Below are 115,067 nucleotides of genomic sequence, written 5' to 3' on the forward strand. Positions count from 1 at the left end.
GGGGTGCGGTGACGGGCCTGCGCGGGTGGGGTGCCGGACTGCTTCGCTTTACGTCCGGCACCCCACCCGCTCCGGCCCGTCCCCTCCCGTTGGGGGTGGGTTGAAGGCCGGTGGGGGTGGACGTGGCTGGTCCGGTGCGCCTGGTGATCACGAGAAAAATGGGTCATCCGAAACGACCGGAAACGGCCCCACGGCCATGACAATGGCCCGCCCCCACCCACGTTTACTTACTCCCCCACGGGAGGGGACGGGCCGGAGGGGCCGGTGTGTGGGACGTAAAGCGAAGCAGTCCCACACACCGGCCCCGGAGGCCCGTCACCGCACCCACAGCCCCGCGCAGCGGACCCGGCCCGCCGCAGGCGGAACGGCGACAAGCCCCCACGGCGGGAAAGCCAACAACGTGGGGCACAAGGCGCCGTCAGGCGCCACCCGTGTGGACCTGGAAGGCCGCGCGCCGTACCGCCTTGGCGAGTGCCGGGTCGGGGTGGGCGGCGGCGAGGGCGACCAGGACCTGGACGGTGCGGGGGTGGCCGATGGCGCGTACCTCCTCCAGGAGGCGGGGGACCGAGCCCTGGACCGCCGAGTCGAGGTGGCGCACCAGCAGTTGGGTCTCGCCGTGGTCGGCGACGGCCGCCGCGGTGTCCACCCACAGCCAGGTCGACTCCTCACGGGTGAGCACATCGGGGGCGGTCTCCGGGTCGCCGCCCTCGTGCTCGACCAGCCACAGCAGGGCGTACGGCCGCAGAGCCGGCTCGTCGGCCGCGGCGCGTACGGCGGCCTCGGCGGGCGCGCCGACCGCCCGCAGTGCCTCGAAGGCCAGGCCGCGCAGCAGCGCGTCCTCGCCGCGGGCCACGGTCAGCAGCTCCTCGACGGCCGCGCCGACCGAGCGGGCGGCGAGCCAGGCGCGGTACTCGGCGCGGGCCGGTCCGGGGGTGAGCCGGGCACAGCCGCGCAGCATCGCCTCGGCGGACTGCTCGATATGGCCGGCCGGACTCTGCGCGGCGACGCAGATCTGTTCCAGCTTGACCCACACCGACCAGTTGCCGAGCGGCGTCAGCTGTGCCTCGGACGCATGGCGGAAGGCCTCGTGGACGCCGTCGGGCGCACCGTCCGGCGCCACCAGCGCGCCGACGGTCAGCAGGGCGTCCAGCGCCCAGGCCAGCAGCTCGGCCAGCGACGCCCCCGCGGCGTCGTCGGCCGCCGGCGCGGCATGGTCGGCGCTGCCCGGGGACGGGTCCTGGCCGTAGGGGACCTCGCAGCGCTCCGTGCGCAGCTCGGCGACGCGCTGGTCCAGCATGTCCAGCAGCACCGGCAGCCGGACGGGCCCGGCCGACAGGTGCAGCAGGGACAGCAACTGGGGCAGTGCCTCGACGACTTCGGCGACTATCGTGGGGCCGGCAGTGGCCGGGGCGGGGCGGGCCAGGGACCAGGCGTCGAAGAGCGCGACCCAGCCGCGTAGCACGGCGGTGTCGTCGCGGTCCCAGGCGCGCAGCCGCCAGCCGGGGCGGGCAAGGCCGTCGTGGAGCTCGACGAGGCCGGCGAGCCGGGCCCGGTCCCAGTCGGTGCGGACCTGCTGCGGCGTCAGGCGAAGGGCTTCGGCGGCGCGTTGTGCGGCGGCCTTCGGCAGCGCCCCGTCCGCTCCGGCGCGCAGCGCGGCGCCGTCGGCCCAGCGGGCGAGGCGGGCGGCGCCGGCCAGCACGGTCCGGGCCTGCCGGGCCAGTTCCGCGGGCGGCGGCGTGCCCTCGGGCGGGCGGGGCGCCGGACGCTTGGTCCGGGTTGTCACCGCCCGGCGGGCGGCCGCAACCGGTTGACGGGGGACGATGCGGAGCCGGGAGTCGCGCGGGGTACGGGACGTCACAGGAGCAGTGTTGCCGCTGTCGGCCCGAAAGCCCAATCGGAACCCCGCCTGCGACCTGCCGGGGGCATGTCATCGTGCCGGCCCGTCCCTGATGAGGGGAGTTGTCGCCCCGTATGCCCGGACGTCATCGGGCGCCGGCTCCCGGCGGGGCGGCGGGCCAGCGGACGGACGGGGCGGCGGACCGGCGGACGGACCGGCGGGTGTCACATGAGCGGGGTGAGGAAGCGCCGCAGTGCCTCTTCGCAGCCCGTCGGGTCGGCGTTCCACATCGCGGCGTGCGGTGCGTGCGGGACGGGCTGGAGGGTGACCAGATCGGCGCGGCGGGCGGCGAGGGAACGGGAGGCCGACCAGGGGGCGATGAGGTCGTCGGGGCCGTGGAAGAGCAGGATGGGGACGTTCAGCCCGTCCGGGTCGACGGCGTCGGGCCGGTCGACGGGCATGCCCGTGGCGCCCTCGGCGGCGCGTACGACCAGTGGCAGCAGGACGCGCGGGACCCGCCGGGCGGTGGCCAGCGCCCGGATGGTGGCGCCCCGGTCGAGAACCGGGGAGTCCAGGACCAGGCCGCTGATCCGGGCGCGCAGTGCGGAGTGGGTGGCGGCGCGCAGCGCCATGGCCGCGCCGGTGGACCAGCCGTAGAGGACGATGTCCTGGGCGCCGTAGCGGACCGCGTAGCGGATCGCGGCGTCGAGGTCGCGCCATTCGGTGTCGCCGAGGTGGCTCAGGCCGTCGGCGGTGCGCGGGGCGCCGAGGTCGTTGCGGTACGTCAGGTCGAGGACGGGCAGCCGGTGGCGGTGCAGGAACGGCATCACCACCATGGGGTGCGCACGGGTGGTGCCCAGTCCGTGGACGGTGATGACCCAGGTGTCGCGTACGCCGGGGAGGAACCACGCGGGGAGGGTGCCCAGTTCACCGGGGATGTCGACGTCGGCGCAGTCCAGGCCGAGGGCGTCACGGGGGTTGCCGACGTGCACCTGCGGGGTGAGCCGCATCCGGTTTCCCGGTCTGAGGGTGCCGTGGGTGACCCGCACCAGGCGCCGTACGACCGCGTCGGCGGGGTGCGGTACGCCGTGGATGACATCGCCGACCACCGCGTGGCAGCCGGAGCCGGTGAGCCCGTAGGTGCCGGGCCGCAGGGTCGCCAGACTGCGGGTGAGGGCGATGCGGTTCTCGGTGGCGGAGTGCACGGTGAGGCGGGAGTCGCCCGGGAAGGGGTCGTCGGGCGACGGTTTCAGGGCAATGTCGCCGGCGTACCGGCCGACCGCCACGGCGGCCGCCCCGGCACCGATCACGGTGGTGGCGGCCACGGCCGCCGCGGTAACCAGGCGCACCTGTTCAGTGTGCGCAGCGGCGGCGGGGGCGGCCACTTGGCGGTGCCGGGCGGGTGACCGGGGGCCGGGTGGACGGCGAGCGGGGGCCGCGCCGTCGTCCACGGCGGGTGCTCAGCCCCGCGGGCCGTAGCCCCGCAGTTGTGCGGCGGCCGCGTCGAGCTGCGCGGCCGACAGCAGGTGGGGCGTGTGCCCCGGTACGGAGCTCGCGGTCAGCCAGACCCGGCACATCCACTCCAGCTGGGCGGTGCGGTCCAGCGCCTGGTCGAGGCTGTCGCCGTAGGTGAGGGTGCCGTGGTTCTGCAGCAGGCAGCCGGTGCGGTCGCGGAGCGCGTCGAGCATGTGGGCGGCGAGCGCGTCGCTGCCGTACAGGGCATAGGGGGCGACACGCACGGGGCCGCCGAGCGCCGCGGTCATGTAGTGGACCGGCGGGAGTTCGGGGACGAGGGTGGAGACGGCGGTGGCGTACGGGGCGTGGGTGTGGACGACGGCGGTGGCCGTGGTGCTGCGGTAGACCGCCAGGTGCATCGGCAGTTCGCTGGTCGGCCGGAGCGTGCCGATGATCTGGCGTCCTTCGAGGTCGACCGCGGTGGTGTCGCCCGGCCCGAGCCGGTCGTAGGGGACGCCGCTGGGGGTGACCAGGATCAGGTCCTTGATACGGCGCGAGACATTGCCCGAGGTGCCGACGACCAGTTGGTCGGTCACGGTTCTGCGGGCGGTGGCGACCAGTTCGCCCCAGGCTTCGGCGAGGCGGTCGGCGTGGTCCTTCATGGGTCCTCCGGCGCGGTGCGGCGAGTGGCGGATTGCGGTGCGCGACACCGTACGAGCAGGCCGGGGCAGAGTACGACGGGGCCCAACCATCCGGCATCCGCTATATAGGAATATCTACCCACTGAGGAGAATTGACCTAGGACGTTCCACCTTGCGTTGGTTGTCCGTTAACGTCGCCAGGAGCCCGCGCGCGACGCCCTCGTGGGGACGGCTCGCCGGCCCAACTCATCAAGTTCGCCAACGGGTGAGGCGGAAGTGACGCGGGAGACTCCTCCGTGTGAACACTGCGGGGGTGTCATCGCCGCGCCCGTCCCAGTTCACTTTCCGTTCACCCGCTCTCCGTACGGTCCCAACGACTCTGACCGACGAACTGATTGCCTGGGTGAATGGAACACATCACGCTTCTCATCGGGATCGTGATCGTCACGGCCTTGGTGTTCGACTTTACGAACGGCTTCCACGACACGGCCAATGCAATGGCCACCACCATCTCCACCGGGGCATTGCGACCCAAGACCGCGGTGGCGATGTCGGCAGGGCTCAACCTCGTCGGTGCGTTCCTGTCCGTGGAGGTGGCCAAGACCATCTCCGGCGGGATCATCGACGAGAGCGCCGGCATCAGACCTGAAGTGATCTTCGCCGGCCTGGTCGGCGCCATCGTCTGGAACCTGCTGACCTGGCTCGCGGGACTCCCCTCCAGCTCTTCCCACGCTCTCTTCGGCGGTCTCATCGGCGCGACCCTGGTGTCGGTCGGTACCCACGGGGTGCACGGCGAGGCCGTGGTGATGAAGGTCCTGATCCCGGCGGTGGCCGCCCCGGTCGTGGCCGGCCTGGCCGCGATGGCGGCGACCCGGCTCACCTACCGGCTGACCCGCCACCGCGACGAGGCGGACACCGCCAAGGGCTACCGCGCGGGGCAGATCGCCTCCGCCGCCCTGGTCTCCCTCGCCCACGGCACCAACGACGCCCAGAAGACGATGGGTGTGATCACCCTCGCGCTGATCACCGGTGGTGTGGTCGCCCCGCACGCCGACCCGCCGCTGTGGGTCATCGCCTCGGCCGGTCTCGCCATTGCGCTCGGTACGTACCTGGGCGGCTGGCGGATCATCCGCACGATGGGCAAGGGCATCACCGACATCCAGCCGCCGCAGGGCTTCGCCGCCCAGACCGGCGCGGCGGCCACCATCCTGGCCTCCTCCCACCTCGGCTTCGCGCTCTCCACCACCCAGGTGTGCTCCGGCTCCGTGATGGGCTCGGGCCTGGGCCGCAAGGGCGGCGTGGTGCGCTGGTCCACGGCCGGCCGGATGGTCCTGGCCTGGGGCCTGACGCTGCCGGCCGCGGGTCTGGTCGCGGCGGGCGCCGCGTTCCTGGCGGGGCAGGGCGACTGGGGTGTGGCCGCGGTGGCCGTGCTCGCGCTCGGTATCTGCGGCGCGATCTGGGCCGCTTCCCGGCGCAAGCCGATCGACCACACCAATGTCAACGAAGGCCCGGCCGCGGAGCCGGTGGGCGTGGTGACCGCCGCGCTGCGCACCGTCTCCCCTCCCCCGGCGGGCCAGCCGGCCCCGGCGGCGGATGTCCCCGTGACCGACGCCCCGGCGGCGGATGTCCCCGTGACCGATGTCCCGGTGACGGACGCCCAGCCGGCCGACGCCCCGGAGGCCACCGGGATCCCGGCCCAGCCGTCCGGCCCCGGCACCCCCGCGACACCCGCCCCGCGCCCCAAGGCCGCGACGGTCTCCCGCTAGCTGTCATCACCTGATAAGGAACTCCATGAGCATCGACTGGGCAGCTCTCGGCCAGGTCTTCGGCGTCACCCTCGCGGTCACGGTCGGGATCGTGGGCCTGTTCACCGTCGGCATCGTCGGTACCTCCCGCAGCCCGCAGCCGGAAGGCGCCGCGGCCGCGGTCGCCGCACCCGGTGCGGGGGCGCGGGCCGGCGCGGTGGCCGCCTTCGCCCTGTGCGCGGCGGCGGTGGCCTACGGCATCTACCTGATCGTCGCCGCCTGACCTCCACCGAAGGCGGCAGCGGCACCGGAGAGCGCGAGGCGCCCGGCGGACCACACGGCATCAGCCGTCGTCCGCCGGGCGCTTCGTCGTCGGTGCGCCCCGTCCGCCGAGCGCGTCATCGGCCTCCCGGGCCAGCCGGTCGGCGATGGCCGTGCCGCCGCGGCCGTTGAGGAAGGCGGACACCCCGAGCTGAACGACCTTGCTGAAGGTCTGGTAGTGAGCGCTGCGCGGGCGCGGTTCGGCCGCCAGCAGCGCCTCGTGCAGGGTGCGGGGGTCGGGGCGCGGCTCCGGCGCTCCCGGACCGCCGCGCTCCGCGTCGCGGGGCGGCAGCGGGCAGCGTGGTGCCGTGGGCCCGTCGCGGTACGCCGAGTCGCGGGTGGCCGCGAAGCCCCGCTCCAGCAGACAGCGTTCGCTGCCCGCACCGGTCAGCGCCTCGATCAGGGAACGGGCGCCGGCCGGCCGCTTGCTGCCCGCGGAGATCGCGAGGTTCTGTCCGCCCAGCACGGACATCCGCTTGCCGTCGCCGGTGCGGGCGGGCAGCTGGGTGACGTCGAACTCCTTGCCCGGCGTGAGCTTCCGGGCGACCGAGGCGTACTCGACCGGCCAGTTGCGCATGAACAGCGCGCGGCCGTCGGCGAACCAGCGGCGGCTCTCCGTCTCGTCCATGGCCGTGGCCTCGTGCGGCATGATCGAATCGAGCCGGTGCTTGAGCTCGGCGACGCCCAGTTGCAGCGCGCCGACCTGCCCGCCCTTGGTGAAGCTGGTGGCTTCCGGGTCGCCGCCGTAGACCCAGGCCGACTCCAGGGTGTTGACGGTCAGCCCCTCGTAGGGCCGCAGCTGGGCGACCATCCCGTACATCGTGGGCCGCTTCTTCCCGCCGGCGGCGGCGTCGTGGGCCGCTTTGAGGTTGTAGTCCTTGGCCACCTCGGTCGCCACGTCCTCGAGTTCGTCCCAGGTGGACGGGGCGCCGTGGTGGTACGCGTCCAGGATGTCCTTGCGGTAGTAGAGCAACCCGGCGTCGGTGTTGAAGGGCACGCCCCACACCTTGCCGTCGTACTGCACGGTCTTGGCCACGCTGCCGAGGAAGTCCCCGTCCAGGCTCGCGGGCCAGGGGCGGATCACGCCCGCCTCGGCGAACTCCGCGGTCCAGGCCACATCCAGGTTGAGCACGTCGTACCCGCCGATGCCGGACTGGCCCGCGGCCAGCAGCTGGCTGCGCTGGCCGTCGGCGGTGTCGGGGAGTTCGACGATCCGGACCGTGCGGCCGTGCGCCTTCTCCCAGGCGTGGATCAGGTCCTGGCGGATGCCGGAGCTGCTGAGGTCGCTGCCGGTGGCGAAGACGATCGCGCCCTTCTCCGGGACGTCCTGCTCCCCCGGTGTGCAGCCGCTCACCGCCAGCGTCAGCAGCAGACACAGCGCGGCGGCGGGCGTGGTGGTGCGCGCGGCGGTCATCGGTCCCCCTTGGCGGCCGTGCCGATGGAGGCGATCCGGCCGGCCAGTGTGTCGACGGCCTGCGGTCCTGCGGGCACGCACTGTCCGTGCGAGGCGCCGGCCAGCTGCCGGAAGGCGAAGGTGTCACAGCCGGACCGGCCCAGCACCAACGTCAGGATGGGCACGTCGGGCTTCTCCTCGAGGAGGGCGCCGAGCGTCCGTTCCACGCTCGCCGCACGGCGGCCCTCGCCGTCGTCCTGGTCGAGCAGGAGCACGATGGCCTTGTTGGTGGCCGGGGACTTCTTCATCGTGCGCAGGGCACGGGTCAGCGCCTCCTCCATCGCGGCGCCGTGCTCGACCAGTCCGCCGCCGGCGATCCGGTCCAGCGCCGCCTTGCCCGGGGCCGGGTCGGCGCTGCCCAGCCGGACGAGTTCGCGCACCGCGTCGGGGTCGGCGGGGTGCGCGCGGTCCGGGAAGGCCCACAGGCCGTAGGTGTGGCGCGGGCCGGCCATCTCCAGGGCGCGGCCGGCCGCGCTCAGGGCGACCGGGAGCCTGCCGCCGTCCGCCATGGAGGTGGAGGTGTCCATGAGGATCAGCACCTGGCTGGATTTTTGTGCCTTGTCGTAGCCGTCCAGCACCTGGGAGACCTGCGCCGGGCCGGCGGTGAAGGGCACGACCGGTCCGACGGGGTCGACGTCCGCGCGGCTGTCCCGCAGCGGTGAGCCCGGTGGCGGGCTCGTCTCCCGCACCCCGCGGTAGCCCTGCGCTGTGAGGGTGCGCTGCCCGCCGTCGGGGGCGCGGAGCCAGGCGGCGAAGCTCGCGACGGCGGCCTTTCGCACGGTGGCGTCCGTGGCGCCCTGCCAGTCGACGCGGACCAGGGGGTGGTCGAGCGCGGGGGCGTTCCGCGGGTAGTAGGCGAGGTAGCGGTTGCGCAACGGGAGCGCGGACGGGCGGGCCGGGCAACTGCCGATGGCGTGGCCGAGGTTGTAGTCGGCGAGGGACTTCTCCGACACCAGGGGCGCGGACTTCGCGCGGTCGACGGAGCCGGCGGCGTCGGTGCCGGTGTCGGGCCGCAGCGAGCACAGCAGCTCGGTGCTGCCCGCGTACTGGCTGCCCGGGGCGGACAGCCGCTCCTCGGCCTGCCGGGCGAGGGTGAGGTCGGGCGCTCCCGTCGAGGTGCCGTCCGGGCCGTCGTGGGCGAGGTAGAGGCCGAGGGTGTGCAGCAGGCCGGTGCCGGACAGCACCGGGCTGGGCCGCAGGAGTGAGAGGTCGTGGTGGCTGCCGTCGGTCTGGGTGAGCAGATCCGGCCAGGAGGCGTCGGCCGGTTCGACGTCGTCCAGCCGCCGGCTCTCCGGGATGCCGACGACCAGCGGGGTGTAGGCGACGGGGTCGCTGTAGTGGAGGGTCGCCGGGGAGGCCGTGGCGGGCATACCGCGGCGGGCCTCGTAATAGTCGGCGGTGGACTCGGGGATCCAGATGTCGGGCTGGGGTCCGGGCCGGTTGAGCGGGTCGAGGCCCTTGTCGGCCGGCCGGGCCTGCCCGGTACCCAGGGCCTCGCCCTGCCAGCGTCCGGCGGCGGCGAAGCCCTGGTCGACCTGGTCCCGGGCGGCGGAGTAGACGGTGATCTGGGCCCGCCGGCAGCCGTCGGGGAGGTTGCCCTCGCCGGTCAGGGGCCGGGTGTTGGTCTCGGACATCTCGTAGTCGAAGGCGGCCTGGCGCAGCGCGGGTTCGGCCTCGGGAGCGGTGAGCAGCCGCAGTTCGAGGGCGGGCGGGCAGGGCGCCCCGTCGTTGGGGAGCTGGAGCAGGACGACGCCGGTGACGGCCGGTACGAAGATGATCGCCAGGATCAGCAGGAGTCCGGTCCAGCGCCGGAAGGACGACTTCAGCCTGCGGCGCAATCGGATCCGCAGCGGGGTCGGCGGGCGGGCCTCGGGGGTGGCGAAGGACAGGATGACGTCGTCGACGGTGTTCTGCTTCGCCGAGCGCGGCTCCCAGACGTCGCCCATCGGGGTCCGTTCACCGGCCAGTTGCTCCCGCAGCGCCCGGACCAGGTCCTCGAAGGTGACGAAGCGTTTGCCGGGGATGCCCTGTTCCAGGATCTGGACCAGGGCACGGTTGAAGACGCTGCCCCCGGTGGGTTCCTCGCCGCTGAAGATCCGGCGGTTGGGCTGCGCGGCCATCAGCAGCGAGGTGGGGTGGCGGCAGGAGTGGAAGGCCTCGCTCGCGTTGCCGGCGTAACAGCACTCCAGGACGATCACGATGCGGTCGGCCCGCGCGTTGTCCAGATAGGACAGCACGGTGTCCTGCCAGGAGACGGTCTTGTGCCGCCGTTCCGAGGCGCCGACCATGAGGTGCAGATTGCCGCCGTCGCTGCCCACCCGGCCGTGGCCGGAGAAGTACACCAGCAGCAGCCCGCGCGCCTCCTGGACGACGGTGTCCAGCGCCTGTTCCACCTCCCAGGGCTCCTGGGGCCGGCAGGTGACGACCTCGCCCTTGGTGAACAGATCGGTGCCGGGGGCGAGCAGAGCCCGCTCCAGCTTGCGGACGTTGTCCTTCACCGCGGGCAGCGGGCGCAGCGTGCGGTAGTCGTCGACGCTGATCAGCAGCGCCCGGTTGACCTTGCCCCGTGCGTCGTATTCGGACATCCGGCTCAGTCCCCGGAGGTGCTGCCGCTCCCGTCCGCCGGGCTGCCGGGATCGGGGCGTTCGGGGGCCGCGGTGGCCGGGCCCGTGTCGCCGAGCGCGTGCAGGTCCCCGTCACCGGCCCCGACCGCGACGGCGGGCCGCTCGCCGGTGTCGCGTTCCTCCCGGCGCCGGCGCAGCCACTCCTGCAGGGCGATGGTGAGACTTTTGGTGATCTCGCCGGTGACGGCGCCGATGATGACCAGGATCAGGTCGTCGAGGCCGGCGGCCATGTCACCGGGGCCGTCGTCGCTCTCGTCCGCCGGCCGCGGCCGGAGCAGCCAGTCGTGGCCGTGCCGGTCCAGCCACGGCTCGCGCTCCAGCCAGGCCCTGAGGTCTTCGAGGTCCTGGTCCGGATTGTTGGTGCCCGTGATCCTGAGGCGGATCTCGTGGCGGTCAGCGCTCTGCGGCATCCCCCGGCCCCCTTCCGGCGGCCCCGTCGCCACCGTGCACCACCAGATAGTGACGTGAGATCAGGGGCACGGGCAACCGTCTGTGACCTTCCTGCCACGCTGTGGCGTGCACCACAGCGCGTGCCACGGGGCAGCGTTGCAGGTCAAGGGCGAGTTGACGGGCATCGCGGGGCGTGGTGGACTGCCGGAGCCATTCGGCGACAGCTGAGGAAGTCCGGTGCGAATCCGGCGCGGTCCCGCCACTGTCACCGGGGAGCGTTCCTCCAGCGAAGGCCACGGTCCGCCTCGCGTACGTCCGATGACGTCCGCAGGGACTGGAAGGCCGGAGGACTCGCCGATCCGGGAGCCAGGAGACTCTTGTCGCCGTCACGTCGAGCCAGGGCGCGGACCCTGAGTGAGGACACACCGCCATGCCCGGCCGCCCTTCGAGATCTCCACTGCCCGCCGCCACAGGGTCCGTTGGACACGCCGCAGCGGCGGTCTGACCGGTGCGCGGCGAACACGCGGGATATGCGTGCGGCGCGGCCCTCGGCTTCCTCGGCGACCTGATCGCGGCGGACCCGCGGCGCGGCCATCCGGTGGCCGCCTTCGGACGGGCCGCGAGCGCCGTCGAACGCCGGCTGTGGCGCGATCACCGCGGATACGGGGCGGCGCACGCCCTGCTGTGCGCGGGCGGTGCCGCCGCCGGGGCCGCGCTGCTGGAGCGCGCCGTACGGGCCGCCGCGCCCGCTTCCCTGCGCGACGGCGCCCGGATCGCGCTGACCGGGGCGACGGTCTGGGCGGTGCTGGGCGGGACTTCGCTCGGCCGGGAGGCCCGGGCCGTCGGCGGTGCGCTGACGGCGGGTGACCTGGAGGTGGCGCGGGAGCGGCTGCCGCATCTGTGCGGCCGCGATCCCCAGGCTCTGGACGGGCCGCAGATGGCCCGCGCGGTGGTGGAGTCGGTCGCCGAGAACACCTCGGACGCCGTGGTCGGCGCCCTGGTGTGGGGCGCGCTGGGCGGGGTGCCCGGTCTGGTGGCGTTCCGGGCGGTGAACACCCTGGACGCGATGGTGGGGCACAAGTCGCCGCGCCACCGCCGCTTCGGCTGGGCCTCGGCCCGTCTCGACGACCTCGCCGGCTGGCCCGGCTCCCGGCTGACCGCCGCCCTGACCGTGCTCGCGGGTCCCGACCGGCGCGGTGCGCTGCGGGCCTGGCGGGCGGACGGCGGCGCCCATCCGAGCCCCAACGCGGGCCCGGTGGAGGCGTCGTTCGCGGGCGCGCTGGGCGTCCGGCTGGGCGGCACGCTGGCCTACGGCGGGCGGGTGGAGCACCGGCCGCAGCTCAACGGCGGGGCGCCGCCGGTCGCGGTGCCCGACATCGAACGGGCGGTGCGGCTCTCGCGCCGGGTGAGCGTCCTGGCGCTGGCGACGACGGTGGCGGCACGGCTGGCGGCCGGGGCGCTGTGGCGGGCCCCGGTGGCCGCCGTCCGGCCGGCCGCGGGTGCGGTAACGCGCAGGACCGTGCGGGCACTGGCGCGTACGGCTCACGACAGCCGGAGTCCCGGCGTATGAGGAGGACCCGGTGAACGGGCGGTTGAAGGCATCGGGCGGGGCCGTCGGCGGTGGCCTGTTGGTGGCCGGTACGACGTCCGACGCGGGCAAGAGCGTGGTGACGGCGGGCATCTGCCGCTGGCTGGCCCGGCAGGGCGTGCGGGTGGCGCCGTTCAAGGCGCAGAACATGTCGCTGAATTCGTTCGTCACGCGCGAGGGCGCGGAGATCGGGCGGGCCCAGGCGATGCAGGCGGCCGCCGCGCGGGTGGAGCCGACCGCGCTGATGAACCCCGTGCTGCTCAAGCCCGGCAGCGACCGCAGCAGTCAGGTGGTGCTGCTGGGGAAGCCGGTGGGCGAGCTCAGTGCCCGGGGCTACCACGAGGGCCGCCAGGAGCAGTTGCTCGGCACGGTCACCGACTGCCTGGCGGAGCTGCGGCGTACCCATGACGCGGTGATCTGCGAGGGCGCCGGCAGTCCGGCCGAGATCAACCTGCGGCGTACCGATCTCGTGAACATGGGGCTGGCGCGGGCCGCCCGGATCCCGGTGGTGGTGGTCGGTGACATCGACCGCGGCGGGGTGTTCGCCTCCTTCTTCGGCACCACCGCGCTGCTGTCCAAGGAGGACCAGGCGCTGGTCGCGGGGTACCTCGTCAACAAGTTCCGCGGCGATGTGACGCTGCTGGAGCCGGGCTTGGAGATGCTGCGCGGCCTCACCGGGCGGCGGACGCTGGGCGTGCTGCCCTTCTCGCACGGGCTCGGCATCGACGAGGAGGACGGACTGAGGGTGTCGCTGCGCGGTGCGGTGCGCGAGAGCGTGGTGGCTTTGCCGCACGGCGCGCAGGTGCTGCGGGTGGCGGTCTGTGCCGTCCCGCTGATGTCGAACTTCACGGACGTGGACGCGCTGGCCGCGGAGCCGGGCGTGGCGGTGCGGTTCGTGGACCGGGCCGAGGAGCTGGCCGACGCGGACCTGGTGGTGCTGCCGGGGACCCGGGGCACGGTCCGGGCGCTGGCGTGGCTGCGCGAGCGCGGGCTGGCGGACGCGGTCGTCCGGCGGGCCGCCGAGGGCCGCCCGGTGCTGGGCATCTGCGGCGGCTTCCAGATGCTGGGCGAGCGCATCGAGGACGACGTGGAGTCCAAGGCCGGCACGGTCGACGGGCTGGGGCTGCTGCCCGTGCGCGTACGGTTCGCGGCGGAGAAGACCCTGGCGCGGCCGGTCGGCGAGGCGCTGGGCGAGCCGGTGGCGGGCTACGAGATCCACCACGGGGTCGCCGAGGTGACCGGCGGGGACGAGGCGTTCATGTCCGACGGCCAGGGGCGGAGCCTGGACGGGTGCCGGGCCGGCTCCGTATGGGGCACGCACTGGCACGGTTCGCTGGAGAGCGACGGCTTCCGGCGGGCCTTCCTGCGGCGGGTCGCGGCGGACGCGGGCCGGGCGTTCGTCCCGGCCCCCGACACCGCCTTCGCCGCCCTGCGCGAGGAACAGCTCGACCGGCTGGGCGACCTGATCGAGGAGCACGCGGACACCGGCGCGCTGCTGCGGCTGATCGAGGAGGGAGTACCGGAGGGGCTGCCGTTCGTGCCTCCGGGGGCGCCATGAGGGTAGGCAACGGAGGACCGCGACCGGCACGGACGACACAGCCGACCGACGACCTGGAGGACGACACCGCATGACAACCGCTCACCACACCGCCCCGCAGTACCCCTTCACGGCGGTGGTCGGCATGGACGATCTGCGGCTGGCGCTGCTGCTGAACGCGGTGAGCCCCGCGGTGGGCGGCGTGCTGGTCCGCGGGGAGAAGGGCACCGCCAAGAGCACCGCCGTACGGGCACTGTCGGCGCTGATGCCGCAGGTGGACGTGGTCAGCGGCTGCCGCTTCGCCTGCGCCCCGGCCGCGCCCGACCCCGGCTGCCCCGACGGGCCGCATGAGAGTGCTGCCGCCGAGGAGCGCCCGACGCGGATGGTCGAACTGCCCGTCGGCGCCTCCGAGGACCGGCTGGTGGGCGCGCTGGACATCGAGCGGGCGCTGTCCGAGGGCGTGAAGGCCTTCGAGCCGGGCCTGCTGGCGGACGCGCACCGCGGCATCCTCTACGTCGACGAGGTCAACCTCCTCCACGACCACCTGGTGGACCTGCTGCTGGACGCGGCCGCCATGGGCGCCTCGTACGTGGAGCGCGAGGGCGTCTCGGTCCGGCACGCGGCCCGTTTCCTGCTCGTCGGCACCATGAACCCCGAAGAGGGCGAGCTGCGGCCGCAGTTGCTGGACCGGTTCGGACTCACCGTCGAGGTCGCCGCCTCCCGGGAGCCCGACGAGCGGGTGTCGGTGGTCCGGCGCCGGCTGGCCTACGACGCCGACCCGGCGGGCTTCGCGGCGGGCTGGGCGGCCGAGGAGGACTCGCTGCGCGGGCGGATCGCCGCCGCCCGGGAGCTGCTGCCGCGGGTGACGCTGGGCGACGGGGCGCTCCGGCAGATCGCCGCGACCTGCGCGGCGTTCGAGGTGGACGGGATGCGCGCGGACATCGTGATGGCGCGTACCGCCACCGCGCTGGCCGCATGGGCGGGCCGGACGGACGTCCTGGAGGAGGACGTGCGCCAGGCCGCGTTGCTGGCGCTGCCGCACCGCCGGCGCCGCAACCCCTTCGACGCACCCGGCCTGGACGAGGACAAGCTCGACCGCACGCTGGAGGAGTTCGGCGGGGCGGACGAGGACGCGGGCGGCCAGGGCACGGACGGCGAGGACGGTCCGGACCCGGACGGCCCGGACGGCGGCCCCGGCGGGGGCGGCCCGGAGGGCGGCGGAGCGCCCCCGCAGGACGGCGGGGACGGCGGGCCGCAGGAGGCGCCCCCGGCGCAGAGCCCCGAACTCCCGCACCAGCAGGAGCGGGAGAGTGCCGAGGGCCCCGGGGGGCCTCAGGAGCAGCCCGCGGCACCGCAGCAGTCCGAGGAGGGCGCCCCGGCAGCGGGCGGCGAGAAGGCCGCGGTCGGCGCCGGCGAGCCGTTCCGTACCCGGCGGCTGGATGTGCCGGGCCTGGGCGAGGGCGCGGACGGCCGCAGGTCGCGTGCGCGGACCGCGCACGGCCGGACGACCGGGGCGCGGCGTCCGCACGGCGCCCTGGGCAAGCTGCACCTGGCGGCGACCGTGCAGGCCGCGGCGCCGCACCAGCGGGCCCGCGGTCGCCACGGGCGGGGTCTGGTGGTGCGCAGGGACGATCTGCGCGAGGCGGTACGCGAGGGGCGGGAGGGCAATCTGGTCCTGTTCGTCGTGGACGCCTCCGGTTCGATGGCGGCCCGCAAGCGGATGAGCGCGGTCAAGGGGGCGGTGCTCTCCCTGCTGCTGGACGCCTACCAGCGGCGCGACAAGATCGGCATGATCACCTTCCGCGGCACCGGCGCCGAGCTGGCGCTGCCCCCGACATCGTCGGTGGAGGCGGGCGCGGCGCGGCTGGAGCAGTTGCCGACGGGCGGCCGCACGCCGCTCTCGGAGGGGCTGCTGCGGGCCCATGAGGTGCTGCGGGTGGAGCGGATGCGGGATGCCTCGCGGCGGCCGCTGCTGGTGGTCGTCACCGACGGCCGGGCGACCGGCGGCCCGGAGCCCGTCGCGCGCGCCGCCCGCGCGGCCCGCCTGCTGGCGGCCGAGGGCACCGCTTCGGTGGTCGTGGACTGCGAGGCGGGCCCGGTGCGGCTGGGTCTCGCGGGCGAGCTGGCCCGTGACCTGCAGGGCACCGCGGTCACCCTCGACGAACTGCGCGCGGACAGCGTCTCCGCGCTCGTACGGACCGTACAAGGCAACAGGAAGGCCGCGTAATGCCGCAGGGACAGCCGTCCGTCGTACCGAACGACGGGCTCACCACCCGCCAGCGCCGCAACCGCCCGCTGGTGTTCGTCCACACCGGCCAGGGCAAGGGCAAGTCCACCGCGGCCTTCGGGCTGGCGCTGCGCGCCTGGAACCAGGGCTGGCCGGTCGGGGTGTTCCAGTTCGTGAAGTCGGCGAAGTGGAAGGTCGGCGAGGAGCGGGCGCTGAAGGTGCTCGGGGAGTCCGGCGAGGGCGGCACCGTCGCCTGGCACAAGATGGGCGAGGGCTGGTCCTGGGTCCAGCGCGACATCGCCTCCAGTGAGGAGGCGGCGCGCGAGGGCTGGGAGCAGGTCAAGCGGGATCTCGCCGCGGAGACGTACAAGCTGCTGGTGCTGGACGAGTTCGCGTACCCGCTGAAGTGGGGCTGGATCGACACCGAGGAAGTGGTGTCGGCGCTGCGCGACCGTCCCGGCACCCAGCATGTCGTCATCACCGGGCGGAACGCCCCCGAGGCGCTGCTGGACTTCGCCGATCTGGTGACGGACATGACCAAGGTCAAGCACCCGATGGACGCCGGCCAGAAGGGCCAGCGGGGGATCGAATGGTGAGCCGGGCCGGCATGGCGAGCACAGCATGAGCGGCGGTGCGATCCCCCGGCTGGTGATCGCCGCGCCGTCCTCGGGCGCGGGGAAGACGACGGTGGCCACGGGCCTGATGGCGGCGTTCGCCGAGGCCGGGCTCGTGGTGTCGCCGCACAAGGTGGGCCCGGACTACATCGATCCCGGCTACCACTCCCTGGCCACCGGCCGTCCCGGCCGCAACCTGGACGCCTACCTGTGCGGGCCCGGCCGGATCGCGCCGCTGTTCCTGCACGGCGCGGCGGGTGCCGATCTGGCGCTCGTCGAGGGCGTGATGGGGCTGTTCGACGGAGCGTCCGGGATGGGCGAACTGTCCTCGACGGCGCAGGTGGCGAAGCTGCTGCGGGCGCCGGTGGTGCTGGTGGTGGACGCCTCCTCGCAGTCGCGGTCGGTGGCGGCGCTGGTGCACGGTTTCGCCTCCTGGGATCCGGAGGTGCGGCTGGCCGGGGTGATCCTCAACAAGGTCGGCTCGGACCGCCACGAGGAGCTGCTGCGGGAGGCGATGGAGTCCTCCGGGGTGCCGGTGCTGGGCGCACTGCGCCGGGACGGGCGGGCCGGTACGCCGTCGCGTCACCTGGGCCTGGTGCCGGTCGCCGAACGGCGGGCCGAGGCGGTGGAGTCGGTGGCCGAGCTGGCCGCGCGGGTCCGCGAGGGCTGCGACCTGGAAGCGCTGCTGGCACTGGCGCGTACGGTGCCCGAGCTGCCGGACGCCCCCTGGGACCCGGCGGCGGAGCTGTCCGTGGCCGAAGGGGTCACCGCCCCGCGGAGGCCGCTGATCGCCGTCGCGGGCGGCCCCGCGTTCACCTTCTCGTACGCCGAGCACGCCGAGCTGCTGGCCGCCGCGGGCGCCGAGGTGGCCGCCTTCGACCCGCTGCGGGACGAACAACTGCCGCCCGGCACCCGGGGGCTGGTGATCGGCGGGGGCTTCCCGGAGATGTACGCGCCGGATCTGTCGGCGAATGCGCCGCTCCGCGCCGCGGTGGCCGCCCTGGCCGGGTCCGGGGCGCCGGTCTCCGCCGAATGCGCCGGGCTGCTCTACCTCTCCCGGTCGCTGGACGGGAAGCCGATGTGCGGGGTGCTGCCCGCCGAGTCCCGGATGACCGAACGGCTCACCCTCGGCTACCGCGAGGCGGTGGCGCTGCGGGACAACGCGCTGGCGGCGGCCGGGACCAGGGTGCGCGGCCACGAGTTCCACCGCACGGTGCTGGAGCCGGGCGCGGGCGCCGACCCGGCGTGGGGGCTGACCCACCCGGAGCGGCGGGTGGAGGGCTTTGTGTCCGGCGGGGTACACGCCTCGTACCTGCATGTGCACTGGGCCGCCGAGCCGTCGCTGGCCGGGCGTCTGGTGGCGCGCGCGGCGCGTGGCTCCGTGGCCCGGAGCTCGGCGTGAGGAGCCTTCCGAGGGCCCGGGTGAGGAGCCGTGGGGGCGGCAGCGGGGAGCCCTGGGAGCCCGGCGCACTCACCGCCGTCCCGACCGGCCGCCTCGGGCCGGTCGCCGTCGTCCTGGGAGCCGCCGGCCGGGGAGCCGTCGCGGCATGAGGGGCCGGGCGGCCGACGAGGAGGCCGGGGCGCCGCTCCCGCCGCCGCTCGTGCCGCTGATCGCCGGCGTGGGCGCGCGCCGCGGCGTCCCGGTGTCGGAAGTGCTGGAGCTGATCACGGCCAGTTGCGCGGCGGCGGGGTACGCCGTCCGCCAGGTCGTCGCCCTGGCAACGGCGGCGGCCAAGGCGGACGAGCCGGGGCTGACCGGGGCGGCCCGGGAGCTGGGGGTGCCGTTGCAGTCGTTCCCGGCGGCGGCCCTGGCGGCCGTACCGGTACCGGAGCCGTCCGCGGCCGCGGCGGCCGCCCTCGGAACGCCGAGCGTGGCCGAGGCGGCCGCGCTGCTGGCCGCGGGGCCGGGTGCCGCGCTGGCCGCCGGCAAGCGGAAGTCGCCACCGGCCCGGGCGACCTGTGCGCTCGCCGTACCGGCAGGACGCGCCGGGCCGGCTGTAACGGACAGCGGCACCCTTACCGCTGGTAGGGAGGGAGCCCCCGTCGTGCCTTCCACCGGGACGGTTATCGTCTTGGCCTCCCCCAACCCGCCCCGCCGTGGCCCGGATCGGCGGAGGGCGGACGCCGGCGACCCGGCGCCCGGCAGCGCAACCCCCGGTAGCAAGGAGACCCAGTGACCACTCCTCCCGCACTGCTCATCGCCGGTCACGGCACGCGTGACGAAGGCGGCGCCGAGGCCATGCGCACGCTGGTGCGCATGCTCGGCGAGCGCCTCCCCGACGTGCCCGTCGCCGGCGGGTTCTTCGGCACTCCGGCCTCTCCCCTGCCGCTGGACGACGCCGTCGGCGGGCTCGTCGCGCGGGGCGCGACCCGGCTCGCCGTCATACCCCTGCTGCCGGCGCCGACCGGTCCCCTGCCGGACGCGCTGCCCTCGGCACTGGAGCGGGCGGCGCAGCGGCACCCGGGGCTCGGCTACGCCTGCGACGCCGAACTGGGGCCCCACCCCAAGGTGCTCGACGTACTGGAACGACGGCTGGACGAGGCGCTGGCCGCCGGCGCCCGCAGGCCCGAGGACCGGGCGCGCACCACGGTGTTGCTGGTGGGGCGCGGCGCGGCCGATCCGTACGCCAACGCCGAGGTGGCACGGGCCGCGCGGCTGCTGTGGGAGGGGCGCGGCTTCGCGGGCGTGGAGACGGCGTTCGTCTCCCAGGCGGCGCCCGATGTGCCGGCGGGCCTGGACCGGTGCCTGGCACTGTCGGCCGCGGCGCCGGCGGGCCGGCCGGGCCGGATCGTGGTGCTGCCCTACTTCTTCTTCCCCGACAGCTTCTTGGAGCGGCTGCACCTGCAGGCCGAGGGCTGGGCCGCGGCACACCCAGGCACGGAGGTGTTCGGCGCGGCGGCGATCGGCCCCGCGGCCGAGGTGGCCGACGCGGTCATGGAGCGCTACCGCGCGACGGTGGCGGGCGCTCCGCTGCCCGGCGGCGCGGCGGGCGGTCGGCGGGCGGCGGAGGGCACCCGGGGGACGGACGGCACGGCGCTGCGGACCGCTGCGGTGGCGGCGGACGCCGGGGAGCGGTGAGCATGCCGGCACACACCGGGCCCGCCCCGCTCCGGCCGCCCGGCCGGGACACGCCACCCCCCGCGGCCGGCTCGCGGCACGACGAGCCCGAGGCCGGCCACGAGCCCGACCTGCGCCACCACGGCGATGCCGAAGTACGGGGCGCGGAGGGCGGATTGACGGATCTGGCGGTCAATGTCCGTACCGGCACTCCCCCGGCCTGGCTCAAGGCCGAGATCGCCGCCTCCCTGGACGGTCTGGCCGCGTACCCCGACGGCCGCGCGGCACGCCGGGCGGTCGCGGCCCGGCACGGTCTGCCCGTGGAACGGGTGTTGCTGACCTCGGGGGCCGCGGAGGCGTTCGTACTGATCGCGCGCGCCGTGCGGGCCCGCCGGCCGGTCGTGGTGCATCCGCAGTTCACCGAGCCCGAGGCGGCGCTGCGGGACGCGGGGCACGACGTCGGACGGGTGCTGCTCGACGCGCACGACGGCTTCCGGCTGGATCCGGCGGCCGTTCCGGAGGAAGCCGATCTGGTCGTCATCGGCAACCCCACCAACCCCACCTCGGTCCTGCACCCGGCGGACACGCTGGCCTCCCTCGCGCGGCCCGGCCGGACGCTGGTGGTGGACGAGGCCTTCATGGACGCGGTGCCCGGTGAGCGGGAGGCGCTGGCCGGGCGCACCGGCCTGCCGGGGCTGGTCGTGCTGCGCAGCCTCACCAAGACCTGGGGGCTGGCCGGCCTGCGGATCGGCTATGCACTGGCCGCCCCGGACACCGTCGCCGCCCTGGAGCGCGCGCAACCGCTGTGGCCGGTCTCCAGTCCCGCGCTGGCCGCCGCCGAGGCGTGCTGTACGCCGCGGGCGCTGGCGGAGGCGGAGGCGGCGGCCGGGGAGATCGCCGTGGACCGGGCGCATCTGCTGGCCCGGCTGGGCGAGTTCGGGCAGATCCGGGCGGCCGGCCCGGCGGCGGGCCCGTTCGTGCTGATCCGGCTGCCCGGCGCGGACGCGGTACGCGCCGCGCTGCGGACCCGTGGCTTCGCGGTACGCCGTGGTGACACCTTCCCCGGCCTGGGCCCCGGCTGGCTGCGTCTGGCGGTACGGGACCGGGCCACGACGGACCGGTTCGCGGCGGCACTGGGCGAGGTGCTCCGCTAGGGCGTGTCCGCAAAGTCCCGTCGTTTCCCTGCCATAGGGAGAACCTTTACCCATATGACCGTCAAGGCGATGTCCTGTGCGGCGAATTGGACGTTGCCGGGATCTCCCACGGCCCCTCGGGTCGTATCGCCAGCGATATTCTTCCCGCATCTCATCTCAAGGCAGGCCCCAAAGGCCACAACCAGCCCCTGGAAACCGGCACCACACACAGCCCGAATGAGCCAACGACGACCCCTCACGGTTATCGGTCCCGTGTGCGGCCTATTCCCTCAGTGCGCCCCGGATACGGCGCGCCGCTCCATGAGTTCCGGGCCGGGGATCTCACGGCCACGTCCAACCCACTTCCCGCATCGCCCGGGCGCGCTGTATTCCTGCTTCTCGCCGCGTCGCCGTCTCTTCCGGTTTCCAGTAGCGATCCGCCGCGGTGGTCTGGTCGGGGTGCTTCCGGTAGAGGATGCTCGGCTCCGCGATGAATTCACCGGGTGCGACAGCCTCCGCGGCAAGCAGCAGGGCCACCCCCTCGGCTCCGGTCAGAGCGTGCCAACCGCCCAGCGCCAGCACCAGAGGGCGGCGCGCGGCGAACGTCGCGGCCTGCACGGACAGCCGCTGTTCCACCACCTCGTCGAAGAACCTGCCGGGCTCGACAGGGCCGCCCGGAGGGTCGTACGGGCCCGGTGACGTGCTGCCGTCCTGGTGGAGGTCGAGACACGCGGATACGCACCACGGAACTCGTTCCAATGTCTCGATGTCGCGCTCGAGGGCTCCCGGCAGCAATACGTCATCCGCGTCCAGGGTCCGGACCAGCTCCCCGGTCGCACGCGCGAGGGCGTGCGTGCGACCCACCGCGGCGCGCGCCGGCAGGCCCGACTCGATCGATATCCGGGAATCCCGGGGAAGGGTGCCGTCGGTGATCCCGGTGCGGCCGTCCTCTTGGACGTACCAATGCCATTCCCAGTCGCCGGGAAGTTTCTGCTCCCGCAGAGATTGGTAGGTCTCATCAATATAGTGATGGCCGCCGTCGTGCACAGAGGTAATGATGCTGATCGTTGACATGGGGGAACTCCCTTTCCAAAGGCCGCCGGCGTGACCGCAACTGATCATGGTAACCGGGGCATGGAACCTGACAAAGCGTCAATTCCTTTGCCAGTGAGGGACGGTTGATCTCGTTCCTCAGGGGTGGTGGTAATTCAGCCGGAGCCGTGGGAGATGAGACACGCGCCGCGGCGGTACCCGGCAAAAGTGAGGTGCGCCGCACCCGGCCGTCTCCGGCCCGGTACGGCGCACCTCGGGCCGTACCCCGCGCGCGGCGCCCCCACAGCACCGGCGCGGTGTACGGGGTCCGTCAGCCGCGGCCGCCCTGCGCGGCGTTGCGGCGGCGCCGGGCGTAGCCGACCGACCCGGCGCCCGCGGCGACCAGCAGGGCCGCACCCCCGGCGAGATACGGGGTGGCCGAACTGCCGCCGGTCTCCGCGAGGTTCCGGGTGCTGGGCTTCGAGCCGGTCTGCTGCACCTCGGTGCCCTTGCCCTCGGCCGGCTTCGTGCCGCCGTCCGGCCTGGTGCCGCCGCCCTGGCCCCCGTCAGTGCCGCCGGAGCCGTTGTGCTCGGGCGCCTTGACGCCCGGTGCGGTGCAGGTGGCCCGGGCCAGCGTGACCTGGCCGCGCACCTCGGCGACGCCGAGCTTCAACGGGTTGAGGGAGACCTTGAGGTCGAGCGCGGTGGCCGCGGCACTCTTGGACAGGACATTCTTCCGGGACAGGTCGAGCCGCACCTCGCCCACACCCGGCACCTCGACGTTCGTCGTCCCGCCCGCCGTGAGCCCGACCCGCTTGCCCAGGACGAGGACGTCACCCAGCACGTTCGCCTCGGCCCGGGGCCGCTCGCCCGCCTCGCACACCGCCTTGGCGGTGACCTGCCGGACCTCGACCAGGGACCGCAGCGCCAGACCGGGCACCCGCACCTTCGCCTTCACGAGGTTGGCGTAGCCCTCGGTCTTGTGGCGGTCGGCGGTGGCCCGCGCGGTGGCGGCATCGGCGCGCAGCACGCTGAACGGCTTGCCGTGGTCGATGCCGTCGAGGCGGACGGTGAGCGCGGTCTTGGAGGCGGAGGCCGGGGCGTGCACCTCGTTGAGGACGGCGTTCAGCGGGACGTCGAGCGTCTTGTGGAGCAGCCCGACGTTCAGGCCGGTGCGCAGCACGACCGCGTCGGCGGTGCCGCGGGCCGGGCCGTGGTCTCCGGTGGCATGCGCGGGCACGGCGCCCAGCAGGAGGGCGGGGCCGGCCGTGAGCGCGGTGGCGACGAAGGTCGCGGCGAGGCGTCGGGGCATGCCGAAGGAGCGGGCGGGACTGGTGGACACGTGTGTGGAACCCTCACAGGAGAAATGGAGCCGCCGGCCGCGCCATGGGGGACATCACGCGGGCCGACGACCTCGACCCGCACATCGTGTCCGCACGGAGGGTGTGCGGGGAGCCACGTGACGTCAGTTCATCCCAATGGGTGGTTTCCGCGTATTTATTCGATTCCTGCGGCACGGGGCACCACCCTCGCCCCAGCGGCCCCACCGTCCGGGTGACCCGGGTTGACCGGGCCGGATGGTGCCGGGGCACCCGCTCGCAGCCCCGGCACCACCCGCTGCCGGCTACCCCACGACCTGCCCGCGCAGCACCACCCGCCGCGGGGCGGCCAGCACCCGGACGTCCTCGCGCGGATCACTGTCGTAGACCACCAGGTCCGCCGGAGCGCCCTCGGTGAGGCCGGGGCGGCCCAGCCAGTCCCTGGCCCCCCAGGTGGTGGCGGAGAGGGCCGCCACGGCGGACAGACCGGCCTTGGTCAGCTCGGCGACCTCGTCGGCGACCAGGCCGTGGGCGAGCGCGCCGCCGGCGTCCGTGCCGGCGAAGACGGGCACGCCGGCGTCGTAGGCCGCCCGCACGGTGTCGTAGCGGCGCGCGTGCAGGCGCCGCATGTGGTCCGCCCAGCGCGGGAACTTCCCCTCGCCGCCGGCCGCGAGCCGCGGGAAGGTGGCGATGTTGACGAGGGTGGGAACGATGGCCACGCCACGCTCCGCGAACAGCGGGATGGTGTCCTCGGTGAGCCCGGTGGCGTGCTCGATGCAGTCGATGCCGGCCTCGACCAGCGGGGCCAGGGAGTCCTCGGCGAAGCAGTGGGCCGTCACCCGGGCACCCAGCCGGTGGGCCTCGGCGATGGCCGCCTCGACCGCCCCCTGGGGCCAGCAGGTCCCCAGATCGCCCGTGGAGCGGTCGATCCAGTCGCCGACGAGCTTGACCCAGCCGTCGCCCCGGCGGGCCTCCTGGGCGACATAGGCGACCAGGTCCTCGGGCTCGATCTCGTGCGCGTAGTTGCGGGTGTAGCGCTTGGTGCGCGCGATGTGGCGGCCGGCCCGGATGATCCGCGGCAGGTCCTCGCGGTCGTCGATCCAGCGGGTGTCGGACGGGGAGCCGGCGTCACGGATCAGCAACGCGCCGGCGTCACGGTCGGTGAGCGCCTGCTTCTCGCTGGTGGCCTCGTCCACCGGGCCGTGCGCATCCAGGCCCACATGGCAGTGGGCGTCGACCAGGCCGGGCAGCGCCCAGCCCGTCACGGTGATGGCATCCCGTGCCATCACCGGCCGGTCGAAGGTGACCCGGCCGCCGACCACCCACAGCTCGTCGCGCACGTCGTCGGGCCCGACGAGGACCCTCCCCTTGAGGTGCAGCACCGCACCTTCGCTCATGGACGTCATAGGGGCACTGTAGGCGGCGCCACCGCCGCTGTGACCCGTACGGTCACACCGGCCGCAAGGCACCATTCAGCCACCGTTTCCCGGGATTGCCGCAGCCGCGCCGCGCTTTTCACCCCGGTCGCTCTCCGTATACCTTCCGCACGTTCCGCGCACACTTCCGCCGGCGTTCTCCGCGCGCTTGCGGACATCGCCTCGCGCATGTTCTTACGGGTCTTGCCATCGATGTGCCGGGCAGGTTTCGATGGGCCTTACGCCCAGCCTTCCGGGGGCGAATTCCCAATTACCCGTGCGTACAGCTTCCCGTATTCTTCTGCCCGCTTTTCCGCACCCCAAACGCCAAGATTTTGCTAGTGGCAAGTTCCGCAATTCGGACGGATCTCACGGGTGTTACGGAGCTGTGACCGACTACACAACGTGTCCGTTTCGCCCCGAACATCCCGGTCAAATCGGGGCATCCGGCGGTGGGATCGCGCGTACGGGCGCCCCCGCGCGATAACACATCTTCGGCGCTTGCGTAACCCCTGCCCACGATGCAATTTCCTTTTTCCCTGGGTAAATTTAATTTCTATGACCGCCGCACAAGCAGACCATGCAGGTGCCCGAAGCGATATCAGAGAATTGCCGGAGGGCTTCAAGCTCGACACCCCACGCGTGGAGGACGGAGCCGCGATCTGGCGTATCGCCCGCGACTCGAAGACGCTGGACCTCAACTCCTCGTACAGCTACCTCCTGTGGTGTCGCGACTTCGCCGCCACCTCCGTCGTCGCCCGCGACACGGAGGGCGAACCGGCCGCTTTCGTCACTGGATACATCCGCCCCGAGCGCCCGGAGACCCTCGTCGTCTGGCAGGTAGCCGTCGACGACGCGCACCGTGGCCAGGGGCTGGCGGCCGCACTTCTGGACGGGCTCGCCGCCCGTGCCGGAAACGAGCTGGGCATGCGCTTCGTCGAGACCACCATCACCCCCGACAACGCCGCATCCAACCGGTTGTTCGCGTCCTTCGCCGAGCGGCACTCAGTGCCGATCAAGCGCGAGGTGCTCTTCGACGCGGGGTTGTTCCCCGAGCAGGGCCACGAGCCGGAGGTGCTGCACCTCATCGGCCCGTTCGGGCCACCGGCCCGCCCGGAGCACTGACGCCACCCAGGACCGCGCGGCCACCGCGCCGCAGCGGCCATGCGGGACCCGGCACCACACCCACGCGACACCGCCGGCACCGCCCAGCCCCACAGACTTCCTGATCCTTTTCGCCACTCATCTCCCAGGAGCATGTTGTGACCATCACCCAGCCCGATCTGAGCGTCTTCGAGACCGTGGAGTCGGAGGTCCGCAGCTACTGCCGTAGCTGGCCCACCGTCTTCGACCGCGCGCAGGGCAGCCGCATGACCGACGAGGACGGCCACACCTACCTCGACTTCTTCGCAGGGGCCGGCTCGCTCAACTACGGCCACAACAACCCCGTGCTCAAACGCGCTCTGATCGACTACATCGAGCGGGACGGCGTCACCCACGGCCTGGACATGTCCACCACGGCCAAGCGGGCGTTCCTGGAGTCGTTCCAGAACATCATCCTGCGGCCCCGTGACCTGCCCTACAAGGTCATGTTCCCGGGCCCGACGGGCGCCAACTCCGTCGAGGCCGCGCTCAAACTGGCCCGTAAGGTCAAGGGCCGCGAGTCGATCGTGTCCTTCACCAACGCCTTCCACGGCATGTCGCTGGGCGCGCTCGCCGTCACCGGTAACTCCATGAAGCGGGCCGGTGCCGGTATCCCGCTGGTGCACGGCACCCCGATGCCGTTCGACAACTACCTCGACGGCACCTACCCGGACTTCCTGTGGTTCGAACGGCTGCTGGAGGACCAGGGCTCCGGCCTGAACACCCCCGCCGCCGTGATCGTCGAGACGGTCCAGGGCGAGGGCGGCATCAACGTCGCCCGTCCCGAGTGGCTGCGCGCCCTCGCCGACCTGTGCGAGCGCTGGGACATGCTGCTCATCGTCGACGACATCCAGATGGGCTGCGGCCGTACGGGTGCCTTCTTCTCCTTCGAGGAGGCGGGCATCGTGCCGGACATCGTCACCGTCTCGAAGTCCATCAGCGGCTACGGCCTGCCGCTCGCGCTCACCCTGTTCAAGCCTGAGCTGGACATCTGGGAGCCGGGCGAGCACAACGGCACCTTCCGCGGCAACAACCCGGCGTTCGTCACCGCCGCCGCGACGCTGGACACCTACTGGGCCGACGGCCAGATGGAGAAGCAGACTCTCGCCCGCGGTGAGATCGTCGAAGCACACCTCAAGGCCATTGCCGAGGAGCACCCGGACGCCATCGCCGAGTACCGCGGCCGCGGTCTGGTGTGGGGCATGGAGCTCAACGACAAGCCCGTCGCCGACAAGATTGCCAAGCGCGCCTTCGAGCTGGGTCTGCTGATCGAGACCTCCGGCCCGGAGAGCGAGGTCGTCAAGCTGCTGCCCGCACTGACGACCACCCCCGAGGAGCTGGACGAGGGCCTTCGGATCCTCGCCCGCGCGGTCCGCGACTGCGTCTGACCACTCCAGAGCCCCTTACCGTTCCACAGAAAGGCACCGAGTCACCGTGATCGTCCGATCCTTCAAGGACATCGAAGGCACCGACCGCCACGTCAAGGCCAAGTCGGGCACCTGGGAGAGCAAGCGCATCGTGCTCGCCAAGGAGCGCGTCGGCTTCTCGCTGCACGAGACCACCCTGTACGCCGGTACGGAGACCTCGATGTGGTACGCGAACCACATCGAAGCCGTACTCTGCGTAGAGGGCGAGGCCGAGCTCACGAACGACGAGAACGGCGAGAAGCACATCATCACGCCGGGCACGATGTACCTGCTCGACGGGCACGAGAAGCACACCATGCGGATCAAGAAGGACTTCCGCTGCGTCTGTGTCTTCAACCCGCCGGTCACCGGCCGCGAGGACCACGACGAGAACGGGGTCTACCCGTTGCTCACCGAGCCGGAGCCCGAGGCCGAGACGGTCTGAGGCATCGGCACCCGCCTGCCCCGTCCGGCAGATGAGGAAGGCACGCCCACACGCACGGAAGCCAGAGCCCGTACGAGAGGAGAGGAAGGCAACACCATGACCACCGCACCCGAGCGCACCGCCGACCTGTACCCGACCCGTGGGACCGCTGAGGTCATCACCCCGCGGAAGGACCCGGTGGTGTGGTCGCAGCCCGGAGCGGCCGGCCCGTTCGCGCCGTCCGAGCTGAGCGACTTCGAACGCGACGGCTTTTTCGCCATCGGGGAACTGCTCACGGCGGAAGAAGTCGCGGTGTACCGCGCCGAACTGGACCGTCTCGTCCTCGACCCGACGATGCGCGCCGACCCGCGCTCCATCGTCGAGCCGAAGTCCCAGGACGTCCGGACCGTGTTCGAGGTGCACAAGATCAGCGAGGTGTTCGCCAAGCTGGTCTCCGACCCGCGTGTGGTCGGCCGTGCCCGTCAGATCCTCGGCTCGGACGTCTACGTCCACCAGTCGCGGATCAACGTGAAGCCGGGCTTCGGTGCCTCCGGCTTCTACTGGCACTCGGACTTCGAGACCTGGCACGCCGAGGACGGTCTGCCGAACATGCGCACCGTGTCGGTCTCGATCGCCCTGACGGAGAACTACGACACCAACGGCGGCTTGATGATCATGCCCGGCTCGCACCAGCACTTCGTGGGCTGTGAGGGCGAGACGCCGAAGGACAACTACAAGCGGTCGCTGCAGATGCAGGACGCGGGCATCCCGTCGGACGAGGTGCTGACGAAGATGGCGGACAAGCACGGCATCCGCCTCTTCACCGGCAAGGCCGGCTCGGCGACCTGGTTCGACTGCAATGCCATGCACGGCTCGGGTGACAACATCACGCCGTACCCCCGCAGCAATGTCTTCATCGTCTTCAACAGCGTGGACAACGAAGCGGTGGAGCCGTTCGCGGCGCCGGTCCGGCGCCCCGAGTACATCGGAGCCCGGGACTTCACGCCGGTGAGGTAGGCACGGCGCGGTACGGGTGGCGCGGCTGCCGCACAGCAGGGTCTGTGCGGCGGCCGCGCTTTTGTGTGAACGGGGCCCGGTCCGGGCTACCCCAGCAGGTCCAGCAACCGGTCCACGTCGTCCGTCGAGTTGTAGAGGTGGAAGGCCGCGCGGAGCAGCCCGCCGCGCACCGAGACCCGCACCCCCGCCTCGGTCAGCCGCTGCTCCGCGTCCGCGATCCCGGGGGTGGAGACGATCGCCGAACCGGGCGCGGGGCAGGGCGTCAGGCCGCGGTCGGCCAGGCCCGCGCGATAGTGGTCGGCGAGCGCGGTGTTGTGGGCGTGGACAGCCGCCACCCCCAGTTCCTCAAGGAGGCCGAGGGACTGCTCGGCGCCCGCGTAGGAGAGGTAGGCGTGTGGTTCGTCGAAGCGCCGGGCGTCGGCCGCGGGCCGGATCGCGCCGTAGTTGGAGGCACCCAGGTCCTCGCCCGCGACCCAGCCGGCGTGCAGGGCGGCGGGCCACTCCCCGCCCCGCCCGAGGTCCCCGCCGAACGCCATGAAGGTCGTCCCGCGCGGGCACAGCAGCCACTTGAAGGCCCCGGCGACGACGAAGTCGAAGTCGGCGGCGCGCAGCGGCAGCCAGCCGGCGGCCTGGGTGATGTCGAGGTAGGTGCGCGCCCCGTGGGCCCGCGCCGCCTCGCGGACCGCCGCCATGTCGGCGATCCGCCCGTCCAGTGACTGCACGGCGCTGAAGGCGATCAGCGCGGTGCCGGGGCGTACCGCGTCGGCGAGCGCCTCCAGCGGCACGGTGCGCAGCTTGATCCCCGGGCGGGCGGCGAACGGATTGAGCAGGGAGCTGAAGTCGCCCTCGGGGGCGAGCACTTCGGCACCGGCCGGGAGCGAGCCGGCGACGAACGCGGACTGCACCGCGACCGAGCTGCCGATGGCGACCCGCTCGGCGGGCACGTCCAGCAGCCGGGCGAAGGCGGCACGGGAGGCATGGGCGGCGGCGAAGTAGTCGCGGCCCATGGTGCCGTGGGAGACGGATTCCTCGACGGCGGCGCGCAGGGCTGCGGCACTGCGCGCCGGGAGGAGCCCGCTGGAGGCGGAGTTCAGATACGTCGTCTCGGGCGCGAATTCCGCCCCGCCGAGTGGCGCACGTCGCTGCATGCCTCCACTGTGCTCGGTGATCACCCGGCGCGTCCATGACCTTGGCCGTATCCCGCCGGCGCGCCTTCCGGGGCCGCATGGGGGCGAGGCCCGCGCCGACCGCGTACGGGCGAGGCGCGGACGGGCCGGCACCCGGCCCGGCCAGGCCGGCCCTCGGTCACTCCCCCGGCACCGCGCAGCCGTCGTCACCGCACACCCCGGCCTCGCCGCCCGCCGGGATCAGCTCCGCGCCGTCGGCGTGCGCGCGCTCCAGGGCCTGCCGGAAGACCTCGGCGGGCTGACCGCCGGAGATGCCGTAGCGGCGGTCGATGACGAAGAACGGCACACCAGTGGCGCCCAGCTCCGCGGCCGCACGCTCATCGGCCTGCACCTCCTGCGCGTACGCCCCGGGGTCGGCGAGCACCCGGTCGGTCTCCTCGGCGGGCAGCCCCGCGCCGACGGCGGTCTCACGGAGCACGGTGGGGTCGCCGAGCGTCCTGGCCTCGGCGAAGTTGGCGCGGTAGAAGGCGTCCAGCACGGCGTTCTGCACGCCGTGCGCGGCGGCGGCGTGCAGCAGCCGGTGCAGGTCGAAGGTGTTGCCGTGGATCCGGTCGGAGCGGTAGTCCAGCCCCTCCCCGGCCGCCGCCTCGGCGACCCGGGCCTCCATCGCCTCGGCCTGCGCACGGCTCACCCCGTACTTCGTGGCGAGCATGTCGAGCACGGGGACATCGGTGGCGGCCGGCGCCTTCGGGTCCAGCTCGAAGGAGCGGTGCACCACCTCGACACCGTCGCGGTGCGCAAAGGCGGCGAGCCCGGCCTCGAAGCGGGCCTTGCCGATGTAGCACCAGGGGCAGGCGATGTCGGACCAGATTTCGACGCGCATGAGCTGACTTTCCTCGTGAGGGATGTGTCCGGCTGCAACCCTGACGGGCGACGGGGTATTCCCGGAAATGGTGCTCAGCCTTCGTGCACGGCCCTGATCAGCAGCGTTCCGATCTTCCTCTTCCCCCCAGTCGGTGCAGGGAGAACGGTCACAGCGCAGTCCACGAAACCGAATCCCCTGAGCAGCCCGAGCCATGTGGCGGTCGGGTAGTCCCACCGCCTGACCACAGCGGGGTCCTCGTCCGGGCCCCGGGGGATATAGGACGCCTGGCATCCGTAGCAGCCTTGCACGGCCGGCTGCTGGGACATGGCGAACACCCCGCCGGGCTGCAGTGCAGCGATGACAGCGGGAAGCATGACGGCGGGGTCGGTGAAGTAGGCCGCACCGAAAACCGAGTAGATCGCGTCAAAGGGTTCCGCCGGGAAAAGGAAGTCCAGAGCATCGCCCTGGTACAGCTTCATGTCTCCGGCACCAGGCCAGCGGGCGCGGGCCTTGGCGAGCTGTGCCGGAGACACGTCCACCCCCACCGCCCTCATGCCGAGCGTGGCGAGGTGAGCGAGATTTCCACCGCTTCCGCATCCCAGGTCCAGGACCCGCCCACCAGGCGGCAGCGAGAGCTGTTCGGCCCCGGGCCCGTGGTCGGGGTACTGGGTCCAATTGAACCAGGTGGTTTCGCCCCTGGCGTTGGTCGTGCGCCGCAGGGCCTGGCCTCGCGCGTAGGTGTCCCATGCGGCGCCGCGTGTATCGGTCATGTGCGTCCGTCTCTTGTCAGCGCGTCGGCCGTCCGGCGAGGCACCGGACGGCCGGCGCCTTTCACCTTGGTCGCATTGCTGCGACGCTACGTGTTCACAGGACTGTCGGAGCACCCGGCATGGCACTGCGAGCAATCCGCCGAACAGTCGGCGGTGTTCTCGCCCGGCCAGAACTCGGGGTCCACCTGATAACCCGCCGCGCTGATCGCGCTCCGTGTTCGGCTGAGGGCGGCCCGCGCCCGTGCGGGGTTCCGGCTGCCTCGGTCCGGTACGTGGTGGATGAAGCCTCCGAGTGCAGTGCAGAAGTCCGCGTAGGGCTTGGTGTGCAGTACGAACGCATGCCAGAAGAGGTCCACACGGAGGCTTGGGGTCATCGGCACGTCCGTGCCGGCACTGGTGGCCAGAAAGACCACCATCTGGTGGACGCCACGCTCGCCGAGGCCATCGGAGAGGTCCGGCCACTTCTCGCGGACAGCCGCGATCAGGTCGGCCCGGATCTCAGGAGCGATCAGCTCGAAAGCCCTTGTGGAACTGTCATGGTTGATCGTCACGTCGTTGCCTTCCGTGTGGGGTGATGCGTGCTCGTCCGGTGCTCCCGTCCTCAGGGGTACGGGAGCCTCAGTGCGCTCCGTCGCTCTGGTGTCGCGTAATGGCCCTGACTGCCACGCGGCGGCTCAGCGAGGGCGGACCGGGGAAGAAGGAGGCAGGGTCAGTCGAGTCCGCGCGCAGCGGGGGCACCTGCACGGGGGCCAGGCTCCGGAGGCCTCAGGGCTGAGAGGCCGGTCAGCGCTACTGCCCAGGTACGTGACCGTGGCCTCCCACGTCCTGCCCGAATCACGCGAGACGCGTACGGTCATGGTCATGGGCGGTTCCCGCCGTGGTAACGGTGGTTCCGCAGCCGCACGTTCGCGTCCGTTGCTGCAGACAGATCACCCCGTTCGCGCGCTTCCCGACGCTGCACGGCGAGAGCGCAGCAGACGGCGCAGCCCTCCACCGGGGTGGGTTGCAGCTCTGGAAGCGAAAGGGAAACCGCTGTGCCGACACTGCCTCCTGGTACCCCTTCATTGCCATGGGCCATGTGTTCTGCCTCTCCTTGACTGTTCCTCGGTGCTTCGATGCTCCCGGCGCAGGAGGGACATCGCGACGACGATCGAGACGTCGCCGGGGCGTCACCGGGAGGGGCGTCAACGACACCTGAGGGGCGTCAAACCGGTGTCATTAGAAGGTGATGAGGGCTAGCTTTGAAGCCATGACGACGACCACGGTTGTGCCGAATGATGTGCTGCGGGCCGTACGGCTGGGGCTGCGCATGAGTCAGGACGAGTTAGCGACCGCGCTCCGGCGCGCGGGCGTCGAGCTGGGAGAACCCAACGAGGCGTCAAAGCGCCTGGTACAGCGCTGGGAATCCGGTGTCAGCAGGACACCGAGGGCCGTGTACGCACGGGCCTTGGAGCGCGTGACGGGCCGCCCCGTGGAAGCCCTTGGATTCTCCCTGCCGGTACCGATGACACGGGTTCACGCGGACGGGACAGGAGGGCATGACATGGATGCCGGGGCGGAAGGTGCCGACGCTGCGGTCATGGGCCCGCAGCAGGCCGCGCAGCCAGGCGAGGAGATGTTCACGGGTGTGTGGCTGAGCCGGTACGAGTTCTACTCCTCCAGCCGGGACGCCACGTACGAGGGCCGGCACCATGTCGTGGTCGTACAGCACGGGAACCGGCTGACCGCGCAAAGCCTGCCGGGTGCGAGCAGCAATCCGGACAGCCCGCTCACGCTGGACCTCACCGTGGACCGGAACGTCATCACCGGTTCATGGGTGGAGCAGACGGCCGCCGATGGCTATTACCACGGCGCTCGCTACCACGGCGCCGTTCAGATGCTGGTCGAACCGACCGGCCGCCGCATGGCGGGCAAGTGGGTCGGCTTCGGCAAGGGGTTCGACGTGAACACCGGTCCTTGGGAACTGCGCCTGGTGGACCGCTCGACCGGCAAAGCCGCGTTGGCGCGGTACAGCATTCCGCCCGAGTGACCCGGCGCCTCAATGGGGTGGCCTGTTGCCCTGCGGGTAGCGTCCGGGCATGACCTCGCCACAGGGATTTCTCGGGTTCTGGGAGACGACCGGGTCCGCCAAGACCTTCACCCATCCGCTCGATCCGGCGCTGCTGGACGCCTGGGTGCCGCGGAGCGCGCGGGTGCTGGACTACGGCTGCGGCTACGGGCGGCTGACCGCCGAGCTGGCCGGGCTCGGGTACGGGGCGGTCAGCGGGGTGGATGTCTCGGCGGCGCTGATCGCGCGGGGCCGGCGGGAGCATCCGGAGCTGGCGCTCATGCGGTGTCCCGGGTTCCCGCTGCCGTTCGGGGACGGCAGCTTCGACGCGGCGCTGCTGTTCGCGGTGCTCACCTGCGTTCCCGGGGACGCGGACCAGACGGCGATCGCCGGGGAGCTGGGGCGGCTGGTGCGGCCCGGTGGGGTGGTGTATCTGAGCGATGTGCCGCTGCAGGGCGATGCGCTCAACCGGGAGCGGTATGCGCGGTTCGCGGAGCGCTACGGGACGTACGGGGTCTTCGAGACGCCTGATGGCGGGGTGTTCCGGCACCATCCACCGGAGCGGCTGCGCGGGCTGCTGCGGGAGGCCGGTTTCTCGGTGCGGAAGGAGCGGACCGGTGTGGTGGGCACGCTGGACGGGCGGACGGCGGAGCGGCTGCAGATCATTGCCCTGCGGGAGCCGGTCGCGGCGGGGCCGGAGCCGTCGCCGGGGCCGGCGTCAGGGTGAGGTGGCAGGCGGCCTCGTCGGCCGCCGGGAGCGCGGTGTCTACGCGCCCTCCGCGCGGTCGTCGACGCGGCGCGGCAGCCCGAGCGGGTTGTCCTCGCGCAGTTCGGGCGGCAGCAGCGCGGGCGGGGTGTTCTGGTAGACGACCGGACGCAGCCAGCGCTCGACGGCGGTGCCGCCGACGGAGGTCGAGGTGGAGGTCGTCGCCGGGTAGGGGCCGCCGTGGTGCTGGGCGGGGGCGACGGCGACCCCGGTCGGCCAGCCGTTGACGACCACCCGGCCGGCGAGCGGGGTGACCTCGGCCAGCAGCCGGGCGCCGCGGCCCCCGTCGTCGCGGCCGGCGCTCTCCGCGTCGCCGAGGTGCAGGGTCGCGGAGAGGTTGCCGGGCAGCCGGGCGAGTACGGCGCCGATCTCGGCCTCGTCGGTGTAGCGGGCGACGACGGTGACCGGGCCGAAGCACTCCTCCAGGAGGAGGTCGTGCGGCCCTTCGGCGGCGAGGCGGGCGGCCGGCACCGAGAGGAAGCCGGCGCTGACGGTGTGCTCGCTGCCCGCGCCCGCGGTCACCGGCGCCTCGACGCCGGGGAGCTCGGCGCGGGTGCGGACACCGTCGAGGAACGCCTGCCGCATCCGTTGGTCGAGCAGCACCCCGGCCTCGGTGTCGCTGACCGCGTCGGTCAGCGCCGTCAGCAGCCGCTCGCCGCTCTCGCCGCCGGGCGCCAGGACCAGGCCCGGCTTGACGCAGAACTGGCCCACGCCGAGCGTCATCGCACCGGCCAGCCCGGCGCCGATCTGCTCGGCGCGCTCCGCGGCCGCGGCCTCGGTGATCACGACGGGGTTGAGGCTGCCCAGCTCGCCGTGGAAGGGGATGGGGTGCGGGCGGGCCGCGGCCGCGTCGTACAGCGCGCGGCCGCCGCGCACCGAGCCGGTGAACCCGGCCGCGGTGATCAGCGGATGGCGCACCAGGTCGATACCGGCCTGGAAGCCGTGCACCAGGCTCAGCACGCCCTCCGGCAGGCCGGCCTCGGCGGCGGCGCGGCGCAGCAGCGCGGCGCACAGCTCGGAGGTGGCCGGGTGGTCCGGGTGTGCCTTGACGACGACGGGGCAGCCGGCCGCGAGGGCGCTGGCGGTGTCGCCGCCCGGTACCGAGAAGGCGAGCGGGAAGTTGCTGGCGGAGTAGACCGCGACGGGGCCCAGCGGGATCTTGTAACGGCGCAGGTCGGGCCGGGGCGGGGTGAGGCCGGTGTCGGCGTGGTCGATCCGTACGTCGAGGAACGCGCCCTCCTGTACGAGGTCCGCGAAGGCCCGCAACTGGTAGGTGGTGCGGCCGAGTTCGCCGGTGAGCCGGCCGGGGCCGAGCGCGGTCTCGGCGTCGGCGGCCTCGATGACCGCCTCGCCCGCGTCGTCGAGCAGCTCGGCGGCGCGGCGCAGCAGGGCGGCGCGTACGGCGCGGTCGGCGAGTGCGCCTCGGGCCGCGTGGGCGGCGCGGACCACGGTGTCCACCTCGTCGGCCGTGGCCTCCACCGCAACCTGTTCGCGCTGCTTCCCGGTTCGCGGGTCGACACTCCAGACTGGTGCTGCTGATGCCACCGTGCATTCCTCCCGGGCGTGCCTGCCGAGTCTTTCCGAGTCCCGCCGCACCTCGGATGGCGTTCTCTATGCTGAACACCGTCCCACATGGTGAACAACCGGGACTCTATGGCGGTCCGAACAGGGGGGTCAAGGGCGATGTCAGCTGCCGAGACCGGTGGATCTCAGGTCAAATCCGCGGTGCGGACGGTGGAGTTGCTGGAGTACTTCGCACATCGCCCCGGTATGCACAGTCTGTCCGCCGTCCAGGAAGCCGTCGGCTACCCGAAGTCCAGCCTCTACATGCTGCTGCGCACCCTGGCCGACCTGGGCTGGGTCGAGACCGACGGCACCGGCACCCGCTACGGCATCGGTGTCCGCGCGCTGCTGGTCGGCACGTCGTACGCCGACGGCGACGAGGTGGTGGCCGCGGCCCGGCCGACGCTGGACCGGCTCTCCGACGACACCACCGAGACCATCCACCTCGCCCGCCTGGACGGCACCGACGTCGTCTACCTCGCCACCCGTCAGTCGCAGCACTATCTGCGCCCCTTCACCCGCGTCGGCCGGCGCCTGCCCGCCCACTCCACCTCGCTGGGCAAGGCGCTGCTCGCCACGTACAGCGACGACCAGGTGCGGGCGATGCTGCCGCCGGCGCTCGCGCAGCTGACCGAGCACACCGTCACCGACCGCGAGCAGCTGATCGAGGAGCTGCACGCGGTGCGCGAGCAGGGCTATGCGGTCGACCGCGAGGAGAACACCCTGGGCCTGCGCTGCTTCGGCCTCGCGGTCCCGTACCGCACCCCGGCCCGGGACGCGCTCAGCTGCTCGGTGCCTGTGGCCCGGCTGACCCCGGCCCATGAACAGGTGGTCAAGGACGCCCTGTTCGACGCCCGCGACCGGCTGACGCCTGCCACCCGGCGGCTGTGAGCCGCCTGTGCCGGGCAAAGGTCCACAACTGCCCTGCCGCAAGCGGATTCACCCGCCCCGTCAAGCGTCTTGACCGGCCGTGAACCAGCTCCTTTAGCGTGTGCACCCATCTGCACGCTGTCCGCGCATTCAGCCCCGCTGTTCAGCCGGAGGAGTCCCCGCCCATGACCGCGCCCCGCACCGCACCCCGCACCGTCCTGCTCACCGGCGCCGCCGGCGGGCTCGGCACCCTGATGCGTGAGCTGCTGCCGTCCTACGGGTACCGGCTGCGCCTCTTCGACCAGCGTCCCGTCGAGACCACCGCCGGCGAACCGGACGCGATCACCGCCGAGTTGGCCGACACCGGGGCACTGCGCGAGGCGGTGCGCGGGGTCGACGCGGTGATCCACCTCGCCGGCATCTCCCTGGAGGCCGGCTTCGAGCAGATCCTGCGCGCCAACATCGAGGGCACCTACCGCCTGTACGAGGCGGCGCGCGAGGCAGGCCTCCGCCGTATCGTCTTCGCCTCCTCGAATCACGCCGTCGGCTTCACCCCGCGCCCCGCGGACGGCTCCGGCGCCATACCCGTCGGCACACCCCGCCGCCCCGACACCTACTACGGGCTGTCCAAGGGCTTCGGCGAGGATCTGGCCTCGCTCTACTGGGACCTGCACGGCATCGAGACCGTCTCGGTCCGCATCGGCTCCTGCTGCCCCGAGCCGACCTCGGTGCGGATGCTCTCCCTCTGGCTGAGCCCGGCCGACTGCGCACGGCTGCTGCACGCCGCGCTCACCGCGCCGGACGTGGGCCACACCGTCGTCTACGGCTCCTCCGCCAACACCCGCCTGTGGTGGGACCTGTCGACCGCCCGCGCCCTCGGGTACGCACCGCAGGACGACTCCGAGCCGTACGCGGAAGGGCTGATCGCCGCGCAGGGCGCACTGGACCCGGAGAACGCCGCAGACGCCTTTCTCGGCGGCGCCTTCTGCACCGACCCGCCGCGGTGGCCGCACTGACGGTCCCGCACGGAGGTCGCCCCGAGAGCCCCCACGTGGCCCCTGCCACGCCGCGGAACCCCCGCCGCCCGGGTGGCGTCCTCGTCTGTGTACCCACCCACCGCGCAGGAACGAGGAACGCATCATGGGCATCGTCAGCTGGCTCGTACTCGGGCTGATCGCGGGCATCATCGCGAAGGTCCTGCTGCCGGGGCGGGACCCGGGCGGCATCGTCGGCACGACCCTGATCGGCATCGTGGGGTCCTTCCTCGGCGGCTGGCTCTCCACCAAGTTCCTGCACCGCCCGATCCCCAAGGACTTCGGCGAACCGTCCATGTGGATCGCCTCGGTCGCCGGGGCCCTGGTCCTGCTGATCGCCTACCGGCTGCTGTTCGGCAACTCCCGCGAACGCCGGTGACCGGGCCCGGCGGCCATCGGAGGGCAGGTAATGGAACCGCAAAGGCGGGCCGATCGTTGAGCCCGGCATGACCGCTATGACTCCTGGCTCGAACCTCCCGCTCAACGCCGTGCGGGTGGCGGTGGACGTCACCGCCCCCGTGCGGCTGGACGTATCGGGCCTGCTGCTCGCCGCCAACGGCAAGGTGCGCTCCGACGACGACTTCGTGTTCTACAACCAGCCCAGCGGACCGGGCGTGACGCACTCCGCGGCGGCCGGCGGCGGCGACACCATCACCGTGGACACCGCCGCGGTGCCCGAGGGCATCGAGAAGATCGTGGTCACCGCGAGCCCGGACGCCCCCGGCGCGACCTTCGCCGGCACCGAGCCGACCGGCACGGTCCGCAACGCCGACGACGGCAGCGTCATCGCCTCCTTCACCCCGCCGCAACTGGGCCCCGAGACCGCGCTGGTGGTCGTCGAGATCTACCGCCGCGGCGGCGTCTGGAAGGTCCGGGCCGTCGGCCAGGGCTATGCCAACGGCCTGGCGGGGATCGCCACCGACTTCGGCGTCAGCGTGGAGGAGCCGGCCGCGCCCGCCGCCGCCCCGCAGACACCCGCCGCTCCCCCGGCGCCGCCGGCTCCCCCGGCCCCGGTCGCCCCGCCGTCGGCCGCGGCGGCACCGGCCCCCGCCGCTCCGGCCCCCGGCTCCGGCAAGGTCAATCTCGACAAGGGCCGGGTCAGCCTGCAGAAGAACCAGACCGTCTCGCTGGTCAAGGGCGGCCGTCCGCTGCTGACCTCGGTCACGATGGGCCTCGGCTGGGAGCCGGCCTTCCGCGGCAAGAGCATCGACCTGGACGCCTCGGTCATCGCCTACGGCCCGGACCGCAAGAAGGTCGACAACTGCTTCTTCGGCAAGCTGATGATCCTGGGCGGTGCGATCCAGCACTCCGGCGACAACCTCACGGGCGAGGGCGCCGGCGACGACGAGGCGATCACCGTCCACCTCGGCGGGGTGCCCCAGGAGGTGAGCGGCCTGGTCTTCGTCGTGAACTCCTTCTCCGGCCAGAAGTTCTCCGACGTCGCCAAGGCGTACTGCCGCCTGGTGGACGCCCAGAGCGGCGAGGAGCTGGTCCGCTTCGACCTCACCCACGCCGAACCGCGTACCGGCGTGATGATGGCGAAGCTCATCCGCCAGTTCTCCGGCGAGTGGGAGATGACCGCGCTGGGCGAGTTCGTCGACGCCCGTACGGTGCGCGGCATGGTCAAACCCGCCGCCCAGGCCCTGTGAGCCGCTGACGCCACCGTCCCTGACGGGCCACCCACCGTCAGGGACGCCCGACGGCCCGACGGCCGTCGCCCCTGCCGCAAGAACGCCCCGGGACCGAAAACTCCCCTGGTGCGGGAACGGACCCAGGACAGAAGATGGTGCCGTCCGCCTTCCCGCCACGCCCTTTGGCCCGCCCCGTCACGGCCGCCCCGTCCGGCCCGTTGCGGCGCGTCCCCACGGCACATACGAGGAGCGTTCGATGACCCAGCAGCCGCCGCCGGCCGGACCCGCGGATCCCCCGGACGGTCCAGCGCCCCCGGCCCTTCCCGACCGGGTCGCGCTGACCTACGGCGAGCTCGATCTCAGCACCGTCCCCGCCTTCGCGGGCGGCTTCATCAATTTCGGCTACTGGACGGGCCTGCCCGGCCCCGCCGGGCGGCCGCTGACCGAGGCCGACCGGGTGCGCAGCGAGCAGGACCTCTACCGCCTGGTGCTCGGCACCTTCGACCGCCCGCAGGGCCGGACCGCCCTGGAGGTCGGCTGCGGACGCGGGCTGGGCTCCGCGCTGGCGCTGCGGGAGTTCGGCCTGGGCACGGTCCTCGGCATGGATGCGCACCCCGACCAGGTCGCCCGTGCCCGGGAGGCGAACGCCGCGCTGCTCGCCCCGTCCTCGGACGCCTCCGGGCGGCTGACGTTCCTCCTGGGGGCGGCCGAGCGCATCCCGCTCCCCGACGGCGGTGTCGACTGCCTGTTCTCCGTCGAGGCGGCGCAGCACTTCCGCGATCCGGCCGGTTTCGCCCGGGAGGCGGCGCGGGTGCTGCGCCCGGGCGGCCGGCTGGCGCTGACCACGTTCTTCGCCCGCACCCGGGAGGCGGCGCGCGTGCTGCCCACCGTGCTGCCCCCGTACGCCGACGGCCTGGACGTCCCGCACGTGGTCGACGAGGTCGCCGCGACGCTGACCGCCGCGGGTCTGCGCGAGGTCCGGGTCCGCTCCATCGGCGACGGCGTCTGGGAGTCCTACGACCGCTATATGTCCCAGCAGCCCGATCTCCGCGACGAGTGGCCGCGCCGCTACCTGACGGCGTATGAGACCGGGCTGCTGGACTACTACGTGCTCACGGCCGGGACGGACTGAACCACCCGCCCCGTGGCCGCCGGGGTACGGCCACCACTGACGGCACCACCGCTGACGGCACCACCGCTGACGGCATCACCGCCGTTGGCGCCACCCCGTTGGCGCTACGGCTGACGACGCTGCCGCTTCCAGGGGCCGGTGATGGCCAGCATGATGCCGGGCTCCTGGATGTTGGCGAACAGCGTGCGCCCGTCCGGGGAGAACACCGGCCCGGTGAACTCACTGAACTCCGGCTCGTCCGCGGTGCCGATGTTGAGGTCGTTGCGGGCGATCGGGTAGGTCCGGCCGTCCTCGGTGGCCCCGAAGAGGTGCTGCACGCCCTCGCCGTCCTCGGCGATGACCAGCCCGCCGTAGGGCGAGACGGTGATGTTGTCGGGGCCGTCCAGGGCGCCGTCCTTCGACGGTTCCTTGTTGACGCCCAGCAGCACCTTCAGCGTCAGGGTCCGCCGCCGCGGGTCGTAGAACCAGACCTGGCCGTCGTGCTGGACGGGGCTCTCGTCGCGGGCGTACGAGGACACCACGTACGCACCGCCGTCCGCCCACCACAGGCCCTCCAGCTTGCGGGCGCGGGTGACCTCACCGTCCTTGAACTGCTTGCGCACCGAGACCTTGCGGGCGTCGCGGTCGGGCACCTCGGCCCAGTCGACGCCGTAGACGGTGCCGGTCTTGGTGGCGCGCGAGAGGTCGTCGACGAACCGGCCGCCGGAGTCGAAGCACTTGAAGGCCTCCAGCACGCCGGAGTCATCGGCCAGCGTGCGCAGCTGCCCGCGGCCGTGCCGGAATCCGTGCGGCGGGGTCCAGCGGTAGAACAGGCCGTTGGGGTCGGAGGCGTCCTCGGTCAGGTAGAGGTGGCCGCGCCGGGGGTCGACGACCACGGCCTCGTGGGCGTAGCGCCCCAGCGCCTTGACCGGCTTGGGGTTGCGGCCGGCCCGGAGGTCGTGCGGGTCGACCTCGAAGGCGTAGCCGTGGTCCTTGGTCATGCCGTGCTGGCCGGCCTTGTCCTCGTTCTCCTCGCAGGTGAGCCAGGTGCCCCAAGGAGTGGTGCCGCCCGCGCAGTTGGTGGAGGTACCGGCGATGCCGACCCACTCACCGACCGGCGTACCGTCCTTGGCGACCTCGACCACGGTGCAGCCGCCGGCCGCCGCCGGGTCGTAGACCAGCCCCTCGGCCAGCGGCACCGGGTGCGGCCAGTCGGCGCGCGGGCCCTTCAGCTCGTGGTTGTTGACGAGGAGGGTGGTGCCGCGGTGGCCGGCGAAGGTGCCGGTGCCGTCGTGGTTGGAGGGGGTGGACTCGCCGCTGTCGAGCTTGGTGACGCCGGTCCGCGTGATGATCTTGTACGAGAACCCGGCGGGCAGCGCGAGGATGCCGTCCGGGTCCGGGACCAGCGGGCCGTAGCCGATGCCCTGACCGGCGGCGTCCGCCGCACCGCCCTGGCCGGCGTCCGGCGCCTCCCCGGCCAGGGCCCCGGGCGCGGTGGCCAGCACCCCGACGCTCCCGGCCAGCGTGACCCCCGCGCCGGCGAGGGCGGAGCGCTTGGCGAAGTCTCTGCGGGTGAGCGGCATTGTCATCTCCTGGATGGCCGGTTTCTGCATCCCCTGTGCCTGCGCCGCACACGCTCTCGTGCGTCGTCGAACTCCAGTTGAACGCGGTGCGACATCCAGGAAGCAGTTGGGGCCGGTCCGGCGGATCAGGGCCGGGAAAGGTCCTGATCCGCCGGCCGGCCCCGGACGCAGGGGGTGTCTCCCCGCGAGCTGGTCCGCCCCGGCGGTGCCCGGTGGTTCAGCCGGACTGCCGCGAGCGCGCCTTGAAGGCCGCCTTGCGGGCCTCCTTGGCCGCCTTCTTGTCCGGGTGCAGCCGGCCCATGGCCTCCAGGACGTCGGCGGTGGCCGGGTGGTCCACCCGCCAGGCCGTGTCGAAGAACCCGCCGTGCTGCTCGGTCAGGCCCTGCACCAGGTCGCGCAGCTCGCCCGTGGCGTCCTCCTCGGCGCTCTCCAGCTGCGCCGCGATGGTGTCCACCGTCAGCCAGAAGATCATCTCCTGGGAGGGCTCGGGGATGCCGGGCAGCGCCCGCTCGGCGAGCCAGACCCGGGCCAGGCCGCCGAGCTGCCGGTCGTCCAGCACCTCGCGCAGCGCGGCCTCGGCGTCCGGCGAGACCAGCGAGAGGGTCTGCTGGGCGGCCAGCCGGCGCCGCGGGGCGCGGTCGTCGTCGCCGCGGGCGGCGGTGAGCAGGTCCCGTGCGGCGTCCAGGGGCGTACGGGCGGCGAGCCACAGCTCGGACTCGGCCTGGGCCAGCGCCTCGGGGTAGTCGGGCAGCGCCTCCAGGAGGGCATCGGCGCCCTTGTCGGCGAGGTCGCCGACCGCCGGGGCGTCCACCCCGGCATCCAGCATCCGGGCGCGTACCGCGTAGACGCCGAGCGGGGTGAGGCGGACCAGGCCGTAACGGGAGACGTCCTCGTCGGTCAGCGGCCCCGCGGCCGAAGCCCCCTCGGCGGAGCCCTGGGCAAGGACCGTCTCGCCGTCCTCGTCCAGCTCCTCGATCAGCGCCTCGTCGACGGGCCGGTAGGCGACCAGACCGATCGGCTCCAGCACCCGGAACTGGTCGTCCAGGCGCATCATCGCCTCGGAGACCTCTTCGAGGACGTCGTCGGTGGGCTCGTCCATGTCCTCCGGGACGATCATGGAGGCGGCCAGCGCGGGCAGTGGAACGTCCTGGTCAGGGCTCTCGTTCAGGGCCGTGAGCAGATAGAGGTTGCCGAGGATGCCGTCCAGCAGCTCGGCCTCCTCCTCCGGGTTCCAGTCGATCGCGTCCAGGTCGAGTTCGCCGCCCTCGGTGAGCTGGTCGGCGAGATCGGCGAGGTCGGGGGCGGCCGCATCGGCGAGCACGGTCTCCATGCCGCCCAGCCAGATGTCGAGGATGTCCTGCGGGCTGCCGGAGGTGAGAAGGGCAAGCTCCTCGCCGGGGGTGGCGAGGCCGGCGGCGGCATCGTCGGGGAGGTCGTCGCCGTCCTCGCCGTCGGCGCTCTCCTCGATCTCCACGAGGCCGGTGTCGACGGCCAGCTGCCAGGCCTCGGCGGTGCAGGCGGCGCCGTCCTCGTCGCCGGCCAGGCCCAGGTGCTCGGTGGCGGCGGCCAGCGGCTCGTCGAGGATCTGGCCGCCGACGCCGACCGGGACACCCCGTTCGGCCCAGCGGGCGAGCTTCGCCGCCCGGGCCAGCAGGGGGGCGCTCAGCGCGTCCCTGGCCAGCTCCGCTTCGGAGTGCAGCCGCACCGGCGGCAGGGTGGGGCGGTCTGCGGACATCGGGTGCTCAGCTCCTCGGACGGACTACGGCTGGGGTGCCTCCCAGCGGTAGCTGGGGGATGCGCCGCCCCAGCGTAGACGGAATTCGCCGTAACCCGGACGGTTCACCCGCGCGTCCCCTGCCGGTCACCGGGAGAAGCTTGACAACTCCCCTGTGTGCGCAAGAGATTGACGCAGATCGACGCGCGTAGCGCGCGCCGGTCCGGCTCCGCACGCACCTTTCCGGCCACCCCCCATATACCTCGGAGGCATCCATGCCGTCCCGTCGTTCACTCCGCAGACCGGTCACGCTCGGCGCGGTGATCTGTGCCGCCCTGGCCGGCGGACTGCTGACCGCCACGCAGTCCGCCTCCGCCGCCGGCACCCGGATCCACGACATCCAGGGCAGCACCCGCATATCCCCGCTGGCCGGCCAGCAGGTCAGCGAGGTGCCCGGCACTGTCACCGCGATCCGCTCGTTCGGCTCGGCGCGCGGTTTCTGGGTGCAGGACCCGCACCCGGACAAGAACCCCGCCACCAGCGAGGCGGTCTTCGTCTTCACCGGAAAGGAGACGCCGAAGGTCGCCGTCGGCGACGCGATCACCTTCTCCGGCACGGTCAGCGAGTACTACCCGGGCGGCAAGGACGCCGGTCTGCAGTCCGTCACCGAGATCACCGGTGCGACCTGGAAGACCACCTCCTCCGGCGCCCCGCTGCCGGCCGCCTTCACGCTCAACCCGGCCTCGCTGCCGAATCGTTACGCCCCCTCCGCGGGCGGCAACAGCATCGAGTCACTGAAGCTGCGCCCCTCGTCGTACGCCCTGGACCGCTACGAGTCCCTGGAGGGCATGCGGGTCTCCGTCTCGAACGCCCCGGTCGTCGGCCCGACCAGCAGCTACCACGAGCTGTGGGTGACCGCCGAGCCCGGCCACCACCGCACCGCCCGCGGCGGGACGCTCTACGGCTCGTACGCGGACCCCAACGGCGGCCGGGTCAAGGTGGCGTCCCTGATCCCGTTCTCGCAGCAGCCGTTCCCGGTCGCCGACGTCGGCCAGGCGCTGTCCGGCACCACCGCCGGGCCGCTGGACTACGACAACTTCGGCGGCTACACCCTGCAGGCCACCGAGCTGGGCAAGGTCACCGGTGACAGCCCCGCGCCGGAGACCACCCGCAAGCAGAAGTCCGATGAGCTGGCGGTGGCCACCTACAACGTCGAGAACCTGTCCCCCGTCACCCCGCAGGCCAAGTTCGACCGGCTGGCGAAGGCGCTGGTGCAGAACCTGTCCTCGCCCGATGTCGTGGCGCTGGAAGAGGTCCAGGACGACAGCGGCCCCAAGGACAACGGCGTGGTCACCGCCGGGGAAACCCTCAAGAAGCTGACCGACGCGATCAAGGCGGCCGGCGGTCCGGCGTACGAGTGGCGGCAGATCGACCCGGTCAACGACCAGGACGGCGGCCAGCCCGGCGGCAACATCCGCACGGCGTTCCTGTTCAACCCCGAGCGGGCGTCCTTCACGGACATCAAGGGCGGCGACGCCACCACCCCGGTGAAGGTGGTCGACGACCACGGCAAGGCCTCGCTGTCCGCGTCCCCGGGCCGGATCGCGCCCGCCGACGAGGCGTGGAAGACCAGCCGCAAGCCTCTTGTCGGCCAGTTCTCCGCGAAGAGCCGCCCCGGCAGCCGGGTCTTCGTGATCGCCAACCACTTCAACTCCAAGGGCGGCGACCAGGGTCTGGACAGCCGTTTCCAGCCCCCGGCCCGCAGCTCCGAGACCCAGCGCACCGCCCAGGCCCGCCTGGTCAACACCTTCGTCAAGGATCTGCTGGCCAAGGACCCGAAGGCCGGTGTGGTGGTGGCCGGTGACCTCAACGACTACCAGTTCTCGCCGGCCCTGAAGGACCTCACCGCCGGCGGTGTGCTCACCGACCAGGTGCGCCGCCTGCCCGCCGCCGAGCGCTACGGCTATGTCTACAGCGGCAATTCACAGGTGCTGGACCACATGCTCACCAGCCGTCCGCTGACGCGGTCCGACTACGACATCGTGCACCTCAACGCGGAGTACGCCGACCAGGCCAGCGACCACGATCCGCAGGTGCTGCGCATCAAGCCGTAGTCCGCGGCATGTCACCCCGTGTGACCCTCCCGTCACCCGCCTGGCCCACGCCGGGGGGCCAACTGCCGCGGGGGGTGCGGTACTGGGCATGTAAGAAACATTCGGCGAGACATAGGGAGTCATCATGCCGAAGTCCCAGAACCGTAAGTCGGGCAACAAGGACCGTGCCGCCGAGCGGCGCACCGACCAGCGGAAGCCGAAGTCGTCGGAGGAGTCCGCTTCCGAGCGGACCCAGGACCTGAAGCGTTCGCGGAATGGCCTGACTGGCGCGTGATGGGCCTGTGATGCCCGAGCGGCCGTCGCACCGGAAGGCGCGGCGGCCGCTTCGCGTTCCGGCCCTGTGCCGGACGCAGCGCTGCTTCACACCTCAGCCGGCACAACTCAGTGGACGTGACACATGAGGCGCCCCCAGATCCCTGGCACGGAGACCATGACCACTCCCCGCAGACCCCCGGCGGCCGTACCGCCCTTCGGCCGCGTCGTGACCGCCATGATCACCCCGTTCACCGCCGACGGCACGCTCGACGCCGACGGCGCTCAGCGGCTCGCCACCCACCTCGTCGACGACGGCGGCTGCGACGCCCTGGTGCTGAGCGGCACCACCGGGGAGTCCCCGACGACCTCGGACGCCGAGAAGGAGACCCTGCTGCGGGCCGTGGTCGAGGCCGTCGGCGACCGGGCCCGGATCACCGCCGGGATCGGCACCAGCGACACCCGCCACTCCGCCGCCCTGGCCCGCAGCGCCGAACGGGCGGGCGCCCACGGCCTGTTGGTGGTCACGCCGTATTACTCACGGCCCACCCAGGAAGCCGTCGCCCACCACCTGCGGACGGTCGCGGACGCCACCGGACTGCCGGTGATGCTCTACGACATCCCGGGCCGCACCGGCACCGCGCTGACCGCCGGAACGCTGCTGCGACTGGCCGCCCATCCGCGGATCGCGGGGGTCAAGGACTGCGCCTACGACCCGCTGAAGTCGGCGAAGGTGCTGGCCGCGACGGGCCTGGCCTACTACGCGGGCTGCGACGAACAGATCCTGCCGCTCCGTGCGCTCGGCGGCGCCGGCTGCGTCAGCACCGCCGGCAATGCCGCGCCGCGGGCGGTGCGCGCCGTACTGGACGCCTTCGACGCCGGCGACACGGCCGGGGCGACCCGCCGTCAGCTCGCGCTGATCCCGCTCATCGAGGCGGTGACCGGCGGCGAGCACCCCGGCGCGGTCACCGTGAAGGCGCTGCTCAACCACCTCGGCCTGCCCGCGGGCCCGGTCCGCGGCCCCCTGCTGGCGGCGGACGCCGAGCTCACCAGGCGGCTGGCGGACGCGCTGCGGACGACCCTGGACCGGACTGCGGACGGGGATACTGCTGCGGTGCCTGCGGCTGTCCCTGGTTAGCGGGGTAGGGCGCGGGCGCCGCCCCGAAGCCGCCCGGGGCCCCCGGCTGCGCGTACGGCGCGCCCGGCTGTCCGTACGCCGCGCCGGCGGCCGGGTCGTGCCCCGCCGCGGCCGCGTCCCGGTCCGGCGCGGGCGGCTCCTCCTCGTCCGCCACCAGGTCCCGTACGAGCAGCGTCGCGCCGGCCACCGCGCCCGGCATCAGCACCACCGCGACGAACGCAATCAGGAACAGCAGCACGACCGGGGTGCCGAAGCCGACCGCGAGCGCCTTACGGCCCCGCAGCAGCCGCAGCCGCTCCCGCACCGGGATGTCCCGGCGCTGCAGGGCCACCGAGGTCAGCTCGACGGTGAGGAAGAAGCCGGAGACGCAGAAGCCGACGGCGGGGACCACCGTCTGCCCGAGGAAGGGCACGAACCCGAGGGCGAACAGCAGGATCCCGAACCCGGCGGCCCGCAGCAGCACATGGACGCTGTCGCGCAGGGCGATCCAGATCTCCTGCCACAGCGGGCGGTCAGGGGACGGCGGGCAGTACCCCTCGGACTCCTCGACCTTCTCCGACAGCGACTCGTAAAAGGGGTCGCCGATCAGCAGGGTGACGGCGGTGAACGTCAGCACCGACAGCATCAGCCCGCCGGCGAACAGCAGCGCCACGAACACTCCGCGCAGCAGCCCCTGCCAGGGCGAGCCCCAGTCATCGGCGAACGGCGTCGCCCAGGCCGCGATATCGCCGGACCAGAGGGCGAGCACGGTGAGCACCGCGGCGTACAGCACCAGCGCGATCAGCGCCGGGATCAGCCCGAACCCCCACCACCGGCCGTGCCGGGCGACCCAGCGCTGCCCCTTACCCAGATACCGCATCCCCGCTGCAAGATCACGCATGGCACACAGCCTAACGGCGTCCCGGCGGCGCGAGGACCGGGACTACAGGGGCGGCTGGGGCAGGAGGGGCGGCAGAGGGCGGAAGCCGAAGCGGCCCGGCGGGTCTCCCCCGCCGGGCCGCTGACGCTGCCGTGCCGGGCCGGCCGCACGACCGGCCCGGCCCATGGCCTCAGTTGTGGCTGTGCAGCACCTCGTTGAGGCCGCCCCAGGTCGCCTTGTTCGGGCGGGCCTCGACGGTGCCGGTGGTGGAGTTGCGGCGGAAGAGGATGTTGTCCGCGCCGGAGAGCTCCAGGGCCTTGACGATCTGGCCGTCGGGCAGCGTGACACGGGTACCGGCGGTCACGTACAGCCCGGCCTCGACCACGCACTCGTCGCCGAGCGCGATGCCGATGCCCGACTCCGCGCCCAGCAGGCAGCGCTCGCCGATGGAGATGATCTGCTTGCCGCCGCCCGAGAGGGTGCCCATGGTGGAGGCGCCGCCGCCGATGTCGGAGCCGTCGCCGACGACCACGCCCGCGCTGATCCGGCCCTCGACCATGGAGGTGCCCAGCGTCCCGGCGTTGAAGTTGACGAAGCCCTCGTGCATGACGGTGGTGCCGGCCGCGAGGTGCGCACCCAGGCGCACCCGGTCGGCGTCCGCGATCCGCACCCCGGTGGGCACGACATAGTCGGTCATCCGGGGGAACTTGTCGATGCTGGTGACCATCAGATGCAGGCCTTCGGCGCGGGCGTTGAGCCGCGCCGTCTCCACCTGGTCGACGGGCACCGGGCCCAGCGAGGTCCAGGCGGCGTTGGACAGCAGCCCGAAAAGGCCCTCCAGGTTCTGTCCGTGCGGCTTGACCAGCCGGTGGCTGAGCAGGTGGAGGCGGAGGTAGGCGTCGTGCGCGTCCAGCGGCTTGTCGTCGAGGGAGGCGATGACCGTACGAACGGCGACGACCTCGACGCCACGGACCGGGTCGGGGCCGATCGCCTTGAGCGCGGCGGCGCCCAGCAGTTCGGTGGCGCGCTCGTCGTCGAGGTGCTCGGTGCCGGCCGGGCCGGGCGCACCGACCAGCTCGGGCGCCGGGAACCAGGTGTCGAGAACGGTGCCGTCGGAGGTGACGGTGGCGAGCCCGGCGGCGACGGCGCCGGTGGTACGGGGAGCGGAAACAGCAGCATCGGTCATGTCCGAAACCTAACCGGAGGGCGCCCGCCGAGGCGAACCGGTCTCAACCGCCGGGCCGGGCCGTGGGACGCCTCCACCGGTCCGCTGCAGCCCGCCCGACGGCCGGGCCGGCTCAGCCCAGCACCCTGGCCAGCCCGGCCCGTACCACCTCGGGGTCGAAGGGCTGCCCGGTCAGCAGATGCTGCAGCACCAGCCCGTCGGTGAGGGCCACCACCGTCCGCGCCGTGCGCAGGTCGCCGATCCGCGCTCCGAGCAGCCGCACCATCTCGTCCAGGCATTCGGCGGCGACCGGCCGCACCGCCTCGTGCCGCAGCGCCGCCAGATACAGCTCGTACTCCAGCTCCATCCGCCTGCGGTCGCCGCTCAGTGTCTCCTCGACCAGCCTCGCGACCTCCTCGGCGAGCGGTGCCGCCGGGTCGATGCCGTCGACCCAGCGCGCGAAGTCGGCCAGGCACACGACGTTGGACTGCCGCAGCGCGGCGACCAGCAGCTCGTCGAGGGTCGCGAAGTGGTACGTGGTCGAGCCGAGCGGGACATCCGCAGCGGCGGCCACCGCGCGGTGGCTGAGCCCGGCGATCCCGCGCTCACCGACCACGGCGATGGCCGCGTCGATGATCCGCTGCCGCCGGTCCGGGTCGTAGCGCCGGGCCATCAATGCGCCCCGTCCAGATTGAGCACCACGACACCCGCGATGACCAGCAGTACGCCGAAGACCTTCAGCGCACTGGTGCTCTCCCCCAGGAACACCATCCCGATCGCGGCGATCAGCGCCGTTCCGACACCGGCCCAGATGGCGTACGCGGTGCCGACGCTCATCGATTTGAGCGTCTGGGCGAGCAGCGCGAAGGCGAGCAGATAGCCCAGCGCGGTGGCCAGCGCGGGCCACAGCTTGCTGAAGCCGTTGCTGTACTTCATCGCGGTGGTCGCCAGCACCTCGGAGAGGATCGCTCCGGCGAGCGTCAGATAGACCATGCGTACGACCGTACACAACGTTGCGTACGGTCGTACATATGCGTGCGCGGACCGGTTCGCCCGGCACGCGAGACGGCCGTGCCCGCCAGTGGTGACTGGCGGGCACGGCCGTACGCTCAAGGAGATCTCGTCAGACGTTGAAGCCCAGCGCGCGCAGCTGCTCGCGGCCGTCGTCGGTGATCTTGTCCGGGCCCCACGGGGGCATCCAGACCCAGTTGATCTTCAGTTCGCTGACGATGCCGTCGGTGGCGGACTTCGCCTGGTCCTCGATGACGTCGGTCAGCGGGCAGGCCGCGGAGGTCAGCGTCATGTCGATGGTGGCGATATTGGCGTCGTCGACGTGAATGCCGTAGATCAGCCCCAGGTTGACGACATCGATGCCCAGCTCGGGGTCGACAACGTCGTACAGCGCCTCGCGGACCTCTTCCTCCGAGGCCGGCTTGGTGGTGGTCGGGGTGTCGGTCATGCGGTCTTCGCCTCCTCGGAGAGGGCCTTGGCCGTGGCGTCCTTCCAGGCCATCCAGCTGAGCAGCGCGCACTTCACACGCGCCGGGTACTTGGAGACGCCGGCGAACGCCACCGCGTCCTCCAGCACCTCCTCCATGGCGTCATCCGGCTCGACCTGTCCCTTGGACTGCATCAGCTCCAGGAAGGTCTCCTGGATCTTCTGCGCCTCGCCGAGCTCCTTGCCGACCAGGAGGTCGTTGAGCACCGACGCGCTGGCCTGGCTGATGGAGCAGCCCTGGCCCTCGTAGGACACATCCTCAATCGTCGCGCCGTCGAGCCGCACGCGCAGCGTGATCTCGTCACCGCACGTGGGGTTGACATGGTGCACCTCGGCGTCGCCGTCCCGAAGACCGCGCCCGTGCGGGTGCTTGTAGTGGTCCAGGATGACGTCCTGGTACATGGAATCCAGCTTCACGGCTCAGTCAGTCCTCGTCCTCATCCGCTGTGCTTGTTAACCGGCTGGGTCTTTTTAACCGAAGAAGTTGCGGACGTGCTCCAGGCCCTCGACCAAGGCGTCGACCTCGGCGGGCGTGGAGTACAGATAGAACGACGCTCGCGTGGTCGCAGGAATTCCGAAGCGCAGGCAGACCGGCCGTGCGCAGTGGTGACCCACGCGGACCGCGATGCCCTGCTCGTCCAGCACCTGGCCGACATCGTGCGGATGGATGTCGCCGAGCGTGAAGGAGAGCGTCGCCCCTCGCTCCTCGGCCGTGCTCGGGCCGATGATGCGCAGGTCGGGGACCTCCAGCAGCCGCTTGACGGCGTACTCGGTGATCGCGTGCTCATGCGCGGCGATGTTGTCCATGCCGATCGAGGCGAGGTAGTCCACGGCCGCGCCGAGGCCGACGGCCTGGGCGATCGGGGGCGTACCGGCCTCGAACTTGTGCGGCGCGGGCGCATAGGTCGAGGAGTGCATCGAGACGGTCTCGATCATCTCGCCGCCGCCGAGGAACGGCGGAAGGTCCTCCAGCAGCTCCTGGCGGCCCCACAGCACACCGATACCGGTCGGACCGCACATCTTGTGGCCGGTGAAGGCCACGAAGTCGGCCTGCAGCGCCTGGACGTCCAGCACCATGTGCGGGGCGGCCTGCGAGGCGTCGATGCAGACCAGCGCGCCGACCTCCTGGGCACGGCGGATGATCGTCTCGACCGGGTTGATGGTGCCCATGATGTTGGAGACCAGCGTGAAGGAGACGATCTTCGTCTGCTCCGTGATGATCTCGTCGATGTTGGACAGGTCGAGACGTCCGTCGTCGGTGATGCCGAACCACTTCAGCTTCGCGCCGGTGCGCTGCGAGAGCAGCTGCCACGGGACGATGTTGGAGTGGTGCTCCATCTCCGTGATGACGATCTCGGTCTCGCGGTCCACGCGGTAGGGCTCTTCGGCCCAGCCGAGCATGTTGGCCACGAGGTTGAGCGACTCCGAGGCGTTCTTGGTGAAGATCACCTCGTCGCGGCTCGGCGCGTTGATGAAGGCGGCGACCTTGTCACGCGCGCCCTCGTACAGCGCCGTGGCCTCCTCGGCGAGCACATGCACGCCGCGGTGGACGTTGGCGTTGTGACGTTCGTAGTAGGCGTTCAGGGCGTCGAGGACCTGACGCGGCTTCTGCGAGGTCGCCGCGTTGTCCAGGTACACGACCTTCCGTCCGTCGTGGATCTGACGATCCAGGATGGGGAAGTCCTTACGGATCGCCTCGGTGTCGAGGAGGCCCGGCAGCTGTGTCACGCGGTTGCGCCACCCTTCGTGTACTCCTCGTAGCCCTCGGCCTCCAGCTTGTCGGCGAGCTCGGCGCCGCCGGACTCGGCGATCCGGCCGTTGGCGAAGACGTGGACGTGGTCGGGCTTGATGTAGCGCAGGATGCGCGTGTAGTGGGTGATCAGCAGGGTGCCGACCTCGCCGGTCTCGCGGACGCGGTTGACGCCCTCGGAGACGGTGCGCAGCGCGTCGACGTCCAGACCGGAGTCGGTCTCGTCGAGGATCGCGATGGCGGGCTTCAGCAGCTCCAGCTGAAGGATCTCGTGGCGCTTCTTCTCACCGCCGGAGAAGCCCTCGTTGACGTTGCGCTCGGCGAAGGAGGGGTCCATCTGCAGGCGCTCCATGGCCTCCTTGACCTCCTTGACCCACAGCCGCAGCTTGGGGGCCTCGCCGCGGATCGCGGTCGCGGAGGTGCGCAGGAAGTTGGAGACCGAGACGCCGGGCACCTCGACCGGGTACTGCATGGCGAGGAAGACGCCGGCCCGCGCGCGCTCGTCGACGGACATCTCCAGGACGTTCTCGCCGTCGAGGGTGACGGTGCCACCGGTGATCGTGTACTTGGGGTGACCCGCGAGGGAGTAGGCGAGGGTCGACTTGCCGGAGCCGTTGGGGCCCATGATGGCGTGCGTCTCGCCCTGCTTCACGGTCAGGTCGACGCCCTTCAGGATCTCGCGCGGGCCGTTCTCGGCCTCGACGGAGACGTGCAGGTCGTGGATCTCAAGCGTTGCCATGGGGAACTCAGGACTCCTGGGTGACGGAGACGAGCACGTCGTCCCCTTCGATCTTGACGGGGTATACGGGGACGGGGCGCGTCGCGGGAAGGCCGTTCGGCTTGCCGGTGCGCAGGTCGAAGCTCGAACCGTGCAGCCAGCACTCGATCGAGCAGTCCTCGACCTCGCCCTCGGAGAGGGAGACGTTCGCGTGCGAGCAGATGTCGTTGATCGCGTACACCTCGCCCTCGGTGCGGACCAGGGAAACGGGCGTGCCGTCGAGTTCCACCCGCTTGGGGGTGTCCTCCTCCAGCTCGCTCAGCGCCGCTGCGCGTACGTACGTCATGCCGCGGACGCTTCCAGCTCGGCCTCGATCTTGCTCATCAGACGCTCTTCGACGTCCGGGAGGCCGATCTGCTGGACCAGCTCGGCGAAGAAGCCGCGGACGACCAGCCGGCGGGCCTCGTCGGCCGGGATACCGCGGGCCATGAGGTAGAAGAGCTGCTCGTCGTCGAAGCGGCCGGTCGCCGAGGCGTGGCCGGCGCCGACGATCTCGCCGGTCTCGATCTCCAGGTTGGGGACCGAGTCGACCCGCGCGCCGTCCGTGAGGACGAGGTTGCGGTTGAGCTCGTAGGTGTCGGTGCCGGTGGCCGAGGCGCGGATCAGCACGTCACCGATCCACACGGCGTGCGCGTCGTCGCCCTGCAGCGCGCCCTTGTAGACGACGTTGGAGCGGCAGTTGGACGCCTCGTGGTCGACGAAGAGCCGGTGCTCGTGGTGCTGGCCCTGCTCGGTGAAGTACAGACCGTAGAACTCGGCCTCGCCGCCGGGGCCCGCGTAGGTGACGCGCGGGTGCAGCCGGACGAGGTCGCCGCCGAAGGTGACGATCACGGACTTGAAACCGGCGTCCCGGCCGACCAGGGCGTTGTGCTGCCCGGCGTGGACGGCGTGGTCGTCCCAGTCCTGGACGGAGACGACGGTCAGCTTGGCGCCGTCACCGAGGAGGTAGTCGACATTGGCGGCGAGCACCGCGTCACCGGTGTGGTCGATGACCACGACCGCCTCGGCGAACGCGCCGAGCTCGATGACCTGGTGGCCGTAGGCCGTGCCGCCCTCACCGTGGACGGTGATCCGGATCGGCTCGGAGAGCTGCGTCTCCTGGGGGACCGAGATCACCGACGCCTTCTCGAACGAGCTGTACGCCTGCGCGGCGACCCGGTCGACGGGCGTGCCGGCCTTGCCGACCCGCGGGTCGTCGCGGTCGACCAGCTCGTGGGTGACACCCTCCGGAGCGGTGATGTCGATCTTCAGGTCGGGACCGCCCGCCTCGGCGCTGCCGTCGTGCAGGCCCTTGAGGCGCGCGAGGGGCGTGAAGCGCCACTCCTCCTCGCGGCCCTGCGGCACCGGGAAGTCCGCCACGTCGTAGGACGGCGGGGCGCTCATCCGGGTGGCGACGGTGGACTCCGCGGCCACCGCAAGGGATCCGGTGGTCGTGGAACCGGCCGGGATGTTCTGAGCCTCAGCCATGGCTGTTGTAGTGCTCGCTTTCTGGTTGCGATCCTCGGCCTGCCCGCAGGACGGCCGCCGCGTCGGTCGTTGAGTGTGCCGGGGCCGTCAGCCGACCGCGCCTTCCATCTGCAGCTCGATCAGCCGGTTCAGCTCCAGCGCGTACTCCATCGGCAGCTCACGGGCGATCGGCTCGACGAAGCCGCGCACGATCATCGCCATGGCCTCGTCCTCGGACAGGCCGCGCGCCATCAGGTAGAAGAGCTGGTCCTCGCTGACCTTGGAGACGGTCGCCTCGTGGCCCATGGAGACGTCGTCCTCGCGGACGTCGACGTAGGGGTAGGTGTCCGAGCGCGAGATGGTGTCCACCAGGAGGGCGTCACACAGCACGTTGGACTTGGAGCCCGCGGCGCCCTCGCCGATCTCGACCAGACCGCGGTAGGAGGTCCGGCCGCCGCCTCGCGCCACCGACTTGGAGACGATGTTGGAGGAGGTGTTCGGCGCCATGTGGACCATCTTGGAGCCGGCGTCCTGGTGCTGGCCCTCGCCCGCGAAGGCGATGGACAGGGTCTCGCCCTTGGCGTGCTCGCCCATCAGGTAGACGGCGGGGTACTTCATCGTCACCTTGGAGCCGAGGTTGCCGTCGACCCACTCCATGGTCGCGCCCTCGTAGGCGACGGCGCGCTTGGTCACCAGGTTGTAGACGTTGTTCGACCAGTTCTGGATGGTCGTGTAGCGGCAGCGGCCGCCCTTCTTCACGATGATCTCGACGACCGCGGAGTGCAGCGAGTCCGACTTGTAGATCGGCGCCGTGCAGCCCTCGACGTAGTGGACGTAGGCGTCCTCGTCGACGATGATCAGCGTCCGCTCGAACTGGCCCATGTTCTCGGTGTTGATCCGGAAGTAGGCCTGCAGCGGGATGTCGACGTGGACACCCTTGGGGACGTAGATGAACGAGCCGCCGGACCACACCGCGGTGTTCAGCGACGCGAACTTGTTGTCGCCGACCGGGATGACCGTGCCGAAGTACTCCTGGAAGATCTCCGGGTGCTCCTTGAGCGCGGTGTCGGTGTCCAGGAAGAGGACGCCCTGCGCCTCCAGGTCCTCGCGGATCTGGTGGTAAACGACCTCGGACTCGTACTGCGCGGCGACACCGGCGACCAGGCGCTGCTTCTCCGCCTCGGGGATGCCCAGCTTGTCGTAGGTGTTCTTGATGTCCTCGGGCAGGTCCTCCCAGGAGGCGGCCTGCTGCTCCGTGGAGCGGACGAAGTACTTGATGTTGTCGAAGTCGATGCCCGACAGGTCCGAGCCCCAGTTCGGCATGGGCTTCTTGTCGAAAAGCTTCAGGCCCTTGAGACGGAGCTTGAGCATCCACTCCGGCTCGTTCTTCTTCGCCGAGATGTCGCGGACGACGGCCTCGGAAAGACCGCGCTTCGCGGAAGCGCCGGCCACGTCGGAGTCGGCCCAGCCGTATTCGTACTTGCCCAGGCCCTCGAGCTCAGGGTGAGCAGTCTCCGTGGGGAGCGTCATGCGGGGTTCCTCCCGGCCGTGCTTGCAGATGCTGTGGTGGTCTTGGTGGTGCGTGCGGTGCTGTGCGCGGCCTTGCCGGCACCGGCCTTCGGGATGAAGGTCGTGCACACCCCGTCGCCGTGGGCGATGGTGGCAAGCCGCTGTACGTGGGTCCCGAGCAATCGGGAGAAGACCTCGGTCTCCGCCTCGCACAGCTGCGGGTACTGCTCGGCGACATGGGCGACCGGGCAGTGGTGCTGGCAGAGCTGTTCACCGAGCTGGGGATTGGGGGCGCTGCGCGCCGTAGCAGCGTACCCGTCCGCGGTCAATGCCTTCGCCAGGGCCTCGGTACGGGCCTGTGGCTCGGCGCTCTCGACCGCCCTGCGGTAGCCCTCGGCCTGGGCCGCGAGCCGTGCGCGGGCGAATGCCGCGACGGCGGCCTCGCCCTGCTCGCCGCCGCCCGCGCTCTGCGCGATCCAGCGCAGCGCATCGGAGGCGAGCTGGTCGTAGGCCTGGTCGAAGGCGTCCCGTCCGCAGTCGGTGAGGGCGAAGGACTTCGCCGGGCGGCCGCGGCCACGCGCGCCGTAGACCCGCTTCTCGCGGGGCTCGACGACGCCCTCGGCCACCAGCGCGTCCAGATGCCGGCGCACCGCGGCCTGGGTCAGCCGCAGCCGCAGGGCCAGCTCGGCCGCGGTGGACGGGCCGTGGTCGAGGATGGAGCGGGCGACCCGGTTGCGGGTGCCCTGCTGTTCGTCGTGCGGCGCCGGGGCGGGCGCGGCGTCCGCCGCGCGCTGCTCAGCCTGCTCGGGCGCGGAGGCGGCCGGCCCTGCGGTCGGGTCGACCGCGGGCCCTTCCTGATCCTCGCTCGCGTATTTCACAACGTCATTGTTGCGTAATTCGCCGAAGCGATACAAGCCTCGTCCGGATCACGGACGGGTGGCCTCTATCACTTAGGCTGCCCTAAATTCAAGTACCTTCCGAGCCCCGAAAACGCTGCCGACCTGCGACGGGGCGGTCCCGCCCGGTGGGGCGCACCCGGGCGTGCGGGGCGGTAAAACCGACAGGGCCGCACACCGCCGGATTGCGTACCCGGGCGCGGAAAAGCACCCTCGCCCCCGTTGAAGAGCCCCCCGCCACTCTCCGTAGACTGCCCGCCATGCCCAGCACCTCCCCGGGGGGCGACCCCCGGCCCCCCGGACGAGAGCCTGCCGTCGAGATCGCCGGCCTGGTCAAGCGATACGGGACCAAGACGGCCGTGGACGGCCTCGACCTGACCGTCGCACGCGGCGCGGTGACCGCTGTGCTCGGCCCCAACGGCGCCGGCAAGACCACCACGGTCGAGACCTGCGAGGGCTACCGCCGCCCGGACGCCGGCCGCGTCCGGGTCCTGGGCCTGGACCCGGTCGCCGACGCCGCGGCGCTGCGGCCGCGGATCGGCGTGATGCTGCAGTCCGGCGGCGTTTACGCGGGCGCCAAGGCGGAGGAGATGCTGCGGCACACCGCCACCCTGCACGCCCACCCCCTCGACGTCGGCGGGCTCATCGACCGGCTCGGCCTGGGCAGCTGCGGCCGGACGCCCTACCGGCGGCTGTCCGGCGGCCAGCAGCAGCGCCTCGCGCTGGCGATGGCCGTGGTCGGCCGCCCCGAACTCGTCTTCCTCGACGAGCCCACGGCCGGCCTCGACCCACAGGCCCGGCACGCCACCTGGGACCTGGTACGGGAGCTGCGCGCCGACGGCGTCAGCACCGTGCTGACCACCCACTTCATGGACGAGGCCGAGCAGCTGGCCGACGATGTCGCGATCATCGACGGCGGCCGGGTGATCGCCCAGGGCACCCCGGACGCGCTGTGCCGCGGCGGCGCGGAGAACAGCCTGCGCTTCACCGGCCGCCCCGGCCTCGATCTCGCCTCGCTGCTCAAGGCGCTGCCCGCCGACAGCGCCGCCACGGAACCGGCCTCCGGCGTCTACCGCGTCCACGGCAAGGTCAACCCGCAGCTGCTGGCCACCGTCGCCTCCTGGTGTGCCCAGAACGGCGTGATGCCCGACGCGATAGCCGTCGAGCGGCACACCCTGGAGGACGTCTTCCTGGAGCTCACCGGCAAGGAGCTGCGCGCATGAATCACGGTCACACGCTTTTCGGCCGGGGGTCCGGGGGTCGCCCCCCGGGTAAGCACAGCCTGGAGCTCACGGGCAAGGAGCTGCGCGCATGACCGCCCTGGAGGCCGGAAACGGCACCGCCGCCGGCACCGGCACGTTCACCCCGCGGCCCGGTGCCGCCCCGCTGCCCCGGATGATCCGCGCGCAGGCGGCCCTGGAGACCAGGATGCTGCTGCGCAACGGCGAGCAGCTGCTCCTGACCGTCATCATCCCGACGCTGCTGCTGGTGCTGTTCTCCGCCGTCGACATCATCGCGGTGCCCACCGGCACGGCCGGCGGCAAGGGCAGCGCCGTGGACTTCCTGGCGCCCGGCATCCTGGCGCTCGCCGTGATGTCGACCGCCTTCACCGGCCAGGCCATCGCGACCGGCTTCGAACGGCGCTACGGCGTGCTCAAGCGGCTCGCCGTCTCGCCGCTGCCGCGCTGGGGGCTGATGACCGCCAAGACCTGCGCGGTGCTGGTCACCGAGGTGCTGCAGACCGTGCTGCTGACGGCCGTGGCCCTGGCGCTGGGCTGGTCGCCGCACGGCAATCCGCTCTCGGTGCTGCTGCTGCTCCTGCTGGGCACGGCCGCCTTCTCGGGCCTGGGCCTGCTGATGGCCGGCACGCTCAAGGCGGAGGCCACCCTCGCGGCGGCCAACCTGGTGTTCCTGCTGCTGCTGGTCGGCGGCGGCGTGATCGTTCCGCTGGAGAAGTTCCCCGAGGCCGCCCAGGGCGTGCTCGGGCTGCTGCCGATCGCCGCGCTGTCCGACGGGCTGCGCGACGTCCTCCAGCACGGCGCCCAGATCCCCTGGCGGGACCTGGGCATCCTGGCGGTCTGGTCGGTGCTGGGGCTGGGCACGGCGGCCCGCTTCTTCCGCTGGGAGTGAGCCGCCGGCGGCCGTGCCGCGGAGCGGTTCCGCGTGCGGACCGTCGCCCGGCGCACCCCTCGTGAAAACTTGCACAAGGGCCCGCTTACGATGTCTCCCGTGCCGAAATCGCTGAATCCCCTTGAGCTGATCGCCCACAGCTGGCAGCCGTCCGCGGCCTTGGTGCGACGGGCCGCGCTGGCCACCGTGGTGATGGCCGTGATCATCGTCGTCACCGGGGGCGCCGTCCGGCTCTCCCAGTCCGGACTGGGCTGCTCGACCTGGCCCAAGTGCACGCCGGACAGCCTGACGCCGACCGCCGCGATGGGCATCAACGGGCTCATCGAGTTCAGCAACCGCATGCTGACCTATGTGCTGTGCGCGGTCGTCGGGGTGTTCATCATCGCCGCCCGCGCCCGTCACCCCCGGCGCCGTTCGCTCACCCGCCTCGGCTGGGCACAGTTCTGGCTCGTCATGAGCAACGCCGTCGTCGGCGGCATCACGGTCCTCACCGGACTCAACCCGTACATCGTCAGCTCGCACTTCCTCGCGGCCACGGCGCTGCTCACGGTCGCCGTGCTGTCCTGGAAGCGCGCGTGCGAGGGCGACGACGCACCGCGTGATGTGGTCGCCCGTCCGGTGCGGCAGCTGGCCTGGCTGCTGGTGGGGGCGACCGCCGCGCTCACCGTCATCGGCACGGTCGTCACCGGCGCGGGCCCGCACGCGGGCGACGCCAGGAAGGTGCACCGCATCCCGCTGGACTGGCAGGAGATCACCCAGCTCCACGTGGACTTCGTCTACATCGTCGTCGGCCTGTCCGTCGCCCTGTGGTTCACGCTCCGCGCGGTCAAGGCGCCGGCCGCCCCGCGGCGGCTGGTCCTGGAGCTGTTCGCCTGTCTCGCCCTGCAGGGCGTCATCGGCTACGTCCAGTACTTCATGGGCCTGCCCGAAATCGTCATCGGCTTCCACATGCTGGGGTCGTCCCTGGTGTGGATCTGGGTGCTGCGGCTCTGCCTGTCGTTGCGCGACCGCGGCCTCCTGGAGGGCTTCGACGGGCCCGCCCCCGCGGACGGGCGCGAGGCACCGGAGCCTCAGCCGGCCTCCGCTCTCAGCCGGTAGATCCGGCGCGCGGTCCCCGACCCGACCATCTCGGTGATCCGGCGCCCGTCCTCGGCGCCGCACAGCCCCTCGTCGGCCCACTCCCGTACGAGGCGGCCCATGGCCCGCAGAAAGCACCGGGCGCCGGTCACATACAGCTCGGGCAGCCCGCGGGCGCCCGAGGAGAACAGCAGCTTGCCGAACGGTGCCCGGCCGAGCGTGTCCTCGGGGCGGGGCCCGGCGTCGGCGTACACATGGGCGTGTACCGCGGCGAGCTCCGCCGCCCGCCGGTGGTGCGGCGCCCGCGGCAGCAGGACGAGAGCCGGGCCGAGGCCGGCCGTGGCGCGCAGGAAGGCCGCCAGCGGCCGCGGATCGGGACAGTGCAGCTGCACCGGGAGGCCGGTCGCCACCGCGCTCCACAGCAGATGCCGTACGAGCACGGGCTCCCCCAGCCGCTCCCCCGGACGGCGGCCGCGCAGCCAGCGGTCCGCGGCGCGCCGTACCTCTCCCGCTCCGGGCGCCTGCCCCTCGCAGTAGGTGGCGCCGGAGGCGAAGGCGGTGGTGTGCTGGGCCGCGGCGTACAGGGCCTCGGAGGTGTAGCCGAGGAAGGAGTCGACGCTGCCGGAGGTGTCGGCGACCTGCTCGGCGAGCGGTTCGAGCCGGACGACCTCGTGGGCCCCGGCTTCGGCTGCGGTGGCGAGTTCGCCGGCCGAGGTCAGGGCGTCGGGGGTGCCGGTCTCCAGCAGGAACGTGCCGATGCCGGAGCCGCGCAGCAGCAGACGGCCGGCCCGGTAGGCGCCGACCTCGCGCCTGCGGGCGAGGTAGCGGGCGGGCGGGCACCGCGGTTCCAGGCCGAGCAGCGGGGGGCACCAGCGGCGTATCGCAAGGCCCGTGAAGCTGTCGAAGTAGCTGGTGCCCGCGGGGGCCGGGCCGTGGGCGCCGACCGCGGCGGCGAGGTGGTTCTCGAAGGAACCGAGACCGAGCTCACCGTGCACCGCGCCGTGGCTGTGCTGATCGATGAGCGGCGGAAGGCCGTCCATCCGCTTCTCCTCGCCGTAGGCCCGCCGGGCGCGGCCGGAGCGCCACACCTGGTGGGCTTAACGGGCGAGGAGGTGGTGAGGTAGCGGGCTCCGCTTCCGGCGTGCGCTCCGGCGCACGGCGCGCGGGCGCCGGGCCGTCAGCCGTTGGACGGGCCGCCCACCTGGATGCCCGCCATCCGGGACCACTCGTAGCGGCCGGTACGGACCTTGGCGGCGAGGTCGCCGTCGAAGTCGTCGTGGAGCGTGAGGCCGGCCTTGTCGGCGGCGTCCTTGGCGGAGCCGAAGGTGTCCGCGACGAGGTTGCCCCACTCGCCGTCGGCCCCGACGAGCGCGATCCGGGTGCGGCCCCGGCCGAGGTGCGCGAGCTGGCCCTCGGCGCTGCCGCCGTGCGAAGCGGCGAACGCGCGGATCTGCTTGGCGAGCCGGTCCGCGTGCTTGCCGGCCCTCTTGTCGGTGCGTGCCGCGGCCTTCACGTCGGCCGCCGTCTCCGTCTGCTCGTCCGCCTGCTGGGTGTCTGCCATACCGACATGCTACCCATCGGTAATCAACGAAGGAAGGGATCCACGGCGACGGCGACGAACAGCAGCGACACATAGGTGATGGACCAGTGGAACAGCCGCATCTCCTTGAGCTTGGCGCCCGTGATCCCGGCCTTGGCGCGGGACTGCAGACCGTGCGCCTCCTTGAGCCAGAAGGCACCGCAGACGACCGCGACGGCGGTGTAGAACCAGCCCGTGTAGCCCAGCGGCTGCAGCAGCAGCGAGACGGCCACCATCACCCAGCTGTAGGCGACGATCTGGCGCGCGACGACCTTGTTGCCCGCGACGGCCGGCAGCATCGGCACCCCGGCGCGCTCGTAGTCGTCCTTGACCTTCATCGACAGCGGCCAGTAATGCGGCGGCGTCCAGAAGAAGATGACGAGGAAGAGGATGAACGAGGCCCACGAGACGGAGTTCGTCACCGACGACCAGCCGATGAAGACCGGCATACAGCCCGCGATGCCGCCCCAGACGATGTTCTGGGAGGTACGCCGCTTGAGGATCATCGTGTAGACGACGACATAGAAAAGCAGCGCACCGAGCGACAGCATCGCCGACAGCGGGTTGACGAGGAACCAGAACAGGGCCGTGGAGCCCACCGCGAGCGCGGTCGCGAAGACCAGGCATTCGCGGGGGCTCACCATGCCGGTGACCAGGGGACGCTGGGACGTACGGTCCATCAGCGCGTCGATGTCGCGGTCGAGGTACATGTTGAACGCGGCGGCGCCGCCGGCGGAGAGGTAACCGCCGACGCAGGTCACCAGCACCAGCATCAGGTCCGGCACGCCCCTGGCCGCCAGGAACATCACCGGCACCGTGGTCATCAGCAGCAGCTCGATGACCCGCGGCTTGGTCAGCGCCACGAACGCCTTGACGCGGGCCCCGAGCGGCCGGTCGCCAGGACTCCCGGGGACCGGAGAAAGCGCCCCCACAGGACGGGATTCGACGGCCGTCACGCACACCCCTGGAAGTAACATCAGCGGCCTCTGCCGCGGAAGAGATAAGGCCTGCAAGCCCGTCCGGCCGTGAATACCCGGTGAAGGGCTTGCGCGTACCACGCCACTTTAGACGTTGGCCATAAGGCGATCTTCGCGGGGGTGGGGTCGTGTTGGGCGTCGGGGCACGGGGCGGCGACGGCATCTGCGGGCCGGTGGCCGCCCGGCGTTCGGGAGGCGAACGCGACCGCCGCCCGGCAGTCTGGTCCTAGGGCCTCGCCTCGGGGCCGGGAATGCCCCCGGTGGTGAGGTGGTTGCCCAAAGCGACGAGCTGCCGTCACGCACGCACCGACTGAGCGCCGAAAACACCGACTGAGCGTCGAAAAGACGCACGCACTTGCGGGGGTAGGCTCGACACCGCCTGGCGGACATACCGTCCGCGGCATTCGACATGTGGAGAGGAGCCCTGACTCAGGGTGAGCACCAAGCCGACCACCACAGACCTCGAGTGGACCGAACTGGATCAGCGGGCAGTGGATACGGTCCGTGTCCTGGCCATGGATTCCGTGCAGAAGGTCGGTAACGGCCATCCGGGTACGGCCATGAGCCTGGCTCCGGCCGCCTACCTTCTCTTCCAGAAGCTGCTGCGGCACGACCCGGCGGACGCGAACTGGACCGGACGCGACCGGTTCGTCCTCTCCGCCGGCCACTCCAGCCTGACCCTCTACATCCAGCTCTACCTCGCCGGTTACGGCCTGGAGCTGGACGATCTGAAGGCGTTCCGCACCTGGGACTCGAAGACCCCGGGCCACCCCGAGTACGGCCACACCACCGGCGTGGAGACCACCACCGGCCCGCTGGGCCAGGGTGTCGCCAACGCGGTGGGCATGGCGATGGCCGCCCGCTACGAGCGCGGCCTGTTCGACCCGGAGGCGCCCGAGGGCAGCTCGCCCTTCGACCACCACATCTACGCCATCGCCGGTGACGGCTGCCTGCAGGAGGGCATCTCCGCCGAGGCCTCCTCGCTCGCGGGCCACCAGAAGCTCGGCAACCTCATCATGCTGTGGGACGACAACCACATCTCGATCGAGGGCGACACCGAGACCGCGGTCTCCGAGGACACCTGCAAGCGCTACGAGGCCTACGGCTGGCACGTCCAGCGGGTGGCCCCGAAGGCCAACGGCGACCTGGACCCCGAGGCGCTGTACCACGCCATCGAGGCGGCCAAGGCCGAGACCGGGCGCCCGTCGTTCATCGCGATGCGCTCGATCATCGCCTGGCCGGCCCCCAACGCCCAGAACACCGAGGCCGCGCACGGCTCGGCGCTGGGCGAGGAGGAGGTCGCGGCCACCAAGCGGGTCCTCGGCTTCGACCCGGAGAAGTCCTTCGAGGTCCCCGAGGAGGTGCTGGCGCACACCCGTGCCGCCCTCGACCGCGGCCGTGACCTGGAGAAGGAGTGGGGCAAGCGGTTCGCCGACTGGCGCACCACGAACCCCGGGCACGCCGCGGAGTTCGACCGGGTCGCCGCGGGCGAGCTGCCCGCGGGCTGGGAGGACCACCTCCCGTCGTTCGAGACCGGCAAGGCCGTGGCCACCCGCGCCGCGTCCGGCAAGGTGCTGCACGCGCTCGGAGCGGTCATCCCCGAGCTGTGGGGCGGCTCCGCCGACCTGGCGGGCTCGAACAACACCACGATCGACAAGACCTCGTCGTTCCTGCCCGAGGGCAACCCGCTGCCGGGCGCGGACCCGTACGGCCGCACGATCCACTTCGGTATCCGTGAGCACTCCATGGCCGCGGAGATGAACGGCATCACGCTGCACGGCAACACCCGGGTCTACGGCGGCACCTTCCTGGTGTTCTCCGACTACATGCGCAACGCCGTCCGGCTGTCCGCGCTGATGCACCTGCCGGTGACGTACGTGTGGACGCACGACTCCATCGGCCTGGGCGAGGACGGCCCGACCCACCAGCCGGTCGAGCACCTGGCCTCGCTGCGTGCCATCCCGAACCTGAACCTCGTGCGCCCGGCCGACGCCAACGAGACCGCCATCGCCTGGCGCGAGATCCTCAAGCGCTGGACGAAGGAGTACGGCGTGGGGGCCCCGCACGGCCTCGCGCTGACCCGTCAGGGCGTGCCGACGTACCCGGCCGACGAGAACACGGCCAAGGGCGGTTACATCCGGTTCGAGGCCGAGGACGCCGACGGCAAGACCGTCACGCCGCAGGTCGTGCTGATCGGTACCGGCTCGGAGCTCCAGCTCGCCGTCGAGGCGCGCGAGCAGCTGCTGGCCGAGGGCGTGCCCACCCGCGTGGTGTCGATGCCGTCGGTCGAGTGGTTCGACCAGCAGGACCAGGCCTACCGCGACAGCGTGCTCCCGCCGTCCGTCAGGGCCCGGGTCGCCGTCGAGGCCGGCATCGGTCTGACCTGGCACCGCTTCGTCGGTGACGCCGGGCGCATCGTGTCCCTGGAGCACTTCGGTGCCTCGGCCGATGCCAAGACCCTGTTCCGCGAGTTCGGCTTCACCGCCGACGCGGTCGCCTCCGCCGCCCGCGAATCGGTCGAAGCCGCCGCGCGCTGACGACGCCCGTACACGACAAGTAGGAGATGCAGAACCCATGACAGACGCACTCAAGCGCCTCTCCGACGAAGGCGTCGCGATCTGGCTGGACGACCTGTCGCGCAAGCGCATCACGTCCGGCAACCTCGCCGAGCTGATCGACCAGCAGCATGTCGTCGGTGTCACGACCAACCCGTCGATCTTCCAGAAGGCGATCTCCGCGGGCGACGGCTACGAGCAGCAGCTCGCCGACCTCGCCGCCCGCAAGGTCACCGTCGAGGAAGCCATCCGCATGATCACGACGGCGGACGTCCGCGACGCCGCCGACATCCTGCGCCCGGTCTTCGACGCCACCGGCGGCCAGGACGGCCGGGTCTCCATCGAGGTGGACCCGCGCCTGGCGCACCACACCGCCCCGACCATCGCCGAGGCCAAGCAGCTGGCCTGGCTGGTGGACCGCCCCAACACGCTGATCAAGATCCCGGCCACCAAGGCGGGCCTCCCGGCGATCACCGAGGTCATCGGCCTCGGCATCAGCGTCAATGTCACGCTGATCTTCTCGCTGGAGCGCTACCGCGAGGTCATGGACGCCTACCTGGCGGGCCTGGAGAAGGCCAAAGCCGCGGGCCTGGACCTGTCCCTGATCCGCTCGGTCGCGTCGTTCTTCGTGTCCCGGGTGGACACCGAGATCGACAAGCGCCTGGAGAAGCTGGGCACGGACGAGGCCAAGGCCCTCAAGGGCAAGGCCGCGCTGGCCAACGCCCGGCTGGCCTACCAGGCGTACGAGGAGGTCTTCTCCTCGGAGCGCTGGGCCGCCCTCGACAAGGCCGGCGCCAACAAGCAGCGTCCGCTGTGGGCCTCGACCGGCGTCAAGGACCCGGCCTACAAGGACACCCTGTACGTCGACGACCTGGTCGCCCCGGGCACGGTCAACACCATGCCGGAGGCCACCCTGGAGGCCACCGCCGACCACGGCCGGATCACCGGTGACACCGTGCGCGCCGGCTACGAGGCCGCCAAGGCCGACCTGGCGGCGACCGAAGCGCTCGGCATCTCGTACGACGAGGTCGTACAGGTCCTGGAGGACGAGGGCGTGGAGAAGTTCGAGGCGTCCTGGAACGACCTGCTCAAGTCCACGGAGGCGGAGCTCAAGCGCCTCGCTCCCTCGGAGGGCTGATCTCCCTTGTCTGATGCACACGGAGCCAACCCGCTTCGTGACGCCCTGGACCGACGGCTCCCGCGCATCGCGGGGCCGTCGGGCCTGGTGATCTTTGGCGTCACGGGCGATTTGTCCCGTAAAAAGCTGATGCCCGCCGTCTACGACCTGGCCAACCGCGGTCTGCTGCCGCCGGGTTTCTCGCTCGTCGGGTTCGCCCGCCGCGAGTGGGAACACGAGGACTTCGCGCAGGAGGTGTACGCGGCGGTCAAGGAGCACTCGCGTACGCCGTTCCGCGAGGAGGTCTGGCAGCAGCTGGTCCAGGGCTGCCGCTTCGTCCAGGGCAACTTCGACGACGACGAGGCCTTCGAAACGCTGAAGGAGACGATAAGCGAGCTCGACAAGGCCCAGGGCACCGGCGGCAACTTCGCCTTCTACCTGTCCGTACCGCCGAAGTTCTTCCCCCAGGTCGTCCAGCAGCTGAAGAAGCACGGGCTGGCCGACCAGAAGGAGGACTCCTGGCGGCGCGCGGTCATCGAGAAGCCCTTCGGCCACGACCTGAAGAGCGCCCAGGAGCTCAACCGGATCGTCCACGAGGTCTTCCCGCCGCACGAGGTCTTCCGGATCGACCACTACCTGGGCAAGGAGACGGTCCAGAACATCCTGGCGCTGCGGTTCGCCAACACGATGTTCGAGCCGCTGTGGAACCGCAGCTATGTCGACCACGTCCAGATCACGATGGCCGAGGACATCGGCATCGGCGGCCGGGCCGGCTACTACGACGGCATCGGCGCCGCCCGTGACGTCATCCAGAACCACCTCCTCCAGCTGCTCGCGCTGACCACCATGGAGGAGCCCGCCTCCTTCGAGGCGGATGCGCTGGTCGCGGAGAAGACCAAGGTGCTGGGCGCGGTCCGGCTGCCCAAGGACCTCGGCAAGGAGACGGTCCGCGCGCAGTACGCGGAGGGCTGGCAGGGCGGCGAGAAGGCCGTCGGCTACCTCCAGGAAGACGGCATCGACCCCAAGTCGAAGACCGACACCTATGCCGCGATCAAGCTGTCGATCGACAACCGCCGCTGGGCGGGCGTCCCCTTCTACCTGCGCACCGGCAAGCGCCTCGGCCGCCGCGTCACCGAGATCGCGGTGGTCTTCCAGCGTGCGCCCCACTCCCCCTTCGACCGCACCGCCACCGAGGAACTGGGGCAGAACGCCCTGGTCATCCGGGTGCAGCCGGACGAGGGCGTGACCGTCAGGTTCGGCTCCAAGGTCCCGGGCACCTCGATGGAGGTACGGGACGTGTCGATGGACTTCGCCTACGGCGAGTCCTTCACGGAGTCCAGCCCCGAGGCCTACGAGCGGCTGATCCTCGACGTGCTGCTCGGCGACGCCAACCTCTTCCCGCGTGTGGAGGAGGTGGAGCAGTCCTGGCGGATCCTCGACCCGATCGAGACGTACTGGGAGAAGCACGGCAGGCCCGCGCAGTACCCGGCGGGCAGCTGGGGCCCCGCCGAGGCGGACGAAATGCTCGCACGAGACGGACGGAGCTGGCGTCGGCCATGAAGATCGATTTGACGGAAACCACGTCCAGCAAGATCAACAAGGCGCTGGTCGAGGGACGCCGCGCGATCGGCACCCCGGCCATAGGCATGGTGCTCACCCTCGTCATCGTCACCGACGAGGAGAACGCCTACGACGCGCTCAAGGCCGCCAACGACGCGTCCCGTGAGCACCCCTCGCGCACCCTCGTCGTCATCAAGCGGGTCAGCCGGTCGCCGCGCGACCGCGCCAAGGCCCGCCTCGACGCCGAAGTCCGGCTCGGCACGGACGCCGGCACCGGCGAGACGGTCATACTCCGCCTCTACGGCGATGTGATCGACCACGCCCAGTCGGTGGTGCTCCCGCTGCTGCTGCCGGACGCACCGGTCGTGGTCTGGTGGGCGGTGAACGCCCCGCTGGACCCGGCCAAGGACCCGCTCGGCGCGCTGGCCCAGCGCCGGGTGACCGACGCCTACGCCGCCGAGCAGCCCATCGAGGAGCTGGCGGCGCGCGCGGACACCTACACCCCGGGTGACACCGATCTGGCCTGGGCCCGCATCACGCCCTGGCGCTCGATGCTGGCGGCGGCGCTCGACCAGGCCCCCTGCACGGTGACCTCGGCCGAGGTCACCGGCGAGGAGTTCAACCCCAGCTGCGAGCTGCTCGCCATGTGGCTGGCCGACCGGCTGCAGGTCCCGGTCACCCGCAAGGTGTCCGACGGCCCGGGGCTGACGGCCGCGCGGATGGAGTCCAGCACCGGTGCGATCGTGCTGGACCGGCCGGACGGTTCGCTGGCCACGCTCTCGATACACGGCCAGCCCGACCGCGCGGTGGCGCTCAAGCGGCGGGACACCGCCGAGCTGCTGGCCGAGGAGCTGCGCCGGCTCGACCCGGACGAGATCTACGCCGGTGCCCTGAAGTACGGAGTGGACCGGCTGGGCGGCACCGCCGGCGGGCAGCCGGCGGCCGGGGAGCCAGAGGGTGGCGAGCCGGAGGGTGGCGAGCCGGAGGGTGGCGAGCCGAAGGGTGGCGAGCCGAAGGCCGGCAAGGACGCCCCGGCCAAGCCCGCGGCGAAGAAGGCAGCTAAGAAGGCAGCCGCCAAGTGAGCGCTCCACAGGTCGTCGTCCACCGCGACAAGGAGCTGATGGCCAAGGCCGCGGCGGCCCGGCTGATCACGAAGATCGTGGACGCCCAGGCCGCCCGCGGCTTCGCCTCCGTGGTCCTGACCGGCGGACGCAACGGCAACGGGCTGCTCGCGGCCCTCGCCGAGGCGCCCGCCCGTGACGCCGTGGACTGGTCCCGGCTCGACCTGTGGTGGGGCGACGAGCGGTTCCTGCCGGACGGCGATCCGGAGCGCAACTACACCCAGGCCCGGCAGGTACTGCTGGACAGCGTCCCGCTGGACCCGGCGCGGGTGCATCCCATGCCCCCGTCGGACGGCCCGTACGGCAAGGACGCCGACGCCGCCGCCGAGGCGTATGCGGCCGAACTGGCCGCCGTGGCGGGCCCCGAGGACCACGGACCGGTGCCCTCCTTCGACGTCCTGCTGCTGGGCGTCGGCCCGGACACCCATGTGGCCTCGCTCTTCCCCGAGCTGCCTGCCGTCTACGAGCAGGAGCGGACGGTGGTGGGGGTGCACGGTGCCCCCAAGCCGCCGCCCACCCGCACCTCGCTGACCCTGCCCGCGATCCGCGCGGCACGGGAGGTCTGGCTGCTGGCGGCCGGTGAGGACAAGGCCAACGCCGCGGCCATCGCCCTCTCCGGCGCCGGGGAGGTCCAGGCTCCGGCGGCCGGCGCACGGGGCCGCAGCCGGACCCTGTGGCTGCTGGACGGGGCGGCGGCGGCGCAACTGCCGCGCGGCCTCTACCCGCCGGCGTCGGCCTGAACGCCGCAGCAGGAGCCCACAACGAAGGCCCCGCGCCCTGAAGGGTGCGGGGCCTTCGGCGTCGCCGGGGTCACCGGGCGGCGCTGCCGGTGACCCCGTCTGTCTCGATGGTCCCGGCTGTGAGGGTGATCCGGGAGACCCTGGCGATCTCGGCGATCAACGCCCGCGCAGCTCCCGGTACTTGGCGACCAGGCGGGCCGTCGAGACGTCGAGGCCCGGCACCTCCGCGCCGTCCGTCAGGGCCGGTTCGACGCGCTTGGCCAGGACCTTGCCCAGCTCCACGCCCCACTGGTCGAAGGAGTCGATGTTCCAGACCGCACCCTGGACGAACACCTTGTGCTCGTAGAGCGCGATCAACTGGCCCAGCACAGACGGGCTGAGTTCACCGGCCAGGATGGTGGTGGTGGGGCGGTTGCCCGGGAAGGTCTTGTGCGGCACCAGTTCCTCGGCCACGCCCTCGGCACGCACCTCCTCGGGCGTCTTGCCGAAGGCCAGCGCCTGGCCCTGGGCGAACAGGTTGGCCATCAGCAGGTCGTGCTGGGCGACCAGGCCCGGCTGCAGGTCGTCGACCGGCCGGGCGAAGCCGATGAAGTCGGCCGGGATCATCTTCGTGCCCTGATGGAGCAGCTGGTAGTAGGCGTGCTGGCCGTTCGTGCCCGGCGTGCCCCAGACGACGGGGCCGGTCTGCCAGCCGACCCGGTGGCCCTCGCGGTCCACGGACTTGCCGTTGGACTCCATGTCCAGCTGCTGCAGATAGGCCGTGAACTTGGAGAGGTAGTGGCTGTAGGGCAGCACGGCGTGCGACTGGGCGTCCCAGAAGTTGCCGTACCAGATGCCGAGCAGGCCCAGCAGCAGCGGGGCGTTCTCCTCCGGCGGGGCGCTGCGGAAGTGCTCGTCGACGAGGTGGAAGCCGGCCAGCATCTCGCGGAAGCGCTCCGGGCCGATCGCCACCATCAGCGACAGGCCGATGGCGGAGTCGTAGGAGTAGCGGCCGCCGACCCAGTCCCAGAACTCGAACATGTTGTCCGTGTCGATACCGAACTCCGCGACCTTCCCGGCGTTGGTCGACACCGCCACGAAGTGCTTGGCGACGGCCTCCTGGCCGGCTCCCAGACCGGTCAGCAGCCAGTCGCGCGCGGAGGTGGCGTTGGTGATGGTCTCGATGGTGGTGAAGGTCTTCGAGGCGACGATGAACAGCGTCTCGGCCGGGTCCAGGTCGCGGACCGCCTCGTGCAGATCGGCGCCGTCCACATTGGAGACGAAGCGGAACTGCATGTCCCGGTGGGTGAAGGCGCGCAGCGCCTCGTACGCCATCGCCGGGCCCAGGTCCGAGCCGCCGATACCGATGTTGACGACGGTCTTGATCCTCTTGCCGGTGTGGCCCTTCCAGTCGCCGGAGCGGACCCGGTCGGCGAAGGTCCCCATCCGCGTCAGGACGTGGTGCACCCCGGGGACGACGTTCTCGCCGTCGCTCCTGATGGCCTCGGAGGCGGGGGCGCGCAGCGCGACGTGCAGCACGGAGCGCCGCTCGGTGATGTTGATCTTCTCCCCGCGGAACATCGCGTCCCGCAGCTCGGCCACCCCCCGCGCCGCGGCCAGGTCGCGCAGCAGCCCCAGCGTCTCGTCGGTGACCAGATGCTTGGAGTAGTCCAGGTGCAGATCGCCGACCTGGAGGGTGTAGCGCTCGGCGCGCCCCGGGTCCCGCTCGAACAGCTCACGCAGCTGCACCTGCGCCATCTGCTCCCGGTGCTTGCTCAGCGCCGTCCACTCAGGCAACTGATCGAGCCTGCTGCGGCCTTCTGCGTTCATCTCGGACATCAGCCTTCTTCATCTCGTACCGGCCCCGCCGCCCCCCAACCTAATTGATCAGCGCGCGATGGAGGCACCTCCCACTCGAGCGAAGCCGAGAGTGGAGGAAGGTACCTGTCCGCCACCCGGCTAGGTGCTGTCGGGGGCCTGAAGAACAGGTATCAGCGCGACCGCGCCCAGGGCCAGCAGCGAAGCGGCCAGCAGCGCCGGGCTGCGGGGACCGTACAGCCCGGCGACCGCGCCGCCGAGCAGCGCACCGAGCGGTGTCCCGGCGACGGAGACCGTGCGGAAGGCGGCGCTGATCCTGCCGAGCATCCCGGCCGGGCTGCGCTGTTGCACGACGGTGGCCTCCAGGACGTTGATCACCATGGAGGCGAAGCCGAACAGGCCCAGGAAGACGGCCGCGGCCGCCGGTGAGCGCAGCGTCCCGAGACCCACCAGCACCACGGTCTGGAGCACTCCGGCGCTCAGCAGGGCAGGGCCGCCGCCCCCGGCCGCGGCGATCGCCCGCCGCGCGAGGAGGCCGCCCAGCACCATCCCGATGCCGTACCCGGTCGTCACGGCCGCATAGCCGAAGTCCCCGGCGCCCAGCCACCTCTTGACGACCACCACCAGGGTCGCGATCAGCGCGCCGAGGCCGATATTGCCCAGCGCCACCGACAGACAGAGGGCACGCAGCACCCGGTCGCGCCACAACTGCCGTATGCCGTCGGCGATGTCGTGCCGCAGGGTGCGTCCCGCGACCGCCGGGCGGGCGGCCGGCGGGCCGGTGCGCAGCGAGGCGACGAGAGCGGCCGCAAGAAGGTAGGTGGCCGCGTCGGCCAGGAACGGGAGCGCGGCGCCGAGCGCGAGGAGCAGCGGAGCGAGCGGCCCGCCGATGAACCGCCCGGCCACCTCCTGGCAGGTCATCAGGCGCGCGTTGGCCAGGCCCAGTTTCTCCAGGGGCACCACCACGGGCAGCAGGGCCGTGGCGGCGTTGTCGAAGAGTGTCTGGAGGGTGGTGAGCGCGAAGGAGAGGGCGAGCAGCAGCCCGATGCTCACCCGGTCGAGCGCCACGGCCAGGGCGAAGCCGGCCATCAGCAGCCCACGCAGCACATCGACCGCCCACATCGCCCGCCGCTGGTCCATACGGTCAGCCGCCGCGCCGCCGAGCAGCCCGAAGAGCAGCCAGGGAACGAATCCGCAGGCGGTGACGAGCGAGATCAGCAGCGGGGAACCGGTCAGGGTGTAGGCGAGCAGCGGCAGCGCCGTGCCCCGCAGGGAGTCACCGAAGCGGGAGACGGCAGCGGCGCCGCATAACCGTCCGAAGCCACCGCCCCGCACGGGCTCCCCGGCTCCTGCCGTACGGCCCCTCTCCGTGCCGCTCTCCGTGCCCGTATCCGCCGCCGCGCCTGCCTTTTTGCGTGCCATCCCGCCCCGCCCCCGTCCGCTTCATGCGCCTACGGAAACAGTACGGGTGACCACTGACAGCGACCCTCGGGCACCTTCCCCATCCGCTGCCTCAGATGCGCCCGGTCGCGGTATGGAGGCGGACGGTCACGGAGCGGGCGAGGCCTGCGAAGGCGTGACAACGCGGTCGGCCCGGCCGGAGGGGGTGTGTCCCCTCCGGCCGGGCCGACCGAGATGAGCTGGCTGATCCGTCAGATTTCGCCGCGGAGCTTGGCAAGCGCCTCCGCGAGGATCGCCTCACCGTCGGCGTCGCTGCGGCGCTCCCGGACGTAGGCGAGGTGGGTCTTGTAGGGCTCGGTGCGCGGCGGGTCCGGCGGGCTGTCCCGGTCCTTGCCTGCCGGGAAACCACAGCGCGGGCAGTCCCAGGTGTCCGGAACCTGCGCGTCGCCGGCGAAGCTGGGCTGCGTCTCGTGCCCGTTGGAGCACCAGAAGGAGATGCGGGTGCGCGGCGCGGACTCGCCGCGCTCGGCCTCCCCCATCGGCCCCGCCCCGACCCGACTTCCTCGGATCGCGTTGCCACTTGCCACGGTCGTAACTCCCTGCGTCATGGTGCTGCACAGCCTCTCGCAGCAGCTGGGCTGCGGAACGCCCCAGTCTACGTAAGGCCCAACGCGCGTCCAGTGGCTGGAGTTACCCGTCCGAGGACGCCTGCCTCATGATAGGCCGCGCCTCCGACGCATTGTCAGTTGCTGAGCTTCATCAGGATGCCGAGCACGACGATGCAGGCGAACCACAGCAGACCGATCACGATGGTGATGCGGTCGAGGTTGCGCTCGGCGACCGAGGAGCCACCGACCGAGGACTGCATGCCGCCACCGAACATGTCGGACAGGCCGCCGCCCTTTCCCTTGTGCATGAGCACCAGCATCATCAGCAGCAGGCTGAAGACGATGAGGGCGATCGAGAACCCGATGACCACGGCTGGACCAACTCTCTAGGACTGACGGACGGAGGTATGGATCACGATATCGGTAACAAATGGTGCGGGGCCGGGGGCGGTGCTGCTGCACCGGTCCCGGCCCCGACAGGGTACGACGAGGGCTCCCCCTCGTCATAGCTGCTACTGGTCGCGGAAGCGGACGATCTTCACAAACTCGTCCGCGTCCAGCGCCGCGCCGCCGATCAGCGCGCCGTCGACGTCGGGCTGCGCCATGATCGCGGCGACATTGCCGGACTTGACCGAGCCGCCGTACTGGATGCGGACCTTGTCGGCCAGCTCCTGGCTGTAGAGCTCGGCGAGGCGGCCGCGGATGGCACCGCAGACCTCCTGCGCGTCCTCGGGGGTGGCGACCTCGCCGGTGCCGATGGCCCATACCGGCTCGTACGCGATCACGATCGTCTCGGCCTGCTCGGCCGGGACGTCCGCCAGACCGCCGTCGACCTGGGCGAGGGTGTGCGCGACCTGGTTGCCGGCCTTGCGCACGTCCAGGCCCTCGCCGACGCACAGGATCGGGGTGATGCCGTGCTTGAAGGCGGCCTTGACCTTGGCGTTGCAGATCTCTTCGTTCTCGCCGTGGTACTGGCGGCGCTCGCTGTGGCCGATCGCCACGTACGCGCACTTGAGCTTGGCCAGCATCGGGCCGGAGATCTCGCCGGTGTAGGCACCGGAGTCGTGCGCGGAGATGTCCTGGGCGCCGTACTTGATCTTGAGCTTGTCGCCGTCGACCAGCGTCTGCACCGAACGCAGGTCGGTGAAGGGCGGCAGGACCGCGACCTCCACGGCGTCGAAGTCCTTGTCGGCGAGGGCGAAGGCGAGCTTCTGGACGTGGGCGATGGCCTCGAGGTGGTTGAGGTTCATCTTCCAGTTGCCCGCCATCAGCGGGGTGCGGTCAGTCACGTTGTTCAGTCCTCCAGAGCGGCGAGGCCGGGCAGCGTCTTGCCTTCGAGGTATTCGAGGCTGGCGCCGCCGCCGGTCGAAATATGGCCGAATGCATTCTCGTCGAAGCCCAGCAGGCGCACGGCGGCGGCCGAGTCACCGCCGCCGACGACGGTGAAGGCGTCCGAGTCCAGCAGCCCCTTCGCGACGGCCTCGGTGCCGCCGGCGTAGTCGGGGTGCTCGAAGACGCCCATCGGGCCGTTCCAGAAGACGGTGGCCGCGTCGGCGAGCTTCGCGGCGTAGAGCTCGCGGGTCTTCGGGCCGATGTCCAGGCCCTCCTTGTCGGCCGGGATGGCGTCCGCGGCGACGATGTCGGGGTGGGCCGGGGCCTTGGTCTTCAGGTCCGGGAACTCGCCGGAGACCAGCACGTCGACGGGGAGGACGAACTCCACGCCGCGCTTCTCGGCCCGCGCCAGGTACTCCAGGCAGGCCGGGACCTGGTCCTCCTGGAGCAGCGAGATGCCGACCTCGTGACCCTTGGCCTTGAGGAAGGTGTACGCCATCCCGCCGCCGACCAGGATGCGGTCGGCCTTCTCGATCAGCTGGTCGATGACGGCCAGCTTGTCGGAGACCTTGGCGCCGCCGAGCACGACGGCGTAGGGGCGCCGGACGTCCTCGGTGAGCTTCTTCAGGACGCGCACCTCGGTGGCGATCAGATCGCCGGCGGCGTGCGGAAGGCGCCGGGGCAGGTCGTAGACGGAGGCGTGCTTGCGGTGCACGGCACCGAAGCCGTCGCCCACGTACAGGTCCGCGAGGGCGGCGAGACGGTCGGCGAAGGCGGCGCGCTCGGCGTCGTCCTTGCTGGTCTCGCCCGCGTTGAAGCGAAGGTTCTCCAGCACGGCCACCTGGCCGTCGGCCAGCGCGGCCGTCACGGACGCGGCGGACTCACCGACCGTGTCGGTCGCGAACGCCACGGTCTGCCCGAGGATTTCCCCCAGCCGCCCGGCCGCGGGGGCCAGCGAGAAGGCCGGGTCCGGGGCGCCCTTGGGGCGGCCCAGGTGGGAGGCGACGATCACCTTGGCGCCGCGCTCGACGAGCTTGGCGATCGTCGGGGCAACGGCGCGGATCCGGCCGTCGTCGGTGATGGTGGTGCCGTCCAGCGGCACATTCAGGTCGGCGCGGACAAAGACCCGCTTACCGGCTACCTGGAGGTCGTCGATCGTCTTCATGAGGAATGACTCCATCACATGGGTCGGTCGGTCGCGGAACGGGGCTCGTGCGACGCCTCATCGCGTCACACGAGCCCCGTCCCCACATCTCGGTGTCCCGGGCCTCAGCCAGGGATCAGAGCTGGCCGCCGACGAAGGTGGTCAGGTCCACCAGGCGGTTGGAGTAGCCCCACTCGTTGTCGTACCAGCCGACGACCTTGACCTGCTTGCCCTGCGACATGGTCAGCTGGGAATCGAAGGTGCAGGAAGCCGGGAAGTTCACGATGTCCGAGGAGACGATCGGGTCCTCGGTGTACTCGAGGATGCCCTTGAGCTGGCCCTCGGCGGCCTTCTGGAAGGCGGTGTTGATCTCGTCCTTGGTGACCTCGCGGTCGAGTTCCAGGACCAGGTCGGTGACCGAGCCGGTGGGCACGGGCACGCGCATGGCGATGCCGTCCAGCTTGCCCTTGAGCTGCGGGAGGACCAGGGCGGTGGCCTTGGCGGCACCCGTCGAGGTCGGGATGATGTTCTCCGCGGCGGCACGGGCGCGGCGCAGGTCGCTGTGCGGGAAGTCCAGGATGCGCTGGTCGTTGGTGTAGGCGTGGACCGTGGTCATCATGCCCTTGACGATGCCGAAGTTCTCGTCGAGAACCTTCGCCATCGGCGCCACGCAGTTGGTGGTGCAGGAGGCGTTGGAGATGACGTGGTGCTGAGCGGCGTCGTACTTGTCCTGGTTGACGCCCATCACGATGGTGATGTCCTCGTCCTTGGCGGGCGCGGAGATCAGGACCTTCTTGGCGCCGGCCGCGAGGTGCTTCTCGGCGTCGGCCTTCTTGGTGAAGATGCCGGTCGACTCGATGACGATGTCGGCGCCGAGCTCGGCCCACGGGAGGTTGGCCGGGTCGCGCTCGGCCATCGTTTTGAAGGTCTGGTTGCCGACCGTGATGCTGTCGTCGGTGTGGCTGACGGGCTGCTTGAGACGACCCAGGATGGTGTCGTACTTCAGCAGGTGAACCAGGGTGGCGTTGTCGGTCAGGTCGTTGACACCGACGATCTCGATGTCCGCGCCCTGCTCCAGGAGCGCGCGGAAGTAGTTGCGACCAATGCGGCCGAATCCGTTAATGCCTACGCGGATCGTCACGAACCGATCTCCTCGTTGGTACGCCGGCGCAGTTACCGGCGAGCTGTATGGGATGTCCCCGACCGCCTCCGACCCTACCCCCTGTAAGAGACGTACGTGACATTGACATCGAGACCAAAAGGTGCTCAAGTGAGCGCCCTTCAGCCCCTCTGACGCACGCCGTTATGCGCCCCCCGGCACCCCTGGACAAAGAGGCGCCCCCGGTGCCCGATACAGGCGCCGGGGGCGCAGACGAAGCAGGACCGGGCCGCCGTTTCAGCCCACCATGCCTTCGGCGAGTTCCTCGGTGAGGTTGGATTCGGTGCCGGGGATGCCGAGGTCCTGGGCGCGCTTGTCGGCCATCGCCAGCAGCCGGCGGATCCGGCCGGCCACGGCGTCCTTGGTCAGCGGCGGGTCGGCGAGGGCACCCAATTCCTCCAGGGACGCCTGCTTGTGCTCCATGCGCAGCCGGCCGGCCGCCGCAAGGTGCTCGGGGACCTCCTCGCCCAGGATCTCCAGGGCCCGCTGGACCCGCGCGCCCGCGGCGACCGCGGCGCGCGCCGAGCGGCGGAGGTTGGCGTCGTCGAAGTTGGCGAGACGGTTGGCGGTGGCCCGCACCTCGCGGCGCATCCGCCGCTCCTCCCACGCCAGCACCGACTCATGGGCGCCGAGCCGCGTCAGCAGCGCGCCGATCGCATCACCGTCACGGACGACGACGCGGTCCACGCCGCGCACCTCACGGGCCTTGGCGCCGATGCCGAGCCGGCGGGCGGCGCCGACGAGGGCGAGCGCCGCCTCGGGACCGGGGCAGGTGACCTCCAGGGACGAGGAGCGGCCGGGCTCGGTCAGCGAGCCGTGGGCCAGGAAGGCGCCGCGCCAGGCCGCCTCCGCGTCGCAGGTCGCGCCGGAGACCACCTGCGGCGGCAGCCCGCGGATGGGGCGCCCGCGGCCGTCGACCAGACCGGTCTGGCGCGCCAGCTGATCACCGCCGGCCACGACCCGTACGACATAGCGGCTGCCGCGCCGCAGGCCGCCGGGGGCCATCACCACCAGGTCGGAGCTGTGCCCGAAGATCTCCAGGATGTCCTTGCGCAGCCGCCGGGCGGCGATGCCCGTGTCCAGCTCCGCCTCGATCACGATGCGCCCGCTGACCAGGTGCAGACCGCCCGCGAACCGCAGGATCGACGAGACCTCCGACTTCCGGCAGCAGGTCCGGGTGACGGGGAGCCGGGAGATTTCATCCTTCACCGCTGCCGTCATCGCCATGGGCCGATCCTTCCATGCATCCGAAAAATACGGTCGTACGCGGCTGCCAGCAGCTCCGGGTCGTGCCGGTCGGGGGCTCCCCCGGCGCTCGACCGGGCGTCGTCTCCTTGTGCGGCGACCGCCGCCAGCTCGACCTCGCTGCCGACCAGCTGCTTCGCGACAACCGTCAGACCTTCGATGTCGGGCACGGCGGCCTTGTCGGCCAGCACCACGTCGAAGGCGAGTTTAGGGGCGTGTCGGGCCAAAACCTCCAAATGACGCTGCGGGGAGAAGCCATCGGTTTCGCCCGGTTGGGGCGCAAGGTTGAGCGAAAGGACTTTTCGGGCCTTGGTCTCCTCCAGCGCCTCGCGCAGCTCAGGCACCAGCAGATGCGGGATCACGGAGGAGAACCAGGAGCCCGGTCCGAGCACCACCCAATCGGCGTCACGTACGGCGGCGACCGCCTCGGGGACGGCCGGCGGGTCCTCGGGGACCACGTGGACGGACTGCACCTCGCCACGGGTGAGCGCGACGGTGGCCTGGCCGCGGACCGTGGTGATCGCGTCCGGCCGGCCCTCGTCATGCCCCTTGACCTGGGCCTGGAGTTCCAGGGGCACCGCCGACATGGGCAGTACCCGGCCGTGCGCGCCGAGCAGCCTGCCGACCAGGTCGAGCGCCTGGACATGGTCGCCGAGCTGTTCCCACAGCGCGACGATCAGCAGATTGCCGACCGCGTGGTCGTGCAGCTCGCCCTCGCTCGTGAAGCGGTGCTGGATCACCCGGGACCAGGTCTGGCCCCAGTCGTCGTCGCCGCACAGCGCGGCCAGCGCCTTGCGCAGATCGCCGGGCGGCAGGACGCCCAGTTCGTCGCGGAGGCGCCCGCTGGAGCCACCGTCGTCGGCGACCGTGACGACCGCGGTCAGGTCACCGGTGATCCGGCGCAGCGCGGTCAGCGAGGCGGACAGGCCCATGCCGCCGCCCAGTGCCACCACCTTGGGGGTGGCCCCCTTCGTCATACGGCCGCTGGGAACGAAGCGCCGGACCTTGCGCAGCCGTGGCGCCCGCCCGCTCACTCGCGCCCCATGTCCCGGTGGACGACGACGGTTTCCACCCCTTCGGAGACCAGCCGGCGGGCAAGCTTCTCGGACATCGCGACGCTGCGGTGCTTGCCGCCCGTGCAGCCCACGGCGATGGTCACATAGCGCTTGCCCTCACGGCGGTAGCCCTCGGCCACGATCCGCAGCAGCTCGGCGTAGCCGTCCAGGAACTCCTTGGAGCCCGGCTGGCTGAAGACGTAACTGGAGACCTCCTCGTTGAGGCCGGTGAAGGGGCGCAGCTCGGGGACCCAGTGCGGGTTGGGGATGAAGCGGCAGTCGATGACCATGTCGGCGTCGACCGGCAGGCCGTACTTGAAGCCGAAGGACATGACCGTGGCGCGCAGCTCGGGGACCTCTTCGCCGGCGAACTGGGCGTCCATCTTGGCGCGGAGTTCGTGGACGTTGAGGCTGGAGGTGTCGATGACCAGGTCGGCGTCGCCGCGCAGCTCGCGCAGCAGATCCCGCTCGGCGACGATGCCGTCGACGATCCGGCCGTCGCCCTGGAGGGGGTGCGGGCGGCGCACCGACTCGAAGCGGCGCACCAGGGCCTCGTCGGAGGACTCCAGGAAGACGATGCGGCGCTTGACGTTCTGCGCGTCGAGGGTGGCCAGCGACTCCTTGAGGTTGGCGAAGAAGCGGCGGCCGCGGACGTCGACGACGACCGCGATCCGGGCGACGTTGCCCTGCGAGCGGGCGCCCAGCTCGACCATCGGCGCGATCAGCTCGGGCGGGATGTTGTCGACGACGAACCAGCCGAGGTCCTCCAGACACTTCGCGGCCGTACTGCGGCCGGCGCCGGACATCCCGGAGATGATCACCAACTCGGGGATCGCGGCGCTCTCGCCCTGGTCGGTCGTGCCCGTGCTCACCTGTGCACCGTCTCTCTCGGTTTCCTGCGCTTCGTGCGGTGTACTCATCGTTCCTGCCCCCGTTCTGCCGACAACGCGGCCGGTGGGGCCCCGTCATCTTCCATGATCTCTCCTGTGGCGGTGTTCACCGCGGGGGCGGACGGCGCCGCTCCCGCCAGCGCCGCGGCGACCGTCTCCGCGGTCTTGCGGCCGACGCCCGGGACCTCGCAGATCTCGTCGACGGTCGCGGCCCGCAGCTTCTTCACCGAGCCGAAGTGCTTGAGCAGCGCCTGGCGGCGGGTGTCGCCGAGGCCGGCGACGGCGTCGAGCGGCGAGGACTTCAGCCGCTTGCCTCGCTTGCTGCGCTGGTAGGTGATCGCGAAGCGGTGCGCCTCGTCGCGGACGCGCTGGAGGAGGTACAGGCCCTCGCTGCTGCGCGGCAGCACGACCGGGTCGTCGTCCTCGGGCAGCCAGACCTCTTCGAGGCGCTTGGCCAGTCCGCATACGGCGACATCGTCGATGCCGAGCTCGTCCAGGGCCCGGCGGGCGGCCGCGACCTGCGGGGCGCCGCCGTCGACGACCACGAGCTGGGGCGGGTAGGCGAAGCGCTTGGGGCGGCCGTCCTCGTCGGTCGGGCGGCCGGCCAGGGGGTCCGGCTCCGGCTCGTCGGGGTGCGCCGTGACGGCGCCGGGGCCGGTGACGGTGCCGGGGGTGATGCCGCCGGTGACGGTGCCGGGGGTGATGCCGCCGGTGCCGTCCGTGACTCCTGCGGCGTCCGTGGCCCCGGGGCCGTCCGTGCTTCCGGTGCGGTCCATGGCTTCGGTGCCGGCGGTGACGCCGTTGTCGTCCACGCGGGCGTCGGCGGACGGCTCCTCCGTCCACTCACCGGACTTCTGCTTCTCCTGGAGGTAGCGCTTGAAGCGGCGGCCGATGACCTCGTGCATGGACCGGACATCGTCCTGGCCCTGGAAGGTCTTGATCTGGAAGCGGCGGTATTCGCTCTTCCGGGCGAGACCGTCCTCGAAGACCACCATCGAGGCGACCACGTCATCGCCCTGGAGGTGGGAGATGTCGAAGCACTCGATGCGCAGCGGCACCGCATCCAGGCCCAGGGCCCCGGCGATCTCCTCCAGGGCGCGGGAGCGGGTGGTGAGGTCGGAGGCGCGCTTGGTCTTGTGCAGCGCCAGGGCCTGCTGGGCGTTGCGGCCGACCGTGACCATCAGGTCCTTCTTGTCGCCGCGCTGCGGGATGCGCAGCGAGACCTGGGAGCCGCGGCGCTCGGAGAGCCACTGCGCGATCGGCTCGACGGGCTCGGGGAGCGCCGGGACCAGGACCTCCTTGGGGACGGCGTCGCCCCGCTCCTCGCCGTAGAGCTGCTGGAGGGCGTGCTCGACGAGACCGCTGGTGGTGACGGCCTCGACCTTGTCCGTCACCCAGCCCCGCTGGCCGCGCACCCGGCCGCCGCGGACGTGGAAGATCTGGACGGCGGCTTCGAGTTCGTCCTCGGCGAGGGCGATCAGATCGGCGTCGGTGGCGTCGGCGAGCACCACGGCGCTCTTCTCCATGGCCCGCTTGAGCGCCCCTATGTCATCACGCAGCCGGGCGGCGCGTTCGTACTCCATCTCCTCGGCGGCCTCCTGCATCTGCCGCTCCAGGCGGCGGAGGTAGGCGCCGGTCCGGCCGGCCATGAAGTCGCAGAATTCCTCGGCGAGTTCGCGGTGTTCCTCGGCGGTGACCCGCCCGACACAGGGTGCCGAGCACTTGCCGATGTAGCCGAGCAGACAGGGGCGGCCGATCTGGGCGGAGCGCTTGAAGACACCGGCGGAGCACGTCCGTACGGGGAAGACCCGCAGCATCAGGTCGACGGTCTCGCGGATGGCCCAGGCATGGCCGTACGGGCCGAAGTAGCGCACGCCCTTCTTCTTGGCGCCGCGCATGACCTGGGCGCGCGGGAACTCCTCGTTGAGGGTCACCGCGAGGTACGGATAGCTCTTGTCGTCGCGGTACTTGACGTTGAAGCGCGGGTCGAACTCCTTGATCCAGCTGTATTCGAGCTGAAGCGCCTCGACCTCGGTGGAGACGACGGTCCACTCCACGGAGGCCGCGGTGGTGACCATCGTGCGCGTACGCGGATGGAGGCCGGTCAGGTCCTGGAAGTAGTTGGCCAGGCGCTGGCGCAGGCTCTTGGCCTTGCCGACGTAGATGACCCGGCCGTGTTCGTCGCGGAACTTATAGACCCCCGGCGAGTCGGGGATCTGTCCCGGCTTGGGTCGATAGCTGCTGGGGTCTGCCATGCACACCACCCTACTGACCGGGACCGACAATCACCGTTCCCCGGCCATCCCCGGTCCGGCCCGGCGGCGCGGGCGCCGGGCGGCAGGCCGGAGGAGACGGGGGAACGGCCGGACGGGAGGCGGCCTTGGCCGCCGCACCGACGGCATGTGACGGTCAGGCGGGCCGACCGGGCCGGTCACACGGGTGGTCGCGCGGGCCGGTCGCACGGGCCGGTCACGCGGGCCGGTCACGCGGGCCGGTCACGCGGGCCGGTCACGCGGGCCGGTCACGCGGGCCGGTCAGACGCTGCGCCGCCTGCGCAGCGCCGCCGAGGCGGACAGCCCCAGCGCGAGCAGGGCGGCGGCGCCCGCCACGCTCGTGGCGGCGGTCACCGGCAGGCTGTCGCCCGCGAACGCACCCGCCGTGACGGGGCGCGGTGCGCGGGACTCCCGGCCCTCGGCCCCGGCGGCGGCCACCGGCCCGTAACCGCCGGCCGCGCCCCGCCGGCCGTACGCGGAGCCGGAGAGCGTGCCCCCGTAAGCCCGCGCCACCCGCTCCCGGTAGGCGGCGACGGTGATCCCGGGCGCGCCGACGGCCCTGCGGGCGTCCGCGTCCAGTGGCTCGATCCGGTCGCCGTGCTGCACATACCAGGCGTCGGCCCGCGGATCGTTGAAGACCGTGCCGCCCTTCGCCCGCGCGGCCCCGGCCGCGGCATAGCGGGCCCCGTCGTCGCCGGTGGTGAGGGTGACGACCTTCCAGGCGGCGCCCCGCCGTGCGGTCCGCACCGAAGCCGTGCGGCCGTCGCCCGCCACGGCCTTGTGGGCGAAGAACTCCAGGCGGGCGACCGGGGCGCCGGGCCGGCCGCGGATGAAGTCCGGTGACAGGACGTGAACGGGGACGGCGGCGCCTTCGAGGTGCGGTGCGGCCTGCGCGGTGCCGGGGGCCGCGGCGCGTCCGCCGCCGCGCTTGCGTCCGGCCGCGAAGAACCGGGCGAGGGCGTCCAGGGTCGCGGGGGCGGTGGCCGCCGCGCGGGCGGCGGTGACGCTCGCCGGGTCCGGGGCCGGGGGTGGCGCCGGGGCCCGGGGCGCGGGGACGGGGGCGGCCGGGGCGAGGGGCGACGTGAGGCCGAGAAGGGCCATGAGGGACGTGCCGGTGGCGACGGCGCGAAGGGTGGTGCGGACGGCGGTGCGCTTCGTCATGCCCCCAGGCTCCTATCCGGTACGGGGAGTGTGTCCAGGTGGAGGCACTGCCGCTCACGTAGTAGCCAAAATCGCCCCAGTTGCAGCGATTGTTGGTCGATCATGGATCATCCCGGTACGCCCGGTGGCGATCCGTGTCATATCCGTAGATCACATGCAGGGGGCCACTGCCGGAGGCCATGGGGTCCGGGTTCCGGCGGGCCGGCCGGCGTCGATCCCGTCCCGCACGCTGTCGCGGCGGAGCCAACCGCACGCGTACGAACCGGAGTTGACGCCCAACGAGCCGGAGGCGTTCCGCACGGTGCCGAGAGTGGCCCGGCCGTGGGGACCGGCGGCGCCCTGCGCGCGGCCGAGGACGGCGTTGCGGCCCGGATGCCGCCCGGGCGCCTCAGGTGTTGTCGCAGGCAGATCAACACGCTTCAATGCGGGAGGACATGCGGGCGCGGACGGACCGCCCCATGGGCAAGGCCGGTGTGCCCGGCGTACTGCAGCGAACCAGCAGGCAGAGCGTGCAGCGTGCGATCCGGTGGTGAACGTTCATCCGCGCGCCGGAGGATTGAGGCAATGGCACAGAACACCCCCCGGTCGGCCGAGCTGGCCCAGCTGCTGGAGACCGGGCCGTTCCATCTCGCGCTGCGCTCGGCGCTCACCGAACGGGGGCTCGCCCTCACCCGCGTCCAGCACAAGCTCGCCCAGCGCGGCGTCACCATCGGGGTGACCAGCCTGAGTTACTGGCAGCAGGGCGCACGGCGGCCGCAGCGCCCCGAGTCGCTGCGGGCGGTGCGGGCGCTGGAGGAAGTCCTCGACCTGCCGGCGTACTCGCTGCACCGGCTGCTGGTGCCGGAGGGCGGCGCCCGCCCCGAGGCCGATCGGCCGCCCGCCCGCTCGTACCGCTCGCCGGTGGCGCCCGCCACCGCCCTGCAGCGGCTGTTCGACGAGCTGGCGGCCCCCGCGGACGGCGGGCTGCACACCCTGGGCCATCACGAGCGGGTCCGCATCGGCCCCGGGCGCCAGCTCCTCGCCCGCGAATCGCTCCGGGTGGTCCGCGCCCACCGGGACGGCGTGGACCGCTATGTCGCCCTCCACCGGGGCGAGGCGGGCTGCGATCCGTCCCGGGTGCGGGTGCGGGCCGCGGAGAACTGCCGCCCGGGCCGGGTACGCGGGCACGCGGAGGCCGGAGTGGTCGCCGCCGAGCTGCTCTTCGACACCCGGCTGCGGGCCGGTGACACCCATGTCTTCGGCTATGTCTTCGAGGACGGCAGCGGCGGCCCGAGCGCGGAGTACCTGCGCGGCTTCGGCTCCGCCGGCGGCCAGTACGTCCTGCAGGTGCGCTTCGACGAGGCCGCGGTGCCGGTGCGCTGCACGCGCTTCGCCCAGGCCTCGGCGGGCGCCCCGCGCAGCGGCCGGCAGGAGCTGGCGCTCAGCGGGCGGCACCGCGCCGTGCACCTCGTGGAGCAGGGGGTGCGGCCGGGCATACTGGGCATCGCCTGGGACTGGGGGCAGTCCCGGGGCCAGGGGTGAGCCCCGGCGGCGCCCGCGGCCTCAGCCCGCGATCAGCTTGCCGCCCTCGGCCCTGACCGGGACCTCGGGCAGCGGCTCGGCCGCCGGCCCCTGGATGACCTTGCCGGTGGTGACGTCGAAGCGGCTGCCGTGGCAGGGGCAGCTGCCCTCCTTCTTCTCGACCTCGGCCAGGATGCAGCCGGCGTGGGTGCACTTGGCGCTGAAGCACTTGTACGTGCCCTTGGCGGGCTGCGAGACGACGAGCCGGTCCTCGCGGTAGAGCTTGGCGCCGCCGACCGGCACCGCGGCGGCGGACCCGAGGTCGACCGGTTCGGCGGGCTTCGCCGGGGCGTTCGCGCCCGAGTCCCCCTGCGAGCAGGCCGCCAGGCCGAAGCCGGCGGCGCCGGCGAGCGCGGCCCCCCGCAGCACGGTCCGTCGGGCGGGGGGCTGGCTCATGGCTGCTCCAGAGGTCACGGCATCAGTGGGGGGCGGCTCCCGACGATACCGGCACAGACCGCTCCGCTTCCGGCCGGGCCGGGCGTCCCCGCAGCAGGTCCTGCTCGATCTCCTCCAGGCTGCGGCCCTTGGTCTCCGGCAGCAGCCGCTGGACGAAGAGGAACGCCAGCAGGGTCGTCCCGGCGAAGAACAGGAAGTTGATCCCGGCGCCCCAGGCGTGCAGCAGCGAGGGGAACACCAGCGCCACGATCATGTTGAACAGCCAGTTGAAGAGCACGCACAGGCCGACCGCGGCCGCCCGGATCCGCATCGGGAACAGCTCGGGCAGCATCACCCACTGCACCGGCCCCCAGGAGACCGCGAAGGACGCGATGTAGAGCGCGATCCCCCCGAGGGTGAGCACGGACAGCAGTGCGCCGTAGCCGAGTCCGGAGAGATTGGTGACGGCCAGCAGCACCATCGCCGCGCACATGCCCAGCGCGCCCCACAGCAGCAGCGGCTTGCGCCCCTTGCGGTCGATCAGCCGCATCGCCGGGAGCGTCATCAGCATGTTGAGCAGGCCGATGCCGACGTTGGCGAGGATCGCGCCGCCGGAGCCGAAACCGATGTCGGTGAGCAGGGTCGGCGCGTAGTAGATGATCGTGTTGATGCCGACGAAGTTCTGGAAGAGGACCAGCAGCATCCCCACCACGAACACCGGGCGCAGCCGCGGTGACAGCAGCCGCCGCAGCGTCAGCGGCTCGCTCTGCGCCCGCTCGGTGCGCTCGGCCCGCTCGATCTCCGCCAGCTCCTCCCCCGCCGCGCCGGCGTCGCCGCGCAGCCGGGTCAGCACCGTACGCGCCTCGTCGGTGCGGCCCTTGCCCACCAGCCAGCGCGGACTCTCCGGCTGGGTGAGGATGCCCAGCGCCAGGATCGCGGCCGGGATCACGCCGAGGCCGATCATCCAGCGCCAGGCCCCGGCGCCGGCCAGCAGGTAGTCGGTGACGTACGCGACGAAGATCCCGACCGTGACCAGCAGCTGCATCAGGGAGGTCAGCCCGCCGCGCAGGTGCTTGGGGGCGAGTTCGGTGAGGTAGAGCGGGACGACGACGGAGGCGATGCCGACGCCGATCCCGATCACGAACCGGAACGTGATCAGCGAGGCGGGGCCGAGGGCGAAGGAGGCGCCCAGGGTGCCGAGGATGAAGACCCCCGAGGCCGCGAGGATCAGCCGGCGGCGCCCCCAGGAATCGCTCAGCCGCCCCGAGAGGCCCGCGCCGAGCATGGCGCCCACCAGGAGGCCCGAGACGACCAGGCCCGCCAGGAGCGGGGTGAGGGCGATGTCGTTCTTGATGAAGAGCATGGCGCCGGAGATGACTCCGGTGTCATAGCCCCACAGGATGCCGCCGAGGGCCCCGAAGACCCAGATCAGCGCGTTCTTGAGGCGTGCGGGCACGGCGTTCAGCCCTTCTGCGGGGCGATGTGGATCTTGCGGCCGGTACCCGCCCGGAACCGGGCCACCGCCTCGTCGAACCCGTCCAGGCCGTAGACGTCGCTGACCAGCGAGTCCACGGGGACGCCGCCGAGGCCGGCGGCGAGCACCTCGATGGCGGGCCGGAAGCTGTGGTGCACCGCCATCGAACCGATGATGTCGATCTCGTGGTGGTAGACGCGGTACGGCGAGAAGGAGGCCGCGCGCGCCGGGTCGGCGACGCCGAACTGCAGGAAGGTACCACCGCGGCGCACCCGGCCGAGCCCGTCCTCGATGGCCGCGACGGCGCCGGTCGCATCGACCACGACCTCGAAGCCGGGCGCCCGGCCGAGCCGGTCGGCACTGGTCACGGCCGCGTCGACGCCGAAGGACTCGGCGAACGCCAGCCGCTCCTCGTTGAGGTCCACGACGGACACCGAGGCGGCGCCCGCGGTCCGTACGAGGGCGGCCATCAGCAGGCCCATGGTGCCGGCGCCGTAGATCAGATAGTGCTCGCCCGGCCGGCGCGGCAGCCGGCTCAGGCCGTGCACCGCGCAGGACAGCGGCTCGACGAGTCCGGCCGCGGCCTCCGGCAGGCCGTCGGGCAGGAGGTAACAGCAGCGTGCGGGCACGGCGACCAGCTCGGCGAAGCCGTCGGCCCGGGTGACGCCGATCGCGGTGTAGTTCTCGCAGAGGTTGCCGCGGCCGATGTGGCAGTAGTGGCAGGCGCCGCACGGCATGTTGGGGTCGACGGCGACCCGGTCCCCGACCGCCCGGCCGGTCACCGCCGCGCCCACCGCCACGACCTCGCCGGTCAGCTCGTGCCCGGGCACCAGCGGATAGACCGCGGCGGGCAGCTCACCGCCGAGCAGGTGCATATCGGTGCCGCACAGCCCACAGGACGTGACGCGCACGACCACCTCATCGGGCTCCGGGCGGGGGTCGGGCAGCTCGGTGACAGCGGCGCTGCCCCCCTTGCCCGGTGCGGTGACCACGAGAGCGCGCATCGGCGCCTCCTCACGACGTCATGCGGGATGGCGATGCCGGGAAGGTAGCGTGGACGTAAACGCTTACGCAAGCGTTTACCTTTGCGGTCGGGTGCTCGTAATGTGGTGGACTTCGCGGGACGGGGCCATAGGAGGCCGCGGTACCGACGGGGTGCCGCACGCTCGGGGAGGAAGAGCCGGATGACGACGATGACGGATGTGGCACGGCGTGCGGGGGTCTCCGTCGCCACGGTCTCGCATGTGCTGAACGACACCCGTCCGGTGCGGCCCGACACCCGTGCCGCGGTGCTCGGCGCGATCGACGAGCTCGGCTACACCCCCAACACCCTGGCCCGCTCCCTGGTCACCTCCCGCACCCGCTCGATCGGCCTGGCGGTCTCCGCGATCAGCAACCCGTACTTCACCGAGATCCTCCAGGGTGTCGAGGCCGGCGCCCTGGAGGCCGGCTACAGCCTGCTGATCACCGATCCGCACGATGACCCGCGGCACGAGCGCAAGGTCGTCCAGCTGCTCCACGAGCGACGCGTGGACGGCATGATCGTGGCGCCGTCCGCGGAACCCGCCGGGATGGTGGAGTACCTGGCCCGCCGTGAGGTCCCCACCGTGTTCCTGGACCGGCTGGTCGGCGACGAGCACGACCAGGTGTGCGCCGAGAACACCGGCCCGGTGCGTCAACTGGTCGGGCACCTGGCCGAGTCGGGACACACCCGGATCGGTCTGGTCGCCGGCCTGCCCGGCCTGAGCACGACCACCGAGCGGGTCCAGGGCTACCGCGAGGGCCTGCGCGCCCACGGCCTGCCCTTCGCGCCCGAACTCCTCGCCGGCGGCAACTCCGAGGCGGCGGGCGCCCAGGACGCCACCCGCCGGCTGCTGGCCGCCCCCGAGCCCCCCACCGCGCTCATCACCGCCAACAATGCGATGACCATCGGCACCCTCCGGTCCCTGCGCGAACTCGGCCTGGACGTGCCCCGCGACATCGCGCTGGCCTGCTTCGACGACTTCTCGTGGGCCGATCTCTTCACGCCCCGGCTGACCGCGATCGCCCAGCCCAGCAAGGACATCGGGGCGGCGGCGGTCCGGCTGCTGCTGGAGCGCCTGGCACAGCCGGACCGGCCCCCGCGCACCGTCCGTCTCCCCTGCACCTTTGTGCACCGTACGTCGTGCGGCTGCGCCGAAACCGCCCCGGCCACGCCCCCGGCCGCCCAGGAAAGGAACCCCATCCCGTGATCGTCGTCGCCGGCGAGGCGCTGATCGACCTCGTCCCCAGCCCGCAGGACACTCCCCTCTCGCTGGAGGGCACGGGAGCGGCCCCCGCCCCGGACGACCGGTTGCCGGCGCTGCTGCCGCGGCGCGGCGGAGGCCCGTACAACACCGCGGTCGCGCTGGGACGGCTGGGCTCGCCGGCCGCGTTCTGCTCCCGGATCTCGACCGACAGCTTCGGCGAGGCGCTGCTCCAGGGACTGGTCGGCGGCGGTGTCGACACCTCCTTGGTGCAGCGCGGCAGCGAGCCGACCACCCTCGCCGTGGCGGACATCAGCGCGGACGGGTCGGCGGGCTACGGCTTCTACGCGGACGGCACCGCCGACCGGCTCTTCGCCCTGCCGCCCGCGCTGCCCGCCGGGGTCCGTGCGCTCTCCCTGGGCACCTGCTCGCTCGTGCTGGAACCGGGCGCGAGTGCGTACGAGTCCCTGCTGCGGCGCGAGGCCCGGCGCGGTGTCTTCACGGCGCTCGACCCCAACATCCGGTCCGGTCTGATCCCGGATCCGGACGCCTACCGGGCCCGCTTCCTCTCCTGGCTCCCCGACCTCGCCCTGCTGAAGCTGTCGGAGGAGGACGCCCGGTGGCTGGCCGGGGCCGGTGCCGGGGACGGCGCGGCGCCGGGCGGCACATGGGAGGCGGTCACCGCGGCGGCGCAGGAATGGCTGGCGGCGGGGCCGGCCGCGATTGTGCTGACCCGTGGGGGCGACGGTCTGACGGTGCTGAGGCGCGGCGGCGGTGAGCTGACGGTCCCCGGCGAGCGGGTCACCGTCGTCGACACCATCGGGGCCGGCGACACGGTCAACGCCGCGCTCCTGCACCGCCTGGATGCCCATGACGCCCTCTCGTACGCCGCCGTGGCCGCCCTCGGCGACGACGACTGGCGCGACATCCTGCGCTTCGCCGCCCGCGCGGCCGCCGTCACCTGCTCCCGGGCGGGGGCGGAACCGCCGTTCGCCACGGAGTTGGCGGCGTAGGCGGCGTAGGAAGTGCAGCAGCGGGCCGCCACCGCGTCCCCGTACGGAGAGCGGTGACGGCCCGGCAGGAAACGTCCGGCGGCGTCAGGTGGCCTTGCGGGCCCGGGCCGTCGTCTTCTTGGCCGCGGTCGCGGCCTTCTTGGCGGCCGGCTTCTTTGCCGCGGCCTTCTTGGCCACCGTCTTCTTCGCGGTGCTCGCCACCGGCGCGGCATCGCTGACGCGGTCGCCGAGGATTTCCCGCAGGAACTTGCCGGTGTGGCTGGCCGGGATCGACGCGACGCCCTCCGGGGTGCCCTCGGCGACGACCAGGCCGCCGCCGTTGCCGCCTTCGGGGCCCATGTCGACGACCCAGTCCGCCGTCTTGATCACATCGAGGTTGTGCTCGATGACGATCACCGTGTTGCCCTTGTCCACCAGGCCGGACAGCACGTGGATCAGCTTGCTGATGTCGTCGAAGTGCAGGCCGGTGGTCGGCTCGTCGAGGACGTAGACCGTGCTGCCCGTCGAGCGCTTCTGGAGCTCGCTGGCCAGCTTGACGCGCTGCGCCTCACCGCCGGAGAGCGTCGGCGCGGACTGGCCCAGCCGGACGTACCCGAGGCCGACCTCGTTGAGCGTCTTGAGATGCCGGGAAATGGTCGGCACCGCCTCGAAGAAGCTCAGCGCCTCCTCGATGGGCATGTCCAGCACCTCGGCGATGGACTTGCCCTTGTAGTGGACCTCCAGGGTCTCCCGGTTGTAGCGCGCACCGTGGCAGACCTCGCACGGCACATACACATCCGGCAGGAAGTTCATCTCGATCTTGATCGTGCCGTCGCCGGAGCAGTTCTCGCAGCGGCCGCCCTTGACGTTGAAGGAGAAGCGCCCCGGCAGATAGCCGCGGACCTTGGCCTCCATCGTCTCCGCGAAGAGCTTGCGGACATGATCGAAGACACCGGTGTAGGTGGCCGGGTTGGAGCGCGGGGTCCGGCCGATCGGCGACTGGTCGACATGCACGACCTTGTCCACCAGGTCGTCGCCGGCCACCCGGGTGTGCCGGCCCGGGACCGACTTGGCGCCGTTCAGCTCGCGCGCCAGGTGGGTGTAGAGGATGTCGTTGACCAGCGTCGACTTACCGGATCCGGAGACGCCGGTGACGGCGGTGAACACTCCGAGCGGGAAGGAGACGTCGATGTCGCGGAGGTTGTTCTCCTTCGCGCCGTGGACCGTCAGCTGCCGCGACGGGTCGGCCGGCCGCCGGATGTCCGGGGTCGCGATGACCTTCTTGCCGGAGAGGTACTGGCCGGTGATCGACTCCTTGGTGGCCAGCAGCTGCTTCATCGGACCGCTGTGCACGACCTTGCCGCCGTGCTCACCCGCGCCGGGGCCGATGTCCACCACCCAGTCCGCGACCTTGATGGTGTCCTCGTCGTGCTCGACGACGATCAGGGTGTTGCCCATGTCGCGCAGCCGCACCAGGGTCTCGATCAGCCGGTGGTTGTCGCGCTGGTGCAGGCCGATCGACGGCTCGTCGAGGACATAAAGCACGCCCACCAGGCCGGAGCCGATCTGGGTGGCGAGGCGGATGCGCTGGGCCTCGCCGCCGGAGAGGGTGCCGGCCGCGCGGTTCAGCGAGAGGTAGTCCAGGCCGACGTCGACCAGGAACTTCAGCCGCTCGTTGACCTCCTTGAGGACCCGCTCGGCGATCTTCTTCTCGCGGGCGGTGAGCTTCATGTCCCGCAGGAAGTCGGCGCAGTCGCTGATCGACATGGCAGCGACCTCGGCGATCGACCTCTCCTGGACCGTCACGGCGAGCACGATCGGCTTCAGCCGGGTGCCCTCACAGGTCGGGCAGGGCACCTCGCGCATATAGCCCTCGAAGCGCTCCCGGCTGCTGTCGCTCTCCGCCTCGGAGTGCCGCCGCTTGACGAACGGGACGGCGCCCTCGAAGGGGGTGGTGTAGGCCCGCTGGCGGCCGTACCGGTTGCGGTAGCGCACCTCGATCTGGGTCTTGTGGCCGTTCAGCAGCGCCTTCTTGGCGCGGGCCGGCAGCCCGGCCCAGGGGATGTCCGTACGGAATCCGAGGGCGTCCGCCAGCGCGCCGACCAGACGGCCGAAGTACTCCTTGGTGTGGCCGTGCGACCAGGGGTGGATGGCGCCCTCGTCAAGGGAGCGGTCCTCGTCGGGGACGATCAGGTCGGGGTCGACCTCCATGCGCGTACCGATGCCGGTGCACTCCGGGCAGGCGCCGAAGGGCGAGTTGAAGGAGAAGGAGCGGGGCTCCAGCTCCTCGAAGGAGAGGTCGTCGTAGGCGCAGTACAGATGCTCCGAGTACATCCGCTCGCGCTGCGGGTCGTCGGCGTCCAGATCGACGAAGTCGAGGATGACCATGCCGCCGGAGAGCCCGAGGGCGGTCTCGACGGAGTCGGTCAGCCGGCGCTTGGCGGACTCCTTGACCGTGAGGCGGTCGACGACCACCTCGATGGTGTGCTTCTCCTGCTTCTTCAGCTTCGGCGGCTCGGAGAGATGGATCGTCTCCCCGTCGACCCGGGCCCGGCTGTAGCCCTTCGTCTGGAGGTCGGAGAAGAGATCGACGAACTCGCCCTTGCGCTCGCGCACCAGGGGGGAGAGCACCTGGAAGCGGCTGCCCTCGGGGAGTTCGAGCACCTTGTCGACGATCGCCTGCGGCGACTGCCGGGCGATCGGCCGCCCGCACTCGGGGCAGTGCGGCTTGCCGATCCGGGCGAAGAGCAGACGGAGGTAGTCGTAGACCTCGGTGATCGTGCCGACCGTCGAGCGGGGGTTGCGCGACGTCGACTTCTGGTCGATCGACACCGCGGGGGACAGGCCCTCGATGAAGTCCACATCGGGCTTGTCCATCTGCCCGAGGAACTGCCGGGCATAGGAGGAGAGCGACTCGACATAGCGCCGCTGCCCCTCGGCGAAGATCGTGTCGAAGGCGAGCGAGGACTTGCCCGACCCGGAGAGCCCCGTGAAGACGATGAGGGAGTCGCGGGGGAGGTCGAGCGAGACGTTCTTGAGGTTGTGCTCGCGAGCGCCACGGACGATGAGACGGTCGGCCACGCCGGTCGGCACCTTTCTTGGAGGGGGCGGGGGCCGCGGCTCTGCGTCCGCCGCGCGGTGGGTGAGCAGAGGCGACGGAGCGGAGCGGAGCCCCGCCCCAGGGTATGGGGCCCGCCGCGGCACTGTCTTGGGGATGCCACACACGAGCCTATAGCACGCGCATTCGATTTAGGGGTTCGCAAGCCCTCTTCACGCGAACGTGTGGCGGCCCCACAATCTTCCCGCGGCGCCGTGCACCCCGCGCCCGCCGTACTCCCCGTACGACTCTCACGCCCCGCACACCCCCCACAGCCCCGCACACCGCAGGGCGTGCCCTCAGGAGACGCCGGGCAGCGCACGCTCCAGCGCATCGAAGGTGCGCCGCAGCACCTCCGCCTGCTCAACGGCCACCTCGTCCACCGGGTCACCCCCGAGCTGCCGGGCCACCGCTTCGGCGCCCGCCGCCCGGATCCCCGCGACGATCAGCGCCGCGGCCAGCCGGGCGTCCGGGCCGGGACGGTCCGCATCGCCGCCCGCCGCCTCGGCCAGCAGCGCGGCCAGTGTGCTCTCCATCTCCTCGACCGCCTCCCGGCCCCGCGCGCGCAGCGCCGGCGAGTCCAGCACCGTCCGGTAGAAGTGCTCGAACCCCTCCCCCACGGCGGCCAGCGGATGCCGCTCCGCCAGCAGCCCGAGAGCGAGCCGGCGCAGCGCGGCGAGCGGGGACTCGTCCGCACCGCGCTCGCGGACGGCCCGGATGATCAGCTCCCGGGCCTCGGGGATCCGGTCGAGGAACAGGTCCTCCTTGCGCGGGAAGTAATTGAAGACCGTCATCGTGGACACCTCGGCGGCGCGGGCCACCTCGGCGACCGTCACGTTGTCGAAGCCCCGCTGGATGAACAGCAGGGTGGCCTCGCCGGAGATCCGCTGCCGGGTGCGCAGCTTCTTGCGCTCGCGCAGCGTCAGCCGCCCGTCGTCCTGGGTGAAACCGGTCTCCTCCCACCGGCCGCGCGCACCCGTCTCGTCACCGCCGCGGCGCTCGTCGCCCGTCACCCCACTCGTCACGCCATCCTTCATGGCCGGAATGTTAGACCTGTTTTTAGCCGCAACAAATTTATAGTGACTACACTTACCCGCATGAAGCATGACGCAGACGTAGTGGTGGCAGGGGGCGGCCCGGTGGGGCTGATGCTCGCCTGCGAACTCGCACTGGCAGACGTGTCGGTCGTCGTCCTGGAGCGGCTGACCGGTGTGGATACGACCATCAAGGCGGCTTCGGTCAACTCCCCCACGGCAGAGGCCCTTTACCGGCGCGGGATGCTGCCCGCCCTGGCGGCGGCGCAGCGCGACGCCTACGACAGGGTCAGCTCGTTCATGCGGCAGCGCCAGGCCGCCGGCGCCGCCGGGGTGAAGCAGCCACCGAGGTTCGCCGGGCACTTCGCGGGCATCATGCTGCGCGGTGACCTGCTGGACGAGGCGGACCCGGACTTCGACGGCACCGGGCCCGCCGCCGAGGTCGGCCTCGTACCCCAGGAGGCCCTGGAGCGGCTGCTCGGCGCCCGCGCCGCCGAGCTGGGCGTCGACCTGCGCCGCGGGGTGACCCTGACCGGCTTCGACGCCGGCGAGGACGGTGTGCACGTCCACACCTCGGACGGGTCGCTGCGCACCGGCTGGCTGGCCGGCTGCGACGGCGGCCGCAGCACCGTCCGCCGGCTCGCCGGCTTCCCCTTCCCCGGTACGGCCCCGGAGATCACCGGCCATCAGGCCCTCGTCGAGATGACCGGCGCCGAGGCTCTGGGCGCCGGCTGGAACTTCACCCGGACGGGGACGTATGCCCACGGGCCGGTGCCCGGCCGGATCCTCACCGTGGAGTTCGACGGACCGCCGGCGGACCGCGAAGCCCCCGTCACCGCCGAGGAGTTGCAGGCCTCCCTGCGGAAGGTGTCCGGGGTCGCGGACGTCACGATCCACGCGGTGCACTCGGCGACCCGGTTCACCGATAACGCGCGCCAGGTGCCCTACTACCGGTCGGGGCGGGTGCTGCTCGCCGGTGACGCGGCGCACGTCCACTCGCCGTTCGGCGGCCAGGGGCTGAATCTCGGCATCGGCGACGCCATGAACCTCGGCTGGAAGCTGGCCGCCACGGTGCACGGCTGGGCCCCGGAGGGGCTGCTCGACAGCTACACGGCCGAGCGGCACCCCCTGGGGGCATGGGTGCTGGAGTGGACCCGGGCCCAAGTGGCGCTGATGCGGCCGGAGTCGCACGCCATGGCGCTGCGCGGGGTGATCGCCGAACTGACCGGAACGGTCGCCGCCACCACCTTCTTCGCCAAGAAGATCTCCGGCGTCCGGCAGCGCTACGACCTGCCCGGCGACCATCCGCTGACCGGCCGCAGCGCGCCCGACCTGGAGCTCGGTGACGGCACCCGGCTCGCGGACCATCTGCGCGGCGGGCAGGGGCTGTTGCTCGACCTCACCGGGGACGCCGAGGTGCGCAGGAGCGCCGCCGGATACGGCGACCGGATACGGGTGCGCACGGTGGACTGCCCGGAGCGGCCCGGTCTGGCCGGCCTGCTGGTGCGTCCCGACGGCACCACCGCCTGGGCGGTGGACACCCCCGGCGGTCCGGAGGGGCTGCACGCCGCGCTCCGGCTCTGGTTCGGGACGCCCGCCGGATTCGGGACGCCCGCCGAAGCGGCGGCCTGACCTCCGGGCGGATGACGGGACGGTGAAGACAGGCCTCGGCTGCGGGGATCACGGCTTTTGGCCCCGCTCGTGATCCCCGCGCCTGGCGGGCGGCGCGGACCGGCGGATCCTTCCGGCTGCCGCGCGCCGCCCGCTCCGCCCGCGTACCCCTCGATCGGAGCCGGCCCACTGCCGGACCCGCCCCGGCGGCGCTAGCGTCGGACCATGACCCTCACCCCGCCCGACTTCCCGCACGATGTGGCAGCGGTCCGAGAGGCCACCGACCGGCTCCTCGTCTCGGTGAGCACACTCGACGACGCGGCGATCGGCGAGCCGTCGCTGCTGCCCGGCTGGACCCGCGGCCATGTCCTTGCCCATCTGGCCCGCAACGCGGACGCCCTGGGCAACCTCCTCACCTGGGCGCGGACGGATGTGCCCACGCCGATGTACGCCGGCCCCGAGGCACGTGCCGCCGATATCGAGCGGGGCGCCGACCGCCCTCTGGCAGCGCACCTGGACGACCTCAGGGAGTCCGCGGCGCGGTTCGACAAGGCGATGGACGCCCTGCCGCGGGACCGCCGGGCCTACCAGGTCGAGATGCGCAACAACGTCGTCGAACGGGCCGACCGGCTGCCGCTGCGCCGGCTGGCCGAGCTCGAACTCCACCATGTCGACCTCGGCGTGGGCCACACCCTCGACCAGCTCTCCCCCGACTTCGTCGAGCGCCAACTGGCCTTCCTGGCCACGGTCAAGTTCGCCGGTCACCCGGAGCTGCCCCCGCTGGAGCTGCGGTCCGACGACGGCCGCCGGTGGCGCACCGGCCGCCTCGCCACCGGGCCGGGCGCCGGGGACCGGCCCGTGGTGGTGACGGGCTCCGCGGTCGCGCTGATGGGCTGGCTCACCGGACGCGCCGGGGGCGGCACACTCGACGGTCACGGCTCCGTCCTGCCCACGGTGCCGCCGCTCTAGAGTGGTCCCATGGGCTACAGCGGAGCAGTGAAGGTCGGCGGACCGGCCGACGTGCACGAGCTGACCGACCTGATGATCTCGAAGGTCGCGGTCGGTCCGACGAACAACAACGCCTATGTGCTGCGGTGCCGGGCGACCGATGAGCAGTTGCTGATCGACGCGGCCGCCGAACCGCACACCCTTCTCGCGCTGATCGGCGACAGCGGCATCGGATCCGTGGTCACCACGCACCGGCACGGCGACCACTGGGGCGCGCTGCGCGAGGTCGTCGACGCGACGGGGGCGCGGACCTACGCGGGGCGGTACGACGCCGAGGGCATTCCCGTCCCCACGGATGTGCTGGTCGAGGACGGCGACACCCTCACCGTCGGCCGGGTCGAGCTGACCGCGCGTCACCTGGTCGGACACACGCCGGGCAGCATCGCGCTGGTCTACGACGACCCGCACGGTGCCCCGCATCTGTTCACCGGGGACTGCCTGTTCCCCGGTGGCGTCGGCAACACCTTCGGCAGCGCCGAGAACTTCGCCCGCCTGATCGACGACGTGGAGCGCAAGCTCTTCGGCGAGCTTCCCGACGAGACCTGGGTGTATCCGGGCCACGGCGCCGACACCACGCTCGGCGCGGAGCGGCCGCACCTCGCCGCGTGGCACGAGCGCGGCTGGTAACGCGGGGAACGGTGCAGCGCGGGGTCCCGCGGGTACTCCCCCAGGGGCCTCCACCACGAACGACGGCGCCCGGTTCGCGCTCCGGTGAGGAGCGGGAACCGGGCGCGCGTGCGCGGTGCGGGCCGGCCTCAGGCGTCGATGCGCTCCTTGGCCGCCACGTCGGCCGCGGCCTGCTTCTTCGAGACACGCAGGCTGGTGAGCGTCGTGACGATCAGGACGGCACAGATGACGCCCAGCGACACCGGGATGCTGATCTCCGGAACGGGCACCCCGGACTCGTGCAGGGCGTGCAGCACCAGCTTCACGCCGATGAACCCCAGGATGACCGACAGGCCGTACGAGAGGTGCACCAGCTTCTTGAGGAGGCCGCCGATCAGGAAGTACAGCTGCCGCAGACCCATCAGGGCGAAGGCGTTGGCGGTGAAGACGATGTACGGGTCCTGGGTGAGGCCGAAGATCGCCGGGATGGAGTCCAGCGCGAAGAGGACATCGGTGGTGCCGATCGCCAGCATGACGATCAGCATCGGCGTCATCAGCCGCTTGCCGTTCTCGACGACGAACAGCTTGGTGCCGTGGTACGCGTCGGTCGACGGGAAGCGCTTCTCGACCATCTTGAGGAAGCGGTTCTCCTCGAACTCCTCGTCCTCCTCCTCGGCGCGGGCCTCCTTGATCAGCTTCCACGCGGTCCAGATGAGGAACGCGCCGAAAATGTAGAAGACCCAGGAGAAGTTGGCGATGATCGCGGCGCCCGCGCCGATGAAGCCGGCCCGCAGCACCAGCGCGATCAGCACACCCACCATCAGCACCCGCTGCTGGTAGATCGCCGGGACCGCGAACTTCGCCATGATCAGTACGAAGACGAAGAGGTTGTCGACGCTCAGGGACTTCTCGGTGATGAAGCCCGCGAAGAACTCACCGGCCGGCGCGGCACCGCCGAACAGCAGCAGCCCGAGCCCGAAGAGCCCGGCGAGCGCGATCCAGACACCGGTCCAGATTCCGGCCTCCTTGAGGGAGACCTCGTGGGGTTTGCGTCCGCCGATGAAGAAATCGGCGGCTATCAGGGCGCACAGACCAAGGATGGTCAGCACCCACAGGTTCAGGGAAACGTCCACTGCTCCTCCGGCAGAGTCGTACGGCACTTACAGCGTCGTCGCTGCCGGAGGTCTCTTCCGCCCCGCTCCGCCGCATGGAGGAACGGGGCCGACGCCCCGGGACCGCAGCACACTCCCGGTCCGTGATGACGGGTACGTCGTAGCGGGAATACTCCCCTCCGCACCAAGAAGCGTAAAGGAAAGGCAATAGATAGTAAAGAAAAAGGCAAAATGCCTGGTCAGGGCGCTCGGCGAGCGGCTGCTACCCGGCTCAGCACCTGGCGCACCACCTGACTCCCCTTCGGGGCGAGCGGCGGCTCGTACGTCCAGGCATGACCGACCCAGGGGTCGGCGAGATGGGCATCGGGAACGGGCGTGATCCGCAGCAGCGAGCGCCACAGCGGGTCGAGGACCGGACCGTGCTCCCGGGCCTGGGCGCGGTCGGCGACCAGCATCAGATGCACGCCGACGGCCGGCCCCTCGTCGGCCAGGTAGCGCAGCCGGGTGAGGGCGCGGTCGTCGAAGCCGTGCGGGAAGTCGTGCACGATCAGCAGCTGGTCGGCGGGGTCGAGATCCGGCGGGAGCGAGTCCGCCGCGCGGTGGCGCACGGCCATCTGGACGAGGTCCACCCGTCGCGTCAGCGCCTCCAGCACCGCGGTCACGTCCTGGACTCCGGGCACCGGGGCGGCGGGCAGCACACCGCTCTCCACCAAGGGCGCGAGGGCGGGCGCGGCGGTCCCGCCCGGGTCGATGACCTGGACCGAGAAGTCACCGGCGGGGTGGCTGGCGAGCAGCCGGGCGGCGATCGCCACGGCCGTCTCCATGGCCAGCCGGCGCAGTTCGGCCTCGTCGGGCGGCCCGTCCGTCAGCGCGCTGCCCAGTTCCCGCCGGGGGATGTCGCGCCCGGGGGCGGGGCCGGTGCCCGCGGCGTAGGAACCGGGCCCGCTGTCGATCCACAGCCCGCGCTCCAGGGGGAGGCGTACGAGCATGGGAATGCGCAGGTCCAGCACTTCGGGGAGGTGCAGATCGCCCAGGCGCAAGGCCATCGGACGCGTGGACGGGGCGTGGTGGCCCTGCCAGACGGGGTTCTCCCAGCGGGCGAAGGCGGGCGGCAGGGCGGGCTCGACGACCGCCGCCTCGGCCGCGAGCTGCGCGAGGTCACGGTCGAGGGCGGCGCGGGCCTGGGTGACGAGGGCTGCGTGCTTGTCGCGGGCGGCGGCACGGGCCTCGTCGGCGGCCGTGCCGAGGCGGTTGCGCGGGTCGGAGAGCGCCTGGTCGAGCTCCTGCTCCAGGCGCGATTCGGCGAAGCCGGAGGCGCTGCGGTAGGCCGCGACCGAGCGGGCCAGGTCCTCGAACATCCCCCAGACCTGGTTGTAGAGCCGCTCCTCCATGCTCCAGCCGGCGGCGTCCCCGGCCACGGGCAGCGGGGGGCCGTCGGGCGACGCGGGGCCGGCGAGCGACGCGGGGCCGGCGGCCGGTGCGGAGGCGGGGGCGGCCGGGGCGGGACCTGAGGGGGCAGGACCGGCCGGGGCCGGACCGGCCGGAGCGGGGGTGCTGCGGCGCTTCGGGTGGCGGTAGTCGACGGCGCTGCCGCCCACGGGCGCGGGCGCCGCGCCGGCCCCGGGCCGTTCGGACCGGCTCGCCGCCACGGGGCCGGGCGCCGGGACCGCACGGGCCTGCCCCCGGCCGACCGCTTCCTCGATCTCCGCGGCCAGCTCCGCCGCCTGCGGCAGGCCCTGGTCGTCGAGCATCGCCGTGAGGCCGCCGGCGTAGCCCTGGCCCACGGCGCGTACCTTCCAGCCGCCCTGCCTGCGGTAGAGCTCCACGGCGACGACGGCGGACTCGGCGCCCAGGCCGGTGACGGTGTAGCGGGCGAGGGCGGTGCCGTCGAGACCGGTGACCGTGACGGCGGGTGCGGCGGCCGGGCCGAAGGTGGTCAGGCCGGTCCCGCCGGTCAGCGCCAGCAGCACGCTCACCCGGTGGACGGCGGCGGGCAGCGCGTCGAGGTCCACCGCGATGCGGTGCTCGGCGGCCGCCTGACGGGGGACCTCGACGCCGGTGCGCCGCGGCGCGCCCGGGTGGGCCACCGCCTCGGCGCCGGCGAGCCTGCCCTGCTCGTCGCCGAGAGTGACCCCGGCCATGACGGGAGCGCCCGCCGTCACCCGGATCTCGACCCGCGTCCGGTCCAGTGGATGGTTCTGCCCCCGGACCAGCTCGGCCGTCATCGTTGTTCCCCCTGGTGGTGGTGGCACGCCCGGGTCCTGCCCCGGGCGCGGGCCCAGGAGGTTCGGCGGCGCGGCCCGGTACGCGCCGCCGCGGCGGTGGTGGCCGGGCAGTGGTGGCTACAGGTGCGGCAGGATCGCCGGCACGAGGTCCTGGAACGTGCGGCCGACGGAGGGCTCACCGATGGCGGTCATCTGCCAGCCGTTGCCGGCGCGGTGCACCTTGGACATGACCTGTGCGGTGTAGTTGCCGCCGCCCGTGAGGGTGTACCGGGCCAGCTCCTGGCCCGTGGTCTCGTCGACCAGGCGGCAGAAGGCGTCCTGCACCTCGGCGAACGTCTGGCCGGTGAAGGAGTTGACGGTGAACACGATCTGGTCGATGTGCACCGGCACCCGCGCCAGGTCGACCAGGATCGCCTCGTCGTCGCCGCCCTGGCCCGCGCCGCCGACCAGGTTGTCGCCGGTGTGCCGGACCGCGCCGTCGTCGCTGACCAGATGCTGGAAGAAGACGACGTCCATCGGCTTCTTGTCGGCGAAGAGCACCGCCGAGGCGTCGAGGTCGATCTCGCTGGTCCGCCGGCCGAACAGGCCGCGGCGCGGCGCCGAGCGCCACCCCAGCCCCATCCGCACCGCGGTCAGACTCCCGCCGTCGGACTTCTGCAGGCTGATGCCCTGCCCCTTGGACAAATTGACCGACACGCCCGTCCCCTCTCTGTACTGTCCCCGCCCAGCTTTCCGGCGGCCCCTTCGACCCTACGCACGGCGACGGGCCCAGGGCGCGCCGGACCCGCGTTTGTGGCGCTTCTGCAACACACCCGGGCACTGCCGGCCGGCCCCCGTTCACGTGCGGCGATGCCGGGCCGGGGCGGGCGCGGCGGCCGGCCCGGCGGGCGGTCCCGCACCGCCCCGGTACTCCCCCTCAGCTCCGGCCGCCGCCGCCCGTGCCGCTCCGCACGTGCCGTTCCCCCCTACTTCACCCCGGCCTCCCTCATTTGCCGCAGTTCCTTCTTCAGTTCGCTCACCTCGTCGCGCAGCCGGGCGGCGACCTCGAACTGCAGCTCCGCCGCGGCGGCCCGCATCCGCTCCGTCATCTCCTCGATGAGCGCGGCCAGTTCGGCGGCGGGACGGTCCGTCAGGTCCGCAGCAGCCTTGCCGCCCTTGCCCTTCGCGGCCTTCCCGCCGAGCGCCGGTACCGGCGCCTTGCCCTGGGTCTCCTTGGTCTCGGCGCCCTTGCGGTACCCCGTGCCCAGCAGCTCCTGGGTGTCGATCTCCTCGCGGGCGAGGGTGGCGACGATGTCGCCGATCTTCTTGCGGAGCGGCTGCGGGTCGATGCCGTTCTCCTTGTTGTACGCCAGCTGCTTCTCCCGGCGGCGGTTGGTCTCGTCGATGGCCTTCGCCATCGCCGGGGTGACCTTGTCGGCGTACATGTGCACCTGTCCGGAGACATTGCGCGCCGCACGTCCGATCGTCTGGATGAGCGCCGAACCGGACCGCAGGAAGCCCTCCTTGTCGGCGTCCAGAATGGCCACCAGGGAGACCTCGGGCAGGTCAAGGCCCTCCCGCAGCAGGTTGATGCCCACCAGGACGTCGTACTCACCCGATCGCAGCTCCCGCAGCAGCTCCACCCGGCGCAGGGTGTCCACATCGCTGTGCAGATACCGGACCTGGATACCGAGCTCGAGGAAGTAGTCCGTGAGGTCCTCGGCCATCTTCTTGGTGAGGGTGGTGACCAGGATGCGCTCGTCCTTCTCCGTGCGCGTACGGATCTCGTGCACCAGGTCGTCGATCTGTCCGTCGGTGGGCTTGACCACCACTTCCGGGTCGACCAGACCGGTCGGGCGGATGATCTGCTCCACGAAGCCGTCGCCCCGGGAGAGCTCGTACTTCCCGGGGGTCGCGGACAGGTAGACGGTCTGGCCGATGCGCCCCAGGAACTCTTCCCACTTCAGCGGCCGGTTGTCCATGGCCGACGGCAGCCGGAAACCGTGCTCGACGAGGGTGCGCTTGCGCGAGGCATCGCCCTCGTACATGGCACCGATCTGCGGGACCGTGACATGCGACTCGTCGATGACCAGCAGGAAGTCGTCCGGGAAGTAGTCGAGGAGGGTGTTGGGCGCGGAGCCGGGCTCGCGGCCGTCCATGTGCATCGAGTAGTTCTCGATGCCCGAGCAGGAGCCGATCTGACGCATCATCTCGATGTCGTAGGTGGTGCGCATCCGCAGCCGCTGGGCCTCCAGATGCTTGCCCTGCTTCTCCATCGTGGCGAGGCTGTCCGCCAGCTCGGCCTCGATCCCGGCGATCGCCCGCTCCATGCGCTCCGGGCCCGCGATGTAGTGGCTGGCCGGGAAGACGTACAGCTCCCGGTCCTCGCTGATGACCTCGCCGGTGAGCGGATGGAGGGTGGACAGCGCCTCGATCTCGTCGCCGAACATCTCGATCCGCACGGCCAGCTCTTCGTACACCGGGAAGATCTCGATGGTGTCGCCGCGCACCCGGAAGGTGCCACGGGTGAAGGCGACGTCGTTGCGGGTGTACTGGATGTCGACGAAGCGGCGCAGCAGCGCGTCGCGGTCGAATTCGTCGCCGACCTTCAGCGGCACCATCCGGTCGACGTACTCCTGCGGCGTACCGAGGCCGTAGATGCAGGACACCGAGGCGACCACGACGACATCACGCCGGGTGAGCAGCGAATTCGTCGCGGAGTGCCGCAGCCGTTCGACCTCCTCGTTGATGGAGGAGTCCTTCTCGATGTACGTATCGGACTGCGGGACGTACGCCTCGGGCTGGTAGTAGTCGTAGTAGGAGACGAAGTACTCGACGGCGTTGTTCGGCAGCAGCTCGCGGAATTCGTTGGCGAGCTGGGCCGCGAGGGTCTTGTTGGGCGCCATGACGAGCGTCGGGCGCTGCAGCTTCTCGATCATCCACGCGGTGGTCGCCGACTTGCCGGTGCCGGTCGCACCGAGCAGGACGACGTCCTTTTCACCCCCGCGGATACGCCGGTCGAGTTCGGCGATGGCCGCGGGCTGGTCGCCGTTGGGCTGGTAGGGGCTGACGACCTCGAAGGGCGCCACCGTGCGTTCGATGTTTGATACGGGCCGCATGGCATCCACCGTACGACTCGGCACTGACAATCGACGTGACCAGCGCTCTGACCTGCGGTTTCGAGGGCCGTGACGGGGTCGTTTCCCGGGCGCCGGGCGGGGCGGGGCGGGGCGGGGCGGCAGGAGCGGCCGGCCGGTGGGCGGACGGGCCGGTGGGCGGACGGGCCGGTGCGCCGCACCGGAGCGCGGGACACCGCGGACCGGTCGGGGCCCTCGCGCGCAGGAGACGCGCGGAACACGTGCGGAACACGTGGGGCACCCGGGACACGCGGGAAAGCGGCCCTGCTCCCCTCCGCGGCCGGGTTCCAGGTCCGGTCCGGTGCCGCGGCCCGTGAGCGCGACGCGCCCACGCACGGAGCCGGCCCGGCTGACCGCCCCGCGAGGTGTTCGACCAAAACCGTTCAGGCGCACGACGGGTGACGCATCATCGGTCAAGATGCGCGGATGCCGAGGCTCCGGCAAGTTGGACGGCGTCGGGGCGTACGTCTGTGGCACGGCCCATCCGGGCATCCTGCAACTGCGTGTCGCTCCGCACCGGAAAACCGGCCACTCCCCGTTCAGCGCCCGGCCACCACACGACCGCCTCCCGCTACGGCACAGCTGCGAGCCTCTGCCCGTCCGACCCGGTTCACGTCACTTCACGTCAGCTCACGTCCACGACGTCACGAGGAGTCCGTATGCGTATTCGCCCCGTCGCCACCGTTGCCGCCGGTGCGCTCATGGGTCTGTCCGCGCTCGCCCTCTCCACAACCGTCGCCCAGGCCGCACCGGACGGACGCGCTCCGGTGACGATCGCTCACCGCGGCGCCTCGACGTACGCGCCCGAGAACACCCTCGCCTCGATCGACGCGGCCGACCGGCTGGGCTTCGAGTGGGTCGAGAACGACGTCCAGCGCACCAAGGACGGCGAGCTGGTCATCCTCCACGACAACTCGCTCGCCCGGACGACCAACGTCGAGCAGGTCTTTCCCGGCCGCTCCCCGTGGAACGTATCGGACTTCACGCTCCGCGAGATCGAGAAGCTGGACGCGGGCAGCTGGTTCGGACGGAAGTTCCGCGGGGAGCGGGTGCCGACCCTCGAGGACTACATGGACGAGGTCGAGCACAACGACCAGAGCCTGCTGATGGAGCTGAAATCGCCGGAGCTCTACCCCGGCATCGAGCGGCAGACCCTCAACGAGCTGCGCCGCGCGGGCTGGCTGGACAAGGGGCACGTCAAGGGCCGTCTGATCATCCAGAGCTTCAATGCCGACGCCCTCAAGACCGTGCACCGCCTGCGGCCGGACCTCACGACGGGCTTCCTCGGCAACCCGTCCGTCGCCGACCTCCCGAAGTTCGCGAGGTACTGCGATCAGATCAACCCCGTCCACACGGCGGTCACCCCGGAGTACGTCGCCGCCGTGCACGGCCTGAAGGGCCCGCACCGCCGGCCGCTGGACCTGTACACCTGGACCGTCGACGACGCGGCAACCGCGGTCAAGGTCGCCGGTCTGGGCGTCGACGGCATCATCACCAACAAGCCCGACGTGGTGCGCGACGCGGTGGGCGGCGACGACGACTGAGCCGGATCCGGAGGCGGCGGGGAGCGGGCTCAGGGCGGCAGCCGGTCCGTTCCCCGCGGCATTGTCAGTGGTGCGTCCTACCCTGATCAGGTGACGAATTCCGAGCAGGCTCCGCGCCCGGAGGGGCCGCCTCACACCGCACCGGAGGCAGGGACGGCGGCCCGGCGCGACTGGGCCCAGGCGCGGCTGGAGACCCCGATCGGCCCGCTGCTGCTCGCCGCGACCCGGGAGGGCCTGGTCCGTGTCGTCTTCCATGCCGACGGGCGGACGGCCCGCCGGGAGCTGACCCGTCTGGAGCAGTTCTTCGGCGGGCCGCCGACGGCCGCGGTGCCTCATCTGGCGACGGCCACGGCCGAGCTCACCGCCTATTTCGCCGGAGAGCTGCGGTCCTTCACCGTCCCGCTGGACTGGTCGCAGTCCGCCGGCTTCACCGCCCGGGTCCTGCGGGCCCTGGCCTCCGGGGTCCCCTATGGCGACGTCGTCGGCTATCAGGACCTCGCCGACCGGGTCGGGGAACCGGGTGCCGCCCGCGCGGTGGGCGCCGCGATGGGCGCCAATCCGCTTCCGGTCGTCGTCCCCTGCCATCGTGTCGTCGCCAGTGACGGCGGCATCGGCGGCTTCGGCGGTGGTCTGGAGACCAAGCGTCTGCTGCTGGCCCTCGAAGGGGTGCTGCCCGCTCCGCTCTTCTGATCGTGACCGTCGTCCGCCCTCGCCGAGGCCGGCTCCTGCGAAGGGCAGCCCATGTCCCGTCAGATCGCTCTGCTCCGCGGCATCAATGTCGGCGGCCACAACTCCTTTCCCAAGGCGAAGCAGCTGGAGCTCGCCGAGTCCCTGGGCTTCGGCGAGGTCTCGGTGCTCCTGCAGACCGGCAACATCGTCTTCGCCGACCCCGGTATGCCACCGCAGGAGACGGCCCGGATGCTCCACGACCGGATCGCCGCCGAACTCGGCCTGACGGTGCCGGTCGTCGTCCGGACCCGCGACGAGCTGGCCGCCGCCGTCGCCGCGAATCCGTTTCCGCAGGCCGTGGCGGATCCCAAGAGCCTGCATGTCACGTTCCTGTCGGCGGTGCCGGCCGACACCTCCCGGCTGGACGGACTCGACCCGGCCGCGTTCACGCCCGATCAGTACCGGCTGACCGGACGCGAACTGTATCTGTGGTGCCCCGGCGGCATCGGCCGCTCCAAGCTCGCCGCGGTGGTGAGCCGTGCCCGGCTCGGGGTGACGGCGACGGCCCGCAACTGGAACACCGTCACCAAGCTCCTGGCCCTGGCCGACGCCTGAGCCCCGCAGCCGCTCCCCGGAGTCCGGCGCCCCGGGGCTGTGCGCCCCGGAGCTCAGACGTCCGGAGTCCCGCCGTCAGCGCCAGCCGTAGCGCTCGCGCAGCCGGTTGACGACCAGGTTGAAGCGGCCCCGGTCCAGCGCGCAGGCCTCGCGCCGCATCCCGGCCGGGTGCACGCGCAGCACCCGGTCCACGGCCACCCACGAGTCGCGCCCCGCGCGGTCCCAGGGGCCGGCCCCGAGCGGGACCCACTCCCGGTCGTTCTGGTGCCGCTTGCTGGACAGCTGCACGGCCAGCAGCGTTCCGCCCCTCTCGCGGGCGACGACCAGCACGGGGCGGTCCTTGCCCCGGCCGTCGTTCTCCTCGTAGGGCACCCAGGTCCACACGATCTCGCCGGGGTCCGGGTCGCCGTCGGGGTCGGGCGCATAGGTCATCGTCACGGTGCCGACGGACTGCGGACGGGCTTCCACGGTCGCGGTGGGCCCCTGACTGCCGGGCAGCACGGCGGACTCGTCGGATGCATTGAATGAAGTGGTCACTCCGTCACGCTAACCGCCGCCGCCGGCGCAGTGATCAGCGGTCCGCCGGCAGCGGTCCGGGATCGGTTGTCAGTGGTCGGCCGTACGGTTTTTCCCAGGGCATTTTCCCACGAAGGGGGCGGTCGTGAGGGCCGGGGACGCAGGCCGTGCGCGGACGTTCAGAGCGGGCCGCTCCAGGCCGGCCGGCGGGGGTCGTCGGCCCGTACGACCACGTCCGCCACCTCCTCGGGCCGCGTCTCGGCCTCGTAGCGCGCGAACGCGGGCAGGGTCCAGCGCTCGTCCTGCGGGGTGCGGCGGGCGAGCGCGGCCGGAGACAGCTTCAGATGCACGGAGAGATCGAAGGGGAACCAGTGGCCGAGCAGCAGAGGGCCGTGCAGCAGCAGGACGCCGCCGGGCGGCAGCTCCACGTACGCGCTGCGCGTCGCCCGGTCCGCCGCGGGGTCCCACAGGTCGGGCAGCACCCGCCCGGTGCCGCCCGCGTCCAGCGGCTGGAACACCTCGCGCCACAGGGCCTGCCGGTCGAACCACTCGTCGTGGTAGGCGTCGGGATCCTCACGGCCGTATTCCAGCCGCAGCGAGGCGGGGCGCAGAAAACCGAAGGTGCCGGCCCGGTGCACCGCCCGCCCCCGGATCCGCAGCGCCTCGGCGAGCCGCCCGGCCAGCTCGCCCGGCGCGGCCGCGGGCGCCCCGTCGAGGGCCACCCGCAGCCAGGGGCTCCCGTCCTTCGCCGGTATCGTGACGATGCGCTCGGCGAGCGCGTCGGTGAGCCGTTCCCAGGTGATCGCTTCGAGCCGCACCCCGCCATTGTGCCCGGCGGCCCGGCGCGGGACGCCGCGCGGCCGGCGGCCGGTCGCCGCCGCTCAGGCCTGGTCCGCGGACGGCCGGGCCGCGCCGTGGCGGCTCAGTTCGGCCGCCGCCTCCTTCGTCGCCTCGATGACGCCGTCGGGGGCCACCGGCATCTCGGACTTGAGCTTGAGGAGCAGCACCGCTCCCATGATGGAGCCGTCCCACATGATCGGCGCCGCACAGGAGTTCCAGCCGGCCATGCACTCCTCGTACCCGAGGGCGTGTCCGAGGTCGCGCACCTCGGCCAGGGACTCCACCAGCGCCTCGTTGTCCCGGTAGACACCGGGTCCCGCCTGGTCGGGGACGGGTTCGGCCAGCACCCGCTGCTGCAGCACCTCCGGCAGGTAGGCGAGGATCGTCCGCCCGGAGGCACCGGTGCGCAGCGACCGCGTCACGGACAGTACATCGCGCGGCGTCATCCCCAGCTCCGCGAGGTCGGAGTCGCCAACGGCCATGTCGACGCACTGTCGTTGCGCGCCGGAGAACGGCGCCACCATGTAGAGGAACGCCAGCCCGTCGTCGGTGGCCGCCCGCAGTTCGCTCAGCACGGTCTGCGAGGCCGCGCCGTCGAGGCGGTGGTCGAGCGCGGTGAAGGCCAGCTGGGCCGCCGAGGTGCACAGCCGGTAGAGGCCGCGGTCCACCCGTTCGAAGATGCGCTGGTAGATGCCGGACTGCAGGATGCGGTAGACGACGGAGTCGTCCAGGCCGGTGAACTCCGCGATCTCACCGGGGCCGTGGGCGGATCCGCCCAGTTCGGCGAAGGCCGTCTGGACGAGGAAGACCCGCTCGGCATGGCCGGATCCCGATGCCCGGGAGCCCGTGGACGACGCGCCCTTGGCTGCCTGGCGCGCCTTCTTGGCAGGGCCCGCGGAACGCGGCGCCGTGCCGGTGGCGGGCACGGCGGCCGAGTCCGACGCCCCCGTGGCTGCGGTGCTGTTGCCCATCGTGTGCTCTCTCCCCTGGCAGTGGTTGGCGCCCGAAGGCGTACGGCAGGTGCGCCGCGGGCCGGTGCTCCCGCCGGCCGCGCCTTCCCGCGGCCGGTCCCGGGGCCCGCTTCCGCAGGCGTGGTGCCCGTCCGGCACCCCGGGTCACCCGGATTACCGGGCGATGTCGAGGGCCAGTTTTCCGGTCGGGGTGCGGGCGGCCAGATCGTGGTGTGCCCGTGCCGCCTCGCCGAGCGCATAGGCGGTGCCGGTGAGCGGCTTGAGGGTGCCGTCGGCGACCGCGTCGAACAGCGCCCGCATGGACGTCGGCAGGGCCGTACGGTCCGCGTAGAGCTGCGGCAGCCAGAAGCCGGAGACGGTGATGCTCCGCGCCATCAGCTCCCGGGTGGGCACGCTCGCCAGGTCGCCGCCGGCGAACCCGTAGACGGCGAGGCGGCCGCGCGGCGCGACGGCGGCGAGGGTCCGCTCGAAGGTGAGCCCGCCGGTCATCTCCAGCGCCGCCGCGACCGGTCCGCCGGCCGCGTCCAGGATGCGCTCGGTCAGGTCCTCGGCGGTCGAGTCGACCACCGCGTGGGCGCCCAGTTCCTCGGCCAGTTTGCGCTTTTCCGGGGAGCCCGCGAGGCCGATGACCCTGGCCCCGGCATGCGCGGCGAGCTGGACGGCCAGCGAACCGACGCCGCCCGCCGCGGCCGGTACGACGACGGTCTCGCCCTCGGTGAGGCGCAGCGAGGTGAACAGCAGATGCCAGGCGCTGTTGCCCTGCAGTGCCAGCGCAACGGCCTGTGCGTCGCTGATGGCGTCGGGGACGTCCCAGGTCACGCGGCGGTGCAGCAGCGTCCGCTCCGCGTATCCGCCGCCGCGGCACAGCCCGACGACGCGCCGTCCGCCGTCCACCGTCCCCACGACCTCGTTCCCGGGTACGTACGGCAGCTCGACGGGTGCGAGATAGGAGTCCCCGCGGACGTGCACATCCGCGTAGTTGATGCCGGCCAGGGACACCTCGACCAGCGAGTGGCCGGCGCGGGGCGCGGGCTCGGGAACGTCCTCGAGCCGCAGCACGTCCGGGCCGCCGAATTCTCGCATCACAATCGCGCGCACGACTCTCCCTCGGGTTCTCCAGTCCGGTGCCCGCACAGGGTAGGCAGGCCCGTCGGCTGTCCGTCGGTACCCGATCATTTCCCGCCAACCTGCGGGGCTCCGCGCGCCGTCATCCCTCCCCGCACGAGATATTCCGGCCCGTCTTTCTCGCGTCGCGAGAAAACGCCGCAGCAGTTTCCGCCCATTGCACCGTTTTGCTGCAGATCTACCCATCGGTATCTCCGGGGTGGCCACCACGCGCCGCTCTCTCCCACCCGGCTGTCGGATGTGATCGCCGCCGCCTACGATCCGGAAGGGTGCCTGCCGTTGACCGGATGTGACGGCTGCGTCCCCCGGGGCAGAGCTCAATCCACGAGGCAGTTGTGCTCGCCCGCCCCACCCGGTGACACGGGCGGGTGGCGGAGGAGGACGTGGCGGTGCGCGGGGCGGCGCGGGCACGGCCTGAGGGGGAATCATGATGGGGAAATCGGGGGGCGGCAGGCCGGCGTTCGCGTCGGCCTGCCGGGACCCACAACGAGCGCAACCGCTTCCACCGGCACCTCTGCGCATGCTGCGGACCGCATCCGCGTCCCTGCCGTTCTCGTTGACGGCTTCGTTCACCGCCGTCACCGACGCCGTCATCGCCGCCGCGCGCCGGCGTTCCCGACCGTATGCGGCAGCGCCCTTTCTGGACGTGGCCCGCACCCGCCGGGGATCCGTGCTCCGCCGCCGAGAAAGGGACTGCCCATGAACGGATCGAGCACGACGAGCAGCAACGGGCTCCAGTTCCACCACCCTTACCTCGCCGTGGTGCTCGGCGGCGGCTTCACGGGCATGCTCGCCGCCGCGGCGCTGTCCCAACACGCCGATGTCATCGTCGTCGAGCGCGACCGGCTGCCCCGGACGCCCGCCCTGCCCACGGATCTTCCGCGGGCCCGGCACGCCCATCTGCTGACGGCGCACGGCGCACGGCTGATCGACGCCCTGCTGCCCGGCAGCCTCGAACGCTGGCTGGCCGAGGGCGCCCGCAGGTTGCCGAAACCGGCGGAGTCCGCCGGCCGGCGGCCGCCGGGCCGGCCGGTCCGGCGGTCACGTGGGGAGCAGCTGATCGCCTGCTCCCGCGATCTGCTCGACCGGGTCGTCCGCCAACAGGCGGCGGCCCTCCCGGGGGTGAGCGTCCTCGACGGAACCGAAGCGGCCGGGCTCACCGGCACCGCGGAACACATCACCGGCGTGCGCGTCCGGGACACCACCACCGGCGCCACGTACCGTCTGGACGCCGACCTCGTCGTCGACGCCACCGGCCGGCACTCCACCACCCGGGACCGGCTGGCCGCGCTGGGGCTGCCCACGGCCCGCGAAGACCGCGCGGACTGCGACATCGTCTCGGCGACCCGTATCTTCCGGGCCCCCGACGGCATGGAGAACTGTCCGGTGCTCACCACCCGTTCGGCGTTCACCACCCCGGCCCCCGGTGCTGTCGTGCCGCGGCGCCCGGTTCCCCGCAAGACCGCGACGCTGATCCCCATCGAGGGCGGGCGCTGGCTGGTCACGCTCACCGGCACCGGGGACGACCGGCCCTCCGAACACGCGGGCCGGTTCGTGCCGTTCGCGCGCCGCACGGGTAACGGCGTCATCGGCGACCTCATCGCGGATGCCGAGCCGCTGAGCGAGGTGCGGCTGTCCCGGGACACCACCAGCCGGCGGCGGCGCTATGAACAACTGCCGTCCTGGCCGACGGGGTTCATCGCCCTCGGCGGTGCCGTGGTCTCGCTCGCCCCCGACTGCGGTCAGGGCCTGGCCCTCGCCGCCCATGGTGCCGCCGTGCTGCGCGGGGCACTGCGGCGGCACGGGATCGACGAGCCGGCGCTCGCCCGGAAGGTGCAGCGGAGCCTCGGACGCCTCGCCCGGGCACCCTGGTCCCTGGCCACCGGCACGGTGCTCCCCTCCCCCGCCGCCGGCCGGCCCGCCGTCAGCCGCGCCTACCTCGATGTCGTCACGCCCTTCGCTCCGACGGCCCCGGTCCTGCGCCCCTTCGCCGTACTCGGTCTGCTCCGGAACACGGCACGGACCGGACCGGCGGCAAGTGGTGCGGCGGGCGGGCCGGTCTCGCCGCAGGCGCTCCCGCCCCCGCGGCCCGCGGCGGCCGGTCCCGCGCCGTCCGCCGCCCCGCTTCCCCCGGCAGCGGCCGGTGCCGCGTCCGCCCTCGCGGCGACGCCCGCGACCACGCTCTCCGCCGCGTCGTCCGCCCCGGGCCAGCCGTCGGCACCGCCCCCCGGCTCACCGACCACCGCGAAACGCCTCCCGCGCCTCGGCTTCCGCCCGACCGCCCTGCGCCGTATCGGCGGGGCCGGCCGGCGGAAACCGGCGGACGGCTGAGGCCTGCACCGCTTGTCCGACGCGCCGCTGGTGCCGGGGCAGCCTCCGCCGCCCCGGCAACGGGTCACGGGGCACCGGTCGTGGAGGCCTCCTGGGAGGGTGCCGGCAGCCCCAGGAGGCGGTGGGCGAGGGCGAGCGGTGCATGGGAACTGCGGGGCGGGGCGGTGGCCTTGGTCCGGTGGGCGGGGAGGCGTTCGACGGTCGTGGTGCCGGTGTCGGATTCCAGGGCCGGCGCGTAGCCCGCGGCACGCAGCGCGTCCAGAGTGGCGGCCGGCGGCCGGCTGCTGACCAGGACGGTCGGGGCGATGCCCCGGAGCCCGAGGTCACGCAGGTCACGGTGCGCGGCAAGCTCGTCGACCAGCGCCTCGTCGTCGGAGCGGATGCAGCAGGCGGCGGACAGGACACGCATCCGGCCGTGGGAGCGGGCGGCGTTCCGGACGAGGTAGCCGAGCGGTTGCGGCAGGGTGCCGGTCGTCGAGGCGCGGGCGAGGTCGTCGAGGAGGGTTTCGGCGCGGTGCCCGGCGTCCAGCGCACGGCGTACGGAGCGGGGGGTGAACCGCCAGGTCACGGCGTGGCCTTCGGATTCCCGGTCGGCCGCGGCGGTGAGCAGTGCCTGCAGCGCGGCGGTGGGCCGGCCGGGCACGACGGCGGTCAGGTCGGCCTGGAAGTGGGCCTGTTCGAGGAGCGGGGGGAGCAGATCGCCCAGCGGCTCGTCGAGGGAGCGCGGGTCGGCGAGCAGCGCCCGGCCGAGGGGGGTGAGGGTGCCGTGGGCGACCAGTCCCAGGCAGGCGGCCTCGTGGAGGGTGGGCGGCGCGTTCACCGGCCATCGGCTGGCGGGTGACAGCGAGGGGGCGATGCCAGTCAGCGGCATCGAGCAGGTCCTCCCACGGGGTGCGGGTGCCCGTCTCCTGCCGTGGGGGCTCCGTGAACGGCAACGGCGGGAGAGGGGGTCCCCCGTCGACGGGGACTGCGGCCAGGGCGGCGAGGAGCGCGTGCCGGAGGGCGGGGGCGTGCCGGTCGTGGCCACGGACCAGCGCGGTCGGGGTCTCGCCGGACGGGGTGTGGGTGGGGATGTCCCACAGTCCCCACCAGGCGGCCAGGAGCGGGGCGAGGCGGGCGCCGGGCGGGCGGGCGAGCCAGTCGTCGTAGGCGCCGGTGGGCAGTGCGGTGATGCCGGACGGGCTGCGGGTCAGCGCGATCAGGTCGGCTGCCAGCGCGAGGTCGAGGAGGAGGCGGGTGTGCGGTTCGGTGGCGCCGGCCGCCTTGGCCAGCCGCTTGATCTCCCGTACGGCCAGCCCGCCGGACTTGCGCAGCGCGGCGGGCTGCGTCGCCAGGGCGGCCAGCAGCCGGTCGAGGGTGGCGGCGAGGGTCGCCGCGGCGGCCCGGGATTCGTCGTGCGGTGAGGTCGGGGGGACGGTGGCGGCGGGCGCTCCGGGGGCGGTGCTCTCCGGCGCGGGCTGCGGGGCGTGCGCGAGGAACGGGCCGAGGTCGTGGGCGGCGAGGAGCTGCGGGGCGCGCGGCGGCACGACGATCGTGCCGTCCTCGGCCGGCGCGGCGAGTCCGTCGTCGCAGAGCCGGCGCAGTGCGGATTCGGCGGCGGTGCGCGCGGGGCCGGGTGCGGCGGCCCCGAGGGCGGCGTAGACGTCTTCGGGCGGGACGGGTTCGGTGGCCAGATGCGCGAAGGACAGCTGGTGCGCCATCAGGGACTGGTAGTCGGCGCCCGGGGCCGGGGCGGCGGGGCCGGGGGCGTCCCGCCCGGCCCGCTCCTGGCTGATGCGGGCGGTGGTGGCGAGCACCTGGAGCCGGGGGTGGTCGAGGTGCAGCACGAGGTGGTGGAGGGTTTCGTAGGACCACAACGCCTGGGCCAGGCCGCGCAGTTCGGTGGGGGCGGGCCGGCGGGCGAGCGGTTCGGCGTGCCGGGTGAGGAGCGCGGCGAGCTGCTCGGGGGTGCGCCGGGCGAGGGATCGGGTGACAGCATCGAGACCTTCCACGGCGTCGAGGTTAGTCATCGCGCGAGCAGCGTGGTGAGGGCGCCCACGGGGTCGGGGTCCGCGGGGCCGGTGGGCCACCAGTCCTCGGCGCCCGGCTCGGATTCGTACGGATACCAGCGGTGGTCGTGGCCGAAACGGAGCTGGATGCCGCGCTCGGCGTCCGTGAGGTGGTTGTGGCGCGGGCGCAGGGCCGGGAGGTCCGCGGCGAGGAGGGCGCTGCGGGCCCGGTCGAAGTCGCCGGCCGG

The 115,067-nt window shown here is 72.3% G+C and carries 100 protein-coding genes and 1 riboswitch (1 of these 101 running past the window's edge); of the genes, 42 read left to right on the forward strand and 58 right to left on the reverse strand.

Features of this window, described 5'->3' with window-relative positions:
• Positions 1-418 precede the first annotated feature (418 nt).
• The 3 genes from ABZ851_RS19555 to ABZ851_RS19565 form a co-directional block, all read right to left on the reverse strand.
• Positions 419-1,858 (reverse strand): hypothetical protein, encoded by a 1,440-nt coding sequence (locus tag ABZ851_RS19555; RefSeq protein WP_361128963.1) that lies wholly within the window; start codon positions 1,856-1,858, stop codon positions 419-421.
• A gap of 203 nt (positions 1,859-2,061) precedes the next feature.
• A complete protein-coding gene (locus tag ABZ851_RS19560) occupies positions 2,062-3,186 on the reverse strand; it encodes a hypothetical protein (protein WP_361128966.1) in 1,125 nt (374 codons plus the stop codon).
• 111 nt (positions 3,187-3,297) lie between these two features.
• Positions 3,298-3,954: a class II aldolase/adducin family protein gene (locus tag ABZ851_RS19565; protein WP_361128969.1), complete on the reverse strand. Its 657-nt coding sequence runs from the start codon at positions 3,952-3,954 to the stop codon at positions 3,298-3,300.
• Positions 3,955-4,340: 386 nt separating this feature from the next.
• Here ABZ851_RS19565 and ABZ851_RS19570 point away from each other — a divergent pair, with 386 nt between their 5' ends.
• A complete protein-coding gene (locus tag ABZ851_RS19570) occupies positions 4,341-5,699 on the forward strand; it encodes an inorganic phosphate transporter (protein WP_361128972.1) in 1,359 nt (452 codons plus the stop codon).
• Between the two features lie 25 nt (positions 5,700-5,724).
• Positions 5,725-5,961 carry a hypothetical protein gene (locus ABZ851_RS19575; RefSeq protein ID WP_361128975.1) on the forward strand — a complete coding sequence of 79 codons (237 nt, stop codon included), beginning with the start codon at positions 5,725-5,727 and terminating at the stop codon, positions 5,959-5,961.
• Between the two features lie 60 nt (positions 5,962-6,021).
• Here the strand turns inward: ABZ851_RS19575 and ABZ851_RS19580 are convergent, their stop codons facing one another.
• The 3 genes from ABZ851_RS19580 to ABZ851_RS19590 are packed head-to-tail and all read right to left on the reverse strand — an operon-like array spanning position 6,022 to position 10,486.
• A complete protein-coding gene (locus ABZ851_RS19580) occupies positions 6,022-7,413 on the reverse strand; it encodes an extracellular solute-binding protein (RefSeq protein WP_361128978.1) in 1,392 nt (463 codons plus the stop codon).
• Entirely contained in the window at positions 7,410-10,037 is a 2,628-nt protein-coding gene (locus tag ABZ851_RS19585) for a VWA domain-containing protein (RefSeq protein ID WP_361128981.1), read from the reverse strand. Before ABZ851_RS19585 ends, ABZ851_RS19580 begins: the two co-directional genes overlap by 4 nt.
• 5 nt (positions 10,038-10,042) lie before the next feature.
• Entirely contained in the window at positions 10,043-10,486 is a 444-nt protein-coding gene (locus ABZ851_RS19590) for a hypothetical protein (RefSeq protein WP_361128984.1), read from the reverse strand.
• 205 nt (positions 10,487-10,691) lie between these two features.
• Positions 10,692-10,843: riboswitch (cobalamin riboswitch) on the forward strand.
• A 131-nt stretch (positions 10,844-10,974) separates the two neighbouring features.
• Here ABZ851_RS19590 and ABZ851_RS19595 point away from each other — a divergent pair.
• From ABZ851_RS19595 to cobC, 8 genes are all read left to right on the forward strand, one after another.
• On the forward strand, positions 10,975-12,036 hold the full coding sequence (locus tag ABZ851_RS19595) for a cobalamin biosynthesis protein (RefSeq protein ID WP_361128987.1): 1,062 nt from the start codon (positions 10,975-10,977) through the stop codon (positions 12,034-12,036).
• Positions 12,037-12,046: 10 nt separating this feature from the next.
• The gene (locus tag ABZ851_RS19600; protein ID WP_361128990.1) at positions 12,047-13,612 is read left to right on the forward strand and encodes a cobyric acid synthase; all 1,566 of its coding nucleotides are present in this window, start codon (positions 12,047-12,049) and stop codon (positions 13,610-13,612) included.
• A 70-nt stretch (positions 13,613-13,682) separates the two neighbouring features.
• On the forward strand, positions 13,683-15,818 hold the full coding sequence (locus tag ABZ851_RS19605) for a putative cobaltochelatase (protein WP_361128993.1): 2,136 nt from the start codon (positions 13,683-13,685) through the stop codon (positions 15,816-15,818).
• Positions 15,818-16,414 (forward strand): cob(I)yrinic acid a,c-diamide adenosyltransferase, encoded by a 597-nt coding sequence (cobO, locus tag ABZ851_RS19610; RefSeq protein ID WP_361128996.1) that lies wholly within the window; start codon positions 15,818-15,820, stop codon positions 16,412-16,414. Before ABZ851_RS19605 ends, cobO begins: the two co-directional genes overlap by 1 nt.
• A 25-nt stretch (positions 16,415-16,439) precedes the next feature.
• A complete protein-coding gene (locus ABZ851_RS19615) occupies positions 16,440-17,834 on the forward strand; it encodes a cobyrinate a,c-diamide synthase (RefSeq protein WP_361128999.1) in 1,395 nt (464 codons plus the stop codon).
• A gap of 145 nt (positions 17,835-17,979) precedes the next feature.
• Complete coding sequence (locus tag ABZ851_RS19620; RefSeq protein ID WP_361129002.1) at positions 17,980-18,609, forward strand: cobalamin biosynthesis protein; 630 nt, start codon at positions 17,980-17,982, stop codon at positions 18,607-18,609.
• A complete protein-coding gene (locus ABZ851_RS19625) occupies positions 18,606-19,511 on the forward strand; it encodes a sirohydrochlorin chelatase (RefSeq protein ID WP_361129005.1) in 906 nt (301 codons plus the stop codon). The genes ABZ851_RS19620 and ABZ851_RS19625 overlap by 4 nt, the downstream gene beginning before the upstream one ends.
• 2 nt (positions 19,512-19,513) lie before the next feature.
• Positions 19,514-20,644, forward strand: coding sequence for an Rv2231c family pyridoxal phosphate-dependent protein CobC (gene cobC, locus ABZ851_RS19630; RefSeq protein ID WP_361129008.1), 1,131 nt, complete (start codon positions 19,514-19,516; stop codon positions 20,642-20,644).
• Positions 20,645-20,965: 321 nt separating this feature from the next.
• On the opposite strand, the gene ABZ851_RS19635 is transcribed toward cobC, so the two are convergent.
• From ABZ851_RS19635 to ABZ851_RS19645, 3 genes are all read right to left on the reverse strand, one after another.
• Positions 20,966-21,697 carry a glycosyltransferase family A protein gene (locus ABZ851_RS19635; protein WP_361129011.1) on the reverse strand — a complete coding sequence of 244 codons (732 nt, stop codon included), beginning with the start codon at positions 21,695-21,697 and terminating at the stop codon, positions 20,966-20,968.
• Positions 21,698-21,986: 289 nt separating this feature from the next.
• Positions 21,987-22,967: an SCO1860 family LAETG-anchored protein gene (locus ABZ851_RS19640; protein ID WP_361129534.1), complete on the reverse strand. Its 981-nt coding sequence runs from the start codon at positions 22,965-22,967 to the stop codon at positions 21,987-21,989.
• Positions 22,968-23,279: 312 nt separating this feature from the next.
• A complete protein-coding gene (locus tag ABZ851_RS19645; protein ID WP_361129537.1) occupies positions 23,280-24,371 on the reverse strand; it encodes an amidohydrolase family protein in 1,092 nt (363 codons plus the stop codon).
• 576 nt (positions 24,372-24,947) lie between these two features.
• Here ABZ851_RS19645 and ectA point away from each other — a divergent pair.
• From ectA to thpD, 4 genes are all read left to right on the forward strand, one after another.
• Entirely contained in the window at positions 24,948-25,514 is a 567-nt protein-coding gene (gene ectA / locus ABZ851_RS19650) for a diaminobutyrate acetyltransferase (RefSeq protein WP_361129014.1), read from the forward strand.
• 137 nt (positions 25,515-25,651) lie between these two features.
• The gene (gene ectB, locus ABZ851_RS19655) at positions 25,652-26,920 is read left to right on the forward strand and encodes a diaminobutyrate--2-oxoglutarate transaminase (RefSeq protein WP_088797091.1); all 1,269 of its coding nucleotides are present in this window, start codon (positions 25,652-25,654) and stop codon (positions 26,918-26,920) included.
• A gap of 46 nt (positions 26,921-26,966) precedes the next feature.
• A complete protein-coding gene (locus tag ABZ851_RS19660) occupies positions 26,967-27,383 on the forward strand; it encodes an ectoine synthase (protein ID WP_088797092.1) in 417 nt (138 codons plus the stop codon).
• Between the two features lie 96 nt (positions 27,384-27,479).
• Entirely contained in the window at positions 27,480-28,379 is a 900-nt protein-coding gene (gene thpD / locus ABZ851_RS19665) for an ectoine hydroxylase (protein WP_361129019.1), read from the forward strand.
• A gap of 86 nt (positions 28,380-28,465) precedes the next feature.
• Here thpD and ABZ851_RS19670 read toward each other — a convergent pair whose 3' ends face one another.
• From ABZ851_RS19670 to ABZ851_RS19685, 4 genes are all read right to left on the reverse strand, one after another.
• The gene (locus ABZ851_RS19670; RefSeq protein WP_361129022.1) at positions 28,466-29,527 is read right to left on the reverse strand and encodes an aminotransferase class V-fold PLP-dependent enzyme; all 1,062 of its coding nucleotides are present in this window, start codon (positions 29,525-29,527) and stop codon (positions 28,466-28,468) included.
• A 157-nt stretch (positions 29,528-29,684) separates the two neighbouring features.
• Positions 29,685-30,389 carry a DsbA family oxidoreductase gene (locus tag ABZ851_RS19675; protein ID WP_361129025.1) on the reverse strand — a complete coding sequence of 235 codons (705 nt, stop codon included), beginning with the start codon at positions 30,387-30,389 and terminating at the stop codon, positions 29,685-29,687.
• A 74-nt stretch (positions 30,390-30,463) separates the two neighbouring features.
• The gene (locus ABZ851_RS19680; protein WP_361129029.1) at positions 30,464-31,141 is read right to left on the reverse strand and encodes a class I SAM-dependent methyltransferase; all 678 of its coding nucleotides are present in this window, start codon (positions 31,139-31,141) and stop codon (positions 30,464-30,466) included.
• 86 nt (positions 31,142-31,227) lie between these two features.
• On the reverse strand, positions 31,228-31,692 hold the full coding sequence (locus ABZ851_RS19685; RefSeq protein ID WP_361129032.1) for a hypothetical protein: 465 nt from the start codon (positions 31,690-31,692) through the stop codon (positions 31,228-31,230).
• A gap of 698 nt (positions 31,693-32,390) precedes the next feature.
• Here ABZ851_RS19685 and ABZ851_RS19690 point away from each other — a divergent pair.
• Together ABZ851_RS19690 and ABZ851_RS19695 are read left to right on the forward strand one after the other, a co-directional pair.
• Complete coding sequence (locus ABZ851_RS19690) at positions 32,391-33,170, forward strand: helix-turn-helix transcriptional regulator (RefSeq protein WP_361129035.1); 780 nt, start codon at positions 32,391-32,393, stop codon at positions 33,168-33,170.
• 49 nt (positions 33,171-33,219) lie between these two features.
• Complete coding sequence (locus tag ABZ851_RS19695) at positions 33,220-33,915, forward strand: class I SAM-dependent methyltransferase (protein ID WP_361129038.1); 696 nt, start codon at positions 33,220-33,222, stop codon at positions 33,913-33,915.
• 39 nt (positions 33,916-33,954) lie between these two features.
• On the opposite strand, the gene ABZ851_RS19700 is transcribed toward ABZ851_RS19695, so the two are convergent.
• Entirely contained in the window at positions 33,955-35,499 is a 1,545-nt protein-coding gene (locus tag ABZ851_RS19700) for an aldehyde dehydrogenase (NADP(+)) (RefSeq protein ID WP_361129041.1), read from the reverse strand.
• A 138-nt stretch (positions 35,500-35,637) separates the two neighbouring features.
• Between ABZ851_RS19700 and ABZ851_RS19705 the strand changes: the two genes are divergently transcribed.
• The 5 genes from ABZ851_RS19705 to ABZ851_RS19725 all read left to right on the forward strand — a co-directional run bounded on the left by ABZ851_RS19705 (position 35,638) and on the right by ABZ851_RS19725 (position 40,184).
• Complete coding sequence (locus tag ABZ851_RS19705; protein WP_361129044.1) at positions 35,638-36,408, forward strand: IclR family transcriptional regulator; 771 nt, start codon at positions 35,638-35,640, stop codon at positions 36,406-36,408.
• A gap of 164 nt (positions 36,409-36,572) precedes the next feature.
• Positions 36,573-37,403, forward strand: coding sequence for an NAD(P)-dependent oxidoreductase (locus ABZ851_RS19710; protein WP_361129047.1), 831 nt, complete (start codon positions 36,573-36,575; stop codon positions 37,401-37,403).
• 124 nt (positions 37,404-37,527) lie between these two features.
• Positions 37,528-37,800, forward strand: a complete 273-nt coding sequence (locus ABZ851_RS19715) for a GlsB/YeaQ/YmgE family stress response membrane protein (protein WP_088797103.1) — start codon at positions 37,528-37,530, stop codon at positions 37,798-37,800.
• A gap of 76 nt (positions 37,801-37,876) precedes the next feature.
• Complete coding sequence (locus ABZ851_RS19720; RefSeq protein ID WP_361129540.1) at positions 37,877-39,070, forward strand: TerD family protein; 1,194 nt, start codon at positions 37,877-37,879, stop codon at positions 39,068-39,070.
• A gap of 238 nt (positions 39,071-39,308) precedes the next feature.
• A complete protein-coding gene (locus ABZ851_RS19725; RefSeq protein WP_361129051.1) occupies positions 39,309-40,184 on the forward strand; it encodes a methyltransferase domain-containing protein in 876 nt (291 codons plus the stop codon).
• 104 nt (positions 40,185-40,288) lie between these two features.
• Here ABZ851_RS19725 and ABZ851_RS19730 read toward each other — a convergent pair whose 3' ends face one another.
• A complete protein-coding gene (locus ABZ851_RS19730; RefSeq protein ID WP_361129054.1) occupies positions 40,289-41,746 on the reverse strand; it encodes an alkaline phosphatase PhoX in 1,458 nt (485 codons plus the stop codon).
• Between the two features lie 217 nt (positions 41,747-41,963).
• On the reverse strand, positions 41,964-43,481 hold the full coding sequence (locus ABZ851_RS19735) for a hypothetical protein (RefSeq protein ID WP_361129057.1): 1,518 nt from the start codon (positions 43,479-43,481) through the stop codon (positions 41,964-41,966).
• 254 nt (positions 43,482-43,735) lie between these two features.
• Here ABZ851_RS19735 and ABZ851_RS19740 point away from each other — a divergent pair, with 254 nt between their 5' ends.
• The 3 genes from ABZ851_RS19740 (at position 43,736) to dapA (ending at position 46,964) form a co-directional block, all read left to right on the forward strand.
• Positions 43,736-45,574, forward strand: a complete 1,839-nt coding sequence (locus ABZ851_RS19740; protein ID WP_361129060.1) for an endonuclease/exonuclease/phosphatase family protein — start codon at positions 43,736-43,738, stop codon at positions 45,572-45,574.
• 124 nt (positions 45,575-45,698) lie between these two features.
• Positions 45,699-45,848, forward strand: coding sequence for a hypothetical protein (locus ABZ851_RS19745; protein WP_176956553.1), 150 nt, complete (start codon positions 45,699-45,701; stop codon positions 45,846-45,848).
• 156 nt (positions 45,849-46,004) lie between these two features.
• Positions 46,005-46,964: a 4-hydroxy-tetrahydrodipicolinate synthase gene (gene dapA / locus ABZ851_RS19750; RefSeq protein WP_361129064.1), complete on the forward strand. Its 960-nt coding sequence runs from the start codon at positions 46,005-46,007 to the stop codon at positions 46,962-46,964.
• Here dapA and ABZ851_RS19755 read toward each other — a convergent pair.
• From ABZ851_RS19755 to ABZ851_RS19810, 12 genes are all read right to left on the reverse strand, one after another.
• A complete protein-coding gene (locus ABZ851_RS19755) occupies positions 46,873-47,844 on the reverse strand; it encodes an EI24 domain-containing protein (RefSeq protein WP_361129067.1) in 972 nt (323 codons plus the stop codon). The genes dapA and ABZ851_RS19755 overlap by 92 nt on opposite strands.
• Before the next feature lie 169 nt (positions 47,845-48,013).
• Positions 48,014-49,009 carry a 2,3,4,5-tetrahydropyridine-2,6-dicarboxylate N-succinyltransferase gene (dapD, locus tag ABZ851_RS19760; RefSeq protein ID WP_361129070.1) on the reverse strand — a complete coding sequence of 332 codons (996 nt, stop codon included), beginning with the start codon at positions 49,007-49,009 and terminating at the stop codon, positions 48,014-48,016.
• Between the two features lie 112 nt (positions 49,010-49,121).
• Positions 49,122-49,661 (reverse strand): TetR family transcriptional regulator, encoded by a 540-nt coding sequence (locus ABZ851_RS19765; protein WP_361129073.1) that lies wholly within the window; start codon positions 49,659-49,661, stop codon positions 49,122-49,124.
• Entirely contained in the window at positions 49,661-49,981 is a 321-nt protein-coding gene (locus ABZ851_RS19770; RefSeq protein WP_361129076.1) for a multidrug efflux SMR transporter, read from the reverse strand. The genes ABZ851_RS19765 and ABZ851_RS19770 overlap by 1 nt, the downstream gene beginning before the upstream one ends.
• A 130-nt stretch (positions 49,982-50,111) precedes the next feature.
• Positions 50,112-50,447 carry a metal-sulfur cluster assembly factor gene (locus ABZ851_RS19775; protein ID WP_129296992.1) on the reverse strand — a complete coding sequence of 112 codons (336 nt, stop codon included), beginning with the start codon at positions 50,445-50,447 and terminating at the stop codon, positions 50,112-50,114.
• Positions 50,444-50,902, reverse strand: coding sequence for a Fe-S cluster assembly sulfur transfer protein SufU (sufU, locus tag ABZ851_RS19780; protein ID WP_030411905.1), 459 nt, complete (start codon positions 50,900-50,902; stop codon positions 50,444-50,446). Before sufU ends, ABZ851_RS19775 begins: the two co-directional genes overlap by 4 nt.
• 54 nt (positions 50,903-50,956) lie before the next feature.
• Positions 50,957-52,213 (reverse strand): cysteine desulfurase, encoded by a 1,257-nt coding sequence (locus ABZ851_RS19785; protein WP_336049434.1) that lies wholly within the window; start codon positions 52,211-52,213, stop codon positions 50,957-50,959.
• A complete protein-coding gene (gene sufC / locus ABZ851_RS19790; protein ID WP_336049433.1) occupies positions 52,210-52,974 on the reverse strand; it encodes a Fe-S cluster assembly ATPase SufC in 765 nt (254 codons plus the stop codon). Before sufC ends, ABZ851_RS19785 begins: the two co-directional genes overlap by 4 nt.
• 7 nt (positions 52,975-52,981) lie before the next feature.
• Positions 52,982-53,299, reverse strand: a complete 318-nt coding sequence (locus ABZ851_RS19795) for a non-heme iron oxygenase ferredoxin subunit (protein WP_361129081.1) — start codon at positions 53,297-53,299, stop codon at positions 52,982-52,984.
• Positions 53,296-54,480: a Fe-S cluster assembly protein SufD gene (sufD, locus tag ABZ851_RS19800; RefSeq protein ID WP_361129083.1), complete on the reverse strand. Its 1,185-nt coding sequence runs from the start codon at positions 54,478-54,480 to the stop codon at positions 53,296-53,298. Before sufD ends, ABZ851_RS19795 begins: the two co-directional genes overlap by 4 nt.
• Before the next feature lie 87 nt (positions 54,481-54,567).
• A complete protein-coding gene (gene sufB / locus ABZ851_RS19805) occupies positions 54,568-55,989 on the reverse strand; it encodes a Fe-S cluster assembly protein SufB (protein ID WP_086718023.1) in 1,422 nt (473 codons plus the stop codon).
• Positions 55,986-56,846 (reverse strand): ArsR family transcriptional regulator, encoded by an 861-nt coding sequence (locus ABZ851_RS19810; RefSeq protein WP_336049430.1) that lies wholly within the window; start codon positions 56,844-56,846, stop codon positions 55,986-55,988. Before ABZ851_RS19810 ends, sufB begins: the two co-directional genes overlap by 4 nt.
• Positions 56,847-57,124: 278 nt before the next feature.
• On the opposite strand from ABZ851_RS19810, the gene ABZ851_RS19815 reads away from it, so the two are divergent.
• The 3 genes from ABZ851_RS19815 (at position 57,125) to ABZ851_RS19825 (ending at position 60,092) form a co-directional block, all read left to right on the forward strand.
• Complete coding sequence (locus ABZ851_RS19815) at positions 57,125-58,087, forward strand: ABC transporter ATP-binding protein (RefSeq protein WP_361129088.1); 963 nt, start codon at positions 57,125-57,127, stop codon at positions 58,085-58,087.
• Positions 58,088-58,175: 88 nt separating this feature from the next.
• Positions 58,176-58,994, forward strand: a complete 819-nt coding sequence (locus tag ABZ851_RS19820; protein ID WP_361129091.1) for an ABC transporter permease — start codon at positions 58,176-58,178, stop codon at positions 58,992-58,994.
• A 99-nt stretch (positions 58,995-59,093) separates the two neighbouring features.
• Entirely contained in the window at positions 59,094-60,092 is a 999-nt protein-coding gene (locus tag ABZ851_RS19825) for a COX15/CtaA family protein (protein ID WP_361129093.1), read from the forward strand.
• On the opposite strand, the gene ABZ851_RS19830 is transcribed toward ABZ851_RS19825, so the two are convergent.
• The 3 genes from ABZ851_RS19830 to ABZ851_RS19840 all read right to left on the reverse strand — a co-directional run bounded on the left by ABZ851_RS19830 (position 60,065) and on the right by ABZ851_RS19840 (position 62,612).
• A complete protein-coding gene (locus ABZ851_RS19830; RefSeq protein ID WP_361129096.1) occupies positions 60,065-61,111 on the reverse strand; it encodes an amidohydrolase in 1,047 nt (348 codons plus the stop codon). The genes ABZ851_RS19825 and ABZ851_RS19830 overlap by 28 nt on opposite strands.
• Before the next feature lie 137 nt (positions 61,112-61,248).
• Entirely contained in the window at positions 61,249-61,632 is a 384-nt protein-coding gene (locus ABZ851_RS19835) for a hypothetical protein (RefSeq protein ID WP_336049425.1), read from the reverse strand.
• 23 nt (positions 61,633-61,655) lie between these two features.
• Positions 61,656-62,612 carry a heme o synthase gene (locus tag ABZ851_RS19840; protein ID WP_361129543.1) on the reverse strand — a complete coding sequence of 319 codons (957 nt, stop codon included), beginning with the start codon at positions 62,610-62,612 and terminating at the stop codon, positions 61,656-61,658.
• Positions 62,613-63,061: 449 nt separating this feature from the next.
• Between ABZ851_RS19840 and tkt the strand changes: the two genes are divergently transcribed.
• Genes tkt through pgl form a run of 5 tightly spaced genes read left to right on the forward strand, consistent with a single transcriptional unit; the run spans position 63,062 to position 69,720 of the window.
• A complete protein-coding gene (tkt, locus tag ABZ851_RS19845; RefSeq protein ID WP_361129099.1) occupies positions 63,062-65,164 on the forward strand; it encodes a transketolase in 2,103 nt (700 codons plus the stop codon).
• A gap of 37 nt (positions 65,165-65,201) precedes the next feature.
• Positions 65,202-66,320 carry a transaldolase gene (gene tal / locus ABZ851_RS19850; protein WP_361129102.1) on the forward strand — a complete coding sequence of 373 codons (1,119 nt, stop codon included), beginning with the start codon at positions 65,202-65,204 and terminating at the stop codon, positions 66,318-66,320.
• Between the two features lie 6 nt (positions 66,321-66,326).
• Entirely contained in the window at positions 66,327-67,859 is a 1,533-nt protein-coding gene (gene zwf / locus ABZ851_RS19855; RefSeq protein WP_088797126.1) for a glucose-6-phosphate dehydrogenase, read from the forward strand.
• Complete coding sequence (opcA, locus tag ABZ851_RS19860; protein WP_361129106.1) at positions 67,856-68,941, forward strand: glucose-6-phosphate dehydrogenase assembly protein OpcA; 1,086 nt, start codon at positions 67,856-67,858, stop codon at positions 68,939-68,941. The genes zwf and opcA overlap by 4 nt, the downstream gene beginning before the upstream one ends.
• Positions 68,938-69,720: a 6-phosphogluconolactonase gene (gene pgl / locus ABZ851_RS19865; protein WP_088797128.1), complete on the forward strand. Its 783-nt coding sequence runs from the start codon at positions 68,938-68,940 to the stop codon at positions 69,718-69,720. The genes opcA and pgl overlap by 4 nt, the downstream gene beginning before the upstream one ends.
• A 156-nt stretch (positions 69,721-69,876) precedes the next feature.
• On the opposite strand, the gene pgi is transcribed toward pgl, so the two are convergent.
• The 12 genes from pgi to ABZ851_RS19925 all read right to left on the reverse strand — a co-directional run bounded on the left by pgi (position 69,877) and on the right by ABZ851_RS19925 (position 83,785).
• Positions 69,877-71,529 carry a glucose-6-phosphate isomerase gene (gene pgi, locus ABZ851_RS19870; RefSeq protein ID WP_361129546.1) on the reverse strand — a complete coding sequence of 551 codons (1,653 nt, stop codon included), beginning with the start codon at positions 71,527-71,529 and terminating at the stop codon, positions 69,877-69,879.
• Between the two features lie 129 nt (positions 71,530-71,658).
• On the reverse strand, positions 71,659-72,939 hold the full coding sequence (locus tag ABZ851_RS19875; protein ID WP_361129110.1) for an MFS transporter: 1,281 nt from the start codon (positions 72,937-72,939) through the stop codon (positions 71,659-71,661).
• Between the two features lie 230 nt (positions 72,940-73,169).
• The gene (locus tag ABZ851_RS19880) at positions 73,170-73,505 is read right to left on the reverse strand and encodes an RNA polymerase-binding protein RbpA (protein ID WP_006606296.1); all 336 of its coding nucleotides are present in this window, start codon (positions 73,503-73,505) and stop codon (positions 73,170-73,172) included.
• A 155-nt stretch (positions 73,506-73,660) separates the two neighbouring features.
• The gene (gene secG / locus ABZ851_RS19885) at positions 73,661-73,897 is read right to left on the reverse strand and encodes a preprotein translocase subunit SecG (protein ID WP_042161713.1); all 237 of its coding nucleotides are present in this window, start codon (positions 73,895-73,897) and stop codon (positions 73,661-73,663) included.
• Positions 73,898-74,038: 141 nt separating this feature from the next.
• Positions 74,039-74,815, reverse strand: coding sequence for a triose-phosphate isomerase (gene tpiA / locus ABZ851_RS19890; RefSeq protein ID WP_088797129.1), 777 nt, complete (start codon positions 74,813-74,815; stop codon positions 74,039-74,041).
• 5 nt (positions 74,816-74,820) lie between these two features.
• Positions 74,821-76,023: a phosphoglycerate kinase gene (locus tag ABZ851_RS19895; protein WP_336049420.1), complete on the reverse strand. Its 1,203-nt coding sequence runs from the start codon at positions 76,021-76,023 to the stop codon at positions 74,821-74,823.
• Positions 76,024-76,138: 115 nt separating this feature from the next.
• On the reverse strand, positions 76,139-77,143 hold the full coding sequence (gene gap / locus ABZ851_RS19900; protein ID WP_336049419.1) for a type I glyceraldehyde-3-phosphate dehydrogenase: 1,005 nt from the start codon (positions 77,141-77,143) through the stop codon (positions 76,139-76,141).
• Between the two features lie 255 nt (positions 77,144-77,398).
• A complete protein-coding gene (gene whiA, locus ABZ851_RS19905) occupies positions 77,399-78,388 on the reverse strand; it encodes a DNA-binding protein WhiA (RefSeq protein ID WP_018091880.1) in 990 nt (329 codons plus the stop codon).
• Positions 78,379-79,440, reverse strand: a complete 1,062-nt coding sequence (gene yvcK / locus ABZ851_RS19910; RefSeq protein WP_361129117.1) for a uridine diphosphate-N-acetylglucosamine-binding protein YvcK — start codon at positions 79,438-79,440, stop codon at positions 78,379-78,381. Before yvcK ends, whiA begins: the two co-directional genes overlap by 10 nt.
• Positions 79,437-80,381 (reverse strand): RNase adapter RapZ, encoded by a 945-nt coding sequence (gene rapZ, locus ABZ851_RS19915; RefSeq protein WP_336049418.1) that lies wholly within the window; start codon positions 80,379-80,381, stop codon positions 79,437-79,439. The genes yvcK and rapZ overlap by 4 nt, the downstream gene beginning before the upstream one ends.
• On the reverse strand, positions 80,378-82,606 hold the full coding sequence (gene uvrC, locus ABZ851_RS19920) for an excinuclease ABC subunit UvrC (protein ID WP_361129121.1): 2,229 nt from the start codon (positions 82,604-82,606) through the stop codon (positions 80,378-80,380). The genes rapZ and uvrC overlap by 4 nt, the downstream gene beginning before the upstream one ends.
• Positions 82,607-82,885: 279 nt before the next feature.
• Complete coding sequence (locus ABZ851_RS19925; RefSeq protein WP_361129123.1) at positions 82,886-83,785, reverse strand: hypothetical protein; 900 nt, start codon at positions 83,783-83,785, stop codon at positions 82,886-82,888.
• Positions 83,786-84,349: 564 nt separating this feature from the next.
• Between ABZ851_RS19925 and ABZ851_RS19930 the strand changes: the two genes are divergently transcribed.
• Entirely contained in the window at positions 84,350-85,306 is a 957-nt protein-coding gene (locus ABZ851_RS19930) for a hypothetical protein (protein WP_361129126.1), read from the forward strand.
• Between the two features lie 21 nt (positions 85,307-85,327).
• Here the strand turns inward: ABZ851_RS19930 and ABZ851_RS19935 are convergent, their stop codons facing one another.
• Genes ABZ851_RS19935 through ABZ851_RS19945 form a run of 3 tightly spaced genes read right to left on the reverse strand, consistent with a single transcriptional unit; the run spans position 85,328 to position 88,198 of the window.
• A complete protein-coding gene (locus tag ABZ851_RS19935) occupies positions 85,328-85,741 on the reverse strand; it encodes a Rieske (2Fe-2S) protein (RefSeq protein ID WP_361129129.1) in 414 nt (137 codons plus the stop codon).
• A gap of 22 nt (positions 85,742-85,763) precedes the next feature.
• Positions 85,764-87,176: a sugar porter family MFS transporter gene (locus ABZ851_RS19940; protein ID WP_361129132.1), complete on the reverse strand. Its 1,413-nt coding sequence runs from the start codon at positions 87,174-87,176 to the stop codon at positions 85,764-85,766.
• 5 nt (positions 87,177-87,181) lie between these two features.
• Positions 87,182-88,198: a zinc-dependent alcohol dehydrogenase family protein gene (locus ABZ851_RS19945; protein WP_361129135.1), complete on the reverse strand. Its 1,017-nt coding sequence runs from the start codon at positions 88,196-88,198 to the stop codon at positions 87,182-87,184.
• Positions 88,199-88,378: 180 nt separating this feature from the next.
• Between ABZ851_RS19945 and ABZ851_RS19950 the strand changes: the two genes are divergently transcribed.
• Positions 88,379-89,425: a LacI family DNA-binding transcriptional regulator gene (locus ABZ851_RS19950; RefSeq protein WP_361129138.1), complete on the forward strand. Its 1,047-nt coding sequence runs from the start codon at positions 88,379-88,381 to the stop codon at positions 89,423-89,425.
• On the forward strand, positions 89,422-90,432 hold the full coding sequence (locus ABZ851_RS19955) for a carbohydrate kinase (RefSeq protein WP_361129141.1): 1,011 nt from the start codon (positions 89,422-89,424) through the stop codon (positions 90,430-90,432). The genes ABZ851_RS19950 and ABZ851_RS19955 overlap by 4 nt, the downstream gene beginning before the upstream one ends.
• A gap of 84 nt (positions 90,433-90,516) precedes the next feature.
• Here ABZ851_RS19955 and uvrA read toward each other — a convergent pair whose 3' ends face one another.
• Both uvrA and ABZ851_RS19965 read right to left on the reverse strand, forming a co-directional pair.
• The gene (gene uvrA / locus ABZ851_RS19960) at positions 90,517-93,492 is read right to left on the reverse strand and encodes an excinuclease ABC subunit UvrA (protein WP_361129144.1); all 2,976 of its coding nucleotides are present in this window, start codon (positions 93,490-93,492) and stop codon (positions 90,517-90,519) included.
• A 315-nt stretch (positions 93,493-93,807) separates the two neighbouring features.
• Positions 93,808-94,545: a TetR/AcrR family transcriptional regulator gene (locus ABZ851_RS19965; protein ID WP_361129147.1), complete on the reverse strand. Its 738-nt coding sequence runs from the start codon at positions 94,543-94,545 to the stop codon at positions 93,808-93,810.
• Between the two features lie 60 nt (positions 94,546-94,605).
• Here ABZ851_RS19965 and ABZ851_RS19970 point away from each other — a divergent pair, with 60 nt between their 5' ends.
• The 3 genes from ABZ851_RS19970 to ABZ851_RS19980 all read left to right on the forward strand — a co-directional run bounded on the left by ABZ851_RS19970 (position 94,606) and on the right by ABZ851_RS19980 (position 97,788).
• Complete coding sequence (locus tag ABZ851_RS19970) at positions 94,606-96,174, forward strand: FAD-dependent monooxygenase (protein WP_361129150.1); 1,569 nt, start codon at positions 94,606-94,608, stop codon at positions 96,172-96,174.
• Positions 96,175-96,378: 204 nt separating this feature from the next.
• Positions 96,379-97,122: a maleylpyruvate isomerase family mycothiol-dependent enzyme gene (locus tag ABZ851_RS19975; RefSeq protein WP_361129153.1), complete on the forward strand. Its 744-nt coding sequence runs from the start codon at positions 96,379-96,381 to the stop codon at positions 97,120-97,122.
• A gap of 9 nt (positions 97,123-97,131) precedes the next feature.
• On the forward strand, positions 97,132-97,788 hold the full coding sequence (locus ABZ851_RS19980; protein WP_336049406.1) for an MBL fold metallo-hydrolase: 657 nt from the start codon (positions 97,132-97,134) through the stop codon (positions 97,786-97,788).
• 128 nt (positions 97,789-97,916) lie between these two features.
• Here the strand turns inward: ABZ851_RS19980 and ABZ851_RS19985 are convergent, their stop codons facing one another.
• The 4 genes from ABZ851_RS19985 to uvrB form a co-directional block, all read right to left on the reverse strand.
• Positions 97,917-98,900 (reverse strand): TerC family protein, encoded by a 984-nt coding sequence (locus tag ABZ851_RS19985; protein WP_361129157.1) that lies wholly within the window; start codon positions 98,898-98,900, stop codon positions 97,917-97,919.
• Between the two features lie 218 nt (positions 98,901-99,118).
• The gene (locus tag ABZ851_RS19990) at positions 99,119-101,104 is read right to left on the reverse strand and encodes a TerD family protein (protein ID WP_361129160.1); all 1,986 of its coding nucleotides are present in this window, start codon (positions 101,102-101,104) and stop codon (positions 99,119-99,121) included.
• 117 nt (positions 101,105-101,221) lie between these two features.
• A complete protein-coding gene (locus tag ABZ851_RS19995) occupies positions 101,222-101,800 on the reverse strand; it encodes a TerD family protein (RefSeq protein ID WP_336049403.1) in 579 nt (192 codons plus the stop codon).
• Positions 101,801-102,069: 269 nt separating this feature from the next.
• The gene (gene uvrB / locus ABZ851_RS20000) at positions 102,070-104,202 is read right to left on the reverse strand and encodes an excinuclease ABC subunit UvrB (protein WP_361129163.1); all 2,133 of its coding nucleotides are present in this window, start codon (positions 104,200-104,202) and stop codon (positions 102,070-102,072) included.
• Between the two features lie 677 nt (positions 104,203-104,879).
• Here uvrB and ABZ851_RS20005 point away from each other — a divergent pair.
• The 3 genes from ABZ851_RS20005 (at position 104,880) to ABZ851_RS20015 (ending at position 107,048) form a co-directional block, all read left to right on the forward strand.
• The gene (locus ABZ851_RS20005; RefSeq protein WP_361129166.1) at positions 104,880-105,764 is read left to right on the forward strand and encodes a glycerophosphodiester phosphodiesterase family protein; all 885 of its coding nucleotides are present in this window, start codon (positions 104,880-104,882) and stop codon (positions 105,762-105,764) included.
• A gap of 186 nt (positions 105,765-105,950) precedes the next feature.
• A complete protein-coding gene (locus tag ABZ851_RS20010; RefSeq protein ID WP_361129549.1) occupies positions 105,951-106,454 on the forward strand; it encodes a methylated-DNA--[protein]-cysteine S-methyltransferase in 504 nt (167 codons plus the stop codon).
• A 51-nt stretch (positions 106,455-106,505) separates the two neighbouring features.
• A complete protein-coding gene (locus ABZ851_RS20015) occupies positions 106,506-107,048 on the forward strand; it encodes a DUF1697 domain-containing protein (protein WP_361129169.1) in 543 nt (180 codons plus the stop codon).
• A gap of 75 nt (positions 107,049-107,123) precedes the next feature.
• On the opposite strand, the gene ABZ851_RS20020 is transcribed toward ABZ851_RS20015, so the two are convergent.
• From ABZ851_RS20020 to ABZ851_RS20035, 4 genes are all read right to left on the reverse strand, one after another.
• The gene (locus ABZ851_RS20020) at positions 107,124-107,585 is read right to left on the reverse strand and encodes a type II toxin-antitoxin system PemK/MazF family toxin (RefSeq protein ID WP_336049399.1); all 462 of its coding nucleotides are present in this window, start codon (positions 107,583-107,585) and stop codon (positions 107,124-107,126) included.
• A 158-nt stretch (positions 107,586-107,743) separates the two neighbouring features.
• On the reverse strand, positions 107,744-108,382 hold the full coding sequence (locus ABZ851_RS20025) for a uridine kinase (protein WP_361129172.1): 639 nt from the start codon (positions 108,380-108,382) through the stop codon (positions 107,744-107,746).
• 63 nt (positions 108,383-108,445) lie between these two features.
• On the reverse strand, positions 108,446-109,375 hold the full coding sequence (locus ABZ851_RS20030) for an IclR family transcriptional regulator C-terminal domain-containing protein (RefSeq protein WP_361129175.1): 930 nt from the start codon (positions 109,373-109,375) through the stop codon (positions 108,446-108,448).
• Positions 109,376-109,528: 153 nt separating this feature from the next.
• Positions 109,529-110,473 (reverse strand): zinc-binding dehydrogenase, encoded by a 945-nt coding sequence (locus ABZ851_RS20035; RefSeq protein ID WP_361129178.1) that lies wholly within the window; start codon positions 110,471-110,473, stop codon positions 109,529-109,531.
• A 726-nt stretch (positions 110,474-111,199) separates the two neighbouring features.
• Between ABZ851_RS20035 and ABZ851_RS20040 the strand changes: the two genes are divergently transcribed.
• Positions 111,200-112,831 carry an FAD-dependent monooxygenase gene (locus tag ABZ851_RS20040; RefSeq protein WP_361129181.1) on the forward strand — a complete coding sequence of 544 codons (1,632 nt, stop codon included), beginning with the start codon at positions 111,200-111,202 and terminating at the stop codon, positions 112,829-112,831.
• Between the two features lie 64 nt (positions 112,832-112,895).
• On the opposite strand, the gene ABZ851_RS20045 is transcribed toward ABZ851_RS20040, so the two are convergent.
• Entirely contained in the window at positions 112,896-113,702 is an 807-nt protein-coding gene (locus ABZ851_RS20045) for a helicase-associated domain-containing protein (protein ID WP_361129184.1), read from the reverse strand.
• A gap of 1,134 nt (positions 113,703-114,836) precedes the next feature.
• Positions 114,837-115,067 carry the 3' end of an SWIM zinc finger family protein gene (locus ABZ851_RS20050; protein WP_361129187.1) on the reverse strand. The gene runs 1,260 nt beyond the window's last position, so 231 of the gene's 1,491 nt are visible here — the last part of the coding sequence; its start codon lies beyond the right edge, outside the window; its stop codon occupies positions 114,837-114,839.

Source organism: Streptomyces sp. NPDC047049, from assembly GCF_040643995.1.
Taxonomy (GTDB): Bacteria; Actinomycetota; Actinomycetes; order Streptomycetales; family Streptomycetaceae; genus Streptomyces; species Streptomyces mooreae.

Coding starts and splice junctions, on each gene's coding strand:
- ABZ851_RS19565 (WP_361128969.1), bottom strand. CDS start 3,954: ATGAAGGACCACGCCGACCGCCTCGCCGAAGCCTGGGGCGAACTGGTC.
- ABZ851_RS19570 (WP_361128972.1), top strand. CDS start 4,341: ATGGAACACATCACGCTTCTCATCGGGATCGTGATCGTCACGGCCTTG.
- ABZ851_RS19575 (WP_361128975.1), top strand. CDS start 5,725: ATGAGCATCGACTGGGCAGCTCTCGGCCAGGTCTTCGGCGTCACCCTC.
- ABZ851_RS19580 (WP_361128978.1), bottom strand. CDS start 7,413: ATGACCGCCGCGCGCACCACCACGCCCGCCGCCGCGCTGTGTCTGCTG.
- ABZ851_RS19585 (WP_361128981.1), bottom strand. CDS start 10,037: ATGTCCGAATACGACGCACGGGGCAAGGTCAACCGGGCGCTGCTGATC.
- ABZ851_RS19590 (WP_361128984.1), bottom strand. CDS start 10,486: ATGCCGCAGAGCGCTGACCGCCACGAGATCCGCCTCAGGATCACGGGC.
- ABZ851_RS19605 (WP_361128993.1), top strand. CDS start 13,683: ATGACAACCGCTCACCACACCGCCCCGCAGTACCCCTTCACGGCGGTG.
- cobO (WP_361128996.1), top strand. CDS start 15,818: ATGCCGCAGGGACAGCCGTCCGTCGTACCGAACGACGGGCTCACCACC.
- ABZ851_RS19615 (WP_361128999.1), top strand. CDS start 16,440: ATGAGCGGCGGTGCGATCCCCCGGCTGGTGATCGCCGCGCCGTCCTCG.
- ABZ851_RS19620 (WP_361129002.1), top strand. CDS start 17,980: ATGAGGGGCCGGGCGGCCGACGAGGAGGCCGGGGCGCCGCTCCCGCCG.
- cobC (WP_361129008.1), top strand. CDS start 19,514: ATGCCGGCACACACCGGGCCCGCCCCGCTCCGGCCGCCCGGCCGGGAC.
- ABZ851_RS19635 (WP_361129011.1), bottom strand. CDS start 21,697: ATGTCAACGATCAGCATCATTACCTCTGTGCACGACGGCGGCCATCAC.
- ABZ851_RS19640 (WP_361129534.1), bottom strand. CDS start 22,967: ATGCCCCGACGCCTCGCCGCGACCTTCGTCGCCACCGCGCTCACGGCC.
- ABZ851_RS19645 (WP_361129537.1), bottom strand. CDS start 24,371: ATGAGCGAAGGTGCGGTGCTGCACCTCAAGGGGAGGGTCCTCGTCGGG.
- ectA (WP_361129014.1), top strand. CDS start 24,948: ATGACCGCCGCACAAGCAGACCATGCAGGTGCCCGAAGCGATATCAGA.
- thpD (WP_361129019.1), top strand. CDS start 27,480: ATGACCACCGCACCCGAGCGCACCGCCGACCTGTACCCGACCCGTGGG.
- ABZ851_RS19670 (WP_361129022.1), bottom strand. CDS start 29,527: ATGCAGCGACGTGCGCCACTCGGCGGGGCGGAATTCGCGCCCGAGACG.
- ABZ851_RS19675 (WP_361129025.1), bottom strand. CDS start 30,389: ATGCGCGTCGAAATCTGGTCCGACATCGCCTGCCCCTGGTGCTACATC.
- ABZ851_RS19680 (WP_361129029.1), bottom strand. CDS start 31,141: ATGACCGATACACGCGGCGCCGCATGGGACACCTACGCGCGAGGCCAG.
- ABZ851_RS19690 (WP_361129035.1), top strand. CDS start 32,391: ATGACGACGACCACGGTTGTGCCGAATGATGTGCTGCGGGCCGTACGG.
- ABZ851_RS19695 (WP_361129038.1), top strand. CDS start 33,220: ATGACCTCGCCACAGGGATTTCTCGGGTTCTGGGAGACGACCGGGTCC.
- ABZ851_RS19705 (WP_361129044.1), top strand. CDS start 35,638: ATGTCAGCTGCCGAGACCGGTGGATCTCAGGTCAAATCCGCGGTGCGG.
- ABZ851_RS19710 (WP_361129047.1), top strand. CDS start 36,573: ATGACCGCGCCCCGCACCGCACCCCGCACCGTCCTGCTCACCGGCGCC.
- ABZ851_RS19715 (WP_088797103.1), top strand. CDS start 37,528: ATGGGCATCGTCAGCTGGCTCGTACTCGGGCTGATCGCGGGCATCATC.
- ABZ851_RS19720 (WP_361129540.1), top strand. CDS start 37,877: ATGACTCCTGGCTCGAACCTCCCGCTCAACGCCGTGCGGGTGGCGGTG.
- ABZ851_RS19725 (WP_361129051.1), top strand. CDS start 39,309: ATGACCCAGCAGCCGCCGCCGGCCGGACCCGCGGATCCCCCGGACGGT.
- ABZ851_RS19730 (WP_361129054.1), bottom strand. CDS start 41,746: ATGCCGCTCACCCGCAGAGACTTCGCCAAGCGCTCCGCCCTCGCCGGC.
- ABZ851_RS19735 (WP_361129057.1), bottom strand. CDS start 43,481: ATGTCCGCAGACCGCCCCACCCTGCCGCCGGTGCGGCTGCACTCCGAA.
- ABZ851_RS19740 (WP_361129060.1), top strand. CDS start 43,736: ATGCCGTCCCGTCGTTCACTCCGCAGACCGGTCACGCTCGGCGCGGTG.
- ABZ851_RS19745 (WP_176956553.1), top strand. CDS start 45,699: ATGCCGAAGTCCCAGAACCGTAAGTCGGGCAACAAGGACCGTGCCGCC.
- dapA (WP_361129064.1), top strand. CDS start 46,005: ATGACCACTCCCCGCAGACCCCCGGCGGCCGTACCGCCCTTCGGCCGC.
- ABZ851_RS19755 (WP_361129067.1), bottom strand. CDS start 47,844: ATGCGTGATCTTGCAGCGGGGATGCGGTATCTGGGTAAGGGGCAGCGC.
- dapD (WP_361129070.1), bottom strand. CDS start 49,009: ATGACCGATGCTGCTGTTTCCGCTCCCCGTACCACCGGCGCCGTCGCC.
- ABZ851_RS19765 (WP_361129073.1), bottom strand. CDS start 49,661: ATGGCCCGGCGCTACGACCCGGACCGGCGGCAGCGGATCATCGACGCG.
- ABZ851_RS19770 (WP_361129076.1), bottom strand. CDS start 49,981: ATGGTCTATCTGACGCTCGCCGGAGCGATCCTCTCCGAGGTGCTGGCG.
- ABZ851_RS19775 (WP_129296992.1), bottom strand. CDS start 50,447: ATGACCGACACCCCGACCACCACCAAGCCGGCCTCGGAGGAAGAGGTC.
- sufC (WP_336049433.1), bottom strand. CDS start 52,974: ATGGCAACGCTTGAGATCCACGACCTGCACGTCTCCGTCGAGGCCGAG.
- ABZ851_RS19795 (WP_361129081.1), bottom strand. CDS start 53,299: ATGACGTACGTACGCGCAGCGGCGCTGAGCGAGCTGGAGGAGGACACC.
- sufD (WP_361129083.1), bottom strand. CDS start 54,480: ATGGCTGAGGCTCAGAACATCCCGGCCGGTTCCACGACCACCGGATCC.
- sufB (WP_086718023.1), bottom strand. CDS start 55,989: ATGACGCTCCCCACGGAGACTGCTCACCCTGAGCTCGAGGGCCTGGGC.
- ABZ851_RS19815 (WP_361129088.1), top strand. CDS start 57,125: ATGCCCAGCACCTCCCCGGGGGGCGACCCCCGGCCCCCCGGACGAGAG.
- ABZ851_RS19820 (WP_361129091.1), top strand. CDS start 58,176: ATGACCGCCCTGGAGGCCGGAAACGGCACCGCCGCCGGCACCGGCACG.
- ABZ851_RS19830 (WP_361129096.1), bottom strand. CDS start 61,111: ATGGACGGCCTTCCGCCGCTCATCGATCAGCACAGCCACGGCGCGGTG.
- ABZ851_RS19835 (WP_336049425.1), bottom strand. CDS start 61,632: ATGGCAGACACCCAGCAGGCGGACGAGCAGACGGAGACGGCGGCCGAC.
- tal (WP_361129102.1), top strand. CDS start 65,202: ATGACAGACGCACTCAAGCGCCTCTCCGACGAAGGCGTCGCGATCTGG.
- opcA (WP_361129106.1), top strand. CDS start 67,856: ATGAAGATCGATTTGACGGAAACCACGTCCAGCAAGATCAACAAGGCG.
- pgi (WP_361129546.1), bottom strand. CDS start 71,529: ATGAACGCAGAAGGCCGCAGCAGGCTCGATCAGTTGCCTGAGTGGACG.
- ABZ851_RS19875 (WP_361129110.1), bottom strand. CDS start 72,939: ATGGCACGCAAAAAGGCAGGCGCGGCGGCGGATACGGGCACGGAGAGC.
- ABZ851_RS19895 (WP_336049420.1), bottom strand. CDS start 76,023: ATGAAGACGATCGACGACCTCCAGGTAGCCGGTAAGCGGGTCTTTGTC.
- whiA (WP_018091880.1), bottom strand. CDS start 78,388: ATGGCGATGACGGCAGCGGTGAAGGATGAAATCTCCCGGCTCCCCGTC.
- rapZ (WP_336049418.1), bottom strand. CDS start 80,381: ATGAGTACACCGCACGAAGCGCAGGAAACCGAGAGAGACGGTGCACAG.
- uvrC (WP_361129121.1), bottom strand. CDS start 82,606: ATGGCAGACCCCAGCAGCTATCGACCCAAGCCGGGACAGATCCCCGAC.
- ABZ851_RS19925 (WP_361129123.1), bottom strand. CDS start 83,785: ATGACGAAGCGCACCGCCGTCCGCACCACCCTTCGCGCCGTCGCCACC.
- ABZ851_RS19930 (WP_361129126.1), top strand. CDS start 84,350: ATGGCACAGAACACCCCCCGGTCGGCCGAGCTGGCCCAGCTGCTGGAG.
- ABZ851_RS19935 (WP_361129129.1), bottom strand. CDS start 85,741: ATGAGCCAGCCCCCCGCCCGACGGACCGTGCTGCGGGGGGCCGCGCTC.
- ABZ851_RS19945 (WP_361129135.1), bottom strand. CDS start 88,198: ATGCGCGCTCTCGTGGTCACCGCACCGGGCAAGGGGGGCAGCGCCGCT.
- ABZ851_RS19950 (WP_361129138.1), top strand. CDS start 88,379: ATGACGACGATGACGGATGTGGCACGGCGTGCGGGGGTCTCCGTCGCC.
- ABZ851_RS19965 (WP_361129147.1), bottom strand. CDS start 94,545: ATGAAGGATGGCGTGACGAGTGGGGTGACGGGCGACGAGCGCCGCGGC.
- ABZ851_RS19970 (WP_361129150.1), top strand. CDS start 94,606: ATGAAGCATGACGCAGACGTAGTGGTGGCAGGGGGCGGCCCGGTGGGG.
- ABZ851_RS19975 (WP_361129153.1), top strand. CDS start 96,379: ATGACCCTCACCCCGCCCGACTTCCCGCACGATGTGGCAGCGGTCCGA.
- ABZ851_RS19980 (WP_336049406.1), top strand. CDS start 97,132: ATGGGCTACAGCGGAGCAGTGAAGGTCGGCGGACCGGCCGACGTGCAC.
- ABZ851_RS19990 (WP_361129160.1), bottom strand. CDS start 101,104: ATGACGGCCGAGCTGGTCCGGGGGCAGAACCATCCACTGGACCGGACG.
- uvrB (WP_361129163.1), bottom strand. CDS start 104,202: ATGCGGCCCGTATCAAACATCGAACGCACGGTGGCGCCCTTCGAGGTC.
- ABZ851_RS20005 (WP_361129166.1), top strand. CDS start 104,880: ATGCGTATTCGCCCCGTCGCCACCGTTGCCGCCGGTGCGCTCATGGGT.
- ABZ851_RS20015 (WP_361129169.1), top strand. CDS start 106,506: ATGTCCCGTCAGATCGCTCTGCTCCGCGGCATCAATGTCGGCGGCCAC.
- ABZ851_RS20030 (WP_361129175.1), bottom strand. CDS start 109,375: ATGGGCAACAGCACCGCAGCCACGGGGGCGTCGGACTCGGCCGCCGTG.
- ABZ851_RS20040 (WP_361129181.1), top strand. CDS start 111,200: ATGAACGGATCGAGCACGACGAGCAGCAACGGGCTCCAGTTCCACCAC.
- ABZ851_RS20045 (WP_361129184.1), bottom strand. CDS start 113,702: ATGCCGCTGACTGGCATCGCCCCCTCGCTGTCACCCGCCAGCCGATGG.